Below are 93,811 nucleotides of genomic sequence, written 5' to 3'. Positions count from 1 at the left end.
GTACAGGCATTACCGGCAGGCCAGGTTCGGTACGAAGATGTTCCGGTTTCGCAAATGCGGAAAACCATTGCACGCCGCCTGAGCGAAAGTCTATTTACAGCGCCGCATTTTTATTTAACCATGGCTATTGATATGGATGCCGCTGTTGCCGCCAGAACCAAGTTGAATGAAAATGCCAAAGTTAAAATCAGTTTTAATGATTTGGTATTGAAAGCCACTGCTATGGCATTAAAACAACACCCCAAAGTAAACAGTAGCTGGATGGGCGATTTTATTCGTTATAATCAGCACATTAATATTGGTGTTGCGGTAGCCGTAGATGAGGGATTATTGGTACCTGTAGTGCGTTTTGCAGATAGCTTAAGTTTAAGTCAAATTGCTGTTCAGGTAAAAGAATATGCACAAAAAGCAAAAGATAAAAAACTTCAACCCGCAGATTGGGAAGGAAGTACTTTCACTATTTCTAATTTAGGTATGTTTGGTATTGATCAGTTTACTGCCATTATTAATCCACCTGATGCATGCATTTTAGCTGTTGGAGGAATAATGCAAGAGCCCGTTGTGAAAAACGGACAGGTTGTACCCGGAAATGTAATGAAAGTTACCCTTAGTTGCGACCATAGAGTAGTTGATGGTGCTACCGGTGCTGCATTTCTGCAAACATTAAAAAGTTTGCTGGAAGAGCCGCTTAGAATGCTGATTTAACTGAATAGATATTCATTGAAAAAGCCCTGTTGATTCATTGCGAATGAACAGGACTTTTTAATTTATTTATTTAATTAATGTATAAGTAGTTTTAAAACAATAAACTTCTAATTATTTGTTTATCAATTTCCGTGTTTTAACTGGTTAAAATGCCGTTAAATTAATTTAATATTATTAAAAAAATATTCATAAATTTGATTTCGATAATTTTTATATTAAAAAATCTTCTTTATGAAAAACAATAAATATCGCTTATTATTTATTTTTTTATTTTTTTTGGATTTTGTAAAAAGGATTTAAATATAACAGAGCAAAAACCCCAAGAGATTTTCTTTTACAAAAACGATATCTCAAATCAGATATTTTAAAAATTAAATGGAATATTAGCTGATACAACTCTATTGGATAAAGTTATAGTTTCATTTAATAGTCACAATAAAGTACATAAAATTTTCAATAGTGTTAAAAAATATGGTATGCCTAATTGGGGTATTTCTATAGTATTAAAAAATGAGCATGGGTTTAATACAATTGTTACTCCTGTAATAGATGAGAAAAATAAAACAAATGCATTGATATTTTTTTACAACTATGATAGGGAACACATTTATTTTAAAATTGTTGATAAAAACAAAGAACAGCTTAAACTTAAAAAATACGGAAATAGGGAGGCAAATTATTTTTCAAAATCTACACTTGAAGGCTTATTTCAATCATCCGATAAGAATATAAAATTGCTTAGTAATATTGAAAATAAATTAAGCATTAATACAAATAACATAGGCAACAATCATGGATTAACTATATCATATATCTGTTGGGATTATACCTGGGCTTATTCTAATTCCGATGGAAGTGTTGTAGTTGGAGTTATGCCCAATGTAGTTATCAGTTTACCATAAATTTAGGTGATGTTATTAACATGGACGGCGGTTCAGGTTATCTCGATGACATTAACTGCGCAGAAAATTGCGCTATGATTTTTACTGATTTGGTTTCAAACGCTACGACTGCTTCGTATGCAATTTCTGCACAGGTTGGCGATGTTGATGATTTTCGGAAATCTAAAATTATGCAATGGGTGATACTTACAAATCCCACTTTTCAACTAATTTCTATTGAATCGGGTATTGTGAAATTGGTTGATAAGCAAAGTAATGTTTGGAATTGGGAGTCGTTAACACATCAAAATATTACAATGGTCGGCAATCCTATTGGTGGTGCGGTTTCATTTAATCAGGGCGTTGGCACCCCATCATTTGTTGCAGGTGCTCCTAATATTTTGTATGCGGGTATGTCTGTTGATTTTAATGTTACTTTTCATCCAATTTGTAATTGTACTGTTCCTAATTTACTGGATCAAAGTGTTAATTATAATTCTACAATCATTGGTTGGCCGGCAAAACCATAAATAAATTTTTTAATTGTTTTATTTTTAAAAAATGAATATATTATATATATTTATAATTTTTTTGTTTAGTTTAAATAAAAATATTGATTGCTTCCATAATTCAGCAAATTACAAAATTACAAGTTTTAAAATAATATATTATTATTATATATATAGCCAATAAAGGGAGTATTGACTCAATTAAACATCTATTGATTAATGATACTATTTCTGTTTTTAAGTTAGAAAATTATACTTTGTGTAAACTTAGGCCCGTCTACAACTTCAGAGATAATAAAAAAATATTTAATTCTGAACCCTATTGCTTATATAAGAATTTTGATTCGATGGGGCATTATTTTTCATCTATTTACGATACTTCTCATGGAGTTTATTACCCGGTTGACTCATTTCTAAGAGTAAATACACATTACGGACAGATAAATAATTTTAAAGATTCACTGGCAAAGGACAGTGCATACTTATATGCTACGATACAATATGGAAATAATATTTTGTTGCAGAAATATGTGCATTCAGATTATTACAAAGGGAAAAATTCTTTTGATTCATTGTATTTCTATTATGATTCATCCATGCAAAATATTCCTTATAGTTTTTCTAACTATCTGGATAGCTTATTAAAAATGAAACTATTCAAAATAGAAATTATTTTTAATAAAATGGTAGATGTTGAAACCGGCTTTACTATACCTAAAAGGAGAATTTTTATTGAAATTCGTAAAATGGATGCAATACAAGATGAAAATATTTATAATATATTTATGAAATTTTTAAAACAATTACACATCCCCTTTTTGTAAACTTGTTTTTGTAAGTACAATCATTTTTTTAATTTAATTATAAATTCTCTGTTTGTATAATTGTGTTTTTACTTTATCATATGTTTTGTATTGATTACTTGTTAAAAATGTATCACTACAAAGAATAGCATTTTTTCGCTCCTTTTTTAATACCCTTCCTCCCAGCTACAGCCAATGGGTGCACCGGGTGGAGGTTCAACCGGTTGGGGTAATTGCATTTTATCAGGATGATTGATTCTTTCAATGACATAATTATAATGTGCAGCTAATGTAGTATGTGTAGCTGTTTGTGCTGTAGCCCATTTTTTCAAATCCATTAATCTGCTATAACAAATAGTTTTTACTGCATAATTGGCTTTCTTATTTTGATATAAATCCAATAGCCAGCTAATAACCTGTTGTTGGGTTTGTAGTTGTACTTGTAAAGCCAAATCTTTACTTAAGGGTGCTTTCCAGGTTTGATTAATAATAGCATCCAATACATCATCCCAACCCAGTGTATGCGCAATGGCTTTGTTTGCTACCAATCTATTGGCACGTTCGGGGTTGAATAAAAAACCCAATTCAAAATTTACCAAAGCTTCTGCAGCCGCTAATGGATCGAATGCCGGAGCAGTTCTTTTCTCAAATAATTCACCTACATTGTAATACATGGGTGGGCGGGGAGGTATGAGTTGAATGACGTTATTAGAAAGCGTTAATACAGAGGGTGATAAACATTGAAGCGCACCATTTAGTGCTTTTTGTTGTACTTCCAAGGGCAATATTTCCGGTTTTTGTTGCAAATTGTCACCTCTTACTGAATAACTGTAATTTATTCCGCCAATTAATTTACAAACGGCTTCTAATTGATAACGGTGAAAATTGTATAAGGGAACCAACACATCTTCTAATTTTGCCAAAGGTGTTCCAACGGTAATGGCTTGCTGTGAAAAGTTGTCAAGTGCTTTTGCTCTAACTTTCAATAATGTATTCAATTCATCAACCGCATCTTTTCCATTATCCCATAAATGTGCATAGGGGTGCATACCGCCGGCAGCACGTGCATCCATATCGGCAATAAATAAAATGCCATCTTTAGTATTCTTTTTTAAAATACTATCTAATGCCCGTGGTTCATTGGTGCCGGGTGTAAATTGGGTATATCCATAAGTAATGGCCCTTTTATCCCATTCGCCAATACCATGGGTATAGGCAGTTGAAAAATCAATTTCATTGTTATTGTTAACAAATACATCGGGGTGGGGATAATCCATCACCGAAGCACGATTGTTGTAACTGGAGGCATAGTTGTGTTGTAAGCCCAATGTATGGCCCACCTCATGTGCAGCCAATTGCCGTAAACGCTGCAGGGCCGTGGCTTGCATAACAGGTGAAACCGGCTGTGTGGTTGAAAAAGGTGAAAGCAATGCCGTATAAATTAAATAATCCTGCCGAACACGCAAAGAACCTAAGGTTACCTGTCCTTTTATAATTTCGCCGGTTCTGGGGTCGGTAATGGAGGCACCATAACTCCAGCCGCGAGTAGAGCGGTGTACCCAGTTAATAACGTTATAACGAATATCCATTGGGTCAGCCGAATCGGGTAACAGTTTTACCTGAAAAGCATTTTTAAATCCGGCGGCTTCAAAGGCTTCATTCCACCAGGAAGCACCTTCAATTAATGCAGAACGGATGGGTTCGGGTGTTCCATTATCTACATAATAAATAATGGGGTTTACCGGTTCACTGATTGCCTGATTGGGATATTTTTTGATGAGCCGGTGCCTGTTAATAAACATTTGTTGAATTTGTTCAGAAAACGGGCTACTAAAATCATAATAACTCATACCAAAATAGCCGCTGCGAATATCATAGCGCCGGGGTGTATATCCATTATCGGGTAATTGCACAAATGAATGGTGCATTCTAACTGTAATTGCCTCTTTCGAAGGAGTAACAGTGGTAATCATTCTCCCGGCATCATCGCCACCGGTAAATGTAATAGTGGCTTCCATTTCTGTATTCAATGGAAAATTTTTGGTATTGGGTAAGTAAATGGCCGATCGGCTTTTATTGAACTGATAAGTACCTTGTTTCATTTCTTTTATTTTAGCTGCAACACCTTGTGCATCGCGCAGCAGGAAGGGGGTTACATCAATTAAATATTGATTGCTTTCCTGTGCTGCAATATCAAAACTGCCTAAAACAGATTGTGCAAACGATTCTGCAACGGCTCGTTGTTCATTTTTATCGTTATTTGTGGCTCTGTATGCTTCATTGGGTTGTATCAGTAATAACTTTTTTCCAGCTTTTGTAAAATATACAATTCTTGATTGGCCAATCAGTCCACGGTCAAAGCCCAAATCATTAGAGCCAATGCCTGCAGGCAAACTGTTTACATACAAAAACTGAGAATCAGGTTTATCTACCAATAGCCAAATTTTACCGGTTGCATCATCCCACCAAAAGGGAAAGAAGCCGTTGTAAGCCTTCATGTGTGCGGTTTTGGTAGCAATAGTACCGGTGTTTTGTGCAAAGCTTGGTTGCAAGCAACAGCAGAACAGTAATATACCTATCAATTTATTCATGGCAGTTGTTTTGTTTACTAAAGATATTGAATATGCTGAATGCAAAGCAAAGAGATGGATGGTTGGTTATATCATTGGTGTGAAAATAATTTCTTGGTTAATGTATATTAATTTATAAAATTATAACCTGTAAAACCGAAGCTGTATTCATTTTCAGGTTTAGGTTACAATAAAAAAGCCGTCTCCGATTTAAGGAGAAGGCTTACTCATTTTTAAGTTACAAAGTGTAGAATTAAGCACCGGTAGAGGGAGTGTTATTTTCACTCACTTCAGTATGGCTTACTTCAGCCATTGGCATTACCATTTCCTGAACTACTGCAGGAGCAGCTGCAGCAACAGGTGTGGTTGATTTTTTTGGCGCTGATTTCTTCACCGCTTTTTTAATAACTGCTTTTTTGGGTGCTACCTTCTTAGCAACTACTTTTTTTGGCGCTGATTTCTTCACCGCTTTTTTTGCAGCAGCTTTTTTAATAACTGCCTTTTTGGGCGCCACCTTCTTAGCAACTACTTTTTTTGGCGTTGCTTTCTTCACCGCTTTTTTCGCAACTGCCTTTTTAGGTGTTGCTTTTTTTGCAACTGCTTTTTTTGCAACTGCTTTTTTAACAGCTTTTTTGGGAGTTGCCTTTTTTGCAACTGCCTTTTTGGGCGCTATCTTTTTTTTACTTGCTTTTGCCATAGTTTAGATGTGTTTGTGTAATGGTGAAATAGTTTGATACGAAAGTTAAATAATATCTTTTGTAAAATTGCATTCTTTCTATAAAAAGAGATAAATATTTTATTATTTTTTTTTTAATGAAACAGGATTCAAGGTGTGTTAACTTATTTTTCTGCAGGATTCAACCTTAGGTGTTGCATTCTGTTATACTAATTATGATTGAAAGTAAAAGCATATTTTTTTAAGTGCAGAATGGAATTATCTGATTTTTTGTAACTATATTGTTTAGCCTGAAATTTTAATACCGCATGTACCGCCCGGTACTAAATTGGATTATTTTGAAGGAAATACCTATGTAAGTTTAGTGGGCATTTATTTTACAAATTCTGCTTTAAAAGGTATATCCATCTCTTTCTATCTGCATTTCGAAGAATTTAACCTGCGTTTTTATGTTCGTTTTAAACAAGGAAATACCTGGAAGCGCAGAGTAGTATTCATTAAAGAAATTGTTCCTAAAAGAATGATTACTTATGTTGCCCGATTAATGTACGGCGAACATTACCATTACCACCCCCAATGCGCCACACCATACAAAGCAATGATAAAAACTTACTGATTCGCTATGAATGGAAAGTTGCAAATGAATGGAATGGTATACAGGTAAATGCTGATGAGACGCCCTATTGGGCTTCTCCCAATTCTGAATCACGTTTTATTACAGAACATTATTATGGTTTTACCAAACGAGCCGCGCAGGTTACATCTGCTTATCAGGTAATGCATCCATCCTGGCAAATTTATCCTGTTCAAACTTATAAAATTCATTGCAATGCAGTGGCGTTGTACAGAGCAGCTTTTAAACTGGTTTTATCACACAAGCACCGCAATCTGTATTTCTGGCCGAAGGTTCTCCAGAAAAAAATTTTTAACCGGCAGTTACTACGTTTTTAATATGCTTTCATTGAGAATTAGTTCTGGTAATTGCTGCGTATTGTTTGCCAGATATACTGTATTATGGCTTAGTTGGCAACCTTACTGTAACTTTGCAGTTCATTAATTTTATAGGGTATGAAAAAAACGGTGGTAATTGGTGCTTCTGAAAATCCGGCAAGGTATAGTTATCTGGCAGTTGATCGGCTTACACAGCATGGTTACCAGGTAATAGCCATTGGTAATAAGCCGGGACATATTGGTGCGGTGCCCATTATTACAACACATCCTGCAGAACGCAATGTAGATACGGTAACACTTTATGTTAATCCGGCTGTTCAAACAGCTTTATACGATTATATTTTTTCTCTGCATCCCAAACGCATTATTTTTAATCCAGGTGCAGAAAATCCCGAATTATGCCAAATGGCCAAAGAAAAAGGCATTCAATGTTTGGAAGCTTGCACATTAGTGTTGCTATCCACCCATCAATATTAAATTGTTTTTTATTTACTGTTCATGCAGCTTTGTAATGAACTATATTCGTTTGTGACAGAAACAGGCAATTCTTATGCAAATAAAGCAAGTACAAAAAGGAGCAGACATAAAAGCGTTTTTAGAAGTGAATGTGGCCATGAATGCCGGTAATCCGAATTATATACAGCCCCTCAATCATGAAGTGGAGGCCGTATTTAATCCAAAAAAAAATAAATTGTTTAAATATGGCACCATTCAGCGTTGGATTTTGCAGGATGATACAGGTGCCACTATTGGCAGAATTGCCGCATTTACCAGCACAAAATATGTAAACAAAGGCACTGATTTTGCCACTGGTGGTATTGGCTTTTTTGATTGTATAGATAACCAAGCAGCGGCTAACTTATTGTTTGATACAGCAAAGCAATGGTTACAACAGCAGGGTATGGCAGCAATGGATGGCCCCATTAATTTTGGTGATAGAGACAAATGGTGGGGCTTGTTGGTAGATGGGTTTGATAAAGAACCGGTATATGGATTAAGTTTTAATCCGCCGTATTATCAAAAATTATTTGAAGGATATGGCTTTCAAAATTATTATAACCAATATTATTATGCCATGAATGTGGATGATCCGCTTCCGGCAAGATTTGCTGAAAGACATGCAAAGTTTAAAGCAAAAAAAGGATACGAAGCCCGCCATGCAAATTTGAATGAATTGGAGAAATATGCTGCAGATTTTACGGAAGTGTACAATCAGGCCTGGGCACAACACGGCGAAGCCAAAGAAATTACCAAAGAACATGTTTTAAAGTTGTTTGTAAGTATGAAACCCATTATGGATCCTCGAATGGTTTGGTTTGCTTACTACAATGATGAACCCATAGCTATGTTTATCAATATTCCGGATGTAAATCAGTATTTTAAATATTTTAAAGGCAAATTTGGCTGGTGGCAAAAATTGCAATTATTTTGGATGAAACGAAGAGGTGCCTGTAAAAAATTAACCGGACTGGCATTTGGTGTTATACCCAAATATCAGGTATTGGGCATTGATAGTTTTTTAATTTATGAAAGCGCTTTGTTGGTGCAGGGTAAGGGTTGGTATGAAAGTTACGAAATGGGCTGGGCAGGTGATTGGAACCCTAAAATGATTAATATCTATAAAAGTTTAGGTGCAGTTCAAAGCCGCCGCCTTATTACGTACCGTTATATTTTTGATACCAATCAGTATCCCTTTGAAAGGCATCCGCCTATGGAATACAAGCAATAAGCTGTTGGTGTTTCATTAAAATATTTTAGCTGTAACGCATAATAGGTATGTCGTTGCCATTCCAATCGGGAAATAAAATATTGTTTTGATGAATGTTTAAGTGTGTATTAGCTACTGCGCTAAATACACTTCTAAAGTCGGTAGATACGGGTAAATCACGCTGGTCTTCCAAATCTTCTTTGGCCAAACTTTTAATTTGGTGGTAAACCTTTCCGCCCTGCACATCATTCCCTAAAACAAACAAACAACTGGCTCTGCCGTGGTCTGTTCCGCCTGTACCATTTTGGTGTACAGTTCGGCCAAATTCAGTCATGGTCATTACCGTAACTTCATCCTGATGTGCTGCAATATCTTCCCAAAAAGCGGCAATGCTGTCGCTGAAATCTTTTAAGTTCCTGCCTAAAATTCCGTTGATGGTTCCCTGATTTACATGCGTATCCCAACCACCACTTTCTGCAAAAGCTACTTCTAAGCCAACATCCATTTTTATTAAAACGGCAATTTGTTTTAAAGCATTGCCCAATGCGGAGTTAGGATAAACAATTCCTGCTTTTGGTGCATATTGTTTCAGGTTGTTTACATTCAGCATTTTCATAGCTTCAAAACTTTCTTTTCCGGTTTTTTGTAACAATTGTGAGCTGGTATTATCGTACAATGCTTCAAATGAATTGGCAGCTACTTTCCCTGCTAATGGGTTGCCGCGCATTTGAATGGCAAAATCGTTTAAATTACTAATGGCCAATGCTTCATTACTGCCATAAAAACTTCTGGGTAAGGCACTCGTTATACTTACGGCACTAAACGGTGTAGCAGGTTTTCCCATTAAACCAATGGCTCTGTTTAACCAGCCGCTCTCTGTTCCTTTGTTAAAAGGTGTACCACTTTCCATAAAATCCTGTGCATCAAAATGGCTGCGGGTAGGGTTGGGGCTGCCTACGCCATGTTCAATGGCTAATTGTTTATTTTGGAATAAACGCGCAAAAGCTTGTAAGGATGGGTGTAAGGCAAAATAACCATCTAAGTCTATCATACTGCCTTCGGTTTTAGCCGGACTCATATATAATGTTGGCCGCATCATTTTTAAATTAGGATCTGCATAAGGGCTAACGGCCATTAATCCATCCATTGCACCCCGCTGAAAAATGCACACCAGTGTTTTTCTTTTTTGAAAGGGTTTGATGAATTTGTTGCCTGCTGTGGCGGCTTTGGCAATAAAGTTGGGAACACCGCCAATGCCTGCTGCAAATAAGGCTAATGCTCCATTGCGCATAAATATTCTTCTATTCATAAATATATTTTTTTATTTTCTTTGAAATTCGGGTGAGCCAATAATAACACCTACAACCTGACTTAATGATGGAGGCGGATTGTTGGTTTGCAAGGGTTGAACAGTATGGGTAGGTACTGTGGTATCCATTTCGGGTATTGATATATAATTATTATAATTATTATTATTATGTTGGTTTGCTGCCTGAGCTAGTTTTTGATTTAGATCTGCATCATGAATTAAAGCAGCAATGCGTTGTATGTTTTGAGTGTTATCTCTGGCCGGCAACAAAATGGCACTATAAATTTTCAAAGCAGCATCTACACTTTCAGGCTCATGATTATTATTTAAAGCAGGCAAGTTGAGGGTAATGCCCGGTATTTTTTGCGATGCAAAAGCCAATCCAAAATTCATTCTGCTTAATAATGAGCCGGTGTTAATCCAATAGTCTGCTCTGTCGGGGAAGCCGGTAGGGGCCTGATAGTAATAAAATTTTTGTCCCATTTTATTGCACCAGTAAAAAATTTGATAAGGCATGTTTACTTGTGCATTCGTAGCTCTAATGGTACTAATGGCCAGTTCAAAAGGCGATTTGATTTTGGCGATTTGGTTATTAGGATTCCAAAATTCAGGGCTATTCACCATGGTAATTAAAACGCTTTTTATACTGCCATTGGTTTTTAAGAATGTTTGTGTCATTTGTTGTATTAATGCGGAAGAAGGCGTATCACTCACAAAATGTTTGGCCAATGCAGTGGATATAAATTTTGCAGTAGTGGGTTGGTGAGCCAGCATTTCTAAAGCGGTAATACCCTCCTTATACCCGCCATTGGCAGGAAAATATTGGCCGAGAAAAGTTTTGGGGCTATCATCGTGTTTATTTGGCCGGAAGAAAAAACCATTCTGTATAACAAAGCCGCGTTTTTCCAATTGTTCAGGTGTTGTTTTTTCTAATTGTTGATAGGCGGGCCCATTTTTAAACATTGGGTAAATTGCCCATCCGGTAAGTATTTTGGCCAAAGTAGTTACATCTTGTTGTGTGTAACCCCCATCAACGCCCATGGTATGCAATTCCATTACTTCTCTGGCATAATTTTCATTCAATCCTTCCGATGCCCTTTTTTTGAATGGCTTATCGTTATTGTTGGGTGTTTGTGCCCATCGTTCCAATCGCTTAGCTTCTATGGAATTGTTATTGCTTACACTACCGGCATTGTCTAAATAGGTTAACATGGCAGGATGCTGCGCTGTAGCCAGCAATAAGGCATCAAAATTATCAAGTATGTGAGGTCGTATGGCATCGCGTTCATAAGCCAATACATAAGGAGCGCAATTGGGTTTGGTGAGCGATACGTTAAAATGATTGAACCAAAAATCAGTTAATACTTCCTGCAACTGGTTGTTGCTATATGCGGCTCTGATAATTTTTTGTACAATTAATTGCTTTTCTAATTCAGCAATGGGTTTAAAACCTTGTTGCTGCATAAAAGCTTTTAGTTTTTCACGATAGGCAGGTTTGCTGATAGAAGTATCGCCTTTTTCAATAACGCCCATCTTTCTGGCTAAAGCAACTACTTCGCCGTTAGTGGGATAAGTGTTCACCATCTCTTCTAATGAAAGACTTGAGGCATCAATATATAAATGCTGTAATTGGTTATCAACTGCAGTATCTAATTGATTTCCTGCTAATTGGCGGTAAAACCAATGTTCAATGCCTTCTTTTGCAACAGCATCTACTTCTCCCGGTCTAGGGCCAAAAGTAAATCTGTTTAATAAATAAGTTGCAGCCTGTTCTTTTGTAAAACCCATTTCCTGATAAGGAAATTTTTTTTGGGGTGGGGTATGATGCACATACACAAATCCGTGAATAACCGCCATTAATCCCACAAATGCCAACAATCTGCTTATTTTTTTTTGCCACATGTACCTTAATATTTGAACAATCAGATGGTTTTATAGGCCGTCGGTTTAAAAAGTAATTTTTTTTCTGCCATATTTTCAGTGAAATGCGAAAAGAAAGAGTGTTTTTTTGCACATAACTTTATTCTGTAGCCCCGATTGAAATTGCATTTGTTATCTTGCAATTTGTATGGAAAATTTTATTGTTTCGGCACGAAAGTATCGCCCACAAAATTTTAATATGGTGGTGGGCCAAAAACATATTACTACCACTTTAAAAAATGCAATTAAAAACAATCAGATAGCGCATTCTTTTTTGTTTTGCGGCCCAAGAGGAGTGGGTAAAACCACATGTGCCCGTATTATGGCCAAAACCATTAACTGTACCAATCCAACCCCTGAAGGAGAGGCTTGTAATACCTGTACCAGTTGCGTTTCTTTTGATGCAGGTAATTCAATGAACATTCATGAATTAGATGCGGCCAGTAATAATTCGGTGGAAGATATCAGGAATCTGGTTGATCAGGTTCGTTTTGCACCGCAGGCAGGCAAATACAAAGTATACATTGTAGATGAGGTACACATGTTAAGTACCAGTGCCTTCAATGCTTTTTTAAAAACGCTGGAAGAGCCACCTTCTTATGCCATTTTTATTCTGGCTACTACCGAAAAACATAAAATTTTACCCACCATTCTTTCTCGTTGCCAGATATTCGATTTTAAACGAATTACCATACAGGATACGGTGGAACATTTAGAAGAAATTATTGAAAAAGAAAATATATCTGCCGAGAAAACTGCTCTTCAACTCATTGCTCAAAAAAGTGAAGGATGTATGCGCGATGCTTTGAGTATTCTGGACAAAATTGTAAGTTTTACCAATGGGATGTTAACTTATCAAAACACGGTAGAACATCTTAATATTTTAGATGACGATTACTATTTTAAACTCTTAGATGCCTTATACAAACAGGATATGGCCGGCGCCATGCTGTTGTATGAAGAAATTAACCAAAAAGGTTTTGAGGGCGATTTGGTGCTGAATGGCTTTGCTTCTTTCATGAGAAATTTATTGGTGTGTAAAGATGCCCGTGCTGCAGTATTATTAGATGTGTTGGAAGGAAGGCAGGAACAGTATGCTGCTACAGCCAATGCAATAGATGCTTCTTATTTAATTAGTGCCTTAAATATTTTGAATGAAGCAGAAATACAGTTTAAAATGGCCCGCAATAAAAGGCTGCATGTGGAGTTGTGCCTCATTAAACTCAGCTTTTTACAACAAGCCCTACAACTATCTTCTGATCAGGGAACCGTTATAAAAAAAAAATTAACGGATAGGCCTTTTGCATTGCAGCAAAAAACCATTCCGCAATACCATCCTCCAAAATCAACAAATACACCCGCTGCAAAATTAATGATTGAGCAAGAGCGTCCTGCTACACCTGTTGCAGCGCCGTTACCGCAATCGGTTGTTCAGGAGCCTAAAACTACAGCTGAAAAAAAGATTCTCAAGCAAACAACACAAACAGATAATAAAAAAAATCTCTTAGATATTTTAAGGGCTAAGGTAAAAGAAGATGTTGAAGTATTGCAGGTGCAGGAAGCAGAAGATTTGCAGATAGAAAAATTAAAAGCCTGCTGGAATGATTATTGTGAAAAGCTGCAACAAGATGGCGGAAAACCTGCTACCGTTGGAACCTTAAAAATGGCAAAATTAGAACTGATAGATGAGGTGCGCTTTTCTGTAACCGTTCAGGCTTTAACGCAACAAAAATTTATTGAACAGGAAAAAATGCAGCTAACCGATTTTATTCAGCAGGCATTCAATAACAGCGGCATTCGTTTTCATATTTTGGTAGAAAACACGATTCCAGATGAAGTACCTGATCAACTCTCGTTGAACAGTAAGCAACGTTTTGAAAAAATGGCTGAAAAATATCCTTTATTAAGAGAGTTGAAGGATAGGTTGAGGTTGGATTTAGATTTATAAAAACAAAATATTATGTAAGTAAAGTAGGTTAGTTCAGTGGAATACTTCCCGTTATAAAAAATGAAACTACCGACACGCAGATCAACGTGATTACTGCAAGCAACAAAATAAATTTAGCTTTTCGTATGCCGTCTTCATCTTTATTATTTATGGCACGGTACAAAACAACAATTCCGTAAAACAACGCCATTAATGCAGCAGTAAATAAAATAGCACAGAAAAAATAAATAGCCCCTGTTGCGTTTAAAATCATCCACCTGCTTTTTTAGAAAGTTGATATCCATTTTTTTGTAACCATTGTAATACCTTATCGCGCTGGTCGCCTTGGATAATAATTTCTGAATCTTTTGCACTGCCGCCGGTGCCACAAAATTGTTTCAATTGTTTACCTAACCATATACAATCATCCTCAGTGCCGGTAAAGCCTTTAATTAAAGTAACCGTTTTACCGCCTCTATGTTTGGTATCTAAATAAATGATAAGTTTCTGTTTTGCGGGTGGCAGTGTTTCAGTTATTGCATTTTCATGCTTAAAATGAAACAGAGGATCTGTACTGTATACAAAACCTCTTACATCTGTTTTGTTTTTTTTGTTCATAACAACATTGCTTTTAAACTTAAATCCACACTTTTAGCCTGGTGAATTAATCCGCCTGCGCTAATATAATCCACGCCTGTAGCAGCATAGCTTTCGATATTCTCTAAATGAATACCACCACTGGCTTCAGTTTCAAATTGCTGCTGAATAATTTGTAAGGCCTCAGTAATTTGAGCAGGTGTAAAATTATCTAATAAAATTCTGAATATTTTACCTTTCCCTACTTTGCAAATGGTTGTAACATCGGTTATATTTCGGGCTTCAATTTCAATTTTTAAATTAAGATGGTGTTGCTGTACATATTGCCACGAGCGGTGAATAGCATTTTCAATTCCTCCGGCATAATCAATATGATTGTCTTTCAACATCAGCATATCAAATAACCCAAACCGGTGGTTGGTACCGCCACCAATACGCACTGCTTCTTTTTCCAATAATCTGAAATTGGGTGTGGTTTTTCTTGTATCTAATAATTGCGTACGATAGTGCTTTATTTTTTCTGCAAATGCATGTGTAAGTGTAGCAATTCCACTCATCCGTTGCATACAATTCAAAACCAATCTTTCGCAGGATAAAATAGTGTGTACTGATGCGGTTACTTCAAAAGCTTTATCACCGGGTAGCATAGCGGCGCCATCTTCTTTAAAAATTTCAAATTCGGCTTCAGGTTCAACAAAATGAAAAATTTTTTGTGCTACTGCCACCCCGGCTAAAATACCTGCTTCCTTAATTTTTAAAACGGCTTTTCCCTTAGCATCTTTTGCAATACACGAAAGTGTTGTATGATCTCCATCACCAATATCTTCTTTTAATGCTTCTATTATCAAATGGTTTAATTTTTCTTCAAAATTTATCATGTTGGCAATATAGTACGTTTCATAAAAAAAGCCCTCGAAAATTAAGAGAGCTTTATATGAATGGGTTTAGAAAAGCTTTAATTTATTCGGACGGATATAATTTGGTGATGCCCATCTTTGTTTCTTAATAACAGTGTAATATTATATCCCCTGTTTTTCCCATTTAATTTTCCGGCCATGTACATAGTGGTACCGGCTTCTCGTTGTGAAGTGAGTTCAAAACCATGAATGCCGGCATCATTAAAAAATGTTCTTAATGCAATCCCTGCCTGATTTTTCCCTATGTTTTTAACTTCTTCTTTACCGGGTAGGGTTAAATCTATATAACTGTCAAAATAACCGGATACACTTTCTGCATTGGCACTCTTCAGGGCGTTCACAATTTCCGATACATCACTCTGAAAGGTAAAAGAAGCCATAACCACTCCTAAACCCATTAACAATAACAGTTTTTTCATAACGCTGAATTTATAATATAACCTACACTAAAAACATGCCAAATAAAATGTTTAACGAAAGTTAAAGTTAGGGGTAGGAAGGTGAAATAACAAATTGAGTACCTTTGTAGCTATGAGCAAGAAAGCAATACTAATTATTATGGATGGATGGGGCCTCGGAAAGAATAAACATACCGATGCCATTCAACAGGCCAATGTGCCATTTGTAACCTCCTTGTACAATCAATATCCGCATACAACTTTAGTAACCTGTGGTGAAGCAGTAGGGTTGCCAGATGGACAAATGGGTAATAGTGAAGTAGGGCATCTTAATTTAGGAGCCGGCCGTATTGTTTATCAGGAACTGCAGCGCATTAATGTTGCCATACGTGATGGATCATTTGCCAAAAATGAACAACTATTGGCAGCTATTGCAAAAGCTAAAAATGATAATAAACCCTTGCATTTACTGGGCTTGGTAAGCAATGGCGGTGTGCATAGCCATATCAATCATTTAAAAGCAATATGCAATGTTTGTAAAGAAAACGGATTAAAAGAAGTATATATTCATGCATTTACCGATGGGCGCGACTGTGATCCGAAAAGCGGTTTAGGCTTTATGCAAGACCTGCAACAATTTTTAACAACCAGCGTAGGTAAAATTGCCACCGTTAGCGGAAGGTATTATGCCATGGATAGAGATAAACGTTGGGAGCGCATTCAATTAGCTTACAATGCCATAGTAATGGGTACAGGCAATACGGCTAACAGTGCGGTTCATGCCATCGAACAATCTTATGCTGCAGATATTACTGATGAATTTATTAAACCCACGGTAATTCTTGAAAATGATAAACCGGTGGCAACTATTCAGGAGGGCGATGTGGCTATCTGTTTTAATTTTAGAACGGATCGATGCCGCGAAATTACCGATGTATTGACTCAAAACGATCATCCTGACTTTAACATGCAGGCTTTGAAAATTGATTATACTACCATGACGGAGTATGACAAAACCTTTCATAAGGTACATATTATTTTTGAAAATGATAATCTGAACAATACTTTGGGCGAAGTATTGGCTGCTGCCGGAAAAAAACAAATCAGAATTGCTGAAACTGAAAAATATCCGCATGTTACTTTCTTTTTCAGTGGGGGAAGGGAAGTTCCCTTTGAGGGCGAATCACGTATTATGGTACCCTCTCCCAAGGTAGCTACTTACGACTTAAAACCCGAAATGAGTGCAGTTGAATTAACAGATAAACTTATTCCTGAAATAGAAAAAGGGGATACCGATTTTATTTGTTTGAATTATGCCAATGCAGATATGGTGGGACATACCGGGGTACTCTCTGCCGTAATTAAGGCAGTAGAAACTGTGGATGCCTGCGTAAAAAGGGTAGTTGAAGCTGCATTAAAACAAGATTATGTTATTTTTCTTACCGCCGATCATGGTAATGCCGATAACATGATTAATGAGGATGGAACGCCGAATACGCAACATTCTTTAAATCTGGTTCCACTGTTTGTAATAGATAATAACTGGTATGGAAATTTGCATTCCGGTAAGTTGGGTGATATTGCTCCAACCATTTTAAAAATGATGCAATTACCTATTCCCAAAGAAATGACAGGCAATATTTTGATTGATTAAAGGGAATACTTATTTTTAGCAAAGCAATGATAATGCTGCACCTTTTGATTTTAGCGTGCAGCATTGTTTTATAAAAATTGTTTGAAGGAAGATGAATTGAATGATAAAATGGCCGGGATAATTAAATTATATAAAAAATTTATATATAAATTACAAATACATGAAAAAAATTATTCTTTGGTTTATCCTGGTTGTGTTAGGCATTTTTATCATTATCCAATTTATTCGCCCGGCTAAAAACCAGTCAGTTGAGACATTGCCTACTGATATTAAATTGCATTATCCAGTTCCACAAAATGTAGAAGCAATTCTTTCAAAGGCTTGTTATGATTGTCATTCCAACAATACCCGTTACCCTTGGTATAACAATATTCAACCGGTAGCCTGGTTTTTAGATGACCATGTAAAATCCGGAAAACGGCATTTAAATTTCAGTGATTTTACTTCAATGCGAGTGGCTAAACAATATAAACGATTGGAAGATTGTAAAGAACAAATAAAAGAGGGCGATATGCCTTTAGCGTCATATACCCTCATTCATCGCGATGCAATTTTAACGGATGCTGAAAAAGAAACCCTGTATAATTGGTTTGATGCGGTTCGCGATTCTATTAAAGCACAATACCCTGCAGATAGTTTGGTAATGCCCAAACGTAAAAAATAGTACAACCATTTCATATCTTCATAAACCGGACTTACAGTTTTATAACTGTTGGCCTTTTTTTATTGTATTTTGCAGCATGATTATTCATACAGCAAAATATCTTATTTCTTCTCCTTCATTCGATAAGTGTCCACCGGCCGACAAACCGGAGTATGCATTTATTGGCCGAAGTAATGTGGGTAAATCTTCTTTAATCAATATGCTTACCGGTCAAAAAAGCTTAGCTAAAACATCGGCTACACCGGGCAAAACCCAATTGATTAATCATTTTATAGTAGAAAGCAGTACAAAGCAAAAAAACAAACAGCAATGGTATGTGGTTGATTTGCCGGGTTATGGCTATGCCAAACGCTCACAAACCGATAGAAGAAGATGGGAACAAATGATTGAAAATTATTTGCGTAAAAGGCCTAATTTATTGCAGGTAATGGTGCTGATAGATAGCAGGCATGCACCACAAAAAAATGATCTTGAATTTGTGAATCAGTTAGACAAATGGGAAGTACCTTTTAGCCTCATTTTTACAAAGGCCGATAAAGAAAAACCGGGTGTAGTTTCCAGAAACGTGCAATTGTTTATAGATACTTTAAAGTTAACCTGGCAATTTTTGCCGCAGGTTTTTGTAACCAGTGCCGAAAAAAAAACTGGAAGAGAGGAAGTGCTCAACTTTATTGCACAAAATAATTTAAGAGCTGCAGAGAATGATATGATTGGGTAAAATATACTGTTTGCTGAAAAGTAATGCGGTGCGTTTGCCACAGCAACTTTTGTTGAGTTACTGAAAAATAAATTGGTTGTAAAGTGTAAATATTAATTCACCACTTTATCGGCACAACAACTGCTGGCAAAGGCTTCGGGTTTGGCTTTGAATGCAAAGCCCATTCCTAAAATGTAGCCCATTGCTTCTTTTAATGCATCATTACTTTTAAAACCCGGATTGGTATTAATGTCTGCATGTACTTCCATTTCAACATCCCAGGCAATAAACAAATCGCAGAGCTCATAAGCTACTTCAATGCTTTTCGCTACTTCCTGTAACATACGCTCTTTGATGTGAAATTTCTGCTTGGTTTTTTCATTGTGGATGTACATAAAACCGCCGTTGTGTTCTCTTAAAAAAACAATAACGGTTGCAAACTCTGTGTCTTCCCCTTTTACCTGGCTGTCGGTGCCAATGCATACTTTTAAGTGGGTACCGTTTGCTCTTTCTTTTTTAATAGCTTCTTCTACTGCTTTTTTGATGGGAAGATGGATGCTTTCGCCGTTGAATTTTCTCCAATGCATAAAAATTAAGTTTTTTGAAATTACGGTTTTTTATATTCCAAAACCATTAATTTATTATTAACTGCACATTTTATGCATTGGGTGTCAGGAAAAATGAGCAATTAAGAGGCCGAAATTTTATTTTTTTTCCTGTTTCATAAAAAGCTTCTCTTTCATTCTGGCATCATGGCCATAAATATCTTTTCTAAAGTTTAATTGCCCATCGGCATCTACCCAGGCAGTAAAATAAACAATATAAACAGGTACCGGTTGGGGTAGGCTTACCCATTTTTCCTTGCTTAAATGCATCAGGCTGTCAATTATTTTATTCGTATAAACACTGGCCGTATCTGCACTTAATAAATATTGTGCAAATTTTTTAGGGTTACTGATGCGGATACAACCATGACTGAAAGTACGCGTAGTAGCATCAAATAATTCATGATTGGGGGTATCGTGTAAATAAATATCGAAGTTGTTGGGAAATAAAAACTTCACCAATCCCAATGAGTTTCCGGGTCCTGGTTTTTGCCGAACAATGGGTAACCCATTGCTGGTACCGGTTATTTCCATATTGTTTTTTGCCAGATAGTTGGGATCTTTTTTCATACCCGGCAAAATTTCTTTTTGTACAATACTGGGTGGTACATTCCAATAAGGGCTAAAAACAATGTATTTTAATTTTCCATTAAAAATAACGGTATTGTTGGTGGTTTTTCCTACAATAACATTCATGTTCAACAATGTTTTCCCATCATGATAAACATGCAATTTGTATTCGGGAATGTTTACAATAATGTAATCACTGTCACTATTTGCTGGCATCCATCTAATGCGTTCTAAGTTTACCAAAATTTGCCTGATGCGTTCGGCAATGGGCACATTTAATTGTTCTATCATGTTCTTCCCAATTACGCCATCTTCTAACAATCCCATTCTTTTTTGAAAATGTTTTACGGCTATCAGCAGGCTGCTGTCAAACAAATTGGTAGAATCGTTATGAGATAAATCGCCGAGTAAAAACAAGCGGTACTTGATCGTTGGTATAATTTCATTTGCCTGGTGTAGTTTCAATAATTTAGAAGGGTAGGGAATGCTATCTGTAGGATAGTTTTTTTGTAAGCTGATATATTTTTCCAAAAATGATTCTAATTGGTTGTATTGATTGTTCAGCGGAATATAAGGTGCTGCATTTTTATATTTAATGGTGGAATCTAACAAAGCAGTTAAGTTAACTTTTTTTCTCGGTATAAACCATCCAAGTGTGGTTGCATCAATATCGCTGCCTTTGTACGTTTGTGCAGCATAAGCAAAAAACTGTCCGGTTAACAGTAATTCTGTATTCAAAATATTTTGTCTGGAAACCTTGTTTTTGTGTTGTAATATTTCATTATAACTGGTTACAAGTTTTTTATTGTATAGACTACTGTCTTGTAAATGGGTAATACTGTTATTCAGCAGGTTCATAAAATTAGCAGCCTGCTCTGCCATGCCGGTACTGTCGAACCAGGCATATTCAAAATTTCTTTGTTTATAAAAATCGTTGTATTGGGTTGTAAATTTTTGTAAGTCAGGATTTGTATCTAAAAAAGCCTGCAGGTGCATGCTGTCGAAAAACAAATTGTTGTACGAAGTATGGTAGGTAATTGAAGTATCGCGTAATACTTCTTTTGTTTTGCCTGAATGGCAGGAGGTGTTGAAGCAACAAATGCTGAATAGCACTGCAATAGCGCTTAACCGGCAGATTAATTTTGTATTTGAAATTTGTTGAGGTTTTTTTATGATGAACAAGCAGTAGGGTTTCAATAGTTTGAGAAAGTTCTGTTTGTTCAATAAAAATAAGGAGTAGATTTTATGCATAATTTCAATTAGTTCAAAATGGATAATGTTGCGGCCACTATTCCTGCAGTTTCGGTTCTTAGCCGGGTAGTACCTAAAGTAATGGGTATAAATTGCTGTTGTATGGCTTGTGCTACTTCTTCTTCAGTAAAATCGCCTTCGGGGCCAATTAAAATACATATTTCTTTTTCCGAATGAAATTTTTGGATGGTTTGTTTATGCCCTTCGTGGCAATGCGCAATTAGTTTGCAACTATTTTTTTGTTGTGATAAAACGCTGTAAACGGTAGTGGGTTGCTGTAAAACAGGCAGCCGAGTTTGTTTGCTTTGCAACATAGCCGCAATGGTAATTTGTTGCATTCTTTCGTATCTAAAATGTTGTTTTTCGGTTCGTTTGCAGAGCAGGGGAATAATTTCATAAACTCCCAGTTCAGTTGCTTTTTCTAAAAACCATTCAAATCGTCCTGCATTTTTTAATAAGGAAAGGCCAATGGAAATTTTTCTTTCAGGTTGGGGGTGTTGTACCTGCTCTGTAATGGTAACCAGTGTTTGTTTTTTATCGGTTTCTGATATAGTGGCTTTACAAAGTAAGCCATTGCCATTGGTAAGTAATAAACCATCACCTGGTTTCATGCGAAGTACCTGTGCACTGTGTTTATGTGTTTCTGCACTTAAGCGGATAGTTTGATGCTTGTTGGGAAGCACCTGCTCAAAGAAATAAGGCAAATCCATGCTATATGGGTTGAAGAAAAAATTAAATTTTGATAAAAATAGATGTTATTTACGATGCAGGCAATACCATTTATCAATGATTTTTTTGGTATGAAATAAGGCGCTGGCACTTATGGTTACGCAATTTTGCGAATCAGATTTCTTTAAAAAGGTTGTACTTCTTGCTTTTAATATTTGAAAATATGGGCAACTGTTAACATTTTTTTACGCATAACTTCGCAGCCTTTGGTGTTCTTTTGCACTGTATTAATAAATAAAAATTTATGAGGAAATTCTTGTTAATTATCTTTTGCCTATGTACAACCGCATCATTTGCCCAGTTAAAATTAGGGGTAGAAGCCGGGTATAATACCAGTGGATTCATTGATAAAGGAAGTGATATTCAGTATTTTGATCTTTCCCGAATCCCTACATTTCAGGCTGGTATTGTTGCTGAACAAACATTGAATAAACATTTCTCTGCCAGCTCGGGTTTAATCTTCTTTCAAAAAGGTGGCAGGAAAGACAAAACTGTTTTTGCTACTACCGGTGCCAGTACTACCTCTAAGTTTAGTTATATACAAATTCCATTGAATTTACAATACAGTATTCCGCTCAATAAAACACTGAAAGCTTTGGTTGGTGCCGGTTTTTATGGTGGAGTAGGCATTTCAGGTACAGAAAAAGGTACAGATGAAGAAATTTCAGGTAATATTACTGTTGTAGATAATAAAGTAAAATTCTCTAATAACCCTTATTATACATCGGGCACAACTTATGTAAAGCCGCTTGATTTTGGGTATGATGTGTTGGTTGGTTTGGCATACCATCAATTTGAGTTCAAAGCCACCTTAACCAATGGGTTTGGCAATATATACCCAACAGGAAGCACCCGCTTTGCCAATAGTGTAATTGGTTTTACTGTGGCTTATCTGGTACCATGGAAATAAAGGACAAATTTTTGGATTGAGTCAATACAAAAAAGGCGCTTCAAATGGGGCGCCTCTTTTTTTATGTCAACAATTTTAGCTGTGTGATTAGAAAGGTGGTTCTTCAAAACCTTCGTCAAAATCGCCCCCGTTCATTTTACTACCTTTTTGAATATATAATTTACCGCCATCATTACCACTACCGGGTGGAGGAACAGCACCAGGTTTTAATTGTTTCCAGTTACCACCTTGAAAGCCAGACTCATCCACTTCTTCAAATTTTTGAATTTCCAACAGGGCTCTTAATTTTATGGTTTCTAATGAACCATTTCTATGTTTGGCAATTCTGATATGCGTTTCACCTTTTGTGCTTTCGCCCATTTCGTTTGCGCCAATTTCATAATATTCAGGTCTGTAAATAAACATTACCATATCTGCATCTTGCTCAATGGCACCCGATTCTCTCAAATCGCTTAGCTGTGGCATTTTGCTTTCTTTTCTGGTTTCTACGGCACGGCTTAACTGTGAAAGGGCAATAATGGGAATGCCCAGCTCTTTGGCCAATGCTTTTAAGTTGCGTGAAATGGTGCTGATTTCCTGTTCGCGGTTCCCATTTCTATCGCCAGTACCGCTCATTAACTGCAGGTAGTCAATAATAATTAAACCTACATTGTGTTTGTTCACTAATCGTCTTGCTTTGGCTCTAAATTCAAAAATATTGAGTGCTGCCGTATCATCTATAAACAATGGTGCTTTCTCTAATCGTTTAATACCTTTGGTATGCAATTGCTGGTATTCGTAGTCTTCTAATTTACCTCTGGAAATTTTTTCAATTGGTATTTCACTTTCAGCACTTAAAATACGTTGTACCAATTGCGAAGCACTCATCTCAAGGCTAAAGAAACCAACCCCAACCGGTTTAATGGGGTTTAAAGCGGCATTACGGGCAAGGTTTAATGCAAATGCTGTTTTACCTACAGATGGTCTGGCTGCCAGAATAATTAAATCGGTTGATTGCCAACCGTAGGTAATGCGATCCAATGAGTTAAAGCCGCTGGGTACGCCGGAAATATCTTCTTTTCTGGTTCTTAGCTCATCAATTCTGTTAATGGTTTTGGCTAATACATTACCAATATCTTCAAAATTCTTTTTGAGGTAATTATTGGTGATGTTAAACATTTTGGTTTCACTATCATCCAGCAAATCAAATACATCAGTGCTGTCTTCATAAGCATCGCCAATAATTTCGCCACTGATTCTAATTAATTCGCGTTGAATAAATTTTTGCAAAATAATACGGGCATGGGCGTCAATATGCGCTGTACTAACTACTGCATTGGTTAATTTAGTAATGAAATAAGGGCCTCCAACTATTTCTAATTGTTCTTTCTTTTTCAATTCTTCCACCACCGTTAAAATATCGATGGGCACACCACGCTGCTGCATATCTTGCATGGCAGTAAAAATGATTTGATGTGCTTCTACATAAAAACATTCGGGTTTAAGATTGGTATCTATTAAACTGTCGAAAGCACTTTTTTCCAGCATAATGGCACCCAACACTGCTTCTTCTAATTCTCTGGCCTGTGGGGGTATTTTGCCAAATACCATGGTGCTTAAATCGGCAGTGGTTTTTCTTCTTTTTTTATCTCTGTTAATGTTAGAAATCTCCATAATAATGGGCCATTTGAAATTGTAAAACAGTTTGTTTTTCGCTTGCTTGAAACAGGATAGCCATGTTAAGGAATTGTTACTTGGGCAAGTAGGGTTGCGAATATAATGGTTGAAAATCGTTCCTGCCCTATTTTCAGACTTTAATTTTTATCCTTTTTCGTCCACATTTCATTCACAGTATAATTGTGCTTATGCACACAAATTTCGGGGTTATTCCACAGTTTTTTGTAGTATGTGCACAAAAAACAATTTTTCCGTACGGGAAATGAACATGGCTTGTGTATAAAGAAAAACAGCCGAAAAATTGGTGTATTGCTACTTATTTTGTAATTGCCAAAAACATAGTAGTGCTGCAAAAATATCTGTGTAAGCAGGGTAACATTTGTCTTTGTTAAATGTAGTCAGCGTTTGTAAAAAAAAAATTGATAGCTGTAAAATGCTGAACCTATTTGCCGAGAATTTTGAAACCGTTTTTAAAAGTTTAAGTTGCCGGCTGCAACAAGTATATTTGCGCTTATTACACAGCAAATTAATTCAAGGATACATGACGATTAGTTATAACTGGTTAAGTAAGTATTTACCCAAAACAATTGAGCCTGAAAAACTTTCTGCAATATTAACTTCTATAGGGCTTGAAGTAGAAAAACTTTCAAAATTTGAAACAGTACCAGGTGGATTGCAGGGCATTATTACAGGTGAAGTACTAACCTGCGAGCAGCATCCCAATGCCGATAAATTAAAATTAACTACCGTAAATATTGGTACCGGGCATCTTTTACAAATTGTTTGTGGTGCACAAAATGTAGCAGCCGGGCAAAAAGTAGTGATAGCTCCTCTAGGTACTACCATCTATCCCGTAAATGCCACCCCGATAACCATGAAAGTAGCTAAAATTCGTGGTGTTGAAAGCCAGGGTATGATTTGTGCCGAAGATGAAATTGGTGTAGGTACCAGCCATGCAGGCATTATTGTATTGCCACATGATGCCGTTCCAGGTGCACCGGTTGCTGATTTCTTTCAGCCTTATACTGATATGGTTTTTGAAATTGGACTAACCCCCAACCGCATGGATGCCATGAGCCATTTGGGTGTTGCAAAAGATGTATGTGCGTATTTAAGTCACCATCAAAAAAAAGAAGTAAAAGTTAAACTGCCATTCAATAATTTGTTTAAGCCGGATGAAAAATCATTACCCATTGCTGTAACCATTGAAAATGAATCAGCATGTCCACGCTACAGTGGTGTTTCCATCAGCGGTGTTAAAGTTGGCCCATCGCCCCAGTGGTTAAAAGACAGCTTGCAGTCAATTGGCATCCGTTCTATTAATAATGTGGTAGATATTACCAATTTTATATTACACGAAACCGGACAACCATTACATGCATTTGATGTAAAGGCCATTCAGGGTAAAGCCATTATTGTAAAAACCTTACCGGCGAATACCGCTTTTATTACGTTGGATGGAAAGGAAAGGAAATTGCATGCATCTGATTTAATGATTTGCAATGGAGCCGGTGAACCCATGTGCATAGCCGGTGTATTTGGCGGTGCCGCCAGTGGCGTTTCAGAAACAACTACTGATATTTTTTTAGAGAGTGCCTGCTTTAATGCCACATACATCCGTAAAACATCACTCACCCATCAGTTACGCACTGATGCAGCCATCCGCTTTGAAAAAGGAATTGATATATCCAATACCGTTCAGGTGTTAAAAAGAGCTGCTTTGTTAATAAAAGAAATAGCCGGAGGCAGCATCAGTTCTGATATTGTAGATGTATATCCGCAACCCGCAGCAAAAAAAGAAATTGCCATTAAATACCATTATTTAAAAAAGTTAAGTGGTAAAAATTATCATCCCGATACCGTTAAAAGAATATTAACAGCACTTGGTTTTGAAGTGTTAAAAGAGGGGATTGATGAACTATGGATATCCGTTCCATTTAATAAGCCCGATATTAGCCTACCGGCCGATATAGTAGAAGAAGTGTTGCGAATTGATGGGTTGGATAATATAGATATTCCTACTTCCATCACCATTTCGCCGTCTATTGAAACTTTGGGTTTAAAAGAACAGCTTCGCGAAAAAATTGCGCACTACTTGGCCGGGCTGGGATACCATGAAATTGTTACCAATTCTATTACCAATAGCCGCTACTTTACCGCTGAAGTATTACAGCATACCGTGCACATGATGAATAACCTGAGTGCCGAATTAGATGTAATGCGCCCCGGCATGTTAGAAACTGGCCTGGAAATTATATCCTATAACATCAACAGAAAAAACAACCGGCTTCGTTTATTTGAGTTTGGTAAAATCTATGCTACAGAAGGAGTGGGGAAATATGTGGAAACAGAACATCTGTCATTATACTTAACCGGAAAATTATTAGAGGATAACTGGAAACTACAAACCAAACCTGCCGATTTTTTTGAAGCTAAGGGCATTGCACGGGCTATTATGCAATGGTGCGGCATTGCAGAGGTACAGTGGAAAGCAATAGAGGGTACCCATGCCAAATTGAAAATTTGCGTTGGTAAAAAACAAATTGGGATTGTTGAAATGGTGCCGCCTTCATTCACCGAACGATTTGATATAAAACAAACCGTACTTTTTATTGATATAGATTTTGGAGCATTACTGGCATTAAAGAAAAATACAGCCATTACTTATAAAGAAGTACCAAAATTCCCTGCCGTACAACGCGATTTGGCTATGATTGTTCCTGTTAATACCACCTATCAATTATTGGAAAGCATTGTAAATAAAATGAAGTTGCTCCGTTTGCAGCAAATGAATTTATTTGATGTGTTTGAAAATGAAAAATTGGGAAAAGATAAAAAATCAATGGCTATTAATTTTACTTTTTTAGATGAAGAAAAAACATTGACCGATAAAGAAATTGACAGTATGATGCAGTCTTTGATGCAGGCATTTGAAACAGATGCCAATGCTATCATCAGAAAATAAACAGCAGTATGCAGGAGTTAAGCCAACAAATAAGCCGGATACAGCAAAAAATGCAGGATTTGTGGCTGTATGCACAAAAGTTAGCCAAAGAAAACCAGCAATTAAAACAGGAATTGCACGAAGCCAATACAGCTAAAATGAAATTAACACAAAAAATTGAACAGTTAGAACAGTCAAAAGCTGCATTGCAAATAGGAGTAGATACCTGGAATGATACCGATAAAAAAGAATTAGCCACCAAAGTAAACAGCTATCTCAAAGAAATTGAGCATTGGCTGGCTGTATTAAAATCTGCCTGAAATGGAGCAACTCATTACCGTAAATATTATTATTGCCGATAGGAATTACCGAATCAAAATTCATCCCGATGATGAAGCAGTGCTGCGTAAGACCGTAAAAATTATCAATGAAAAAATAAAAGAATATAAACAGGCTTTTGCAGGGAAAGATATGCAGGACTATGTAGCCATGGTTTTACTGTGGCTGGCAACCGAACAAACCAAAACACCCCTGCCCATCATGGCCGAAGAACAAACCATTATGGAATCATTGCAGCAATTAGAAGCAATGGTTGACGGGTATTTAAACCAAAGCGCTCATGAACCTATAAAATCATTCATAAAGAAATGATTATAGGTTCGCCATCACTCACTTAATTTATTTATCTTCGCAAATTAACTTCACTAAAATTATCCATTTGATAGTTGGAGGAAGCATAATGACAGCGTTTAATTTAAAAAATATCAAACAAAATGGACCAAACAGTTATATACATCATAATTGGTTTACTTGCTTTAATTGCAGGTGTACTTGCGGGTAAGTTATTATTCTCGAAAAATACCAAAAGCAAATTAGAAGAAGCCAATTTTCAGGCACAATCTATTTTGAAAGAAGCCGAGCTGAAAGCCGAAAATATTCAAAAAGAAAAATTATTAGAGGTCAAAGAAAAATTTGTTCAGCTAAAATCAGAATACGATAAAGACGTACTGGAGCGTAACCGAAAATTAGGCGAAGCTGAAGCACGTATCAAACAAAAAGAAATTGCCATCAATCAAAAAGAACAGGCTTTAGATAAGCAATTGAAAGAAAATGAAGTGATTAAAGCCAATTTAAACCGGCAGATTGAGGTGGTAAATCAAAAACGTACTGAACTGGAAAAACACCAGGAGGAACACATCCGCCGTTTAGAAAAAATTGCTACCTTATCGGCTGAAGAGGCAAAGGCACAATTAATTGAAAGCCTGAAATCAGAAGCCCAAACACAGGCATTGGCATTGCAGCAGGAAATTATTGAAGAAGCCCGCTTAAAAGCCAATAAAGAAGCCCGCAAAATTGTTATTCAATCCATACAACGCACTGCAGCCGAGCAAACCATTGAAAATACAGTTTCTGTATTTAATTTGGAATCAGACGAAATTAAAGGCCAGATTATTGGCCGCGAAGGCAGAAATATCCGTGCTATTGAGGCCGCAACAGGGGTTGATTTAATTGTTGATGATACGCCGGAAGCAATTGTATTATCATCTTACGATCCGTTAAGAAGAGAAATTGCCCGTTTAAGTTTACAACGCCTAATTGCCGATGGCCGTATTCACCCCGCACGTATTGAAGAAGTGGTTGAAAAAACCCGTCGTCAGTTAGAAGAGCAAATTATTGAAATTGGCGAAAGAACGGTCATTGAATTAGGCATTCATGGATTGCATAAAGAATTGGTTCGGATAGTGGGAAAAATGCGTTTTCGCTCATCCTATGGCCAAAACCTGCTGATGCATAGCAGGGAAACAGCCAATTTATGTGCCATTATGGCCAGCGAATTAGGGCTGAACCCCAAATTGGCAAAACGGGCAGGGTTGTTACACGATATTGGTAAAGTGCCCGACGAAGAAACCGAACTAAGCCACGCATTACTGGGTGCTAAATTAGCCGAGAAATATGGCGAAAACCCTGCAGTAGTGAATGCCATTGGTGCCCACCACGATGAAATGGAAATGTTGTATGTTATTTCTCCTATTGTACAGGCTTGCGATGCTATTAGCGGCGCACGCCCGGGCGCACGCCGCGAAATGATGCAGCAATACATTCAGCGGATTAAAGACCTTGAAAATCTGGCTCAGGCATATCCCGGTGTGGAAAAGGCTTATGCCATACAAGCCGGAAGAGAGTTACGGGTAATTGTAGAGGCCGATAAAGTGTCTGATGGTGATAGTGATAAATTAAGCTTTGAAATAGCCCAAAAAATACAAACCGAAATGACGTATCCTGGGCAAATAAAAGTAACCGTTATCCGCGAAAAAAGGGCCATTAATGTAGCCAGATAAATTATTTATAAATTCTGGTTTGAAATTTAAAATTTTCTGTTACCTTTGCCGTCCGCAAAAATTAAAGTTATGAGCGAAGCAGTTCAATTCGTACACGAGCAGTTAATTGCCAAAAAAGAATATCCCAAATTTAAAAGTGGTGATAATATTACCGTTAACTATAAAATTGTAGAAGGTGGTAAAGAGCGTATTCAGAGTTTTCGTGGTGATGTGTTAAAAATGCAGGGCACAGGTGCTACTGCAACTTTTACCGTACGCAAAATTTCTGATGGGGTAGGTGTGGAAAGATTGTTCCCTTTCTTCTCTCCCAATATCGATTCCATAGTTTTAAACAAAAAAGGAAAAGTACGCAGAGCTAAATTGTTCTATTTAAGAGAACGTAGCGGTAAAAGTGCCCGTATTAAAGAAAAACGTTTCTAGTCAAATTATTCAAATATTTAAGCGGGAGTTGTTAAACTTCCGCTTTTTTATGCAGTCTTAATCCTTCTATTCTATAACTTAATGTTTGGTACAATAATTTGTACTAACTTTACCTTCTTAAATCAATTTTTTATGGCCAATCTAGGAATGCCCGAACTGATTATTATTTTAATTGCAATCTTGGTATTATTCGGTGGGAAAAAAATACCGGAATTTATGCGTGGTTTGGGAAAAGGTATTCGTGAGTTTAATGATGCAAAAGACAACGTAAAAAGAGAACTTCAGGAAGGAATGAAAGAAAAAGACTCTGAAACTGCTGCAAAGTAATTATTAACCACCAATATCTGTAACGGGTTTTGTTTACATTTACCACTATTGCTCAATACCACAATGATTTATTGAATGGCACTACTACTTGTGTGGAGGCTGTTCAACATTATTTGGACAATATTGGCAAAAAATCTTCCCTTAACGCATTTATAGAAGTTTATGCAAAAGAAGCGCTTGACCGTGCTTCCTTTTTAGATTTTGAACGAATGGCAGGCAAAACAATGGGTCATTTACATGGGGTAGTGGTTGCATTGAAAGATGTAATTTGTTACTGCAATCATACTGTTACTGCAGGCTCACTCATTCTAAATAATTTCTCCTCACTATATTCCGCTACTGCAGTTGAACGATTAATTGAAGCAGGTGCCATTATTATAGGTCGCAATAATTGCGATGAATTTGCCATGGGCAGTACCAATGAAAATTCAGCTTATGGCCCTGTTCAAAATGCTGCAGATATTACCAAAGTACCCGGTGGTTCTTCCGGTGGTTCTGCTGTAGCCGTTCAGGCAGATATGTGTATGGTAAGTCTGGGAAGTGATACCGGAGGCTCTGTACGCCAGCCGGCCGATTGGTGTGGGATTATTGGGTTTAAACCTACCTACGGCCGAATTTCAAGGCATGGGTTAATTGCTTATGCTTCATCATTTGATCAGATTGGTATTTTTTCCAAACATTTGCAAGATACTGCAAGGGTACTTGAAGTAATTGCAGGAGAAGATGCCTACGATAGTACTGTTTCTGCAGAACCTGTTCCGGCCTACAGCGATCTGTTGCAAAAAAGCAGTATAAGCAGTCGACAGGAACCTTTTAAAATTGCCTATTTTAAAGAAGCGCTGGAACATCCGGGTTTAGATCCTGAAATAGCAAAGGCGTTCCACCAGTATGTTGAGAAACTACGTTTACAGGGTCACATTGTAGAGCCGGTTGATTTCCCTTTATTAAAATATGTGGTACCTACCTACTATGTTTTAACTACTGCAGAAGCTTCCAGTAACTTATCACGTTACGATGGGGTAAAATATGGCTATCGGGCAGATTTGGCAGCACAGGATGACCTGACTGCATTATATAAAAAATCACGCAGCCAGGGTTTCGGAAAAGAAGTGCAACGTCGTATTCTATTGGGTACTTTTGTATTAAGTGCCGGTTATTATGATGCCTATTTTAGTAAAGCACAGCAACTCAGGCGTTTATTAGTTGAACAAAATGACCATATTTTTGAGCATTATCAGGCTATCATTTCACCCACCGTACCGGGTACAGCCTTCAAGATAGGTGAAAAGAGAAACAATCCTGTAGAAATGTATTTGGCGGATATATACACTGTATATGCCAATTTAGTGGGTATTCCCGGCGTATCTTTGCCTTTGTTTCAACACAGCAATGGTTTGCCCTTTGGTATGCAGGTAATGATGCCCCAATTTAAAGAAACCGAACTCATGGTATTGGGTAATTACCTTTCGCATTTGAATTAATTGTTGCTATAAATTTTATCACCAACATTGGTTTAAAATATCCTGCAATATGAATCAGTGTATCCGGAAAATAAAGCAACATTATTGTTACCCGTTGCTACTGTTTTGTATATTGTGTAATCCGGTAAATACACTTGCAGCAAATCCTTCTCATTTGTCCGATACTGTTGTAACACCGGTGAATACTTTTCAAACCCTGTTGCAAATACCTTCCGGTCATGCTTTTGTGAATATTCCACTTCCTTATCAAATGGTTTCATTTTACAGTGAGTACAGTGAAAAGCAAAGCAAAGAACTACTGCTGATGAAGTTTTGGGCTAAGCCCTATTTTGATTTGTATGATCATATTTTGAGTGCTAACGGAGTACCAGTTGCGTTGAAATACCTGAGTGTAATTGAGAGTCATTTACAACCCAATCTTGTATCATGGGCCGGGGCAGTAGGACCCTGGCAGTTAATGCCCTATGAAGCACAACGGTTTGGCTTGAAAAATAATAAATATGTAGATGAACGAACTGATTTTATTAAAAGTACTGAAGTTGCTGCCAAATTATTAAAAGAGTTGTATGCCGAATTTGGCGATTGGCTTCTGGTAGTTGCTGCCTATAATGCTGGGGTAGGAAGAGTAAAGCAGGCTATTGAAAAAGCAAAAAGCAAAAGCTTTTGGGATATACAATATTTTTTGCCTGAAGAAACCCGTAATCACGTAAAAAAATATATTGCTACCCATTATATATTTGAAAATAACGGAGGAGTAACTACCTTAACTGCCCAAGAGGTGCAGCAATATTTTAATGTACCTGCTGAACAGCGAACTGTAATCACCAGTGCCGATAGTACCCTTTGTTCTGTAGAAGTAAGTGGGCGGTACAATGCTGCATTAATTTGTAAACAGCTTCAAATATTATCTGCTTATTTTAACCAGTTGAATCCGGGATTTGCAGCGCAACTGGCATCCGGAAAAAAATATACTATGTATTTGCCTAAAGAGAAAAAAAATTTGTTTGATGCAACGAAACAACAAATTCTGGAACAATCTATTCAGCAGTTGTTACTGGGTAGCCCGGTCGCGCATTAAACAACGCAGCCATTGCGGTTGCTTTTAATAAACACTCGTCATATTCCTGCTCGGGCACACTACCGGCAGTAATACCACTCCCAACAGCATAACTCAATACCTTTTGCTGTGCATCGTATTGCACACTTCTAATCACCACATTAAAATCAAAATCTTTTTCAGGGGTAAAATACCCTACACTGCCTGCATACAAACCCCTGTTAAAATATTCATACTGTTCAGTTAACTGCATCACCCTTTCTTTAGGTGCACCTGTCATGGAACCCATTGGGAAAGTAGCCTTTAAAATTTCGGAGAATGTAAGGTCGTTTTTTAATTGTCCGGTAATGGTACTAATCATTTGATGTACTTGGGGATAGGTATAAATGCCAAATAATTCCGTAACACTAACTGTACCGGCTTTGCATATGCGGCTGAAATCGTTTCTTACCAAATCAACAATCATCACATTCTCGCTTTGTTCTTTGGCTGATTGAAGCAGGTTTTGTTTCAAGGCCTCATCTATTGCAGGAATATTGGTATTTCTGGCAATAGTGCCTTTAATGGGTGATGAAAATAACCGGTTTCCTTTTTTTAACAAATATCGTTCGGGGCTGGAGCAAAGCAGGTATAAATGCTGCAGCTTATAAAATGCGCCAAAAGGTGCAGGCGATACCTTGCTTAATACACGGTATGCTGCAAATGGGTCTATTTGTGCATTGGGAGCTATCCATTCCTGACAATAATTAATTTCATAACAATCGCCACGGTGTATGTGCTGTAATAACTGTTCAATAATGCTGCAATAAGTTTCTTTTGAAATACCCGGGATGAAGTGTGCAGTTTGTTGAACCGGTATTGTGTAAGATGCCGGCATGGATTGTATCTGATTAAAAATATCATCCGGATTTGCGGTGGCAGAATGGATACTTAGTGTGGCATTCTGCATGGTACAAACCACTTCAGGTTGAAAAAAATAAAATTCAGGAAAAGGTATAGTGGCTTTTTGGTCTGAATGAAAACCTTTAAAAAGTTGGTTCTTTAAATTGTAATTCAAATGTCCAAATATCCAGTCGTTGCGTTCTGCTAACCAGTAATCTATGTCAGCAATGACACTATTTTTACCGGTTTCTGAAACAATTCCGGCTGCAGCCAGTATTTCAAAATTGTGTTGGGCGTGCTGGTATTGGTGATTATCAAAAAAACAACAAACAGCATACTGATTGAGCCAGTGTACTATTTGTTGTTTTATGAGTTTCGGATCATTAATCCGATAGTATTTTGTAATTCTGTTCACAGCATCTTTTTAGGAATAGACGCCTTAAAAATCGTCATCTTCCTCAAAGTCATCCTTATCATCAAATAAGTCAAATTCTTTAAAATCTTCATCAATTTTGAAGTCATCTTCATCTGCATTACCCTTTTTTTTGCCGCCTGCTACTTTTTTGCCGGCAGATTTAGGAATGTCAAATTCATCAAAATCGGGATCCCAATCATCTTCTTCTTCGGGTTTTTCCCAATCATCTTCTATATCATCTTCTACATCGTCATCATCCTCATCAATGTTTTTTTTCTTTGATGTGGAGGCTGCTGATTTTTTAGGTTTAATGATATCTTCATCATCTTCTAAATCATCATCCTCTTCTTCAAATTTCTTTTTAGAAGAAGTTTTCTTGCTTCCTGTATCTGGTAATTTTTTACTGGGTTCGGATTTTTTATCCTTATCAGATCTTGCTGCCATATTCTAATAAGATTATTAATTGCTGTAAAATTTCAAATCAATTTTATACCAACCAAATTTTTTTTTGTTTTTTTACAGAGTTATAATTTGTTCACGTTCAGGGCCATTTGAAACAAATTTAACCGGTGCTCCAATATACTGATTGATAAACGCAATGTAGGTAGACATATTTTCTGGTAAAGCTGCTGCATCCTTCATTTTTGTAATATTGGTGTTCCAACCTTTAAAATGGCGATACAGCGGGGTAATTTGTTCCTGCATCATTTGAAAAGGTACTTCATCCGTTTGTTTGCCATTTATTTCATAAGCAGTACAGGCTTGTAAATCAGTAAAACTATCCAGTACATCTGATTTGGTCATTACCACTTTTGTAACACCATTAATCATGCATGCATAGCGCAGGGCAACCAGATCAATCCAGCCGCAGCGGCGTGGCCTGCCGGTAGTAGCGCCAAACTCGTTGCCTATTTTTCTTAACAGTTCACCATTTTCATCTTGTAATTCGGTGGGGAAGGGCCCGCTTCCTACTCTGGTACAATAGGCTTTTGTTACACCATACACCTCATTAATTTGGCGGGGTGCTACGCCCAATCCGGTACAAACGCCGGCAGAAATGGTGCTGGATGAAGTTACAAATGGAAAGGTGCCAAAATCAATATCCAACATACTACCCTGGGCGCCTTCTGCCAGTACTTTTTTTCCTTGTGCTATTTGATGGTTAATAAAGTATTCGCCATTTACAATATTCAGTGTTTTTAAAAATTCAAGTGCCTCAAAAAATTCTTCTTCCCAGGCTGAAATATCTTCGTTAAAATTAAAATTATCTAACAGTTTTTGATGTTTCAGTCGGAGTTTAATGTATTGACTAGTAAAATTTTTGTGGAATAAATCGCCCACTCTTATGGCATTTCTTCCTGTTTTATCCATATATGCAGGGCCAATGCCTTTTAAGGTGGAGCCAATTTTGCTATCGCCTTTTTGCATTTCACTGGCTTTGTCTAGCGCACGATGTGTAGGAAGGATTAAGTTGGTGCGTTGCGATATAAATAAATTTTTTCTGTAATCAATTCCAAACGAGGCCACTATATCACATTCTTTTTTAAGAATAACGGGGTCTAAAACCACACCATTGCCAATGATGTTCACTGCATTTTGGTGAAAAATACCCGATGGAATTTGGTGTAGAACTACTTTTTTGCCATTTACATACAAAGTGTGGCCGGCATTTGGGCCGCCCTGAAAACGGGCTACCACATCATAATGTGGCGCAAAATAATCTACAATTTTTCCTTTGCCTTCATCGCCCCATTGTAAACCTAAAATTACGTCAACCATTTTTTACAGTTTTATGATGCCGCAAATGTAAGCGATGGATGCTATGAATAGGGGAAAGAAGTAGATTAAATATTTTTTGGGAAATACTTCTAATGGAAGTCATGCTTTGAAACTTCATAAAAGGATTTCCTCAAAAATATGTGGCAGCACAGTGAAATATGAGTGTCAGTAATTGTGTAATATGGAGAATGGGCATACGGCCATAACACTGGAAAGATTATCTGAACTTGCACAAATATTTGGCATGTCTGTACCGGAAATTATTGAATTTTACCCTGAACATTTATGGAAGCAATGAGCAGATTTTCAGTCAATGAAATTTTATTTGGCATCTTCCGTATCAAACCGGTCAATACTTTGAATGCCCTGCAATTGTTTTAAGCGTTTCACTAATTCTTCCAATTCTTCTTTATCATGCACAAACACTTTTACCGTTCCCTGAAATAAACCTTCGGCCGATTCAATGGTGAGTGCTGCAATATTAATCCTTAAATCGCCGCTAATGATATTGGTTATTTTATTGATTACACCCACATCGTCTAACCCCACAATTTTTAAACCGGTAAGGAATGATATTTCTTTGTTTTTTGCCCATTTGGTTTTTACTACGCGGTGCCCATAGTTGGCCAACAATTGCGCAGCATTGGGGCAGTTGGTGCGGTGTATAATTAAGCCTTTGCCGGTGCTCACAAATCCAAACACATCATCGCCCGGAATGGGGTTGCAGCATTTGGCTAAGGAGTACATAATTTTATCGCTGCTTTCGCCAAAAATAATCAGTTCGCTGTCTTTTTTACTGTAGGTTTTTTGATGCGGAACTTCATGTGGTGTTTCGGCAGGTAAAATAATTTTAGGCTTGGGAGCTTCTAATTTATCGCCCAGTACATGAAATTCTTTTAACTCTCTTAAATCAATTTGTTTTACGGCAATTTTATATAAAAGATCTAATGAGGAGGGTAGTTTATAAAAATGAACCAACTCATCAATATTGGCACTATTATAGGCTGCACCCAGATTTTCTAATTTGCGTTGCAGGGTATATTTTCCTTCATCTGCAATTTTTCTTTTTTCTTCCCTCAGGGCATCTTTAATTTTTGCTTTTGCCTTGGCGGTTACCACCATGTTCAGCCAGTCTTCAGATGGCTTTTGTTTATTGCTGGTAATAATTTCTACCTGATCGCCGCTGTGCAGTTTATGGCTAATGGGTACCAATTTGTGGTTCACTTTGGCACCAATACATTTTGAGCCAACTGCAGAGTGTATGGCAAATGCAAAATCGAGCGCCGTGCTGTCGGTGGGCATCATTTTTACATCGCCTTTGGGTGTGTATACATAAATTTCTTCAGCTAAGAAAGATGTTTTGAAATCCTGTAAAAAATCAACACCATCGGTATCTTCCTGCGACAGCACTTCTCTGATTTGTCCGAACCATTTATCAAAACGGTCTTCGTCGGTTTTTTCTTCTTTGTATTTGTAGTGTGCCGCCAATCCTTTCTCGGCAATTTCGTTCATACGTTTGGTGCGTATTTGCACTTCTACCCATTTGCCATGTGGTCCCATTACAGTAGTATGCAGTGCCTCATATCCATTGCTTTTTGGGTTACTAAGCCAGTCTCTTAATCGTTCGGGCGATGGGGTATATGCATCGGTAATAATGGAATATACTTTCCAGCAATCTTCTTTTTCTCTATCGGTGGGCGAATTTAAAATTACACGAATGGCGAATAAATCATACACCTCTTCAAAGCTTACGCCTTTTTTCTTTATTTTATTCCAGATAGAATGAATGCTTTTTGGGCGACCCTGTATTTCAAAATCGAAACCTAATTTTTGCAGTTTTTCTTTAATAGGTTTAATAAATTCATTGATGTACCGGGTGCGTTCGCGTTTGGTTTCAGATAATTTTCTGGCAATTTCTTTATAGGCTTCCGGTTCCATGTATTTCATGGCCAGATCTTCCATTTCTGTTTTAATATTGTAAAGGCCCATTCTGTGGGCTAATGGGGCATAAACCCAAATGGTTTCAGATGAGATTTTTAACTGCTTTTCCCGCTTCATACTATCTAATGTGCGCATGTTGTGCAGGCGATCGGCCAGTTTAATTAAAATAACCCTCGGGTCATCGGTAAGGGTTAATAAAATCTTTTTAAAATTTTCGGCTTGTTGCGATGTGTTGGCATCCATTACCGTGGCTATTTTGGTAAGCCCATCTACTATTCTGGCAATTTCACTTCCAAATTCCCTTTCAATATCATCTAAGGTAATGTCGGTATCTTCCACGGTATCGTGTAACAATGAGCAAATGGTACTTCTTACCCCCAGTCCAATTTCTTCCACACAAATCATTGCTACAGCAATGGGGTGTAAAATATAAGGTTCTCCGCTTTTGCGGCGCATAGTTTTATGTGCTTCGGCTGCCATCTCAAAAGCATGCCTTACTAATTCTTTATCGCCTCTTTTTAATTTTGGGCGCAGGCTTTTGAGCAATGCCCTGTAACGGTGCAAAATTTCTTTCTTTTCCTGATCTTCGGTTAAAGTGTAGGCCGGCAATTGATTTTCTGATATAGTTGATTCTATTACTTGCTCATTCTCCATAACAATACAAAATTAATGATATTCTGCTGCCTAAGGCTTGACCAACTGGCATTTTAGCAGTTGGCTCCGTTAATTTTTCATTTCATATAACATACCCGCCTGAATATTGTTAATTTTGCCAACAACATGGCATCTGATTATAAAAAAAGTTTTATTAATTTTTCGCTGCTTCAAAGAGTTTTGCATTTTGTAAAGCCTTATCGTTCTGTGTTTTATGGCAGTATTGTTTTAGCCATTGTAATGGCATTTTTTGCGCCGGTAAGGCCCTATTTAATTCAGTTAACGGTGGATGAAGTAACCGGGAAACATCCCCCGATTCCGAAATGGGTGCATCTGTTTACCGAAAATACGGCTTTGCAAACCGTTACAGCGTTTATTATTGCCATTACTATTTTTCAACTTGTTTTTTTAATGATTGAAACCCTGGTTCGGTTTACGTTTACTTTTTTAACAGCCTGGTTAGGCCAGCACGTGGTAAAAGATTTAAGAGTAACGGTATACAATAAAATATTGCACCTCAATCTTTCACAGTTCGATAAAACACCCATTGGTACCTTAACTACCCGCACCATTAACGATATTGAAAGTATTAATGATATTTTTAGCGATGGCTTAATTCCAATTGTAGCCGATTTGTTGACCATTATTATTACACTGGCCACTATGTTTTGGATTGACTGGCGCCTTACCCTGATTGCCTTAATTCCATTTCCGGTGTTAATTATTGCTACTTATTATTTTAAAGAGGCAGTAAATAAAAGTTTTATAAAGGTTAGAAATGCAGTGGCTGCGTTGAATGCATTTGTTCAGGAACATATTACAGGTATGCAGGTGGTACAGGCTTTTGCCGTGGAAGACAAAGAATTTGAAAAATTTCAGAATATCAATCGAGAACACCGAAATGCCAATATTAAAGCCATTTTTGCTTATAGTATATTTTTCCCCATTGTAGAAATTGTACTGGCATTAAGTACAGCGCTGATTATTTGGTGGGTTGCCAATCAGGCTATTTTACTGGGTGGTGGTGCTCCCATTAATTTTTCAGGAAAAATTGTGGCCTTTATTCTGTTTATGAACCAGATTTTCAGACCACTCCGTGTAATTGCAGATAAATTTAATGTATTGCAAATGGGCATGGTGGCTGCCGAACGGGTGTTTAAAGTATTGGATAATCCGGATGTTACCAATAATGCCGGTCAGTTTGCACCTGATGCCATTAAAGGTAAAATTGCATTTAACCATGTTTGGTTTGCTTATGTAGCGGAACAATATGTTTTAAAAGATATTAATTTTTCTATTAATGCCGGTGAAACGGTTGCCATTGTTGGCCATACCGGAAGTGGTAAAACCTCTATTGCCAGCCTGATTAACAGGCTGTATCATATTCAAAAAGGGAGTATTTTAATTGATGGTGTAAAAATTGAAGATTATACCACAGAAGCGTTGCGCAAGCATATTGGTGTGGTATTACAGGATGTGTTTTTGTTTTCGGGTTCCATTATTGATAATATTACCCTTCGAAATCCGGAAATAACCAAGGAGCAGGTAATAGCTGCGGCCAAAATGATGGATGTGCATGATTTTATTATGCGTTTACCCGGTGGGTATGATTTTGACGTGCGGGAGAGAGGGAATACCCTTAGTTTGGGGCAACGCCAAATTTTTTCCTTTATCCGGGCATTGTTGTACAACCCAGCCATATTAATATTGGATGAAGCCACTTCATCTATTGACAGTGAAAGTGAACAACTCATTCAAAAAGCTATTGATACCCTTATTTCGGGCCGAACTTCCATTATTATAGCACACAGACTGTCTACCATCCGAAAAGCACATAAAATTATAGTATTAGACAAAGGAGTTATCAAAGAAATAGGTACCCATCAGCAATTATTGGCCAACGGGGGGTTTTATGCCCGATTGTATGAAATGCAATTTGAAAAACATGCCCATCACACTATATCGGCCGGTTCTTGATAACTTTTTTTTAATCAAAAATTCAGGTTCAAACTATTTTTTAGAGCCATCCCCCTATCTTTGCCGCAAATTTGAACAAATTTATGGCCCTGAAATACCTGAAATCTTTGCTGGTTGTGGCTTTTAGCCTGTTTTTTTGCTCAATTTCTATACATAGCAAAGCACAGGTTGCTGAAAATATGGTAGCAGATACCGTGCATGGAAAAAGCGGAGAAGAATTTAATCCGGGTGAAGTGATTATGGAGCATATTATGGATAACCATGATTTTCATTTTGCTGAATGGAATGGGCATCCCATCGCTTTACCATTACCAGTTATTGTGTATTCTCCACAAAGAGGATTGTCTGTTTTCATGTCATCTAAATTTGAACATGGGCATGCCATTTATAAAGGTTACAAATTAGAAGAAGGAAACATTGTTGCAGTAAATGAATCCGGGGAACCCGATGCTTCTGTAAAAGTGTATGATTTATCCCTTACCAGAAATGTAGTGCAAATGTTGTTGGGCTTGCTGGTATTGGTGATTGTACTGATTAATGTTGCCAAGAAATATACCAAAGAAGGTGCTTCCAAAGCACCTTCCGGTTTCCAAAATGCCATAGAACCGGTCATTACCTTTATTCGAGATGAAGTGGGTAAAAGCTATTTGGGCAGTAAGTACGAAAAATACATGCCATTGCTGTTAACCATTTTCTTCTTCATTTTAATATCTACTTTATTTGGGTTAATACCCGGTTCGGCTAATGTAACAGGAAATATTGCATTTACATTTACGTTGGGCATTATCAGTTTTGTAGTAATATTATTTAGTGCTAATAAACACTACTGGGCACATATCTTTAATCCGCCGGGAGTGCCTGTTTTTGTAAAATTTATTTTAATTCCGGTTGAAATTTTAAGTGTATTTACCAAGCCGTTTGCATTAATTGTGCGTTTGTTTGCCAATATGGTAGCCGGGCACATGATTATTACCTGCTTAATTTTAATGATTTTTATTTTCTCGAAATTAAGTGTTGGCGCCGGTTTAGGATTTGCTCCTGTTTCACTGGCTTTTACCATTTTTATTTATTTCATTGAAATATTAGTTGCATTCATTCAGGCATTTATCTTTACCAACCTTACCGCAGTATTTATTGGTCAGGCTATTGAAGATACACACAGCCATCATGATGATGCAGTAATGATATAAAAATTTTTTTAATCACAAAAACCAACACAGTATGTCTTTAATGAGTGTTTTGTTAGATGGTAGCATTTCCAACATGGGTGCTGCAATTGGTGCAGGTTTAGCTGCAATTGGTGCAGGTATTGGTATTGGCCAAATTGGTAAAGGCGCAGTAGAAAGTATTGCCCGCCAGCCTGAAGCAGCTAATGAAATTCGTGCAAACATGATTTTAACTGCAGCCTTCGTAGAGGGTGTGGCTTTGTTTGCCGTAATTGCAGCCGTATTGGCCATCTTCATCAAGTAATTGTTCTTGTAAAAGAAACATTATCTCAACTGCATTCAAAGCAAAGGGCTGCGAATGCAGTTGATTCTAAAACAGTATACAGATGATTGTTGCTTTCTGAAAAAATAGTTTTTTGTTATAAAATAGAAATTGAATATATGCAATTGTTAACACCCGCTTTAGGTTTAATATTCTGGACATTTATTGCCTTTATTGTTGTTTTAATTGTGCTGCGTAAATATGCCTGGAAGCCCATTCTTTTCACTTTGAAAGAAAGAGAAATCGGTATTGCCAATGCTATTGCTTCTGCAGAAAAAATAAAAGCAGAAATGGCTGCGTTGAAAAATGAGAATGAAGCATTAATGGCAAAAGCAAGAGAAGAGCGTGCTGTGATTTTAAAAGAAGCCAAAGAACAATCAGATAAAATGATTGCCGAAGCCAAAGAGAAAGCCAAACAGGAATATGAACGTATTGTTGCCGATGCACAAACGGCTATTTTGCAACAAAAGAATGCTGCTTTAACTGATGTAAAAAATCAGGTGGGCGCTTTGGTAATTGAAGTAAGTGAAAAAATATTACACAGAGAACTCAGCAGTAAAGCAGAACAGGAAAAATATATTCAAACATTGGTGAATGCTGTTCCATTAAATTAATTCTATTTCAAGGTAATTATAATTATTGATAATGAATAATCCCCGTTTAGCAAACCGGTATGCCAAAAGCCTGATTGACATCAGCATTGAAAGAAATGAGCTGGAAAAAATTATGGCGGATATGCAATACCTGCAAGCTGTTTGTAAGGCCAGCAGGGAATTTGTAAATTTATTGGAAAGTCCGGTAGTTACTTCCGATAAAAAGAATGCCATCATTAAAGCTGTTACCGGTAAATCTATCAGCGCATTAACGGCATTGTATCTTGAACTGTTGGTTAAAAAAGGCAGAGAAAATGTATTACCCGAAATAGCCAATGCTTTTATTGATCATTATAACGAATTAAAAGGCATTCATATTGTTACATTAACCACGGCGGTTCCGGTTTCAGACAGTTTAAAAAATGCTATTGAAACCAAAGTAAAAACAGCACGTGGATTTGATAAAATACAGTTGGAAACTAAAGTAGATAAAAGTTTAATTGGTGGGTTTGTATTGAGTTTTCAAAACAATTTGGTGGATGCCAGTGTATTACGCGATTTAAAAGATATCAAAAAACAGTTTCAGCAAAATTTATATGTGCAACAAATACGATAAACTGCATTAACTTTTTACAATTATAATCATAGCATAAAATCAACAATATGGTAGACATTAAACCAGATGAAATTTCAGCCATACTCAGGCAACAGTTGAGTAATTTCAATGTATCGGCTGAATTGGAAGAAGTGGGTACTGTTTTACAAGTGGGTGATGGTATTGCCCGTGTTTATGGCCTTAACAATGTGCGTTCAGGTGAACTGGTAGAATTTGATAATGGCGTAAAAGCCATTGCACTTAACCTGGAAGAAGATAATGTAGGGGTGGTATTAATGGGTGAAAGCGAAGGTATTAAAGAAGGTGCCAAAGTAAAAAGAACCGGACAAATTGCCTCCATTAAAGTGGGCGATGGAATGGTGGGCCGTGTATTAAATACCCTTGGAGAACCTATTGATGGCAAAGGCCCTATTAAAGGAGAATTGTATGAAATGCCACTGGAACGTAAAGCCCCAGGCGTTATTTTCCGCGAACCTGTAAAAGAACCTTTACAAACCGGTATTAAAGCGATTGATGCCATGATCCCGATTGGTCGTGGCCAGCGTGAATTGATTATTGGCGACCGCCAAACCGGTAAAACTGCTATTGCTGTTGATACCATCATCAATCAAAAAGAATTTTATGAAGCCGGAAGCCCGGTATATTGTATTTATGTAGCTGTAGGCCAAAAAGCTTCTACTGTTGCCGGTGTTATGAAAACATTGGAAGATAATGGTGCAATGGCTTATACAACCATTGTATCTGCTTCTGCTTCTGATCCGGCTCCATTACAGTTCTATGCTCCATTTGCTGGTGCTGCTATTGGTGAATTTTTCCGCGATACTGGAAGGCCTGCTTTAATTATTTATGATGATTTATCTAAACAAGCTGTAGCTTACCGTGAAGTATCGTTATTGTTGCGCAGACCTCCAGGTCGTGAGGCTTATCCAGGTGATGTATTCTATTTACACAGCCGTTTATTAGAAAGAGCTGCTAAGGTTATTTCTAACGATGATGTGGCAAAAAATATGAACGACCTACCTGAGTCTATTAAACACTTAGTAAAAGGCGGTGGTAGCTTAACTGCATTACCCATTATTGAAACACAGGCTGGTGATGTATCTGCTTATATTCCAACCAATGTTATTTCGATTACTGATGGTCAGATTTTCTTAGAAGGTAACTTGTTTAACGCCGGTATTCGCCCTGCTATTAACGTAGGTATTTCTGTAAGTAGGGTAGGTGGTAATGCCCAAATTAAATCCATGAAAAAAGTGGCCGGTACCTTAAAATTAGACCAAGCTTTGTACCGCGAATTGGAAGCCTTTTCTAAATTTGGTGGTGATTTGGATGCTGCTACAAAATCGGTAATTGATAAAGGTGCTCGTAACGTAGAAATACTAAAACAACCACAGTATAGCCCAATGAGTGTTGAAAAACAGGTAGCCATTATTTATTTGGGTACTCAGGGTTTATTGCGTGATGTGGCTGTAAGCAAGGTGAAGGCATTTGAAGCCCATTTCCTTTTAGAAATGGAAACAAAATTACCCGATGTATTAGCCGAATTTAAAAAAGGCCAATTGAATGATGAAAGTTTAAAGAAAATGACAGATTTAGCTGCAGGTTTATATCCACAGTATAAATAATCAATCATATTAGTACTTTGAAAACCCCGGATTTATTACCGGGGTTTTTATTTTTACTACAAACAATAGCAAGCAACCGGCTCTATCACAATAAGTTATATCATTTCACCTGCTTCCATCCCTGTTCTTTCCATCATACAAAAGGAGTATTTTAAACCATAGAATCAACTTTTTATAAAATAGTTTAGTGCATAAAGTAAACTACTTTATGCTTGTGTTTTTAAATTGAGTATATGAAACAAATTATTGCATTTTTCATAGCATTTTTGGCTATGGGCAGCAACCAACAGCCAAACAAAAACTTCGGGTTTGGTGAAAGATGTGAAAGGTAAACCCATTCATGGTGTAGGCATTACTTTATTGCAAACCTACGATGGTGTTGTAACAGACAGACAGTCTGGAACAATTTTCGTTCCAAACCTTCGAAAAAGAAGATAAAATTTTACAGGCCGAAATAATGGGTTATGGATTGAAAGAAGAAAAAATTGTTATTGCCAAAAATGCCTTTGCTGTGGTTTTTGTTTTGAAAGAAGAAGTAAAAGCAGTTTCTGTTACAGCAGGTAGTTTTGCTGCCGGCGATAAAAAGCGGGTGGCAACTGTATTAAGTGCGTTGGATATGTACACTACGGGCGGTGTCAATGCCGATGTTACGGCAGCCATTAAAACATTGCCGGTTGCCCAACAGGTAGACGAACAGGAAGGCCTTTTTGTACAGGGTGGCGAAGGCTCTGAAACCACGCAAATCATAGATGGTTTTGTGGTGAACAACCCCCTATTATGCCAGCTCACCGGGTATTGCCGGCAGAGAGCGTTTTGCACCTTCTTTATTTCAAGGTAATATATTCAGCACCGGCGGTTATTCGGCTATTTACGGGCAGGTATTATCATCAGTATTTCCTCTAATTACTTTTTAAGCGTTACTTCTTTTATGATTTTACTCCAGCTTTCACAAGCAGTTGATTTTTAAGTGAATTTCAAAAAACAGATACTGTTTATTTATTTTTCACAAGAATAATTTACTGTTGTTTATGGATGAGAATTTCAATTTGTTTTAAAATTTCGTTAGCATCTTTCATATCAAAATCTTCATGTAACTTTTTGGGAACGCCCATGCAGGACAAATCGATGTGGACATCAGGCGTTACTGAATGATTACCCAAACATGCTTTTGAGCATGCCAGTTGGGAACCATCTATTACAATAATTTTTCTTCCGGAAGTAGCTGTACGTACAAGATTCTTTACGTTACCTCCAACTCCGGCAATGCATGACATTTCTGCAATATTCATCCTGTCAAGCTGAACAGCAATATAATTTGCCATTTGCGCAGCACTGGAACAGCCAGAGCAGGAATACAACAGTGGCTTATAACCAGTTCTTGTTTTCATAGTGCGAAAAATATTTTTTAAAGCGATAATTTTTCATAAGTCCGATTAAAAATGCAATTACCAGATACTAATTATTTTAATATTAAGCCAATATCGTTGCAATATTTTCATCAGTTTTTGATTGTATTGTATTATTATTTTCATCTTTTTTTAACCCTTTTCTTCTACTGGTTATAAACCAAACAAGTGGTATCACGCCGCCTAGAGTAAAAATGGAACCACCAACAATACGCAGCCAAGTGAGCGCTTGAAAACCACTGCTTTCTATAAATGCACTGCTACGGGCATACCATAGTCCTTGTTCTGTTACTGTTTTAAACTGGTAAATACCTGCAGGAAATAAATCAAGTAATACCATTAGTGATAAACCGATATTAATAGACCAGAATATTGTTTTAATAAGTTTTGGTTTCCACCAATCGGCCTTAAATAATAACTGGCAACAAAATAAAACAGCAGCTACTGCAAGATTGCCATAAACACCCATTAATGCAGCATGGCCATGATTAACGGTTAAATAAGTTCCATGCTCATAATAATTGGCAATAGGAAGATTGATAATAAATCCCAGAACACCTGCTCCAAAAAAATTCCAGAAATTAACAGCTACCAAAAACAGGAACACTTCAGAAAATCCAAAACATTTATTCAAATCTCCATTTATCCGATTATTCGTTTCCAGCAGTTTTGGGAGTTTGCTGAAACGCCATGCTTCTAATGTGAGCAGCACTAAAGGTATTACCTGCAATGTTGAAAACACTGAGCCAAGAGCCATTGTGAAAACCGGCTTAGCATTCCAGTAAAAATTATGTGAAATACCCAGTAAACCAGAACCAAGAAATAATAAGGTTGCTAAATAGATAACACGAATCACAGCCTGCCTGCTTACCAATCCCATCAATACCATAAAGTACCCAATCAGCACTGTGGTGAACACTTCAAAAAAAGCTTCGGCCCACATGTGCACTACCATCCATCTCCAGAAATCAGCAATCACAAAATTGGTTTTGGGTGTTGCAATAAAGCCGGAGATCAATAATAAAATTATACTGAATGTGGCATATACTAACCAGTTAGGTAAAGCCCATGGCTGCTTTAATTTCATAGTAGGTTTAATTCCTTTGTAAATGGTTACTGCCCAGATAATGAATACGACACCCAGTATAATCTGCCATAATTTTCCAAGTTCAACATATTCCCATCCCTGGTTTCCTAGCAAATACCAGTTTTTCCCGGCAAGACCTTTCGGCCCAAGCAACATACCGAAAAAGGAACCTGCCACCAGCAATACCGTAAGCCAGAAAATAGTATTAATAAGTGTAACCTGTTTTTTTGATTGATTGGGTGATACAAATGACATCATAAAAAATGACGCGCCAATCCAGCAGGTTGATATCCATAGAATGGATAATTGTACATGCCAACTTCTCGTTACAGTAATTGGCAATGCTTCGGAAATATTGAATCCGAAAAAATTTATAAAACCTAAAAAATCATGTACGGTTAAAATACCCGCCAAAACCTGTACAGCAAAAAGTATTATGGCAACATAAAAAAATTTGTAGGTATTTTTTTGAATGGCATCCGGTTGAAACTTTTGTATATCACCTTTTGTCATAAAAGGCTCTGCCTTTTTTGTATAAACATCATCACCCAGCTTATCCAGCTTGCCATGATAAAACAATACGATGCCCAACCCAAATATCAACCCCAATGAACCGATAATACTCCATAAAATAATCGCAGCACTCGGTGTATTTCCTGCTGCAGGATCGTAAGGCCAGTTATGTGTATAGCTGTAATGTTCTCCCGGCCTTTCTACGCCACAAACCCATGAACCCCAAAAGAAAAAGGCTGTTAATGACTTTATTTCATTTTCATCAGAAATGTAACCATCTGGTTTAAATGCTCCGGAGGAAGAGGAGTTTGTGAATTTTTGGTGGTAATATTTTATTAATTCTCTGATTGCAAAAACTTGTGCATGGGAAAGTGTTACACTGTTGTTGTCTTTACTATAATGATTGCTTTTAATTTCTGCTTTTACCTGTTCTGCCACCCCCTTTTTAAGCAAATTGCTATTTGCTCCGGCTTTCAACCGGGATAGATAATAGTCATTCATGTATTGTGAAACATAATGTAAGGCTTCTGCTGTATAGTCTGGGCCACGGTTGGCACCATCACCAAACATACTGCCATATTCCATCAGTGCATATTTTTGAAATAATGCCTGACCTTTTAACACATCCTCCTTTGAAAAAACAGTTTCATTCTTGGCTGAAACATAGTTTGGAATAGGGGGTGCTTCTGTGTAAGTATGTAGCCCAATCATCGTTACGCCTGCTATACTAATTACAAAAATTACTAGTAATGGCAGCCACCAGTTTTTGGGATTAAGCAGGTATCTGATGAAATTATTTTTTGCCATAAATAAATATTTATCGACAAATATAGCAATTAAGGATAAATTTGTCCTAAATTATTCGAATTTATTATTTTCAAAAGCGCCGACTAAAAACTATCCGGTGTTTGAGGACTGGTATCTCAGGCAGGTATATATTATGTTACAACTAATAAAATTTGTAATATTTTTTTTCGCACTGGAACATGCCATTGATGATTATACAGGCGTCTGCAAAAATATGCACTGCTTTTCTTACAAATTGTAGGTTACTGTTTCAAGGAATTCACCCAAAGACGAGTATATTCTGATACCGGGCTTTGTTTTTGATTTTAAGGAACTAAAACAATTGATAACTGAATCTATTCTCAGGATGATTGACCATAACTTGGGGGTATCTAAAAAATTACACAGCAAGGCACCTTCCTATTCATTCTCAGAAAAATTTGATTATACCAAAAATTTAATACATTGTAAAAAATACATGTATTTACAAAAAAAATTTTATTTTGAATATTTCCATCTATTACTCTAGTGATTGAACTAAAATTAGTAGGAACAAAAGATTCATTTGCAAGTTGCAAGATGGATTGATACCACAACTTTATGCAGTTACTAAAATAAAATGTAATTTTCTTTTTAAAATCAACTTCATGTTTTCAAAAGCAACAGAATATGCATTAAGAGCAACGATATACGTTGCACAAAAAGGCACAGTGGAAAACAAAATCGTAATTGGAGAAATTTCTAAGGCCATTGATGCGCCTCAATCATTTACCGCTAAAATATTACAGGCACTTAGAAAGGACAATAAAATCATCCGATCTGTCAGTGGACCTAACGGCGGATTTTTTATGACTGAAAAAGCGAAAAAACTGCCGGTTCGCACCATCCTTAAGGCAATGGGAGAAGATGAAGTGCTGGATAAATGTGTGTTAGGTTTGGATAAATGTTCTGAGACACAACCTTGCCCTATGCATTCGAAATATAAAATAATAAAAGAACAGTTGATAGCATTATTTGAAACTAAAACTATTCAGCAACTCGCAGATGATATAAAGAATGGTGATGTGTTTATCAATAATAAGGATAAACAGAAATTGAAGTTAAAATAACTGTTATTTCTGTAGCAGAACTGAATAATAAAGCAATCAAAACCCATTCTAATTTTTTCCATAATGAGGCTTTTGCTGCCAATTGTTGTGTTTAATAGTATTGTTTTTGAAGCATCTGTTTTTTAATGAGGTGCATTTGTGCGTAATTAATATGGCAATCATTTGCAGCCAATCCAAGAAAGATTTATCAGAAAATTTAAGCCCATGTTATTGGGTGGTTTGCTTTGTATGGTTTGTTTTGTGACTTCCTGTTTTTTAAATACTACTTTCGATTTTTTATTGCAAACCATTGCAGTTGTTTTTAGTTGGTTAATTACCGGAATATTATTGCGTAATAGATATTTAAAGCAGCAGGCCATTCATGTTTAAAGAGTTGGATCCAAATATTACATTCTCGATTAAGACTTGCGATGATGAGTTTGTTAATTACTGTGCAGGAAGCTGATTTTTTTTATTAAAGAAAAAACAAATGCAACTGCGGTAACTTGTCGGTAAAAATTCAAAAATTAAAAGAAGCCGGCTATGTAGAAGTAGAAAAAAAATTCAGTAATAATTATCCTTTAACCACTTGTAAAATAACTCCCAAAGGTATTGAAGCCTTTGAAGCCTATGTAAAAGTGTTGCAGGAATATTTAAATGTCGAAAAAAAATAATCCATCATTTTTGCGAGGCAAAGCCTAATTTTTCTAATACTACTTTTGCCATTTTGTACAATGCCTCATGGCTGTAGCCCGCAATATGCGGCGTAACCAATACATTGGGTTGGTCTAACAGCCAGTTTAGTTGTTTCTTTTCAGCAGTTGTATATTTGTCTAACTGTTCATTCTCTAATACATCTAAACCGGCAGCTTTAATTTTTTTATTGCTCAATGCATGGATTAAAGCATTGGTATCAGTTACTTTTCCTCTGCAAAGGTTCAGAAAATAAGGTGTTCTTTCCAAGGCATTGAAAAATGATGTATTGGCCAAATGACGTGTTTCTGATGTAAGTGGCACATGCAGGCTAATTACATCGGCATAGCGTTGAATTTGTTCAATGTTTGCTTCATGTATGTATCCTTTTGCAAAATCAGATTTGTATTTGTCATAAGCCAAAACGGTAACATTAAATGATGCTAAAATTTCCGCAAATGCGCTACCGTTATTTCCAAACCCGATAATACCGATTGTTTTGCCAAAAAGTTCTTCACCACGGTTCGCATCTCTTAGCCATTTGCCTTCCTTTATTTCCAAATAGCTTTTGGTAATGTTATTCATTAAGTTTAATAACATACCCAAGCCATGTTCTGCCACAGCATTTCTGTTGCCTTCGGGACTGCTTACACATGCAATGTTTTTGCTTTCTGCATAAGCTACATCTATCATTTCCATACCACTGCCTAAGCGGCCAATCCATTTTAAATTACGGGCTTTATCCAGCATCGCTTTATCAATCAATAACTTGGTGGTTACAATCAATCCTGTTGCATTTTCAATGACTGCAAACAGTTCGTTGTATTGTATACCTGGTTGGTATAGTACTTCAAAGCCCTTTTCTTCAAATGTTTCCATTAAAACAGGGTGGCATTTAGCAGTAATAATAACTTGTTGTTTCATGTCCAAAACATTGATGCAATGGCATCTACTATTTTTTATTAATTTAATTTCATTTTAAAAGTCAGCATTGCAAAATCATCTACACCTAATTGTTCTGCCCTTTTACTAAATATTTCATCTTGCAATACTGTTGCTTCAAATAAATTTTTTACGGCATTGCGTAACATTTTTCTGCGTTGGTTAAATGCAGTTTTCACCAATAAAAAAAAGTATTTCTCGCTATGCATGGGTACTACATGCTCGTTTTTTGTTAGCTGGATAACCCCGCTCATTACTTTTGGTGGTGGTTTAAAAGCAGTTGGCTCCACATCAAACAAATATTCTACTTTGTAAAATGCTTGTATTAATACACTTAAAATACCATAGGCTTTACTATTGGGTTTGGCAGCTAAGCGCTGTGCTACTTCTTTTTGAAACATACCAATTACAAATGGAACCTGTGTTTTCCATTCTAAAATTTTAAACAGAATTTGCGAAGAAATGTTGTAAGGAAAATTGCCAATTACGGTAAAATGGGTGGTAAATGGGGCATCCATTTCCAGCATATCGGTATGGATAATATTATTTTTTAAATTTGGATATGTTTTTTCCAGATAGGCAACTTTTTCCGTATCTATTTCAACGGCCTTCAAATCAATATTGGGAATTTGTAATAAATATTTGGTTAAAGCGCCACCTCCGGGGCCTACTTCTAATAAATGGCTGAGCGGAAGTTCCTGCAATGCCGCTGCTATTTTTTTACAAATAGATTCATTGATTAAAAAATGTTGACCTAACGATTTTTTTAATTGGTATTCCATTGCTGCAAAAATAACCATTTGTAGAGGCTGATATTCTGTTTCAGTTAAGTATTTGTATGGTACTTTCACACACTATTCTCCTTAACTTTACCTTTTAATGTTGTATTATGAGCAATGAACTGCTAAAACCTGTTATAGGCATTACTTCCGGCGATTTAAATGGTATTGGTATTGAATTAATTATTAAATCGCTATCTGACCATCGTATACTTGATATCTGTATTCCGGTGGTTTTTTCGGGCAACAAGAGTATTAATTTTTACAGAAAAAGTTTACCAGACTATAATTTTACTTACAATAGCACCAAAGATTTTTCTAAATTAAGCCATAAGCAGGTTAATTTATTCAGTTGTTGGGAAGAAGAAGTGGCCATTCAACCCGGTGTGTTAAATGCCACAGGTGGCGAGTATGCTTTACGTTCGCTTGAAATGGCGGTTAAAGCATTGAAGGAGGGAAATATTCATGGCTTGGTTACTGCACCCATTCATAAACAAAATATACAATCTGAAACTTTTCAGTATACCGGGCATACACCTTATTTGAAAGCTCAGTTTCAGGCAGATGATGTAGTAATGATAATGGTTGCCGAAAATATGCGTGTGGCAGTTGTTACAGAACATATTCCCGTAAAAGAAATTGCAGGACTGATTACCAGGGAAAATATTTTAAGAAAAATAAAAATTATACACCAAAGCCTACAAACTGATTTTGGAATAGAAAAGCCACGTATTGCTGTTTTAGGTTTAAATCCACATGCAGGCGATGAAGGCTTAATAGGAACAGAAGAGGAAACCATTATAAAACCTGCCATTAAAGATGCCAAACACAATATGTTGGTTTTTGGGCCTTATAGTGCTGATGCATTTTTTGCAAGAGCGCAATACAATCAGTTTGATGCTGTATTGGCCATGTATCACGATCAGGGTCTGATCCCTTTTAAATCATTGGCCTTAGGTGAAGGCATCAATTATACAGCAGGATTACCTGCCGTAAGAACAAGCCCCGACCACGGTACGGCATTTGACATTGCAGGAAAAGGAAAAGCAGACCATACTTCATTTATTGCTGCCATTTTTGAAGCCGTAGATATTATTAGAACCAGACAGGGTTATAAAGATGCCCGTGCTAATCCTATGAAAAAAATGAGCGCACGAATTTTAGCCAATGCGGTAGATGAAAAAGTAGAAGAATAATTTTAACCAACTGATATGGCTGTTTATACCATTGCCAGTTCAACCATGCTGGTGCAAATTGCCGATAAAGGTGCTGAGTTACAGCGCATCTTCCATACAACAATAGGATTGGAATATTTATGGAATGGCAATCCAACATACTGGGCTAAAAAAAGTCCCGTATTATTTCCCATTGTAGGCAGTTTAAAACAAAATACTTATTATTTTAATAACAAAGCCTTTCATTTAAGCAGGCACGGTTTTGCAAGAGATATGGTTTTTTCGGTGCAAAAACATACTGACAATTCGATTCAGTTCATATTAACCAATTCTATTGAAACTTTACAGGTTTATCCATTTCGGTTTCTGTTCTTCATTACTTATACCATCAGCAACAATATACTTACCGTTGAATATACAGTTGAGAATACAGATTTAGATGATATGTATTTCTCATTAGGTGCACATCCGGCATTTGTAGTACCCCTTACTACCGATACAGTTTATGAAGATTATTTTTTACAATTTAATCAAGTTGAAAATATGGGTATTTGGCCATTAACAGATGATGGCTTGTTGCAGGAAGAGCCGGTGCCTTTTTTACAGAATAGTAATACTATTGCATTGCACAAATCGTTGTTTTATAAAGATGCATTGGTATTTAAACACTTGGTTTCTAACAGCGTTCAATTATGCAACACAAAAAATAAACATGGCATTACCTTACAATTTCCTGATTTTCCATACTTAGGAATTTGGGCTGCCAAAGATGCTGATTTTGTTTGTATAGAACCCTGGTGTGGGGTTGCCGACAGTGAAAATACCCATCAGCAACTGATTCAAAAAGAAGGGGTATATGTATTAGCGCCACATTCAAAATTTAATCGTACCTGGTCGTTAGAAGTATATTAATTATTGAATATACCTGGCGGCAAGCCTTTATTAATGGTGTATGAAGCATAATCAATTTCAACCCTTCCATTTTTTTGTTGCATTTTTTTCCTGTCTGTATCTGTAAGTGGTTCATCCATTTCTAAAGTAACACCTTTGGGTATTTTATAATCATGTGTGTTGAAAGTAAAAATCACTTTATCCGGTAAGCCCAAATTACTGTATCGGCCATATTGCATATTAATTTGGTAAGTACCATTTTCTTTAGTTGTGGTAATGGCTTTTCTAATCAGTAAGTTTTTTTCGTCAATATAAAGTGTGGTTAAAACAATAGCATTGTTTTCGTTTATGGGTAACAGTTTTACTATTTTCGTGGGAAAGCCATCTGTTACTGTATTACCTGCAAATAGAGCCACGTAACTTTTAGTCGCCATAATGGTATTTAAATTAACCGTAACACCACCTTTCGGTAAAATTGAAATGCCGCCCTCACGTATCAATCTAAAATTATCCGGTTGTTTGTAATACATTTTTACATTGCCTACAGGGGCCTTAATAAAAGCAACATCGGTTTTCATTCGGCCGGTAGCTACATAATCATGCACCTGATCTAACTTTTGTTTTACTTTTTCAATTAAAGCGGTTTCATCTTGGGCATTACTGTTATGAGTAATGAATAGTGCTACCATAGCAATCCACAAAATTTTTATTCCCTTCATTCAAATTCATTTTCAGCGTTTAATAAATAAAGTGTACATTAAATTGTTAGGTTAATATATCCTTCCTTTTAAAAACAAACATAGCCACACCTACAAACAGCACAATATGTGCAATCAGTATCCAGGCCGATTGTACAATCTGACTTTTGTTTTGCAGAGTGCCTTTTAATGCGGTATTATCAGCATTTACCTTTAAATCAAAAAATTCTTTCCATGCTACCATGTGGGTAGTAAATAAATAAGGTTGAATTTTTTGAAAAATGGGAATACTCATGGTGCTTAAAATTGTGAAAAATATAATAATGCTGATGGTAGCTACAATAGGCCCAATTGAGTTTTCTGCAAATACCGATAATAAAAAACCCAAAGCCGCCACCGTTAGCATAGCCAATAAAGCAAATCCAAATGCACCAACATAGCGCCAAAAAATATCATCTTTACTCAGTTGCACTAAGTAACGGGTTTTTTGTATAATTAAATCATCGGTGCCAAATAGCCATATACTTACAAATAATGCTAAAATAGCCATCCAAACCAATAATAATAAGGTGTAAATAGCAGCGGCAGTAAATTTGGCCAATATTATTTCGCACCTGCTTACAGGTTGGGTAAGCATGAGCCGTAAAGTACCAATATTGGCTTCGCCACTAACCATATCTGCAGCAACCAGTGCAATTAACAGCGGTACATGTACCAATAACAATTGCAGAATAATATAACATACCAAATAACCATTTAGTAGTTTACCATCAAAAGTAAATGACTGTTCTACATTGCTCATTACAAAATTAACATAAGCATCGCCATCTAATTTTAAACCCAGTTGTATAATGCCAATTAATCCTGCAATGGCTATAAAAGCAATATAGGTTCTGGGGCGTTTAAAAATTTTATAAAGTTCTACCTGCAGTAGTGTAAACATTCAACAAAATATTAATGATTTAAAATAAGTGTATCTGAATTGCTATTGGCGGTAACCTGTAAAAAATAATCTTCTAAACTATGTCTGGGTTGTAACATTAAAAGTTGAATATTCAGATTGAATAATGCTCTGTTAAAATCGGGAATTTGGTCATGATGCATTTTTAAAAATATATTGGGCCCTCTGTTCAATTGAAGATGGGGTTGCCATTTTGAAGCTTTTAAAATTGCTAAAGAAGCAATATTGTTGGTGGTTTCTATTTCTACAATGGTTTCAGCGGGATTAAATAAAGCTGCGGCACTGTCGGCAATAATTTTTTTGCCTTTATCAATAATCAGAATATGTGTGGCCATCTGCTCAATCTCGCTCAATAAATGTGATGAAAGCAATATGGTTTTTTGTTGTTCTTTACTGAGTTGTACAATTAAGCGCCTGATGTCTGCAATACCCTGTGGGTCTAATCCGTTGGTAGGTTCATCCAGAATAATGAGTGAAGGATTGTGAATTAAAGCAATGCCAATTCCCAGCCTTTGTTTCATTCCCTGCGAAAAAGTCTTTACTTTATTTTTTGCTCTGTCTGCCAAACCAACCTGTTCCAATTGGTTCATTAACTGCAAATGGGTAGGATGCATGCCATTTAAACAGGCAAACATTTTTAAGTTATCATAGGCCGATAAATAACCATATAAATCGGGTCTTTCAATAATGGCGCCAATATTTTTGAAAATTTCCTTGCGGTGTTGTTGCAATGGAAGACCAAAAAAACGGATATTGCCTTCGGTAGGTGTAATGAGCGATAACAGCATGCGGATAGTAGTGCTTTTTCCGGCTCCATTTTGGCCTAAAAATCCGTAAACCGAACCGGCAGGTACGGTAAAAGAAAGGTCATTGACTGCTACAATATCTCCAAATTGTTTGGATAGGTTTTTTACCTGAATAATGGGTTCCATGTGCTTCAATAACAACAAATGTAGCTGATGGTTGTTAATACGTAAGATAACTTGCTGATTTTTTAACAGAGCCAAATAATAGGAGCCCACTTCAGTAAAATATGCAATAGGCTATAAAGCTGTAAATTTTATAATTAGTTTACTTTTTTAAATTAGAATGCTTAATTTTGTGATTACTGCAACGCTACAGGAATGTGTAGCGTTGTATTTTTTTATGTCTATTAAAAACGTTGGCTATGAGTGAATATGTAACTAAAGAGACTTTTGAAAAAATGCGGGAAGAATTGCAACGCATGAAAACTGTTGATCGTCCGGCTGCAGCCAGAGCAATTGCTGAAGCTCGTGAAAAGGGTGATTTAAAAGAAAACGCAGAATATGATTCTGCAAAAGAAGCACAAGGAATGCTGGAAGCCAGAATTAAACAATTAGAGGGGATTATTGCGAACTCAAAAATAGTAGATCCCGAAACCATTGATACCAGCAGGGTAGCCGTTTTAACCAAAGTTACCGTTGTAAATATGGCCACTAAAAAAACATTTACTTATCAAATTGTTGGTGAAAAGGAAGCTAATTTAAAAGAGGGTAAAATTTCGGCCAGTTCCCCAATTGGGAAGGGCTTATTGGGCAAAGCAATTGGTGAAGTTGCTGAAATACAGGCGCCTGCCGGCATGATTAAATTTAAGGTTGAAAATATTACGATTTAATTTTTCCGATTCAAATAAAAGCCTCATTTGCATTTTTTGTGAATGAGGCTTTTTAGCTTTGTAACGTGTGTTTTTTATTCAATCCTTAATTTAATTTTATGACGATATTTTCAAAAATTATCCGTGGCGATATTCCTTCCTACCGCATTGCAGAGAACGATCAATTCTATGCCTTTTTAGATATTTTCCCTTTTACAAAAGGCCATACGCTGGTAATTCCAAAAATAGAAACTGATAAACTTTTTGAATTGCCATCTCAGTATTTAGCGGGTATTTTACCTTTTGCACAGCCCATTGCACAGGCCATTCAAAAAGCCTATCCATGTAACCGTGTAAACATACTTACATTGGGTTTTGAAGTACCCCATGCACATCTTCATTTAATACCGATGGATGGCATGCAGGATGTACATTTGCTCAACAAAAAATTGCAATTAACACAAGAGGAATTGGCAGAAGTGCAACAAAATATATTACAATATTTATAGGAACGGGCTGAATGAAGTGCTATTGGGTTTTCTTTTTCTTCTCCTGCTGTTGAATGTAATCAGCCCAATTTTTAAATCCTTTCTGTGTCTGCCCCAATATACTATTGGTTTGGTAATAGTGGCACAATGCCACACTTAAAGCATCGGAGGCATCAAAATATTTTGGTTTTGTTTCAATGTGCAAAATCTGCTGCAGCATTTTCCATACCTGCTCCTTATCGGCATTACCGTTTCCTGTAATAGATTGTTTTACTTTTTTGGGAGAATATTCTGTTACAGGTATTTTATACTGCATGGCAGCTGCAATAGCCACACCCTGGGCCCTGCCCAATTTTAGCATGCTTTGTATATTTTTGCCAAAGAAAGGCGCCTCAATGGCAAAGGAATGGGGTTTGTACGTGCTGATTAAGCTGCAAATTTTTGTATGAATTTTTTCTAATCTTTCATAAATGTCATCATACTTTGTTAAACTAAGTATATCCATCGTGATTAATGCCGGCTGGTTATTTTGTACAGCCAGTAAGGCATACCCCATTAATTGCGAGCCCGGGTCTATTCCTAAAATTATATTTTTTTTATGCATGTAATTGGTGTTGGTGTTACAATCTTCCTTTCTTTATCCCTATGAATGAATTGAAATGTTAGGTGAATGTATGTAATTCAACCCATGGGTTTCTAAATATGGTTTATTCCCTATTACTTTGCTGCTAAATTATTCGTTCTGAACAAGCGGTTTAAAATATTTATCAATTATTTTCTGGGGCCGGTATTATTTATCTGGTTAGTTTTTTCTATTTATCATCAAATTCAGCATCAAAAAAATATAGAGGGGGCATTGCAGGTATTATGGATTTCTTTAACCGGAACAGAATGGTGGAAGTTGGTGGCTGTTTTGTTGTTGATGCTGGTAAATTGGGGTATTGAAGCTAAAAAATGGCAGTTTCTATTACAAACCATTCAGGTAATTGGTTATACAAAAGCATTTAAAGCGGTTTTAACAGGGCAGGCATTTGCCATCAATTCGCCCAATAATGTAGGTGAATATGTGGGTAGAATGATGTATTTAGATGAAGGAAACAGGTTGCGGTCAGTTGCTTTAAACATGGTAGCCAGTATAAGTCAGTTAGTCATCACCTTTATAGCCGGCATTGCAGCTTGGCTGTATTTAAAGCATATTGGAATAGAAGCACTGGGTAAACTTTCTGATGCTGTGCAGTATTGGTTACAGAATATGTTATGGGTAATCGTACTGTTTACAGTAGTACTGGTATTTGTTTATTATAACTTATCCGGCATAACAAAGTTGATAGAAAAATTGTCTCTTGTAAAAAAATACAGTTATTTTTTTACAAACATTGCCACCTTAAATTGGAAGGAATTAACAACAGTTTTAATTTTTTCCGCTCTTCGTTTTGTAATTTTCCTTTTGCAATATGTGCTGATGTTACAGGTTTGTGGCGTTCATGAAAATGTGCTGGTATTGGTATGTATTACGGCAGTGTTTTTTTTGGTATTGGCCATTGTGCCTACCATTGCTTTGGCCGAGGTAGGCATTCGTGGCGCATTGAGTTTACAATTATTTGGTTTGGTTAGCAGCAATATGCTGGGTATATTGTTTGCAGCTACCGGTATTTGGTTGATTAATCGAATTCTTCCGGCTTTGGCAGGCAGTATGTTGGTACTGCGTATTAAATTATTTAAAAAATAAATGTACATTGAAGAAAATGTGGCAAAAAAATTGCAACCTTTCATTCAAATGGCTGTAATTGTAAAGAACACGAATCATTGATTTTATATTTAGCTGAAGATAGTTGCATGAAAAAAATAGTTATTTTATTGTTTACGTTGGCTACCTCTTTCCCATTATGGGCAGGGGAAGAATCCTGCGGTGTACGTAATTATGCTTTTGAAAATGGTGAAAGTATTTCTTATACCATTTTTTATTCTGTAATTGGGGTATATGTAAATGCAGGTACTGCCAACTTTACTACTGCATTAGAGAAGTTAAATAATAAAGATGTGTACCATGTAGTGGGTACCGGTAGTTCAAACCCTAGTTACGACTGGATTTTTAAGGTGCGCGACCGCTACGAGACTTATTTTGACACAGCAACGCTACAGCCGTATAAATTTATCAGAAATGTGGATGAGGGTGGATATAAAACTTATGAAAACGTAACATTTAACCAGCAAACCAATACTGCCATTACAACCAAGGGTGTTTATAAAGTACCTTCCTGTATTCAGGATGTGTTAAGTTCAATTTACTATGCCCGTAATATTGATTTCAGCGGATATAAAGTAGATGATAAAATTCCTTTCGATATGTTTTTAGACAATCAGGTTTATCCATTATATATCAGGTATTTAGGTAAAGAGGTAATTAAAACCAAATATGGAAAATTCAGAGCCATTAAATTCAGGCCATTATTGGTAAAAGGAACCATTTTTACCGGTGGTGAAAAAATGAATGTGTGGGTTTCAGACGATCCCAATCATATTCCTTTGCGCATTGAAAGCCCTATTGTGGTGGGTAGTGTGAAGGTAGATATGATGCAATACCGTAATTTACGGTACCCATTATCATCCATGCTGTCTTTCCATTAATGTTATTTATCCCAATTCCTGCAATCGAAATATTTCTTTTTGCCGAATTCCCTTTTCTGTTTGTGAAAGCGTGCAACATTCATTCTGAATATCGTGTTCAAAAAACAGGATATAGTTTTCAAGCGCAGCTTTTTCTAAAAAATATTTTTTTTCGTTGAGTGTGGTTAATGGAAACATATCATAAGCCATTACATAGGGTAATGGTATATGTGCTATTGATGGTAGCAAATCGGCCATGAAAGCAACGGTATACCCTTTGTATTTAATTTGAGGCAACATCATTTTATCGGTATGTCCATCGGCAAAAATAATTTGGATGTCTGGATGAAAGGGTGCGGGAACAGGGCTGTCAATTTTGCCGGTTTCAATAAATTTTAACTGTCCACTTTCCTGAATGGGTAAAATATTTTCTTTTAAAAAAGAAGCTTTTTCCCGGGCATTGGGTTGTGTGGCCCATTGCCAGTGTGCTGCATTGCTCCAATAGGTTGCATTTTTAAAGGCAGGTACTAATTTGTTGTTTATTATTTCAATACTTCCTCCACAATGATCAAAATGCAGGTGCGTTAAAAAAACATCAGTAATATCATCTTTATGAAAACCGGCTTTGGCCAACGATTTTTCTAAAGTAGCATCGCCATTTAAATAATAGTGCGAAAAAAATTTTGCATCCTGTTTATTACCAATTCCATTGTCAATTAATATGAGTTGGTTGCCATCTTCAATCAGTAAACAGCGCATCGACCAGTTGCAAAGATTGTTTTCATCAGCTGGGTTTAGTTTTTGCCAAATGGTTTTTGGAACTACCCCAAACATAGCACCGCCATCTAATTTAAAATTGCCGGTATCAATGGTATGTAATTTCATAAAATAAAATGTTTATTTCATCTCCAAATATGCGCTGCCCTGTAATTGTTTATGCAGCAGCAATTACATCATCAGGTTTATTTCTATAAGGTTTTCCGGTAATAATCAGTAACAGAAACAGCATTCCGATGATAAAAAACACCATTAATGCTATGACCGAATTACGCATATTACCGGTAATTTGTTGTATAAAGCCAAAGCTAAACATACCAATTACAATGGCAATTTTTTCAGTTACATCATAAAAGCTGAAAAATGAGGCAGTATCTTTTGTTTCGGGCATTATTTTAGAATAAGTGGAACGGCTTAACGATTGTATGCCCCCCATTACCAGCCCAACTATAACGGCAATCATATAAAACTGTATTTCAGTAGTTATGAAATAAGCAGCTACACAAACGCCAATCCAAATTACTGTAACAAATAGAAGTACTTTAAAATTGCCGAATTTATCTGAAAGCTTTGCCATGAGATAAGCCCCCGCAATGGCTACAATTTGAATTAACAATATACACAATATTAATTTGCTGGTAGCCATTTGTAAAACCTGACTGCCAAATAATGTTGCAGCTAACATTACGGTTTGAACCCCCATACTGTAAAAGAAAAATGCCAACAGGAATTTTTTTAGAATGGGCAGATGCCTGGCCTGATCCCACACCTTTTTTAATTCGCGAAAGCCGTAGTACAAAAGGTTGTGTTGGGCTGCTGTTTTGCTGACTTTGCTTTTGGGTAGCCGGCTAAAAGTAATTTGTGCAAAACCCATCCACCACAGTCCTACTAATAAGAAGGATAAACGTGGTGCAAAGCCCGCATCTTTTATTCCAAACCATTCGGGTTTTAACACAAAAACAAAGCATACAATTTGCAATAAAACACTTCCAATATAGCCATATGCAAAACCTTTTGCGCTTACATCATCCTGATCTTCTTCTGCAGCAATTTCAGGTAAATAGGCATTGTAAAAAACAAGGCTGCCACAATAGCCTATGGCTGCTAAAATACAACAGATAATGCCTAACGATAATGTGTTTTTTGTAAACCAAAATAAAGTACAGCAAGCCAATGCGCCCAGATAGCAAAAGAATTGCATAAAAGCTTTTTTGTTTCCTTTATAATCTGCAATGGAAGATAAAATAGGAGAGATGAGTGCGATGACAAAATAAGCCAATGCCAAAGCATAATTGTACAACGAGGCACTTTCTATGCTAAACCCTGCAAACTGAATTTTGTGGCTGAGAATATTACCTGCTTTATCTGTGAGGGTGGTAATGGCGTCATAATATGCAGGAAAAATGGTAGAAGTAATTACTAAATTGTAGGCACTATTTGCCCAATCGTACATGGCCCAACCATTAATTACTTTTTTGGAAACCGTTTGCATGTCATGTTTTTATTGTAAAGGTACAAGAGGTTGGTAATTCGCTAAACCCAGAAAATTGAGCAGAGTTTCATTACAGGTTACCGGTATAAAATAATACCAACACAACAATACCTAAAACAATACGGTACCAGCCAAAAAGTTTAAACCCATGTTTTTGTAAATAACTGATGAAAAATTTAATGGTCAGCATAGCCACAATAAAAGCTATAATGTTACCAATGGCCAATAATTGTATATTATGGGTATTGGTAACTACTTCCGGATTTTCTTGCCAGGTTTTAAGCATTTTATAGCCGGTAGCAGCAGCCATGGTAGGCACTGCCAGATAAAATGAAAATTCAGCTGCCAATTTGCGGGTTAGGTTTTGCTGCATGCCGCCAATAATGCTGGCTGCACTTCTGCTTACGCCGGGTATCATCGCCAGGCATTGCCAGATACCAATAATGAATCCTTTTATATAACTTATTTCAGTTTCGGTGGTAATGGTTTCTTTTCTAAAAAACCGGTCAATAAACAACAACACAATACCGCCTGCCAAAAGGCTCACTGCAACAGTAGTGGGGCTTTCTAATAACAGATCTATTTTATCGGCAAACAATTTTCCCAATACCAAAGCAGGTATTACAGCTACAATTAGTTTTACATAAAATTGCCAGCGGCTGAAATCAAAAAATTTTCTCCAATACAATACTACTACTGATAATATTGCCCCTAATTGTATGGCAATTTCGAACATTTTTGTAAATGCATCTTTTTCAATGTGCATTACAGAACTGGCAATAATCATATGGCCGGTAGAAGAAACCGGTAAAAATTCAGTGATGCCTTCTATAATACCCTCAATAATGGCTTGAACTAAATTCATGGACAGGTTTTTGTTGTTTGGTTTAGTAAGGTTTTATTGGCTACAAATTAGCAGAAAGTAATATTCAGATTTTAAAAAAGCGATGTTCATACATCGCTTTTTTAAAAGTTTTTTTTGATTAAGCTTTTACGTTAGGTTTTTTCAGAATGGCAAAAATTTCTATAATTAAACCTGCAATAATGGTAATGGGTGCAATGGTTACCCGTGTTGTACTATACACTAAGTTGTAATTAAACTGGTTGGGGTCTTCATTCTTACCACCGCTCATTAAAAACATGCCCAGCGCAATAACAACGCCACCAATAATCATCCACTTGTAATTTTCTTTGCCAAATAGGGGAGGCATTTGCTTCGTAATAGCTGTTTTTTTATCTGTCATGATGTTGTATGCATTAATTTAAAGTTGCAATATAGCAAACCCATTCATTTATCTGTGTTAAATGAATATTTTTTTACAGAAAACCGGTTTTAGGTTAGTACAGGTCATCTAACTTCATTTTCAGGTATTTAATCACACTTCTGTGGGTGCTAAATAAAGAAATGCCTACGCCTACCAAAATCATTCCCCCGAATAAAATAAAATTCAGTTTCGTATCATGAATTACTTTTAACTGTGGTACCTGGTTTTCTATCCAGCTAATGATAATAAACAATAATATAATGGCAATTCCGGAACTGATTAATCCGTTTATAATGGCTTTAATATCCATTGGCCGGGCTATAAAACTGCGTGTTGCACCCACCATTTGCATGGTTTTAATCAGGAAACGATTACTGAACATAGCCAGCTTAATGGTATTGTCAATACTAAATATTACGATGAGGCACAAAATACTCGAAATGACTAAAAAAGCAAGTCCAAAACGGGTGGCTTTTTCGTTAATGTTGTTCACCAAATCTTTTGGATATTTTATTTCTGTTATTTGATTGCCAAATAAGGAAATAATATGGGTTGAAATAGCGTCGAGGCTGTCTTTATTCACATAAGCAGCTCGGGCATAAAAGTCAATACTTTCGGGTAATGGATTGGCATCTAAAATCTTTGCCCAGTCTTCATTATTGTCTTTATTCCAAATTTGTTTGGCCTTTTCCTTATCTATATAATCCACATTTTTTGCAAAAGGTTGTGTGGATATATATTGCTGCATTTGGCTAATGGAGTCTTTATTCGCCGTGCGTAAAAAAACCTGCACTTTAATGTCTTCTTTCAAAGCGTTACCTGCCCTTTCAAAATTCAGAAATACCCAGCCCATAATACCCATTAACAATAATACCAATGCAACACCTACAATACTGTTTACATAGTTGGGTTTACTTCTTTTTAAAGATGATTTTTTTTGATGCTCCATACAATTTTTTTAAAACTTCTGTCGGTACAAATGTAGCCTAATCACTTACATTTGCAGCCAGTCAGTTCACTGTAATAGCTGCAAAGTAGTGCAAGATATTTTTTTATGGTTATTTTTTTTGTATAAGACTCTGCGGTAAGCTACAGTTCATAATACCATTCAGTGTAACGATAACGTTTTTTATTACAAGTTAGTATGATGGAATATAATTTTAGGGAAATAGAGCAAAAGTGGCAACAATACTGGAACAGTGAAAGGGTATATGCAGTTCCCAATCAGTCAGATAAGCCTAAATTTTATGTATTGGATATGTTCCCATATCCCAGCGGTGCCGGTTTGCATGTAGGCCATCCATTGGGTTATATTGCCAGCGATATTTTTGCACGTTACAAAAGGTTGAAGGGTTTTAATGTATTGCATCCCATGGGATATGATGCGTTTGGGCTTCCGGCAGAACAATATGCTATTGAACATGGTATCCATCCGGCCATTTCAACTGAAAATAATATTCAAAATTTCAGGAATCAGTTAGATAAAATTGGCTTTTGTTTCGATTGGGAAAGAGAGGTAAAAACCTGTGACCCCAATTATTATAAATGGACGCAATGGATTTTTTTGCAACTATTTAACAGCTTTTTTAACCGTCGGTTGCAAAAAGCGGCGCCTATTGCCACTTTAATTGAAGCTTTTGAAAAAGAAGGCAATGCACAACACGAATGTCCCGGTGATGCTGCTTTGCATTTTACCGCTGCCGAATGGAAGCGTTTTACTTTTACGGAACAGCAGCAAATTTTAATGCATTATCGCCTGGCTTACTGTGGTTATGGCGAGGTAAACTGGTGTCCTGCTCTGGGTACAGTATTGGCAAACGATGAAGTGGTGAATGGGGTAAGTGAAAGGGGCGGACATCCGGTTGAAAAAAAGAAATTACGCCAGTGGTATTTACGCATTACAGAATATGCCGATCGTTTATTACAAGGCCTGACTACTGTTGATTTTAGTGAAGCCATGAAAGAAATGCAAACCAACTGGATTGGCAAAAGCAGTGGCGCCGAAATTGATTTTGAAATAGAAGGGCAATCTGAAAAACTTAGGGTGTATACCACCCGACCCGATACCATTTTTGGTGTTGATTTTATGGTCATTGCTCCTGAATTGCCGTTGGTAAATTCCATTACCACACCCGTACAAAAACAGGCCATTGACGATTATCTGGCATACGTAAAAAGCCGAAGTGATCGGGAGCGGCAAGCCGAAAAAAATATATCGGGTTGTTTTACCGGTGCTTATGCCATTAACCCATTTAACCAACAACGGATACCAATTTGGGTAGCAGAATATGTACTGGCGGGTTATGGAACCGGTGCTATTATGGCTGTGCCATGCGGCGATGAACGCGATTTTAAATTTGCCCAACATTTCAATATTCCTATTACCAATATTATTGGGAATGCTTTTACCGGAATAGATGCAAACCCTACCAAAGATGCCATATTAACCAATAGCGGTTTCCTTACGGGTATGCCTATGCGTAAAGCCATTGAAGTGGTGATTGTTGAATTAGAAACAAGAGGTATTGGCAAAAGAAAAGTGAATTATAAAATGCGTGATGCCGCTTTTAGCCGCCAGCGCTATTGGGGCGAGCCTTTCCCCATACAATGGATGGAGGGCAATGCTATACCGTTGCCAGAGAATGAGCTGCCTTTATTATTGCCTGAAGTAGAAACTTATTCTCCAGGTCCGGAAGGAGAAGGACCATTAGCCAATATTCCTGAATGGGTACAACGCAATTTAGAAACCAATACCATGCCCGGTTATGCCGGAAGTAGCTGGTATTTTTTGCGATACATGGATCCGCATAATACTACTGCTTTTTGTGATAGAAAGATAAGTGATTACTGGGGGCAGGTAGATGTATATGTAGGCGGAACCGAACATGCGGTAGGGCATTTGCTGTATAGCCGAATGTGGACCAAAGCCTTATTTGATTTAGGTTATATTGGCTTTGATGAACCTTTTAAGAAATTAGTGAATCAGGGTATGATACAAGGCAGTAGCCGCTTTGTATATCGAATTCAGGGCACACATGCTTTTGTTTCTGCCGGATTGAAGAATCAATACGAAGTAAATGCTTTGCATGTGGATGTAAATATGGTAGATGGTGTGGTATTAGATATAACGGCTTTTAAACAATGGCGGAATGGGGAATATGCCAATGCTGAATTTATTTTAGAAGAGGGCAAATACATTTGTGGTGTTGAAGTAGAAAAAATGTCGAAATCTAAATTCAATACCGTGAATCCGGATGATTTGGTGGCGAAATACGGGGCAGACACTTTCCGCATGTACGAAATGTTTTTAGGTCCGGTGGAGCAAAGTAAACCCTGGGATACCAAGGGAATTGAAGGGGTACACCGTTTTTTGAAAAAACTATGGCGCTTGTTTTTTGATGAAGTGAAGGGGACAGTTATTCTGAATCAGGAACCGGCTACTCCACAGCAATTAAAAGTATTGCACAAAACCATTAAAAAAATTGAAGAAGATACTGAGCGGTTTTCATTCAATACAGCCGTTGCAGCATTTATGGTTTGTGTAAATGAACTAAGCGATTTACATACGCATAATAAAGCTATTCTGGAACCATTTGTTGTTTTGCTGGCGCCATATGCCCCACATGTTGCAGAAGAATTATGGCATGTGCTGGGCAACCAGGAGCCTGTAGTTAATGCACCTTTCCCGGTTTGGAATGCCGAGTATTTAACCGAATCTGTAAAAGAATATCCGGTGAGTATCAATGGCAAATTAAGAACCACTATTGCTTTTTCACTCACAGCTACTCAAGAGGAAGTGGAGCAGGTTACTTTACAAAATGAAGTAGTAAAAAAATGGACTGACGATAAATCCATTAAAAAATTCATTTTTGTAAAAGGCAAAATGATTAATGTGGTGGTATAGAATACCTGTTTTAGTATGTAATACTTACTTTGTTACTACCAACGGCAGCGCAATACACAGAATCTACAATGGTTTGATACCCGGTACTGTCTTTTTTAAAAGACACAGAAATTTTTGTATACCTATTAATTGCTGTGTTGAATGTTAATGAGGTATCTTGATTCGTTGGCCTGAAATTAAGGCCCCATACTGAGCCTTTCTGATCAAAAATGGTTTCAACACCAATATATGGGGTATTAGAAGCATAAGTTCCGGTTCTGTGTAAATCAACTGTCAGTAATGTTTTTGTGTAAAAATTAAACTGTATACTATTTATCCGGTGCTGTTTAATTCATAAAAAGAAAAAGTGCATTGTGTTTATATTTAATATAATTCTAGGTCATACTAGTCCGCAAAATTCAACTTTTTTAGTGGGAAAATACGTAGGTACAGCAGTATGATTACATTTCATTAAAGTGGTAACTATTGTAATTGGTAATGAAAAATATTCTTGGTGATTGGTCGTAGCTTTACCAATGATATAAGAATAACACAAAATGCAGTATTGATTTTGAGACAGATTTACTGGAATAATTTAATTGGCAATAGGTTGATTCCATGCAAAATCAAATATATCATTATAGATAGTAACTTTTTTACAATTATCATTACATGCCAGATTATTTCTGTAGAAAAAAACCTGCAAATAACAACTGTTGAAAAATAATCAGTTACATTAATAGCTTCACGTAATTTTATTAGCCTTTTAGTTGATATTTAAAATTTCAAAACCGTTGCATTTTTATTTTAATTGACCGGTTTTGGAAGTACATAGTTAAAAAATTTCTTTAATATTATTATTGCTTTGTATTTACGAAAATTGTTGATGAATTAAAGGCTTACTAATTTTTTAATGGCCATAATGGTGCCGGTATGCAATCCTTCATGAAAAGGAAGAAATTGTATGGCATCTGAAATGCTGCTTAAGGTAACGCCATAGCGGGTTTGAAATGTTTCGTATTGAGAAAATAGCTGCTCCGCTATATCCGCATTCAGTTGGTGTAATGAATCGATCATTGTTTGTTTTATGCGTACAATTTCTTGTTCATCCCATTGCTTTTCTGGTTTGCTACCTCCCTTAAACTGTAATATAATAGATTCATCTACCACCGGTTTAAGTCCGGAACGTATATAACAAAGCCCTTGCTGTGCTGCAATTAAGTGGCCAAAATTCCAAACAATATTATTGTTAAACCCATTAGGTATTGTATTGAGTTGTACAACGGATAAAGGTTCACACATTTCAATTAAGTATTTTCTAATATTTACTATGTTTTGTATAACAGAATTCATGTTGTTTATTTTTTATTTAAAAGCTATTTGTCTATTACCATTGTTGCAATAGAATGGGGTAGGCTAACTAATTGTGTGGCAGCACCATGAATCCATAAATGGTATTGTATGGCCTTGTTGGTTGGGTTCATCACAATAACAGCCAAGCTGCCATCCTGATTTTCAAATGCAGTAGTTTCTAACTGGTCTCTGTTCGATGAACTGATAATTCTCCTGGCACCCGGATGCACAAATTTTGAAAACTGCCCCAAATAATAATAGCTGTTGGTGTATAGCAGTTTTCCGGTTCGGGTATCGGCATGTATGGGCGCAAAACAAAAATTACCAACATGGTTAGGGCCTCCTTTTTCATCTAATAAAATATTCCAGTCGGTCCATGCCACTGTTCCATTATTAAAATCATTTATGAGTGAGTGTCCATAACGTTCACCCAGGCTCCAGTCATTGATTCTGTCATAACTAAATTTTTCAATGCAACCTTCTGTAAACATTAAATGTTTATCCGGGTAGGCTTCATGTACCCTTTGTTCATTTAAAAATTCCATACCACTGCCTGTCCATGTTTCGTACCAGTGATAACCAATACCCCAAACATATTTGGCTGCTTCCGGATCATCCAATACTGTGCTGGCACGTTGGTACAATAAATCACGATTGTGATCCCATATAATCAGCTTTTTATCGCCAAGGCCACTCCGCTGTAATGCGGGTCCTAAATAACCTTTCACAAAATCTCTTTCTGCTTCAGCACTGTAAATACAGGATTCCCAGGTTTGCTTGGCCATGGGTTCATTTTGCACTGTAAGACCCCAAACAGGAATGCCATCCGCTTCATAAGCTTTTATAAATTTTACATAATACTGTGCCCAGGCTTTCCTGAAATTATTTTTCAGGTGACCGCCTTCTACCATGCTGTTATTATCTTTCATCCAGGCCGGTGGCGACCATGGCGAAACAAATAAATGAAATTTGTTGCCGGTTGCTTTTGCTGCAGCTTTAATCAACGGCATTTTATAAGTTTTATCATGTGTAATTGAAAAGGTAGATAAACTACTATCATTATTTGCAACATAAGTATAACTGCCACTGCTAAAATCGCAACTGTTAATATTGGTGCGTCCCATAGTATAACCAATGCCTTTTGTTGGATTATAGTAGGCATCGAGCAATTCTTGTTTGCTAGCTTCAGGCAGTTTATAAAATGTTTCTGCAGTAGCATCGGTAATAGCGCCTCCAAATCCAATTACTTTTTGAAACTGTTTTCCGGGATCTACAAAAACACATATCTGTGTTTCAACCGGCTGGCCCATTGGTGAAAGTGTTAAGGTATCGGTTGCCGATATTCTGTAACGGGTGCCTTCTGCAGTGGTGTAGACAATCACTTTCTTCGCGTTGTATGAATGTGCTTTTGGCGCAGGTTGCGTAGCAGGAATCTTGATAAAACCAATACCTGCTATTGCAGCAAATATGCATGTAATCAATACTTTCATATGGTGTTACATTTTTTTGTTCCTACTTAATGTTTTGCTATCCGTGTTTGTTGTGATAGTACACGAAGAATAACAGATTCAAAACGACTATTTTTGATGCGTATTTTTTAAAACAAGAAAATTTTTAAAAGAATTGTTTTGGAAAGGTACATTCAAATGAAATAAAGCAAAGTTTTTTTTATAATTTCTTTATTAAAATTTCATGAACACCTTTGAACAGTTGAGCTGTTCATTTGCAGAAATGTAGCTTCTTTAAAATTACAAAGCTTATGTTACAATAAAATGCTGATAATATTTGGAATGAAATGATACCCGAATAAATGTATTTTCATAAAAAAATAATCATGGTTACATTTGATATTGGGGGATAGCCGAAAGATACTTTAAAATGCTAATATATGCTTCCGGTTAGGCGAAAAAATGTATTGCTACTTTTGGGCATTGCAATAATTGTATATTTGTGTAGTGGCATCGATACAATCAACCGGAAGATAGCTTACAAATGCATCATCAATTTCAATTTTCCCCACAATTCATTGTCAAAACCGGCAATGGAAAATTGGCTGCTATCAGCGGCGTTGCCCATTCTGATAAACTAATTGCTGCGAGGGTACTACATAAATTTTCTGATCGTTTTTACCCAATGCTGCATACATATCTGTAGGGGCATTGGGAATGATTGCAGTAGGAAATACGGTTTGCAGGGTTGGCAACATGCAACTGCTTTTTCCATTCAGCCATGTTAAATACCCGTAGCTCAGATTTAAATTTTGCGAAGTATTGGTTTGTTGATGAAAATAAACGTTATCACCTAACACAGTTATATTACCCCAGTTGCCTTTATTGAGTAGCAATAAACCAAATCTGGCCATACTCCTCGCATTACTATAATACAAGTTATTTGAATTAGGTAATTTAATCCATATGCCATTCATTCCAATTTTATCGCTTATTTTTTGTTGAAAATAACTGTTGAATGGTATACCCGATGCATTGGCAATTATCTGATCTAACAAAGTGTATGCGCCGGTATGATAAGCCCATCTCGTTCCTGCATCGGCTTTATAAATTAGGCAGGATGGCAAGGTGCAGTAATTATCGGGTACACCATCATATAAACCGGTGGTCATGGTTAACTGATGGCGAATGGTAATTTTGTTTTCTTTGTCAATAGGAGCTCTTGTCCATCCCGTGCCTAAATATTTTGATGAAATGTCATTGATATTTAATAGCCCTTCTCTTTGTGCAATTCCCACCAATAAGCCTGTCATGGTTTTACCTGCCGATGCCCAATACCATAAGCTGTCTGCCGTAAAACTTCCAAAATATTGTTCTGTAACAATTTTGCCGTTTTTTAAAATAATAAAGGCTTTGGTATTTTTACTTTGCAAGTAAGGATACAAATTATTCAGTGCTGTATTATCTCAACCTAATGTAGCCGGCGCAATGGTTTCCCATGTGCTGCTATTTACTGGCGGAAAGTATAAACTGTCTGAATACGAACCTGTAGCAGGGGGGCATTTTTTTTATGGCATCCCTTTGCAATGAACAGGCACAGCATTACTGTTACGAATTGAAAATTTATTTTCATATATTTAAGCTATGGTTGGCTTTGACTGTAATGTAATGAAAATGTTTAATTTGTACAGGCAATTGAAATATATTTTATTTATCTGTATGCATACAATATACATGGTAGGCCATATTATATACAAACAAAATTGATGGATATCAAATAAACCGGCAGCTACATTAAAATCGTATTCATTTTTCGCTTTACCGCATAACTTCGGTTGGTAACCATTGCAACTGCCATGTTGAAATATTGCCTTATACTTTTATTAGCCTTGCTATGCATTAATAGGTTGGTGGCACAAAAAAAGAACGCTGCTTATCGTTACACGATGCATAAAATTCACACACCCATAAAAATTGACGGTGTAATGGATGAACCTGCCTGGCAACAGGCACAAGTAGCTAAAAACTTTTTTATGGTGTTACCCATGGATACCAGCTTAGCCAATGTTCCCACCGAAGTACGGATGGTGTATGATGATCATAATATTTATATTCTTGCTATTTGTTACAATACAAGGAAAGGCCCCAATATGGTAGAATCGTTGCACCGAGATTTTAACTTTCAGAAAAATGATAATTTCATTTTCTTTTTAGATCCTTTCGATGACCAAACCAACGGATTTACGTTTGGTGCCAATGCCGATGGTGCCCAATGGGATGGTGCCATGTATGAAGGCGGAAAAGTGGATTTGAATTGGGATAACAAATGGGTGTCTGTTGTAAAGAATTATAAAAACCGTTGGGTTTTTGAAGCAGCCATTCCCTTTAAAAGTATTCGTTATAAAAACGGCATTAAAGAATGGGGTATTAACTTCAGCAGGAACGATTTAAAGGCAGCAGAAAAATCGAGTTGGACGCCCATTCCACGTCAGTTCCCTACAGCCTCGCTCGCCTATACCGGTATTCTTGAATTAGACTCAGCTGCACCCTTGTATAAAAAAAACATATCTGTTATTCCTTATACATTAACCAACTGGCAGAAAGATTATACCAACAATACCTATGGCGTATTGAGCCAGCGTTTTGGTTTAGATGCCAAAATATCTGTAACCCCTGCATTGAACCTTGACCTTACCATACATCCTGATTTTTCGCAGGTGGAAGTTGATCAACAAGTAACCAATTTAAGCAGGTTTGAATTGTTTTTTCCGGAGAAAAGGCAATTCTTTTTAGAGAACAGCGACCTTTTTGGTGATTTTGGTTTCAGCGGCATACAGCCTTTCTTTTCAAGAAGGGTTGGTTTGGATGCGCCTATTAATGCAGGTGCTCGCTTAAGTGGTAAACTCAATAAAGACTGGCGTGTTGGTGCCATGGATATGGAAACACAGCAATTACCTGGGGTATATCTTCCCAATCAAAACTTTTCGGTTGTTTCTTTGCAGCGGCGTGTTTTCCAACGGTCGAGCATTGGCGTAATTTATGTTGATAAAACTTCTATTGGCTACCATCCCGGAAATGATACCACAAAACCCATTTACTCGTTGTATAACCGCAATTTTGGATTGCAATACAACCTCGCATCACCCAATAATGTATGGACGGGTAAGGCTTTTGTGCTCAAATCATTTAGTCCGGGCAAATCGGGCGATGCTATTTCCCATGCAGCTAATCTGGCCTATAATAGCCGTAAGTGGAGTGTTATTGGGGAATATGAATATGTAGGCAAAAATTATACGGCAGAAACAGGCTATGTTCCCCGCACCGGTTATGTTCGGTTCAATCCTCAAATAATTCGATATTTTTTTCCAAAGGGTGGCAGCATTTTAAGTCATGGCCCTCAATTCAACCTGTCGTACTATTTTGATGAAAAAATGCACCGAACCGATTATGAAAACAGTTTTCTATACCTGATTACATTTCGTAACCGATTGAGTATAGATGCTTATGCAGCACAAGATTATGTGCAACTATTGCAACCCTTCGATCCAACCAATACCGGTAGAGATTCATTGCCTACCGGAACCTTACACAAATGGATTACGGTTGGCTTTGATATAAATTCGCAACCACAAAAATTATTTACTTATGCATTCTCGGTACGTTACGGCGGGTATTATACTTCCGGAACACATTTGGCCATTAATTCAACCATTGGCTATCGCTTTCAGCCTCATGTTAATATGAATATGAACTTTAGTTATAATTACCTGCAATTGCCTGCTCCATGGGGTAATACGCCGTTTTATTTAGTGGGGCCGCGTATTGACGTAACTTTCACTAATAACTTATATTTCACTACCTATATTCAATACAACAATCAGTTGAATAACCTGAACATTAACAGCCGATTGCAGTGGCGCTATAAACCGGCCTCCGACTTATTTCTGGTATATACCGATAATTATTATCCGGCCCCGTTTATGGTAAAAAACAGAGAGCTGGCTTTAAAATTTAATTACTGGTGGAATTTGTAATATTTTTTTCATACAGCCGCATCATCCATTTTATTTGCATATGTCTTTCAGCACCTTCCATACGTTTGCTGCTACTACCTTAGCGCCTGTTGCATTGGGGTGAATGCCATCATTCTGGTTCAGTGCAGGGTTGCCACCAACCCCTTCTAACAGAAATGGGATGAGCGCAACATGATTTTTAGCCGCCAGTTTCGGATAAATGGCTTCAAAAGTATGGGTATAGGTTTGCCCCAAATTAGGGGGTAATTGCATACCTGCCAACACAATAATGGCAGATGGATATTTTGTTCTTACCCGGTCAATAATGGCCTGCAAATTTTTTTCAGTAGCAGTTATCGGAATACCCCGCAATCCGTCATTGCCACCCAGTTCCAACACAAAAACATCCACCAGCTGCCGTAAAATCCAATCAATGCGGCTTAAACCACCTGCTGTAGTTTCGCCACTTACACCGGCATTTACTACCTGATAGGGCAAATGTAAAGCGTCTATTTTTTGTTGTATTAATGCAGGAAATGCCTGCGAAGGATCTAAACCATATCCGGCTGTAAGGCTGTTGCCAAAAAATACAATGATTTTTTGTTTTGCCGTGGTGGGTATTGCTGTTGGTTTATTTAGGGTATCTTGTTGCTGCTGTTTGTTCCCCGTTTTGTTTTGGTTACAAGCTACCACCCATACAATTAAAAATAGCTGAATGTAAAACAATATCTTTTTCATAAAGTTGTAGCTGAAGTATATAGTTGTACGAATTTAAATTTAGATTGCCGGTAATTTTATAACAAATCTTTTGAATGTACAGTGCATCTCACTAAACGGGCATTGTTCCTTTATTGAATTGTTTGAGCAAGTTAAATCAAAATACATGGAAACCATTCTTCAGTTGCAACAAGTAGGTAAAACATATAAAAGTGGCAATCAAACATTAGCGGTGTTAGAGCATATCAGTTTTTCTGCAGAAGCCGGCACTACTTTATCAATTATTGGTCCCTCCGGCAGTGGTAAAACAACGCTGCTGGGCTTGTGTGCCGGACTTGATCACCCTTCTTCCGGCAGCATTGTACTGCACCAGCAACGTCTCGAAAATTTAGATGAAGATCAATTGGCTGCCATCAGAAATCAATATGTGGGTTTTATTTTTCAAAACTTTCAGTTAATGCCTACATTAACCGCATTGGAAAATATAATGGTGCCATTGGAATTAAGGGGCGAAAAGCAGGTAAAAAAGCGTTCATTAGAACTATTAGATAAAGTTGGGCTGGCAGACAGGGGCCATCATTACCCAGCACAACTGAGCGGGGGCGAACAACAGCGCATTGCTATTGCCCGTGCCTTTGCCAACCAGCCAGCCATTTTATTTGCCGATGAACCTACCGGTAATCTGGATGCAGAAACCAGCGAAATGATTGTGAACCTTCTTTTCAATTTGAATAAAGAATCCGGTACTACATTGGTATTGGTAACGCATGATATTGAACTGGCATCAAAAACGCAACGTATTATTCGCCTGAAAGGCGGAAAAATTGAATCAGATGTAGTTACGGCAATGGTTGAACATTGATTTACCAACTCAAATATTGAAAGATGCATCTTAATCTGCAATCATGAATCAAAATACTTCACAAATAGTAACACATCACCCAAACAAAAACAGTTTCCGGCCGGGCTGGTTGTTGCGCATGGCCTGGCGGGATAGCCGGCGCAGCCGCTCCCGGTTGCTGCTCTTTGTATCTTCTGTAATTGTTGGCATAGCTTCCCTGGTAGCCATTTATTCATTGGGTAATAATTTGAATGATGCAATAAACAACCAGGCTGCGGCTTTGTTGGGCGCCGATGTTAAAATAACTTCTAATCAACCACTCACCCCCGCTATACAACAGTTGGTAGATTCTTTACGCCATAGCAGCAATTATTCGGAAGAAAGAAATTTTGCATCGATGGTGTTGTTTAAAAAAAATAACGGTATCCATTTGGTGCAGGTAAGGGCATTGCAAGGCAGTTTTCCATATTATGGCGCTTTGGAAGCTGATCCTGCCGCTGCGGGCATTGCTTTCCGCACACAGCAACGGGCATTGGTAGACGCCACTTTAATGCTGCAATATGGAGCAAACATTGGTGACTCTATTCAGGTTGGTACAGTCACTTTTGCTATTGCAGGAAAATTATTGAATGCCCCCGGACAAACCGGTTTTTCTGCTGCAATTGCCCCCATTGTATACTTACCCTTGCAATATATACAGCAAACCGGCCTGCTGCAAAAAGGCAGTCGCGTTAGTTATCAGTATTATTTTCATTTTAAACAAACAGCAAATATTGAAAAATGGGCTGAAGCAGTACGTCCCCGGTTGGAAGCCAACGATTGTGCTATTGAAACCGTTGAAACGCAAAAAGAAAATACCGGACGTACGTTTACTGATCTTACACGCTTCTTATCCTTAGTGGGTTTTATTGCTTTGTTATTGGGTTGCACGGGTGTGGCCAGTGCCGTGCATGTGTATGTAAAAGAAAAAGTAAATACCATTGCTGTATTGCGTTGTCTGGGTGTAAAAGCATCGCAGGCTTTTACCATTTTTTTGATTCAGATTATCGGTATCGGATTGCTGGGTTCTGCCATTGGTGCGGCATTGGGCATTGTTTTACAACAGTTTTTACCCTTTGTTCTAAGCGATTTTTTGCCGGTACACATCAGTACTGCCATCTCCTGGACGGCAGTAGGGCAGGGCATGTTGCTGGGAGTACTGATATCTGTTTTATTTGCACTCTTGCCTTTGTTGTCTATCCGCAATATATCACCACTCAATGCAATCCGAGTTGCTTATGAACCCACACAACGTAAAAATGATTTTTCCGGATGGTGGGTATATGTATTGATTGTATTATTTGTGTATGGCTTTACGTATGTACAAATACAGGAATGGAAACAGGCACTTCAATTTACAATCGGTATCGGTATGGCATTGCTGGTATTAACTGCCATTGCCCGATTACTGATGTGGATGGTACGGCGTTTTTTTCCTTCCTCGTGGAATTATGTTGTGCGACAGGCGTTGGCAAATTTATACCGGCCCAATAACCAAACTACATTATTAATGGTAGCCATTGGGCTGGGTACGGCTTTCATCAGTATCTTGTTTTTTGTGCAGTCTATCTTAATGAACCGGCTCAATCTATCATCCGGTACCAACCAACCCAATATTGTTTTGTTTGATATACAAAGCAGCCAAAAACAAGGCGTAGGCAATGTTGCAGCCACTTACCATTTGCCTGTAAATGCGTTTGTGCCTGTTGTAAACATGCGTGTGGCAGCATTGAATGGTATCAAGGCTGCGCAGGCTTTAACTGATACCAGCGGTAAACTGCCCCGTGGTTTATTCAGAAGAGAATACCGCGTTACTTACCGCGATTCATTAACAGCTTCTGAAAAAATAGTAGCGGGTAAATGGGTGGGCGTTGCCAACGGTAATGGCCTGCCGTATATTTCAATGGAAGAAAATTTTGCCAAAAGAAACAAAGTGCATTTGGGCGATACCCTTACATTTAATGTGCAGGGGGTACCCATGCCAACCATTGTAGGCAGCCTGCGACAGGTAAATTGGGGGGGTATGCAAACCAATTTTTTAGTGCTGTTTCCCAAAGGCGTGTTAGAATCTGCTCCGCAATTTTGGGTATTGCTCACCAAAGTGCCTACCCAACAGGTATCTGCGCAGTTCCAACAGGCTATTGTGCAGCAATTCCCCAATGTATCTATCATTGATTTGGCCTTAGTATTACAAATACTCAACGACCTTATCAGTAAAATTGGTTTTGTTATTCGCTTTATGGCAGGCTTAAGTATCAGCACCGGTATTGTGGTATTCATTGCATCTGTATTCATGAGTAAATACCAGCGCATACGCGAAACTGTATTGTTGCGTACCCTGGGTGCCAGCCGCAAACAAATATTTGCTATTATCGCATTGGAATATTTTTTCCTCGGTATACTGGCTGCCATTACCGGTATATTGTTAGGATTGGCTGCTGGTTGGGTATTGGCAAAATATACTTTTGAAACTGCTTTTCATCTGCAACTGTTACCCATTATCATATTGGTATTGATGGTTTGTTTACTGACGGTAGGCATTGGTTTAATCAATAGCTGTGGTATTGTAAAACGTTCTCCGTTAGAGGTATTGAGGAATGAAGTGTAGTGAATGGGGGTTGGGTGTTGGTCTATAGTCTTTGGTGGGTTACATTGTAAATCATCTATTCGTTATTGATTCAGGCATGCTTTACTGCAAATGATGCAATGGTTTGGTAAACTCAAAATAGACACAACATAACTTATTATTGTAATGGAACACACTGGGCTTTACAGCTTTTGATTGATGAACAAACTCAATGCTGATAAATAGTTTACAAAAACGGTGTACACGAACGCCAGCCTATAACGGTTTAGCAAAATTGGCGGTTCAGTGCTTTGTATCGACATTTGTAGTGAAAATCGCCATCTTCGGCAACCCGAATAACGTTATACTCCAATCATCATCTTCTCACTTCCACCTAAAACTATTCATCAGGTGTTTCATATCTTCTACCAAAAAGCGGTTAACGGGGGCTAATGAGTCTTGGTTGGGTGTGGCATCAAAGTAAAGGGCACCTCTTAAAAAATGATGGGTAGAGTCGGTTAAAAAAAACTGATTGGCGGTGGCTACATTGCCGCCTACTTTAAAAAATATACCATGTACGCCATTGGGGGTTACCATGAGCGAATCATCAATAGAATAGGCTTTTTCGCTGTGTTTGTTGGTAAGGGTAAAAGCATCATTCACCAATTTCTGAAAACTGTTGGGGCCAATAGCTTTGTAGCTTATATAAATGCGTCCGTTAAACTGCGGAAAGTCAATATTAATCCACCAGGGATTTTCCGTTTTTCCGCCAAAAAAAGTAGAGTCTTTTACCACCTGTGCATATACCGGATATTCAAAGGTATATGGATAGCCGGGCTGATTAAAAGTTTGGTATTGGTGTTGGGGAAAATTGATTTTATAGTAGCCCCTTGGTTTGGGTACAAAGGGACTATTGCAGGCAAAAGCGACAAAAGCAAAACAAGTAGCGATAATGGCTTTGTGTTGTTGGAAAAATGGCATGTTATTTGGGTATAAAAATGGTAAAACTACAGTTGGTCATCATCAGATACTTTACTGATGGTTACTTTAATTTTGTTGATTCTTGTTTTCTCTACTTCCAGCATCATAAAATCAAATCCGGGAATGGAAACCACCTGGCCTTTTCTGGGAATTTCACCTGCAATTTCCAATATTAATCCGGCTAATGAATCACTTTCTCCTTTTAATGCATCAAATGTATCAACCGGCAGTTGCATAATTTTGCATACATCATTAATCATGATTTTACCTTCAAAAATGTAGTTGTATTCATCTAATTTCCGGTAGCCGTATTCTTCCTCATCAAATTCATCTTTAATATCTCCGATAATTTCTTCCAGAATATCTTCTAAAGTAACAATGCCGCTGGTGCCGCCAAATTCATCTACCACAATCGCAAAATGTATGCGTCTGCTTTGAAATTCGCGTAATAAATCTTCAATCATTTTATGTTCATGCACAAAATAGGGAGGAGAGATGAGGCTGTGCCACTCGAATGTATCGGGTTCATTTAAAAATGGCAATAAATCTTTGGTTCTGAGTATGCCTACTACTTCATCTAAATCTTCTTTGTATACAGGCACCCGGCTGTAACTCATCTCGGCAACAGATTGCAGCAATTCATGAAAGTTGGTATTAAACTCAACGCCGTGTACTTCCAAACGGGCTTTCATGATCTGCTTCACTGTTATATTGCCAAATTTAATAATTCCTTTCAGGATGTTTTTTTCGTTTTCACTGGTACCCGATTTGGTAATTTCAATGGCATGGTATAATTCATCGCTGGTAATGCTGCCTGTTTTTTGGGCTAATCTTCTTTCAATAATATCTGAATATTTTACCAGCACATTGCTTAAGCGTTTGCAGATATAATGAATAAATTCAATGAGTGGTGCTACTTCTTTGGCAAAGCGAATATTGTTTTGCGTGGCCAAAATTTTAGGCATTACTTCACCAAACAATAATAACACGGCGGTTACAATTACTACTTTGATTAAAAATTCTATCCAGATATTGGTAACTAAAAATGCAGGGTGGTAATTCAGCAACCATTCATCAATACTAATATTGAAAATGATAATAATGGCTATATCAATAAAGCTGTTGGCAATGAGTAAAGAGGCCAATAATTTTTTAGGCTCGGTGAGCAGATGAATAATTTTTTTGTAGGAAGGATTTTGTTTGGTTTTGAGCAAATTGATGTCTTTTTGCTTCAGCGAAAAAAAAGCCGCCTCTGCCCCACTTACAAAAAATGAAATGACCAATAAAATAAAAAGCAAAATAATTAATGCTATACTGCCCTGCGGAATGGCTGCATTTAGTATGGTAAACGGATAAAATGCCGGGTGATGATCCAAAATAATTTATTTTAATGAATAAAAACAGGCTGTTTTCACAAATAAAGCACCTGACTTACAAAAATATCATTTTTGCGGTTGTAAAATCAATAGGGCATATTTTCTCCCGGATCGATCATCGGTGGAATATCTTCACCACCATAGCCTTCATGGTTGTCGGGATGATTGCCGGAATGCCCATCGGCACGTTTATCTAACATAATCAGATTGTCGCCCACCACTTCAGTTGCAAACTTTTTATTGCCTTCTTTATCTTCCCAACTGCGGGTACGCAATCTGCCCTCTACATAAATTAAACTGCCTTTGTGCAGGTATTTTTGCGCCAAATCGGCTAACCCACGCCATAAAACTACGGTATGCCATTCTGTTTGTGAAACGAGTTTGCCACTGCGGTCTTTATAGGTTTCGGTAGTGGCCAAAGGAAATTTTGCTACTCCAATATTCCCGTCTAATACCTGTAAATCCGGGTCTTTTCCCAAATTGCCGATAAGCATTACTCTGTTTACGCCTCTCATACTTTTGTTGTTTTGGTAAGTGAGATAGTTGTTCTTAAAATTACTGCTTTTAAACGATGTTCACAACGATTTTAAAATTAAACAATTATTTATTTTAAGCATCATAAGGGCTGTTAAATTTTTTCCTGATTGTTGCAAATGGCTATTCATTGCAATAATGCGTATTATCGGTAATAGGTTTCGTCTAAATAAAATAGTCCATTGCTGTGTTGCCAGTACCAAAACTTTTTTTTGTAAATGCAATAAGTACCTTTTAGGGAATGTAGGGTATAGGCTGGAGCTACATAAATGATTTTTGGCGGGATACTGTTAAAACGATAAAGGAGATTTTTGCGTTGATTGGGCGTAAATGCACGGGCAATTTGGGTATAATTTACCTGCTGGCCAATAGTGGGGGGAAATCTGTCTTTTGGTGTAAGAATATTGCCCATGCCATCCACCACAATAAATGCAGTCGGTGCAGGTGGTGCAGCAGGGCGTGGTGGGGTTTTAACCGGATTTGTTTTATAGGTGCAGGCTTGAAATGACAGCATCACTAAAACGAGGGCAATGATTGGCTTCATGGCAGGAATTGTTTGTTGGGTTCAAAAATGTAAAAACCATGCCATGATTAAAAATTGTGCCTGAACAAATTTGTACTGCCTGCTGATATTATTTTTTTATGAAGGCTGAAATGTAGTTGATATTGCCGTATCTTAACGTCAAAAAAATGAAAACATTTTTATTCATGTTGGTTATGTTAACAGGCGCTGTAATAACAGCACAGGCACAACAAACCACACCGGCAACAAAAGACACTACCGTAACTGAACTGATAGGAAAATACACTTTCCCGGATGGAAGTGTAGTAGAGCAAGTGGAAGTAACGTTTGATAGTACCGGACTAAATATGGTATCTGATGCAGGTACCTCGGTATTGCAGAAATTAGGCGTAGATTCATTTGCATTGGTTTCGTTTCAGGGCACTGCCGTATTTAAAAGGGATGAAAATAAAAAAGTTAAAACAGTCATTATTGATGCTGTGGGCTATCATTTAGAAGGCAAGAAAGAAGATACCGCTGCTGCTACACGCCCCGTTGCCCTGCTACCTGCCCTGCACAAACAATATGCATTGGCACCACTTACACGATAGCGCAAATAAAAACATGAATAAAAAAGGCGACAGGTATCACATCTATCGCCTTTTTGAGTATTGTTTATGCTAATGCTTACAAGCCCGATTCTATTGTAGCAATATAGTTGATTAAATCAGCCTGCGCAATGGTTTCCTGAGTGCCAGTAGCCAATTGTTTTACAGTGCAGGTATTTTCTTCCAGTTCCTTATTGCCCAGCATAATTACAACTGGTATGCCTTTCTTTTCAGCATATTTAAATTGCTTATCAAATTTAGCAGGCTCATGATATAATTCGCCACTGATGTTTTGTGCCCGTAAACTTTGTAACAAAGCAAAGGCACGGACGCTTTCTTCTATTCCCAAATTAAAAAACAACACTTTACTACCCTTCATTAATTGTTTGGGAAATAATGCAAGCCCCTCCATTACATCATAAATTCTGTCTACCCCAAATGAAATGCCCACGCCGGGTACCTTGGGTACACCAAATAATTCGGTTAAGTTATCGTAACGGCCGCCGCCGCCAATACTGCCTATGCTAAAGCCAATGGCCTTCACTTCAAAAATGGCTCCGGTATAATAGTTTAAGCCTCTGGCTAAGGTAACATCAATTTCTAACGGTAACGGATTGTCGGGCATTTGTCGGTTTAAAATAAATTGCAGGGCTTCAATACCTTCTTTACCCAGCGGGTGCTTGCCAATGCTGTTGGTAAGTGTTGCAATTTTTTCTTCATTACTGCCTTTTATTTCCAGAAAATGTGCAATGGTTTCAATTTGTGCTGCCGACAGGTTGCGTTGCTGTAATTCTTCTTTTACTTTATCTATTCCTATTTTATCTAATTTGTCGATAGCAACGGTTATGTCGGTTAATTTATCTGCTCCGCCACATATATCTGCCAAAGCTGCCAATATTTTTCGGTGATTGATTTTAATAACAATGGGCAGGTTCAGCATTTTAAACACATGAGCATATAAATGTGCCAATTCCACTTCATTCATGAGTGAGTTGCTGCCAACAATATCGGCATCGCACTGATAAAATTCGCGGTAACGGCCTTTTTGCGGCCGGTCGGCACGCCATACGGGTTGTATCTGGTAGCGTTTAAAAGGGAAAGTGAGTTGCCCATAATTCATGGCAACATAACGTGCAAAAGGTATGGTAAGATCGTAACGGAGTGCCCTTTCTGTAATATGTTTTGATAATTCATTTGGTTGTAAAAGATGATCTAATTCCGCTCTAATTTCATCAATATTTGAGGTGTTGATTAGAAGATCATAAGCAGATTTAGTATAAGTGTCATTATTTTCCTTTTTTATTGAGAATAGAAGGTCAATCATTTTTAAAGCACGTATTCTGGTTTCTTTGCTAAAATCACCATTGCTTAAAATCCTAAAAATTAGTTTATCACCCTCTTCTCCGTACTTCCCCATTAAAGTACTTAAGTTTTCCATTGCCGGCGTTTCTAAGGGTTCAAACCCATATAACTGAAAAGCTTGGTGTATGGTGTTGAAGATATAGTTGCGCTTGTATATGGTAGTGGCATTAAAATCACGGGTGCCCTGGGGCAAAGTAGGTTTATTCATGCGATGTTTTTATATCATTTTTTTAAGAACTGTATTTCTGAAGTATACTATCAGTAGCAGCATCTAACATTTGGTAAACAGTTATAAAATCATTTTCGGTACCAAACCAGGGGTCGGGTACTTCGGTATTGGAACCAGGAAACAATTCGTTCATAATAAATGCAGTTTTTGCTGCATCAAAATGTTTTTTGCTGATTTGTTCAACGGCTTTATAGTTATCCATGTCCATTACATAAATTTTGTCATAAGCCATCATATCATTGGCGGTAAATTGCCTGGCTCTGTGGTTGCTGATGTCAATGCCGTGTGCCATTGCTACTTTTTGCGAAAGCAGATGCGGTGGTTCGCCAATATGGTAATTACCGGTTCCTGCACTGTTTACTTCCCAATGTAAACCGGCTAATTGTACTTTATGTTGTAAAATTCCTTCTGCTAAAGGGCTTCTGCAAATATTTCCTAAACAAACCATCAATACTTTCATGCTTGCAAATATACATTGCCGGCAGCTTTTCACATTGCTTTGCATGGTGTGGGCCACTATGGTATTTACAATTGGATGGCATGTTGTACCATCCAAAAAGCCGGTCAATAGCACTGTTTTACTCGGGCATTTATGATGGCAGCGAAAAAAAGAATACATTTTTTTAACAAAATATGTTTTGTGGAATGTCAGCTTTTATGCTTCTTACAGCAAAAGAAACCGGGTTTTTTATGGTAATATTTTTGCACATTAAAAAAATTCTTAGAAAATTCTTAGAGGTTTTTAATGCATCGCAAAGGAATTATTCTATAAATTGCCCATCCCATACAGTATTAATTGTAATGAAATGGAGCAACCAATTAGAGAAAAGCATAGAAAAAACTTTATTTTTCTAAGTTCTGTGAGAGATATTTTTATGGCATTACTGTATTTGGGTATGTCTGTACTGCTTTTTGGAGGCAAATACTGGCAAATACCTCAAATTATGGTTTTAGGTGATGCGTTTTGTTATTTTTTAGGATCTGTTTGTTTGTTGTATGGTGGCTTTAGAATGTACAGGGGCATTAAGAAAATGTATTAACATGGTAATGAGCAGGCATGTAGTTTTTATTTCTTTTTTAGTTGTTTTGCTGGTTGCGTGTCAACAGCAGCAAAATAAATATGTCATTACCGATACCCCATCAAAAGGTACCATTCACATTAGTGTGGATGAAAGTTTTCAGCCCGTTATTGCGCAACAAATTAAAGTATATGAGTCATCTTATCCTGATGTGCATATTATTGCCAAATATGAGCCGGAAGTAGATTGCTTTAAAGATTTAATGAAAGATAGTACACGAATGATCATTGTGGCAAGAGGATTGAATAAGCAGGAAGATTCATTTTATTTAAATAAATTAGGTTTTAAACCTTTATTTGGTGTAATGGCATTTGATGGTGTTGCCGTAATTGTAAACCAAAATAATCCCGATAGTGTTTTTACCTTTAACGATTTAAAAGATATTTTATCCGGCAAAAAAAATGTGCCGGTTGTAATGGATGGCACCAATGCTACCAGTACGGTTCGGTATTTACAGGATACCTTATTACATGGTGCACCATTTGGTAAAAATGTAATGGCTGCCGGCAGCAGCGATTCGGTGGTAACCGTTATCAAGCAAATGAACAATGCCATTGGTTTTGTGGGCATTAGTTGGGTGGGTAATCCCAATGAACCCAAACAGGTGGCCAATCTTAAAAAAATAAGGCTGGGATTAATTGAATGCACCGCCTGCGGTGAAAAAGATGTTTTTGTGAAACCTTCGCAGGCCAGCATTACATACGGACAGTACCCGCTTACCCGGCCCATTTATTATATTGTAAAAGAAAATGCAGTAGCATTGGGTACCGGATTTAAAAATTTTATGACTTTGGAACGCGGTCAACTTATATTCAGAAGCGGTGGTTTAGCACCTGCTAAAATGGATTTGGTGAATCGAAAAAGTCAAATTGAGGAGTAAACAAACCACTATAAACTTAAAGCATGATGAAGAAAACAATTACTTTGCTAGTGGCAGCCTTTCTGGCTGTAAATGGATTGATGGCCCAGTCGATTGCTGATGGGATTAACGACTTAAACTCGTCATTCAAAGTTCAATCTGCCATTAATATTTTGAAGAAAAATTACGACGATAAGCCCAAAGATGTACAAGCCATTTATTGGTACGGTCAGGCTTTAATTGGCGGCAATGAAGTAACCAAAGCCCAAATGGATGCGGCGAAGGCTGTGTATCAGAAAGCTTTAACCGATGGTGTAAATGAGCCATTAATATGGGTAGGCATAGGCCATATAGACATGCTGGAAGGTGGCGATATCAATGCTGCCAAACAAAAGTTTGAACAGGCCATTACAGCTACAACGCCCACCAAAGGCAGACATAAAGGCGAGCCCAGTGTTGAAATTTTAGAAGCCATAGGCCGTGCCAATGCCGATGGAGGCAGCAAAATTGGTGATCCTAACTATGGTATTGAAAAATTAAAACAAGCCGCTGCATTAGATCCTAAAAATTCTATGGTGTATGTGTACATGGGTATCTGCTATCTGAAATTAGGTGGCGAAAATGGAGGTGAAGCTGTAAAAGCATTTGAGCAGGCTACCACCATTGATCCCAAAAATGTGTTGGCTTATTACAGAATTGGAATGGTATACCTGAGCCAGAATAATGAAGACTCTTTCATGCCGGCTTTTGGAAAAGCAATGGAAGCAGATCCTTCTTTCCCCGATACTTATCTGGCGTTGTTTGAATATTATAAGAACAGAAATGTAGATATGGCCAAAGCCAATTTGGACAAATTCATAAAATATGCAGATAAAGATCCGCAAAACGATTTCTATCTGGCAGATTACCTGTATCAGGCAGGTAAATACCAGGAATCATTGGCTAAAGAAAAAGAAATAGAAACCTCTTTAGGTGGTACAGACAAATTACCCGGATTGAATTTATTGTATGCCTACAACTATAATAAATTGGGTGATTCATTACAGGCCAAACAAAATATTGAACGCTATTTTACTTTAGAACCTACCGATAAAATTAAGCCTGCTGATTATGAACTGGCAGTAAAAATTTTCTCTAAATTCCCTGAAAATGCCGACGTTGCTGTTAAGTACATCCAATCAGCCATTCAGTCAGATACTTCTAAAGTGAATAAAATCAACTACATGACGCAGGCTGCAGATTTAATGGCGAAAGCTAAAAACTATAAAGCACAGTTAGACTGGTTATTGCAGGCACAAGCATTGAAAGGTATCTGGAGTGAATATGATTATTACAATATTTCCAATGTAGCTTATCAGGCAGCTGATTATCCCAAAGTAATGGATGTGGCGGCTAATTATATCAAAGCATTTCCCGATAAGCCACAAGGTTATTATTTTAATGTAATGGCAGCCAAAGCGCTGGATACCACTTCTAATCCGGGTATTGCCATTCCGGCACTGCAACAACAGATTGATTATTTGATGAAAGACAGCGTAAAAAATCAACGCTTCATCATCATCGACTATTATTACATGATGGGTTATTACAATGACAGGGCAAAAGATTATGAAAAGGCATTAGATATCTGTAACAAAATTTTAGAATTAATACCCAATGATCCGGATATGTTAAAAATTAAAGGCGCAATTGAAGGCAACATTAAAAAGCAAAAGCTGATGGAAGGGAAACAACCACAGACTGACAGCACCGGTACAAAGGGTGCAACGAAGAATTAATTCGTCAGGAAATACATTTTTAAATATAATAAAAAAGTTGCCGCTGTAAAAAGTGGCAACTTTTTTATTGAAGCAAGCCTGGAAACTCCAATTTCATAATTTAGTAGATTATTACGCTATTGACTTTAATTTTTTTGAGAGCGGGTAATATTAAAACAATTTTGAAAATACTTGTGGCATTATAAATTGCTGAATTCATCAAAAACAACAAAAGAATAGTAAGGGTTTATAAACAGACTGCCTTATTTTTGCATCTCATTCAAGAATGTTATGATAGGTTTTAGTACACTTCTTCAACTAAATCAGCTTAACAATACTGCTGAAAATTATTTCCCGATAGGCATTCAACTCATTTTCGCCATAGGTTTTGTGGCTACCATGATTGGATTGTCTGCCTGGGTAGGTCCAAAAAGAAAAACGAGTGATAAACTGGAAAATTTCTCCAGTGGTATAGCTAGCCATGGCAATGCCCGCCAACCCATGGCAGTAAAGTATTTTTTAGTGGCTATTTTGTTTGTACTGTTTGATGTAGAAGTAATTTTCTTTTATCCCTATGCAGTAAACTTTAAATTTCTGGGATGGGCCGGCTTTTGGGAAATTGTATTGTTTGTGGCTTTATTCCTCATTGGTTTTGTGTATATCATTAAAAAGGGAGCATTGAATTGGGAAGATTAATGGGAAGGAATCTTCAACTTAAAAGAAGTTGAAATGTTATATATGGTGCAATTTGTGCTTACTTTCTTTGAAAAATGGCAGGAGTGTAACAAATTAGCAGGATGTGGTAAGTGATGTTTTACAATCCTGAAAACCTTATTTTATCAAGCAAATTAAATGTTATTCTATGCGTCCGGTACGTTTTAATATTCATCCCAAACCAGCAGAACCCGCCAAATCTATTATTATGGGCGAGGCTCCGCAGGGATATAATGGAGAAGGCTTTTTCACCACCAAATTAAGTGAAGTAGTGGGATTAGCACGAAAAAACTCTTTGTGGCCATTGCCATTTGCCACTTCTTGTTGTGGTATTGAGTTTATGGCTACAATGGGTGCACACTACGATTTAGCTCGTTTTGGTGCAGAAAGGGTTGGTTTTTCTCCCCGTCAGTGCGACTTACTAATGGTAATGGGTACCATTGCCAAAAAAATGGCGCCTGTTTTAAGGCAGGTATATTTGCAAATGGCTGAACCCCGTTGGGTATTGAGTGTAGGTGCCTGTGCCAGCAGTGGTGGTATTTTTGATACCTACAGTGTGTTACAGGGTATTGATCAGATTATACCGGTTGATGTATATGTGCCGGGTTGCCCGCCCAGGCCAGAAGCTATTTTAGACGGGTTTATGAAAATTCAGGAATTGGTAGGTAAAGAAAGTATTCGCCGCAGAAACAGCCCGCAATACACGGCACTTTTAGAAAGTTATGGCATCCAATAAACGCCATTTATTGGCTTATTCATCAGGCTTTAAAGAAATCTGTAAACGCTTATAACAGTCATGGCACTAACCAACGAAATCATACAACAAAAACTTCAGGAAAAATTTGGCGATCAGGTGTCTAATTTTGAAACACCATTTGGTTTGCTCAGTTTTCAATCACCAAAAGAAATGAATTTAAAGATATTGCAGTTTTTGTATGAAGATGCAACACTTCAATTTACTTTCTTAACCGATTTGTGTGCTGTTCATTATCCGGATAATACCGGAAAAGAACTGGCTGTAGTATATCATTTACATAATTTAAAAGAGAATATACGCATCCGTTATAAAGTGTTTACCGGTATACAGCAACCCGATGTGTTTACGGCAACCAAATTATTTGAAGCAGCCAACTGGATGGAAAGAGAAACCTACGATTTTTTTGGCGTAAACTTTATCGGGCATCCCAATTTAAAAAGAATTTTAAATGTAGATGAAATGGATTATTTCCCATTAAGGAAAGAATATCCATTGGAAGATCAAACCAGAATAGATAAAGATGATGCCATGTTTGGCAGAGGCGGTTCAATTTATTAAATCCAATTGTAAAGGCAGTTCAAAACAACTGTCGGCAATTTAATTGAAATATTATGTTGGAAACAAAAGAGGTGCAACCACACCATGTAAAACTTCCGGATGGTTCCATTGAAAAATTAACCACCACCCTCAATCTGGGTCCTACACACCCCGCTACCCACGGTGTGTTTCAAAATATTGTTGAATTAGATGGTGAACGTATTGTATCGGCCGAGCAAACCGTAGGTTACATTCACCGGGCATTTGAAAAATTAGCCGAACGCAGGCCGCTTTATCAGGTAACACCCATTACCGATCGATTAAATTATTGCAGCAGTCCTATAAATAACATGGGTTGGCACATGACCTGCGAAAAATTACTGGGTGTAAAAACACCCAAGCGGGTAGATTATTTGCGGATTATTATCATGGAACTGGCCCGTATTTCCGATCACCTTATTTGTAATTCAATTGTGGGTGTAGACAGTGGTGCCTATACCGGTTTTTTATATGTGATGCAATACCGCGAATTGATTTATGAAATTTATGAAGAAGTATGCGGCTCTCGTTTAACCACCAATATTGGCAGAATAGGTGGTTTTGAACGCAACTTTACAGATACTGCTTTTCAAAAGTTAGAAAAATTTCTTCGGGAATATCCTAAAGTGCTAAAAGAGTTTGAAAATCTCTTTACCCGTAACCGTATTTTCATGGATCGCCTCCAAAATACCGGTGCCATTAGTACCGAGCGTGCTTTAAACTACGGTTTCACAGGTCCCAATTTACGGGCAGCAGGGGTTGATTATGATGTAAGGGTGCACAGTCCATATTGTAGTTATGAAGATTTTGATTTTGTAGTTCCCGTGGGCAGTACCGGCGATAATTATGACCGGTTTTTAGTGCGTAATGTAGAAATGTGGCAAAGCTTACATATTATAGAACAGGCCTACCAAAAAGTACAGGAATTTAAAGGAGCCGAAGCCGAAGTATTTCATGCCGATGTGCCCGAGTACTATCTTCCCGAAAAGAAAGAGGTATACACAAAGATGGAGGCATTAATCTGGCACTTTAAAATTATTATGGGCGAAACAGATATACCCAAAGGAGAAGTATACCATTGTGTGGAAGGGGCCAATGGCGAATTGGGTTTCTACTTAATTAGTGATGGTGGCAGAACACCTTATCGCCTACATTTCCGTAGGCCCAGTTTTATTTACTATCAGGCATACAGTGAATTAACAAAGGGTGGAATGTTGAGCGATGCCATTATTACCATGAGTAGTTTAAACCTCATTGCAGGTGAATTAGATGCATAAACACATAACAAACTAAAATATAGCGTTGTGGTACAATTTTCAGAACAGCAAATGCAGGAATTTAACCGTTTGATAAAGCGTTATCCGGAAGGCAAACAAAAAAGTGCGCTGTTGCCGGTATTGCATTTGGCACAGGAAAGCTTTGGCGGTTGGTTAAGCGCTGAAACAATGGATTATGTTGCCAATTTATTGCAATTAGAACCCATTGAAGTATATGAAGTAGCCACCTTTTACAGCATGTTTAATACCCAGCCCGTTGGGAAATACATGTTTGAGGTATGTCAAACCGGCCCCTGTATGCTGAATGGCAGCGATGATATAATCAACTATATCAAAGAAAAATTAGGTATTGGTGCCGGCGAAACTACGCCCGATGGTATGTTTACGCTAAAAACAGTTGAGTGCCTGGGGGCCTGTGGTTACGCACCCATGATGCAGTTGGGAAAACATTATCGGGAACATTTAACCAAAGAAAAAGTCGATGCAATTATTGAAGAATGCAGAAGCAATGCTGCATGCAACAATTAAAAGCATCATTTATTCACTTTTATTGTAATTACAAATGGGTGTAAAATTATTATTAGCAAAAGCGCATATTGAAGGCATCAGAAATTATGATGTGTATAGAAGAGAAGGCGGCTATCAGGCAGTTGAAAAAGCGCTGAAAACCATGACTCCGGAAGCCATTGTGGAAGAAGTGAAGAAAAGCGGTTTGCGAGGCCGTGGCGGTGCCGGTTTCCCTACGGGTATGAAATGGAGTTTTATTGCCAAACCCGAAGGCGTGCCCCGCCATTTGGTATGCAATGCCGATGAAAGTGAACCGGGTACTTTTAAAGACAGGTACCTGATGGAGTTTTTACCCCATTTATTAATTGAAGGCTTAATCATCTCATCTTTTGCTTTGGGGTCAAATGATACCTACATTTATATCCGTGGTGAATATGCCTGGATTGTAGGTATTTTGGAAAATGCCATTGAAGAAGCCAAACAAAACGGTTGGCTGGGTAACAATATTTTGGGCACAGGCTTTAATTGTAATATTTATGTACAACGCGGGGCAGGCGCTTACATTTGTGGAGAAGAAACCGCATTGTTAGAATCATTGGAAGGAAAAAGAGGTAACCCCAGAATTAAACCTCCTTTCCCGGCCATCAAAGGAGTTTGGGAACGACCAACTGTTGTAAATAATGTAGAAACATTGGCGGCAGTAGTACCTATTATTAATATGGGTGGTGAGGAATATGCCAAAATTGGTGTAGGCCGTTCAACCGGTACCAAATTAATTTCAGCCTGTGGTAATATCAATAAACCCGGTGTGTACGAAATTGATATGACCATTAGTGTAGAAGAATTTATTTACAGCGAAGAATATTGTGGTGGCATTAAAAACGGGAAGCACTTAAAAGCCTGTATACCTGGTGGTTCTTCTGTTCCAATTTTGCCGGCAAATTTGCTGTTGAAAACAGCAAAAGGTGAAACCCGTTACATGAATTATGAAAGTTTAAGCGATGGAGGTTTTGCTACCGGAAGCATGATGGGCAGTGGTGGTTTTATTGTGTTTGATGAAGACCAGTGTATAGTGCGCCATACTTATACTTTGGCCCGGTTTTACCGTCATGAAAGTTGCGGACAGTGTTCGCCCTGTAGAGAAGGTACCGGCTGGATGGAGAAAATATTGTTGCGTTTGGAAAAAGGAGAAGGTAAAATGAGTGATATAGATTTGTTGTGGGATATACAGGGAAAAATTGAAGGAAACACTATTTGCCCCTTAGGTGATGCGGCTGCCTGGCCTGTAGCGGCGGCTATCCGTCATTTCCGGGATGAGTTTGAGTGGCATGTATTACATCCGCAGGAAGCGCAGGTAAGAAATTTTGGTTTAGCATATTATGCCGACCCTATCCAGGTGCCTGCAGGTGCTTAAACCGGCCTTCC

91 protein-coding genes are annotated in these 93,811 nt (G+C 37.3%); 52 read left to right on the top strand and 39 right to left on the bottom strand.

Going from position 1 to position 93,811, the window contains the following annotated elements; all coding sequences use genetic code 11:
• The 4 genes from A0F92_RS14155 to A0F92_RS14140 all read left to right on the top strand — a co-directional run.
• On the top strand, positions 1-705 hold a 705-nt coding region (locus A0F92_RS14155; RefSeq protein WP_167517106.1), incomplete at its 5' end, for a dihydrolipoamide acetyltransferase family protein.
• Between the two features lie 476 nt (positions 706-1,181).
• Positions 1,182-1,607, top strand: a complete 426-nt coding sequence (locus tag A0F92_RS14150; RefSeq protein ID WP_068247616.1) for a hypothetical protein — start codon at positions 1,182-1,184, stop codon at positions 1,605-1,607.
• Between the two features lie 74 nt (positions 1,608-1,681).
• Positions 1,682-2,116 carry a hypothetical protein gene (locus A0F92_RS14145; RefSeq protein WP_068247613.1) on the top strand — a complete coding sequence of 145 codons (435 nt, stop codon included), beginning with the start codon at positions 1,682-1,684 and terminating at the stop codon, positions 2,114-2,116.
• 326 nt (positions 2,117-2,442) lie between these two features.
• Positions 2,443-2,919 carry a hypothetical protein gene (locus A0F92_RS14140; protein ID WP_068247610.1) on the top strand — a complete coding sequence of 159 codons (477 nt, stop codon included), beginning with the start codon at positions 2,443-2,445 and terminating at the stop codon, positions 2,917-2,919.
• A gap of 146 nt (positions 2,920-3,065) precedes the next feature.
• Here A0F92_RS14140 and A0F92_RS14135 read toward each other — a convergent pair whose 3' ends face one another.
• Together A0F92_RS14135 and A0F92_RS14130 are read right to left on the bottom strand one after the other, a co-directional pair.
• Positions 3,066-5,489, bottom strand: coding sequence for a zinc-dependent metalloprotease (locus tag A0F92_RS14135; RefSeq protein WP_068247607.1), 2,424 nt, complete (start codon positions 5,487-5,489; stop codon positions 3,066-3,068).
• A gap of 232 nt (positions 5,490-5,721) precedes the next feature.
• On the bottom strand, positions 5,722-6,165 hold the full coding sequence (locus A0F92_RS14130; RefSeq protein ID WP_068247604.1) for a histone H1-like repetitive region-containing protein: 444 nt from the start codon (positions 6,163-6,165) through the stop codon (positions 5,722-5,724).
• 274 nt (positions 6,166-6,439) lie between these two features.
• On the opposite strand from A0F92_RS14130, the gene A0F92_RS15900 reads away from it, so the two are divergent.
• The 4 genes from A0F92_RS15900 (at position 6,440) to A0F92_RS14115 (ending at position 8,824) form a co-directional block, all read left to right on the top strand.
• The gene (locus A0F92_RS15900) at positions 6,440-6,760 is read left to right on the top strand and encodes a DUF2071 domain-containing protein (RefSeq protein ID WP_317038895.1); all 321 of its coding nucleotides are present in this window, start codon (positions 6,440-6,442) and stop codon (positions 6,758-6,760) included.
• A complete protein-coding gene (locus tag A0F92_RS15895) occupies positions 6,721-7,095 on the top strand; it encodes a DUF2071 domain-containing protein (RefSeq protein ID WP_253810499.1) in 375 nt (124 codons plus the stop codon). Before A0F92_RS15900 ends, A0F92_RS15895 begins: the two co-directional genes overlap by 40 nt.
• Positions 7,096-7,212: 117 nt before the next feature.
• Entirely contained in the window at positions 7,213-7,572 is a 360-nt protein-coding gene (locus A0F92_RS14120) for a CoA-binding protein (RefSeq protein ID WP_068247602.1), read from the top strand.
• 73 nt (positions 7,573-7,645) lie between these two features.
• Positions 7,646-8,824 (top strand): hypothetical protein, encoded by a 1,179-nt coding sequence (locus tag A0F92_RS14115; RefSeq protein ID WP_068247599.1) that lies wholly within the window; start codon positions 7,646-7,648, stop codon positions 8,822-8,824.
• 25 nt (positions 8,825-8,849) lie between these two features.
• Here the strand turns inward: A0F92_RS14115 and A0F92_RS14110 are convergent, their stop codons facing one another.
• Together A0F92_RS14110 and A0F92_RS14105 are read right to left on the bottom strand one after the other, a co-directional pair.
• Entirely contained in the window at positions 8,850-10,112 is a 1,263-nt protein-coding gene (locus tag A0F92_RS14110; protein ID WP_068247596.1) for a DUF1501 domain-containing protein, read from the bottom strand.
• A gap of 12 nt (positions 10,113-10,124) precedes the next feature.
• Positions 10,125-12,014: a DUF1800 domain-containing protein gene (locus A0F92_RS14105; protein WP_068247591.1), complete on the bottom strand. Its 1,890-nt coding sequence runs from the start codon at positions 12,012-12,014 to the stop codon at positions 10,125-10,127.
• 166 nt (positions 12,015-12,180) lie between these two features.
• Here A0F92_RS14105 and A0F92_RS14100 point away from each other — a divergent pair, with 166 nt between their 5' ends.
• A complete protein-coding gene (locus A0F92_RS14100; RefSeq protein ID WP_068247590.1) occupies positions 12,181-13,980 on the top strand; it encodes a DNA polymerase III subunit gamma/tau in 1,800 nt (599 codons plus the stop codon).
• A 28-nt stretch (positions 13,981-14,008) separates the two neighbouring features.
• Here the strand turns inward: A0F92_RS14100 and A0F92_RS14095 are convergent, their stop codons facing one another.
• The 4 genes from A0F92_RS14095 to A0F92_RS14080 form a co-directional block, all read right to left on the bottom strand.
• Positions 14,009-14,233: a hypothetical protein gene (locus A0F92_RS14095; RefSeq protein ID WP_068247587.1), complete on the bottom strand. Its 225-nt coding sequence runs from the start codon at positions 14,231-14,233 to the stop codon at positions 14,009-14,011.
• Positions 14,230-14,577 carry a translation initiation factor gene (locus tag A0F92_RS14090; RefSeq protein ID WP_068247584.1) on the bottom strand — a complete coding sequence of 116 codons (348 nt, stop codon included), beginning with the start codon at positions 14,575-14,577 and terminating at the stop codon, positions 14,230-14,232. Before A0F92_RS14090 ends, A0F92_RS14095 begins: the two co-directional genes overlap by 4 nt.
• The gene (nadC, locus tag A0F92_RS14085) at positions 14,574-15,434 is read right to left on the bottom strand and encodes a carboxylating nicotinate-nucleotide diphosphorylase (protein WP_068247581.1); all 861 of its coding nucleotides are present in this window, start codon (positions 15,432-15,434) and stop codon (positions 14,574-14,576) included. Before nadC ends, A0F92_RS14090 begins: the two co-directional genes overlap by 4 nt.
• Before the next feature lie 77 nt (positions 15,435-15,511).
• Positions 15,512-15,892: a DUF4783 domain-containing protein gene (locus tag A0F92_RS14080; protein ID WP_068247578.1), complete on the bottom strand. Its 381-nt coding sequence runs from the start codon at positions 15,890-15,892 to the stop codon at positions 15,512-15,514.
• A gap of 112 nt (positions 15,893-16,004) precedes the next feature.
• Here A0F92_RS14080 and gpmI point away from each other — a divergent pair, with 112 nt between their 5' ends.
• The 3 genes from gpmI (at position 16,005) to yihA (ending at position 18,907) form a co-directional block, all read left to right on the top strand.
• On the top strand, positions 16,005-17,525 hold the full coding sequence (gene gpmI, locus A0F92_RS14075) for a 2,3-bisphosphoglycerate-independent phosphoglycerate mutase (RefSeq protein WP_068247575.1): 1,521 nt from the start codon (positions 16,005-16,007) through the stop codon (positions 17,523-17,525).
• A 160-nt stretch (positions 17,526-17,685) separates the two neighbouring features.
• A complete protein-coding gene (locus tag A0F92_RS14070) occupies positions 17,686-18,189 on the top strand; it encodes a heme-binding domain-containing protein (RefSeq protein WP_068247572.1) in 504 nt (167 codons plus the stop codon).
• A gap of 76 nt (positions 18,190-18,265) precedes the next feature.
• Positions 18,266-18,907 carry a ribosome biogenesis GTP-binding protein YihA/YsxC gene (gene yihA / locus A0F92_RS14065; RefSeq protein ID WP_068247569.1) on the top strand — a complete coding sequence of 214 codons (642 nt, stop codon included), beginning with the start codon at positions 18,266-18,268 and terminating at the stop codon, positions 18,905-18,907.
• 92 nt (positions 18,908-18,999) lie between these two features.
• Here the strand turns inward: yihA and A0F92_RS14060 are convergent, their stop codons facing one another.
• The 3 genes from A0F92_RS14060 to A0F92_RS14050 form a co-directional block, all read right to left on the bottom strand.
• The gene (locus A0F92_RS14060) at positions 19,000-19,473 is read right to left on the bottom strand and encodes a ribonuclease H-like YkuK family protein (protein ID WP_068247565.1); all 474 of its coding nucleotides are present in this window, start codon (positions 19,471-19,473) and stop codon (positions 19,000-19,002) included.
• A 117-nt stretch (positions 19,474-19,590) separates the two neighbouring features.
• The gene (locus A0F92_RS14055) at positions 19,591-21,243 is read right to left on the bottom strand and encodes a L,D-transpeptidase family protein (protein ID WP_167517105.1); all 1,653 of its coding nucleotides are present in this window, start codon (positions 21,241-21,243) and stop codon (positions 19,591-19,593) included.
• 77 nt (positions 21,244-21,320) lie between these two features.
• The gene (locus tag A0F92_RS14050) at positions 21,321-22,022 is read right to left on the bottom strand and encodes an RsmE family RNA methyltransferase (protein WP_068247562.1); all 702 of its coding nucleotides are present in this window, start codon (positions 22,020-22,022) and stop codon (positions 21,321-21,323) included.
• Between the two features lie 263 nt (positions 22,023-22,285).
• Between A0F92_RS14050 and A0F92_RS14045 the strand changes: the two genes are divergently transcribed.
• Positions 22,286-22,951 carry a porin family protein gene (locus A0F92_RS14045; RefSeq protein ID WP_068247557.1) on the top strand — a complete coding sequence of 222 codons (666 nt, stop codon included), beginning with the start codon at positions 22,286-22,288 and terminating at the stop codon, positions 22,949-22,951.
• 87 nt (positions 22,952-23,038) lie between these two features.
• Here A0F92_RS14045 and dnaB read toward each other — a convergent pair whose 3' ends face one another.
• Complete coding sequence (gene dnaB, locus A0F92_RS14040) at positions 23,039-24,604, bottom strand: replicative DNA helicase (RefSeq protein ID WP_068247550.1); 1,566 nt, start codon at positions 24,602-24,604, stop codon at positions 23,039-23,041.
• Between the two features lie 436 nt (positions 24,605-25,040).
• On the opposite strand from dnaB, the gene pheT reads away from it, so the two are divergent.
• The 8 genes from pheT (at position 25,041) to A0F92_RS14000 (ending at position 33,196) form a co-directional block, all read left to right on the top strand.
• Positions 25,041-27,572: a phenylalanine--tRNA ligase subunit beta gene (pheT, locus tag A0F92_RS14035; protein ID WP_253810497.1), complete on the top strand. Its 2,532-nt coding sequence runs from the start codon at positions 25,041-25,043 to the stop codon at positions 27,570-27,572.
• An 8-nt stretch (positions 27,573-27,580) separates the two neighbouring features.
• A complete protein-coding gene (locus tag A0F92_RS14030) occupies positions 27,581-27,871 on the top strand; it encodes a hypothetical protein (RefSeq protein ID WP_068247547.1) in 291 nt (96 codons plus the stop codon).
• Between the two features lies 1 nt (position 27,872).
• On the top strand, positions 27,873-28,202 hold the full coding sequence (locus A0F92_RS14025; RefSeq protein WP_068247546.1) for a cell division protein ZapA: 330 nt from the start codon (positions 27,873-27,875) through the stop codon (positions 28,200-28,202).
• 122 nt (positions 28,203-28,324) lie between these two features.
• Positions 28,325-29,890: a ribonuclease Y gene (gene rny, locus A0F92_RS14020; protein WP_068247545.1), complete on the top strand. Its 1,566-nt coding sequence runs from the start codon at positions 28,325-28,327 to the stop codon at positions 29,888-29,890.
• A gap of 69 nt (positions 29,891-29,959) precedes the next feature.
• Positions 29,960-30,310, top strand: coding sequence for a 50S ribosomal protein L19 (rplS, locus tag A0F92_RS14015; protein WP_068247541.1), 351 nt, complete (start codon positions 29,960-29,962; stop codon positions 30,308-30,310).
• Between the two features lie 132 nt (positions 30,311-30,442).
• The gene (locus A0F92_RS14010) at positions 30,443-30,637 is read left to right on the top strand and encodes a Sec-independent protein translocase subunit TatA/TatB (RefSeq protein WP_068247538.1); all 195 of its coding nucleotides are present in this window, start codon (positions 30,443-30,445) and stop codon (positions 30,635-30,637) included.
• A gap of 29 nt (positions 30,638-30,666) precedes the next feature.
• The gene (gene gatA / locus A0F92_RS14005; RefSeq protein ID WP_068247535.1) at positions 30,667-32,118 is read left to right on the top strand and encodes an Asp-tRNA(Asn)/Glu-tRNA(Gln) amidotransferase subunit GatA; all 1,452 of its coding nucleotides are present in this window, start codon (positions 30,667-30,669) and stop codon (positions 32,116-32,118) included.
• A 49-nt stretch (positions 32,119-32,167) separates the two neighbouring features.
• Positions 32,168-33,196, top strand: coding sequence for a lytic transglycosylase domain-containing protein (locus A0F92_RS14000; protein WP_167517104.1), 1,029 nt, complete (start codon positions 32,168-32,170; stop codon positions 33,194-33,196).
• Here A0F92_RS14000 and A0F92_RS13995 read toward each other — a convergent pair.
• The 4 genes from A0F92_RS13995 to A0F92_RS13980 all read right to left on the bottom strand — a co-directional run bounded on the left by A0F92_RS13995 (position 33,156) and on the right by A0F92_RS13980 (position 38,846).
• Entirely contained in the window at positions 33,156-34,472 is a 1,317-nt protein-coding gene (locus A0F92_RS13995) for an anthranilate synthase component I family protein (RefSeq protein ID WP_068247532.1), read from the bottom strand. The two genes, A0F92_RS14000 and A0F92_RS13995, sit on opposite strands and share 41 nt — an antisense overlap.
• 24 nt (positions 34,473-34,496) lie before the next feature.
• The gene (locus tag A0F92_RS13990) at positions 34,497-34,916 is read right to left on the bottom strand and encodes a hypothetical protein (protein ID WP_068247528.1); all 420 of its coding nucleotides are present in this window, start codon (positions 34,914-34,916) and stop codon (positions 34,497-34,499) included.
• Between the two features lie 72 nt (positions 34,917-34,988).
• Positions 34,989-36,251, bottom strand: a complete 1,263-nt coding sequence (locus A0F92_RS13985; protein WP_068247526.1) for an adenylosuccinate synthase — start codon at positions 36,249-36,251, stop codon at positions 34,989-34,991.
• Between the two features lie 321 nt (positions 36,252-36,572).
• On the bottom strand, positions 36,573-38,846 hold the full coding sequence (locus A0F92_RS13980) for a RelA/SpoT family protein (RefSeq protein WP_068247523.1): 2,274 nt from the start codon (positions 38,844-38,846) through the stop codon (positions 36,573-36,575).
• 126 nt (positions 38,847-38,972) lie between these two features.
• Here A0F92_RS13980 and A0F92_RS13975 point away from each other — a divergent pair, with 126 nt between their 5' ends.
• The 8 genes from A0F92_RS13975 to A0F92_RS13945 all read left to right on the top strand — a co-directional run bounded on the left by A0F92_RS13975 (position 38,973) and on the right by A0F92_RS13945 (position 45,983).
• On the top strand, positions 38,973-40,823 hold the full coding sequence (locus A0F92_RS13975) for an ABC transporter ATP-binding protein (RefSeq protein ID WP_068247520.1): 1,851 nt from the start codon (positions 38,973-38,975) through the stop codon (positions 40,821-40,823).
• Between the two features lie 83 nt (positions 40,824-40,906).
• Positions 40,907-42,013 (top strand): F0F1 ATP synthase subunit A, encoded by a 1,107-nt coding sequence (gene atpB / locus A0F92_RS13970; protein WP_068247517.1) that lies wholly within the window; start codon positions 40,907-40,909, stop codon positions 42,011-42,013.
• Positions 42,014-42,044: 31 nt separating this feature from the next.
• Entirely contained in the window at positions 42,045-42,293 is a 249-nt protein-coding gene (gene atpE, locus A0F92_RS13965) for an ATP synthase F0 subunit C (protein ID WP_068247515.1), read from the top strand.
• Positions 42,294-42,430: 137 nt separating this feature from the next.
• The gene (gene atpF / locus A0F92_RS13960; protein WP_068247512.1) at positions 42,431-42,925 is read left to right on the top strand and encodes a F0F1 ATP synthase subunit B; all 495 of its coding nucleotides are present in this window, start codon (positions 42,431-42,433) and stop codon (positions 42,923-42,925) included.
• 31 nt (positions 42,926-42,956) lie between these two features.
• Positions 42,957-43,520 carry an ATP synthase F1 subunit delta gene (gene atpH / locus A0F92_RS13955; RefSeq protein ID WP_068247509.1) on the top strand — a complete coding sequence of 188 codons (564 nt, stop codon included), beginning with the start codon at positions 42,957-42,959 and terminating at the stop codon, positions 43,518-43,520.
• Between the two features lie 47 nt (positions 43,521-43,567).
• On the top strand, positions 43,568-45,145 hold the full coding sequence (atpA, locus tag A0F92_RS13950; protein ID WP_068247506.1) for a F0F1 ATP synthase subunit alpha: 1,578 nt from the start codon (positions 43,568-43,570) through the stop codon (positions 45,143-45,145).
• A gap of 309 nt (positions 45,146-45,454) precedes the next feature.
• Positions 45,455-45,583 (top strand): hypothetical protein, encoded by a 129-nt coding sequence (locus A0F92_RS15940; RefSeq protein WP_262490042.1) that lies wholly within the window; start codon positions 45,455-45,457, stop codon positions 45,581-45,583.
• Positions 45,584-45,602: 19 nt separating this feature from the next.
• Entirely contained in the window at positions 45,603-45,983 is a 381-nt protein-coding gene (locus A0F92_RS13945) for a hypothetical protein (RefSeq protein WP_068247502.1), read from the top strand.
• Between the two features lie 178 nt (positions 45,984-46,161).
• Here A0F92_RS13945 and A0F92_RS13940 read toward each other — a convergent pair whose 3' ends face one another.
• Together A0F92_RS13940 and A0F92_RS13935 are read right to left on the bottom strand one after the other, a co-directional pair.
• Positions 46,162-46,533: a putative zinc-binding protein gene (locus A0F92_RS13940; protein ID WP_068247501.1), complete on the bottom strand. Its 372-nt coding sequence runs from the start codon at positions 46,531-46,533 to the stop codon at positions 46,162-46,164.
• Positions 46,534-46,615: 82 nt separating this feature from the next.
• The gene (locus A0F92_RS13935) at positions 46,616-48,958 is read right to left on the bottom strand and encodes a nitric-oxide reductase large subunit (RefSeq protein WP_068247498.1); all 2,343 of its coding nucleotides are present in this window, start codon (positions 48,956-48,958) and stop codon (positions 46,616-46,618) included.
• A gap of 626 nt (positions 48,959-49,584) precedes the next feature.
• Between A0F92_RS13935 and A0F92_RS13925 the strand changes: the two genes are divergently transcribed.
• From A0F92_RS13925 to A0F92_RS13915, 3 genes are all read left to right on the top strand, one after another.
• A complete protein-coding gene (locus A0F92_RS13925) occupies positions 49,585-50,046 on the top strand; it encodes an RrF2 family transcriptional regulator (protein WP_068247633.1) in 462 nt (153 codons plus the stop codon).
• A gap of 162 nt (positions 50,047-50,208) precedes the next feature.
• Positions 50,209-50,415 (top strand): hypothetical protein, encoded by a 207-nt coding sequence (locus A0F92_RS13920; RefSeq protein ID WP_068247491.1) that lies wholly within the window; start codon positions 50,209-50,211, stop codon positions 50,413-50,415.
• Positions 50,416-50,531: 116 nt separating this feature from the next.
• Positions 50,532-50,699 (top strand): transcriptional regulator, encoded by a 168-nt coding sequence (locus A0F92_RS13915; protein WP_253810495.1) that lies wholly within the window; start codon positions 50,532-50,534, stop codon positions 50,697-50,699.
• 4 nt (positions 50,700-50,703) lie between these two features.
• On the opposite strand, the gene A0F92_RS13910 is transcribed toward A0F92_RS13915, so the two are convergent.
• Together A0F92_RS13910 and rsmA are read right to left on the bottom strand one after the other, a co-directional pair.
• The gene (locus tag A0F92_RS13910; protein ID WP_068247489.1) at positions 50,704-51,642 is read right to left on the bottom strand and encodes an NAD(P)-dependent oxidoreductase; all 939 of its coding nucleotides are present in this window, start codon (positions 51,640-51,642) and stop codon (positions 50,704-50,706) included.
• 38 nt (positions 51,643-51,680) lie between these two features.
• Positions 51,681-52,511 (bottom strand): 16S rRNA (adenine(1518)-N(6)/adenine(1519)-N(6))-dimethyltransferase RsmA, encoded by an 831-nt coding sequence (rsmA, locus tag A0F92_RS13905; RefSeq protein ID WP_253810493.1) that lies wholly within the window; start codon positions 52,509-52,511, stop codon positions 51,681-51,683.
• Positions 52,512-52,549: 38 nt separating this feature from the next.
• Between rsmA and pdxA the strand changes: the two genes are divergently transcribed.
• Entirely contained in the window at positions 52,550-53,635 is a 1,086-nt protein-coding gene (gene pdxA / locus A0F92_RS13900) for a 4-hydroxythreonine-4-phosphate dehydrogenase PdxA (RefSeq protein WP_068247485.1), read from the top strand.
• 15 nt (positions 53,636-53,650) lie between these two features.
• Positions 53,651-54,526 (top strand): aldose 1-epimerase family protein, encoded by an 876-nt coding sequence (locus tag A0F92_RS13895; protein ID WP_068247481.1) that lies wholly within the window; start codon positions 53,651-53,653, stop codon positions 54,524-54,526.
• Here A0F92_RS13895 and A0F92_RS13890 read toward each other — a convergent pair.
• From A0F92_RS13890 to A0F92_RS13880, 3 genes are read right to left on the bottom strand one after another with little or no spacing between them, the layout of a single operon-like run.
• Positions 54,523-55,224: a LolA family protein gene (locus A0F92_RS13890; protein WP_068247478.1), complete on the bottom strand. Its 702-nt coding sequence runs from the start codon at positions 55,222-55,224 to the stop codon at positions 54,523-54,525. The genes A0F92_RS13895 and A0F92_RS13890 overlap by 4 nt on opposite strands.
• 46 nt (positions 55,225-55,270) lie before the next feature.
• Positions 55,271-56,146, bottom strand: coding sequence for an ABC transporter permease (locus A0F92_RS13885; RefSeq protein ID WP_068247476.1), 876 nt, complete (start codon positions 56,144-56,146; stop codon positions 55,271-55,273).
• 11 nt (positions 56,147-56,157) lie between these two features.
• Positions 56,158-57,096, bottom strand: a complete 939-nt coding sequence (locus A0F92_RS13880) for an ABC transporter ATP-binding protein (protein ID WP_068247630.1) — start codon at positions 57,094-57,096, stop codon at positions 56,158-56,160.
• Between the two features lie 236 nt (positions 57,097-57,332).
• Between A0F92_RS13880 and greA the strand changes: the two genes are divergently transcribed.
• Both greA and A0F92_RS13870 read left to right on the top strand, forming a co-directional pair.
• Entirely contained in the window at positions 57,333-57,800 is a 468-nt protein-coding gene (greA, locus tag A0F92_RS13875; protein WP_068247472.1) for a transcription elongation factor GreA, read from the top strand.
• Between the two features lie 98 nt (positions 57,801-57,898).
• A complete protein-coding gene (locus tag A0F92_RS13870) occupies positions 57,899-58,288 on the top strand; it encodes an HIT family protein (protein WP_068247468.1) in 390 nt (129 codons plus the stop codon).
• Between the two features lie 19 nt (positions 58,289-58,307).
• Here the strand turns inward: A0F92_RS13870 and ruvC are convergent, their stop codons facing one another.
• Positions 58,308-58,871 carry a crossover junction endodeoxyribonuclease RuvC gene (gene ruvC / locus A0F92_RS13865; protein WP_068247465.1) on the bottom strand — a complete coding sequence of 188 codons (564 nt, stop codon included), beginning with the start codon at positions 58,869-58,871 and terminating at the stop codon, positions 58,308-58,310.
• Positions 58,872-59,123: 252 nt separating this feature from the next.
• Between ruvC and A0F92_RS13860 the strand changes: the two genes are divergently transcribed.
• Together A0F92_RS13860 and A0F92_RS13855 are read left to right on the top strand one after the other, a co-directional pair.
• Entirely contained in the window at positions 59,124-59,996 is an 873-nt protein-coding gene (locus tag A0F92_RS13860) for a lysylphosphatidylglycerol synthase domain-containing protein (RefSeq protein ID WP_068247463.1), read from the top strand.
• A 107-nt stretch (positions 59,997-60,103) separates the two neighbouring features.
• On the top strand, positions 60,104-60,895 hold the full coding sequence (locus tag A0F92_RS13855) for a DUF3108 domain-containing protein (RefSeq protein ID WP_068247628.1): 792 nt from the start codon (positions 60,104-60,106) through the stop codon (positions 60,893-60,895).
• 6 nt (positions 60,896-60,901) lie between these two features.
• On the opposite strand, the gene A0F92_RS13850 is transcribed toward A0F92_RS13855, so the two are convergent.
• The 5 genes from A0F92_RS13850 to A0F92_RS13830 all read right to left on the bottom strand — a co-directional run bounded on the left by A0F92_RS13850 (position 60,902) and on the right by A0F92_RS13830 (position 65,357).
• A complete protein-coding gene (locus A0F92_RS13850) occupies positions 60,902-61,759 on the bottom strand; it encodes an MBL fold metallo-hydrolase (protein WP_068247461.1) in 858 nt (285 codons plus the stop codon).
• A gap of 49 nt (positions 61,760-61,808) precedes the next feature.
• Positions 61,809-63,143 (bottom strand): MFS transporter, encoded by a 1,335-nt coding sequence (locus A0F92_RS13845; RefSeq protein WP_068247459.1) that lies wholly within the window; start codon positions 63,141-63,143, stop codon positions 61,809-61,811.
• Between the two features lie 70 nt (positions 63,144-63,213).
• A complete protein-coding gene (locus tag A0F92_RS13840; RefSeq protein ID WP_068247457.1) occupies positions 63,214-64,008 on the bottom strand; it encodes an undecaprenyl-diphosphate phosphatase in 795 nt (264 codons plus the stop codon).
• Between the two features lie 118 nt (positions 64,009-64,126).
• Positions 64,127-64,387: a DUF3098 domain-containing protein gene (locus A0F92_RS13835; RefSeq protein WP_068247455.1), complete on the bottom strand. Its 261-nt coding sequence runs from the start codon at positions 64,385-64,387 to the stop codon at positions 64,127-64,129.
• A 94-nt stretch (positions 64,388-64,481) separates the two neighbouring features.
• Complete coding sequence (locus A0F92_RS13830) at positions 64,482-65,357, bottom strand: cell division protein FtsX (RefSeq protein ID WP_068247453.1); 876 nt, start codon at positions 65,355-65,357, stop codon at positions 64,482-64,484.
• Positions 65,358-65,552: 195 nt separating this feature from the next.
• Here A0F92_RS13830 and leuS point away from each other — a divergent pair, with 195 nt between their 5' ends.
• Positions 65,553-68,312: a leucine--tRNA ligase gene (gene leuS / locus A0F92_RS13825; RefSeq protein ID WP_449404424.1), complete on the top strand. Its 2,760-nt coding sequence runs from the start codon at positions 65,553-65,555 to the stop codon at positions 68,310-68,312.
• An 870-nt stretch (positions 68,313-69,182) separates the two neighbouring features.
• On the opposite strand, the gene A0F92_RS13815 is transcribed toward leuS, so the two are convergent.
• The 3 genes from A0F92_RS13815 to A0F92_RS13805 form a co-directional block, all read right to left on the bottom strand.
• Complete coding sequence (locus tag A0F92_RS13815) at positions 69,183-69,644, bottom strand: DinB family protein (RefSeq protein WP_068247441.1); 462 nt, start codon at positions 69,642-69,644, stop codon at positions 69,183-69,185.
• 23 nt (positions 69,645-69,667) lie between these two features.
• A complete protein-coding gene (locus A0F92_RS13810) occupies positions 69,668-71,134 on the bottom strand; it encodes a glycoside hydrolase family 30 protein (RefSeq protein WP_068247438.1) in 1,467 nt (488 codons plus the stop codon).
• Positions 71,135-71,703: 569 nt separating this feature from the next.
• Positions 71,704-72,525 (bottom strand): serine hydrolase domain-containing protein, encoded by an 822-nt coding sequence (locus A0F92_RS13805; RefSeq protein ID WP_167517103.1) that lies wholly within the window; start codon positions 72,523-72,525, stop codon positions 71,704-71,706.
• Between the two features lie 513 nt (positions 72,526-73,038).
• On the opposite strand from A0F92_RS13805, the gene A0F92_RS13800 reads away from it, so the two are divergent.
• Entirely contained in the window at positions 73,039-75,126 is a 2,088-nt protein-coding gene (locus tag A0F92_RS13800; protein ID WP_253810491.1) for a carbohydrate binding family 9 domain-containing protein, read from the top strand.
• Positions 75,127-75,156: 30 nt separating this feature from the next.
• Here the strand turns inward: A0F92_RS13800 and A0F92_RS13795 are convergent, their stop codons facing one another.
• On the bottom strand, positions 75,157-75,843 hold the full coding sequence (locus A0F92_RS13795; RefSeq protein ID WP_068247435.1) for an arylesterase: 687 nt from the start codon (positions 75,841-75,843) through the stop codon (positions 75,157-75,159).
• Between the two features lie 145 nt (positions 75,844-75,988).
• On the opposite strand from A0F92_RS13795, the gene A0F92_RS13790 reads away from it, so the two are divergent.
• Positions 75,989-76,684 carry an ABC transporter ATP-binding protein gene (locus A0F92_RS13790; protein ID WP_068247432.1) on the top strand — a complete coding sequence of 232 codons (696 nt, stop codon included), beginning with the start codon at positions 75,989-75,991 and terminating at the stop codon, positions 76,682-76,684.
• Between the two features lie 43 nt (positions 76,685-76,727).
• Positions 76,728-79,310: an ABC transporter permease gene (locus A0F92_RS13785; RefSeq protein WP_253810489.1), complete on the top strand. Its 2,583-nt coding sequence runs from the start codon at positions 76,728-76,730 to the stop codon at positions 79,308-79,310.
• 342 nt (positions 79,311-79,652) lie between these two features.
• Here the strand turns inward: A0F92_RS13785 and gldD are convergent, their stop codons facing one another.
• The 4 genes from gldD to A0F92_RS13765 all read right to left on the bottom strand — a co-directional run bounded on the left by gldD (position 79,653) and on the right by A0F92_RS13765 (position 82,703).
• Positions 79,653-80,249, bottom strand: a complete 597-nt coding sequence (gene gldD, locus A0F92_RS13780) for a gliding motility lipoprotein GldD (RefSeq protein WP_068247429.1) — start codon at positions 80,247-80,249, stop codon at positions 79,653-79,655.
• A 26-nt stretch (positions 80,250-80,275) separates the two neighbouring features.
• Positions 80,276-81,625: a gliding motility-associated protein GldE gene (gene gldE / locus A0F92_RS13775; protein WP_068247424.1), complete on the bottom strand. Its 1,350-nt coding sequence runs from the start codon at positions 81,623-81,625 to the stop codon at positions 80,276-80,278.
• Between the two features lie 86 nt (positions 81,626-81,711).
• A complete protein-coding gene (locus tag A0F92_RS13770; protein ID WP_068247420.1) occupies positions 81,712-82,140 on the bottom strand; it encodes a single-stranded DNA-binding protein in 429 nt (142 codons plus the stop codon).
• Between the two features lie 164 nt (positions 82,141-82,304).
• A complete protein-coding gene (locus A0F92_RS13765; RefSeq protein ID WP_068247418.1) occupies positions 82,305-82,703 on the bottom strand; it encodes a hypothetical protein in 399 nt (132 codons plus the stop codon).
• A 146-nt stretch (positions 82,704-82,849) separates the two neighbouring features.
• On the opposite strand from A0F92_RS13765, the gene A0F92_RS13760 reads away from it, so the two are divergent.
• Entirely contained in the window at positions 82,850-83,272 is a 423-nt protein-coding gene (locus A0F92_RS13760; RefSeq protein WP_068247413.1) for a hypothetical protein, read from the top strand.
• A gap of 76 nt (positions 83,273-83,348) precedes the next feature.
• On the opposite strand, the gene hisS is transcribed toward A0F92_RS13760, so the two are convergent.
• Both hisS and A0F92_RS13750 read right to left on the bottom strand, forming a co-directional pair.
• Positions 83,349-84,839: a histidine--tRNA ligase gene (gene hisS / locus A0F92_RS13755; RefSeq protein ID WP_068247412.1), complete on the bottom strand. Its 1,491-nt coding sequence runs from the start codon at positions 84,837-84,839 to the stop codon at positions 83,349-83,351.
• A 22-nt stretch (positions 84,840-84,861) separates the two neighbouring features.
• Entirely contained in the window at positions 84,862-85,320 is a 459-nt protein-coding gene (locus tag A0F92_RS13750) for a low molecular weight protein-tyrosine-phosphatase (protein WP_068247618.1), read from the bottom strand.
• A 346-nt stretch (positions 85,321-85,666) separates the two neighbouring features.
• Between A0F92_RS13750 and A0F92_RS15710 the strand changes: the two genes are divergently transcribed.
• The 9 genes from A0F92_RS15710 (at position 85,667) to nuoF (ending at position 93,800) form a co-directional block, all read left to right on the top strand.
• Positions 85,667-85,900, top strand: a complete 234-nt coding sequence (locus A0F92_RS15710; protein WP_167517101.1) for a hypothetical protein — start codon at positions 85,667-85,669, stop codon at positions 85,898-85,900.
• A 7-nt stretch (positions 85,901-85,907) separates the two neighbouring features.
• Entirely contained in the window at positions 85,908-86,819 is a 912-nt protein-coding gene (locus A0F92_RS13740) for a PstS family phosphate ABC transporter substrate-binding protein (protein ID WP_167517100.1), read from the top strand.
• Between the two features lie 23 nt (positions 86,820-86,842).
• Complete coding sequence (locus A0F92_RS13735; protein ID WP_167517099.1) at positions 86,843-88,576, top strand: tetratricopeptide repeat protein; 1,734 nt, start codon at positions 86,843-86,845, stop codon at positions 88,574-88,576.
• A gap of 270 nt (positions 88,577-88,846) precedes the next feature.
• Positions 88,847-89,251, top strand: coding sequence for an NADH-quinone oxidoreductase subunit A (locus A0F92_RS13730; RefSeq protein ID WP_068247403.1), 405 nt, complete (start codon positions 88,847-88,849; stop codon positions 89,249-89,251).
• A 166-nt stretch (positions 89,252-89,417) separates the two neighbouring features.
• Entirely contained in the window at positions 89,418-90,005 is a 588-nt protein-coding gene (locus tag A0F92_RS13725) for an NADH-quinone oxidoreductase subunit B (protein WP_068247400.1), read from the top strand.
• A 60-nt stretch (positions 90,006-90,065) separates the two neighbouring features.
• Positions 90,066-90,584, top strand: a complete 519-nt coding sequence (locus A0F92_RS13720) for an NADH-quinone oxidoreductase subunit C (protein WP_068247393.1) — start codon at positions 90,066-90,068, stop codon at positions 90,582-90,584.
• A 53-nt stretch (positions 90,585-90,637) separates the two neighbouring features.
• Positions 90,638-91,879 carry an NADH-quinone oxidoreductase subunit D gene (locus tag A0F92_RS13715; RefSeq protein ID WP_068247391.1) on the top strand — a complete coding sequence of 414 codons (1,242 nt, stop codon included), beginning with the start codon at positions 90,638-90,640 and terminating at the stop codon, positions 91,877-91,879.
• Positions 91,880-91,906: 27 nt separating this feature from the next.
• A complete protein-coding gene (locus A0F92_RS13710) occupies positions 91,907-92,407 on the top strand; it encodes an NADH-quinone oxidoreductase subunit NuoE family protein (protein ID WP_253810487.1) in 501 nt (166 codons plus the stop codon).
• Positions 92,408-92,441: 34 nt separating this feature from the next.
• Complete coding sequence (nuoF, locus tag A0F92_RS13705) at positions 92,442-93,800, top strand: NADH-quinone oxidoreductase subunit NuoF (protein ID WP_068247387.1); 1,359 nt, start codon at positions 92,442-92,444, stop codon at positions 93,798-93,800.
• The last annotated feature ends 11 nt before the right edge of the window (positions 93,801-93,811 follow it).

Origin of the sequence: Hydrotalea flava (assembly GCF_001623405.1) — a bacterium.
GTDB classification, from domain to species: domain Bacteria; phylum Bacteroidota; class Bacteroidia; order Chitinophagales; family Chitinophagaceae; genus Hydrotalea; species Hydrotalea flava.
The sequence above is the reverse complement of the archived record's forward strand: the minus strand, read 5'-3'. Positions and strand labels throughout refer to the sequence as shown.

What these genes read in the sequence shown, in the direction of transcription:
- A0F92_RS14150 (WP_068247616.1), top strand. Translation starts at nt 1,182, where the DNA reads ATGCCTAATTGGGGTATTTCTATAGTATTAAAAAATGAGCATGGGTTT.
- A0F92_RS14145 (WP_068247613.1), top strand. Translation starts at nt 1,682, where the DNA reads ATGATTTTTACTGATTTGGTTTCAAACGCTACGACTGCTTCGTATGCA.
- A0F92_RS14140 (WP_068247610.1), top strand. Translation starts at nt 2,443, where the DNA reads ATGGGGCATTATTTTTCATCTATTTACGATACTTCTCATGGAGTTTAT.
- A0F92_RS14135 (WP_068247607.1), bottom strand. Translation starts at nt 5,489, where the DNA reads ATGAATAAATTGATAGGTATATTACTGTTCTGCTGTTGCTTGCAACCA.
- A0F92_RS14130 (WP_068247604.1), bottom strand. Translation starts at nt 6,165, where the DNA reads ATGGCAAAAGCAAGTAAAAAAAAGATAGCGCCCAAAAAGGCAGTTGCA.
- A0F92_RS15895 (WP_253810499.1), top strand. Translation starts at nt 6,721, where the DNA reads ATGCGCCACACCATACAAAGCAATGATAAAAACTTACTGATTCGCTAT.
- A0F92_RS14120 (WP_068247602.1), top strand. Translation starts at nt 7,213, where the DNA reads ATGAAAAAAACGGTGGTAATTGGTGCTTCTGAAAATCCGGCAAGGTAT.
- A0F92_RS14115 (WP_068247599.1), top strand. Translation starts at nt 7,646, where the DNA reads ATGCAAATAAAGCAAGTACAAAAAGGAGCAGACATAAAAGCGTTTTTA.
- A0F92_RS14110 (WP_068247596.1), bottom strand. Translation starts at nt 10,112, where the DNA reads ATGAATAGAAGAATATTTATGCGCAATGGAGCATTAGCCTTATTTGCA.
- A0F92_RS14105 (WP_068247591.1), bottom strand. Translation starts at nt 12,014, where the DNA reads ATGTGGCAAAAAAAAATAAGCAGATTGTTGGCATTTGTGGGATTAATG.
- A0F92_RS14100 (WP_068247590.1), top strand. Translation starts at nt 12,181, where the DNA reads ATGGAAAATTTTATTGTTTCGGCACGAAAGTATCGCCCACAAAATTTT.
- A0F92_RS14095 (WP_068247587.1), bottom strand. Translation starts at nt 14,233, where the DNA reads ATGATTTTAAACGCAACAGGGGCTATTTATTTTTTCTGTGCTATTTTA.
- A0F92_RS14090 (WP_068247584.1), bottom strand. Translation starts at nt 14,577, where the DNA reads ATGAACAAAAAAAACAAAACAGATGTAAGAGGTTTTGTATACAGTACA.
- nadC (WP_068247581.1), bottom strand. Translation starts at nt 15,434, where the DNA reads ATGATAAATTTTGAAGAAAAATTAAACCATTTGATAATAGAAGCATTA.
- A0F92_RS14080 (WP_068247578.1), bottom strand. Translation starts at nt 15,892, where the DNA reads ATGAAAAAACTGTTATTGTTAATGGGTTTAGGAGTGGTTATGGCTTCT.
- gpmI (WP_068247575.1), top strand. Translation starts at nt 16,005, where the DNA reads ATGAGCAAGAAAGCAATACTAATTATTATGGATGGATGGGGCCTCGGA.
- A0F92_RS14070 (WP_068247572.1), top strand. Translation starts at nt 17,686, where the DNA reads ATGAAAAAAATTATTCTTTGGTTTATCCTGGTTGTGTTAGGCATTTTT.
- yihA (WP_068247569.1), top strand. Translation starts at nt 18,266, where the DNA reads ATGATTATTCATACAGCAAAATATCTTATTTCTTCTCCTTCATTCGAT.
- A0F92_RS14060 (WP_068247565.1), bottom strand. Translation starts at nt 19,473, where the DNA reads ATGCATTGGAGAAAATTCAACGGCGAAAGCATCCATCTTCCCATCAAA.
- A0F92_RS14050 (WP_068247562.1), bottom strand. Translation starts at nt 22,022, where the DNA reads ATGGATTTGCCTTATTTCTTTGAGCAGGTGCTTCCCAACAAGCATCAA.
- A0F92_RS14045 (WP_068247557.1), top strand. Translation starts at nt 22,286, where the DNA reads ATGAGGAAATTCTTGTTAATTATCTTTTGCCTATGTACAACCGCATCA.
- dnaB (WP_068247550.1), bottom strand. Translation starts at nt 24,604, where the DNA reads ATGGAGATTTCTAACATTAACAGAGATAAAAAAAGAAGAAAAACCACT.
- pheT (WP_253810497.1), top strand. Translation starts at nt 25,041, where the DNA reads ATGCTGAACCTATTTGCCGAGAATTTTGAAACCGTTTTTAAAAGTTTA.
- A0F92_RS14030 (WP_068247547.1), top strand. Translation starts at nt 27,581, where the DNA reads ATGCAGGAGTTAAGCCAACAAATAAGCCGGATACAGCAAAAAATGCAG.
- A0F92_RS14025 (WP_068247546.1), top strand. Translation starts at nt 27,873, where the DNA reads ATGGAGCAACTCATTACCGTAAATATTATTATTGCCGATAGGAATTAC.
- rny (WP_068247545.1), top strand. Translation starts at nt 28,325, where the DNA reads ATGGACCAAACAGTTATATACATCATAATTGGTTTACTTGCTTTAATT.
- rplS (WP_068247541.1), top strand. Translation starts at nt 29,960, where the DNA reads ATGAGCGAAGCAGTTCAATTCGTACACGAGCAGTTAATTGCCAAAAAA.
- A0F92_RS14010 (WP_068247538.1), top strand. Translation starts at nt 30,443, where the DNA reads ATGGCCAATCTAGGAATGCCCGAACTGATTATTATTTTAATTGCAATC.
- A0F92_RS14000 (WP_167517104.1), top strand. Translation starts at nt 32,168, where the DNA reads ATGAATCAGTGTATCCGGAAAATAAAGCAACATTATTGTTACCCGTTG.
- A0F92_RS13990 (WP_068247528.1), bottom strand. Translation starts at nt 34,916, where the DNA reads ATGGCAGCAAGATCTGATAAGGATAAAAAATCCGAACCCAGTAAAAAA.
- A0F92_RS13985 (WP_068247526.1), bottom strand. Translation starts at nt 36,251, where the DNA reads ATGGTTGACGTAATTTTAGGTTTACAATGGGGCGATGAAGGCAAAGGA.
- A0F92_RS13980 (WP_068247523.1), bottom strand. Translation starts at nt 38,846, where the DNA reads ATGGAGAATGAGCAAGTAATAGAATCAACTATATCAGAAAATCAATTG.
- A0F92_RS13975 (WP_068247520.1), top strand. Translation starts at nt 38,973, where the DNA reads ATGGCATCTGATTATAAAAAAAGTTTTATTAATTTTTCGCTGCTTCAA.
- atpB (WP_068247517.1), top strand. Translation starts at nt 40,907, where the DNA reads ATGGCCCTGAAATACCTGAAATCTTTGCTGGTTGTGGCTTTTAGCCTG.
- atpE (WP_068247515.1), top strand. Translation starts at nt 42,045, where the DNA reads ATGTCTTTAATGAGTGTTTTGTTAGATGGTAGCATTTCCAACATGGGT.
- atpF (WP_068247512.1), top strand. Translation starts at nt 42,431, where the DNA reads ATGCAATTGTTAACACCCGCTTTAGGTTTAATATTCTGGACATTTATT.
- atpH (WP_068247509.1), top strand. Translation starts at nt 42,957, where the DNA reads ATGAATAATCCCCGTTTAGCAAACCGGTATGCCAAAAGCCTGATTGAC.
- atpA (WP_068247506.1), top strand. Translation starts at nt 43,568, where the DNA reads ATGGTAGACATTAAACCAGATGAAATTTCAGCCATACTCAGGCAACAG.
- A0F92_RS13945 (WP_068247502.1), top strand. Translation starts at nt 45,603, where the DNA reads ATGGGTTATGGATTGAAAGAAGAAAAAATTGTTATTGCCAAAAATGCC.
- A0F92_RS13940 (WP_068247501.1), bottom strand. Translation starts at nt 46,533, where the DNA reads ATGAAAACAAGAACTGGTTATAAGCCACTGTTGTATTCCTGCTCTGGC.
- A0F92_RS13935 (WP_068247498.1), bottom strand. Translation starts at nt 48,958, where the DNA reads ATGGCAAAAAATAATTTCATCAGATACCTGCTTAATCCCAAAAACTGG.
- A0F92_RS13925 (WP_068247633.1), top strand. Translation starts at nt 49,585, where the DNA reads ATGTTTTCAAAAGCAACAGAATATGCATTAAGAGCAACGATATACGTT.
- A0F92_RS13910 (WP_068247489.1), bottom strand. Translation starts at nt 51,642, where the DNA reads ATGAAACAACAAGTTATTATTACTGCTAAATGCCACCCTGTTTTAATG.
- pdxA (WP_068247485.1), top strand. Translation starts at nt 52,550, where the DNA reads ATGAGCAATGAACTGCTAAAACCTGTTATAGGCATTACTTCCGGCGAT.
- A0F92_RS13895 (WP_068247481.1), top strand. Translation starts at nt 53,651, where the DNA reads ATGGCTGTTTATACCATTGCCAGTTCAACCATGCTGGTGCAAATTGCC.
- A0F92_RS13890 (WP_068247478.1), bottom strand. Translation starts at nt 55,224, where the DNA reads ATGAAGGGAATAAAAATTTTGTGGATTGCTATGGTAGCACTATTCATT.
- A0F92_RS13885 (WP_068247476.1), bottom strand. Translation starts at nt 56,146, where the DNA reads ATGTTTACACTACTGCAGGTAGAACTTTATAAAATTTTTAAACGCCCC.
- A0F92_RS13880 (WP_068247630.1), bottom strand. Translation starts at nt 57,096, where the DNA reads ATGGAACCCATTATTCAGGTAAAAAACCTATCCAAACAATTTGGAGAT.
- greA (WP_068247472.1), top strand. Translation starts at nt 57,333, where the DNA reads ATGAGTGAATATGTAACTAAAGAGACTTTTGAAAAAATGCGGGAAGAA.
- A0F92_RS13870 (WP_068247468.1), top strand. Translation starts at nt 57,899, where the DNA reads ATGACGATATTTTCAAAAATTATCCGTGGCGATATTCCTTCCTACCGC.
- ruvC (WP_068247465.1), bottom strand. Translation starts at nt 58,871, where the DNA reads ATGCATAAAAAAAATATAATTTTAGGAATAGACCCGGGCTCGCAATTA.
- A0F92_RS13855 (WP_068247628.1), top strand. Translation starts at nt 60,104, where the DNA reads ATGAAAAAAATAGTTATTTTATTGTTTACGTTGGCTACCTCTTTCCCA.
- A0F92_RS13850 (WP_068247461.1), bottom strand. Translation starts at nt 61,759, where the DNA reads ATGAAATTACATACCATTGATACCGGCAATTTTAAATTAGATGGCGGT.
- A0F92_RS13845 (WP_068247459.1), bottom strand. Translation starts at nt 63,143, where the DNA reads ATGCAAACGGTTTCCAAAAAAGTAATTAATGGTTGGGCCATGTACGAT.
- A0F92_RS13840 (WP_068247457.1), bottom strand. Translation starts at nt 64,008, where the DNA reads ATGAATTTAGTTCAAGCCATTATTGAGGGTATTATAGAAGGCATCACT.
- A0F92_RS13835 (WP_068247455.1), bottom strand. Translation starts at nt 64,387, where the DNA reads ATGACAGATAAAAAAACAGCTATTACGAAGCAAATGCCTCCCCTATTT.
- A0F92_RS13830 (WP_068247453.1), bottom strand. Translation starts at nt 65,357, where the DNA reads ATGGAGCATCAAAAAAAATCATCTTTAAAAAGAAGTAAACCCAACTAT.
- leuS (WP_449404424.1), top strand. Translation starts at nt 65,553, where the DNA reads ATGATGGAATATAATTTTAGGGAAATAGAGCAAAAGTGGCAACAATAC.
- A0F92_RS13815 (WP_068247441.1), bottom strand. Translation starts at nt 69,644, where the DNA reads ATGAATTCTGTTATACAAAACATAGTAAATATTAGAAAATACTTAATT.
- A0F92_RS13810 (WP_068247438.1), bottom strand. Translation starts at nt 71,134, where the DNA reads ATGAAAGTATTGATTACATGCATATTTGCTGCAATAGCAGGTATTGGT.
- A0F92_RS13800 (WP_253810491.1), top strand. Translation starts at nt 73,039, where the DNA reads ATGCATAAAATTCACACACCCATAAAAATTGACGGTGTAATGGATGAA.
- A0F92_RS13795 (WP_068247435.1), bottom strand. Translation starts at nt 75,843, where the DNA reads ATGAAAAAGATATTGTTTTACATTCAGCTATTTTTAATTGTATGGGTG.
- A0F92_RS13790 (WP_068247432.1), top strand. Translation starts at nt 75,989, where the DNA reads ATGGAAACCATTCTTCAGTTGCAACAAGTAGGTAAAACATATAAAAGT.
- A0F92_RS13785 (WP_253810489.1), top strand. Translation starts at nt 76,728, where the DNA reads ATGAATCAAAATACTTCACAAATAGTAACACATCACCCAAACAAAAAC.
- gldD (WP_068247429.1), bottom strand. Translation starts at nt 80,249, where the DNA reads ATGCCATTTTTCCAACAACACAAAGCCATTATCGCTACTTGTTTTGCT.
- A0F92_RS13770 (WP_068247420.1), bottom strand. Translation starts at nt 82,140, where the DNA reads ATGAGAGGCGTAAACAGAGTAATGCTTATCGGCAATTTGGGAAAAGAC.
- A0F92_RS13765 (WP_068247418.1), bottom strand. Translation starts at nt 82,703, where the DNA reads ATGAAGCCAATCATTGCCCTCGTTTTAGTGATGCTGTCATTTCAAGCC.
- A0F92_RS13760 (WP_068247413.1), top strand. Translation starts at nt 82,850, where the DNA reads ATGAAAACATTTTTATTCATGTTGGTTATGTTAACAGGCGCTGTAATA.
- hisS (WP_068247412.1), bottom strand. Translation starts at nt 84,839, where the DNA reads ATGAATAAACCTACTTTGCCCCAGGGCACCCGTGATTTTAATGCCACT.
- A0F92_RS13750 (WP_068247618.1), bottom strand. Translation starts at nt 85,320, where the DNA reads ATGAAAGTATTGATGGTTTGTTTAGGAAATATTTGCAGAAGCCCTTTA.
- A0F92_RS15710 (WP_167517101.1), top strand. Translation starts at nt 85,667, where the DNA reads ATGGAGCAACCAATTAGAGAAAAGCATAGAAAAAACTTTATTTTTCTA.
- A0F92_RS13740 (WP_167517100.1), top strand. Translation starts at nt 85,908, where the DNA reads ATGAGCAGGCATGTAGTTTTTATTTCTTTTTTAGTTGTTTTGCTGGTT.
- A0F92_RS13735 (WP_167517099.1), top strand. Translation starts at nt 86,843, where the DNA reads ATGATGAAGAAAACAATTACTTTGCTAGTGGCAGCCTTTCTGGCTGTA.
- A0F92_RS13730 (WP_068247403.1), top strand. Translation starts at nt 88,847, where the DNA reads ATGATAGGTTTTAGTACACTTCTTCAACTAAATCAGCTTAACAATACT.
- A0F92_RS13725 (WP_068247400.1), top strand. Translation starts at nt 89,418, where the DNA reads ATGCGTCCGGTACGTTTTAATATTCATCCCAAACCAGCAGAACCCGCC.
- A0F92_RS13720 (WP_068247393.1), top strand. Translation starts at nt 90,066, where the DNA reads ATGGCACTAACCAACGAAATCATACAACAAAAACTTCAGGAAAAATTT.
- A0F92_RS13715 (WP_068247391.1), top strand. Translation starts at nt 90,638, where the DNA reads ATGTTGGAAACAAAAGAGGTGCAACCACACCATGTAAAACTTCCGGAT.
- nuoF (WP_068247387.1), top strand. Translation starts at nt 92,442, where the DNA reads ATGGGTGTAAAATTATTATTAGCAAAAGCGCATATTGAAGGCATCAGA.